The organism is Lysinibacillus sp. YS11, from assembly GCF_002896375.1.
GTDB lineage: Bacteria > Bacillota > Bacilli > Bacillales_A > Planococcaceae > Lysinibacillus > Lysinibacillus capsici.
Genome location: NZ_CP026007.1, coordinates 3,709,205 through 3,824,547, shown reverse-complemented (window position 1 = coordinate 3,824,547; position 115,343 = coordinate 3,709,205). Strand labels below are relative to the sequence as shown.

112 protein-coding genes, 1 tRNA gene, 1 other RNA gene, 2 pseudogenes and 1 other annotated feature (2 of these 117 running past the window's edge) are annotated in these 115,343 nt (G+C 37.1%); of the genes and pseudogenes, 80 read left to right on the top strand and 36 right to left on the bottom strand.

Annotated elements, in window-relative coordinates:
• A protein-coding gene (locus tag LBYS11_RS19195; RefSeq protein ID WP_103118802.1) for an HAD family hydrolase crosses the window boundary here: on the top strand, positions 1-62 show its 3' end. 727 nt of this gene lie to the left of the window's left edge; 62 of the gene's 789 nt are visible here — the last part of the coding sequence; the start codon falls outside the window, past its left edge; the stop codon is at positions 60-62.
• A 44-nt stretch (positions 63-106) separates the two neighbouring features.
• Here LBYS11_RS19195 and LBYS11_RS19190 read toward each other — a convergent pair whose 3' ends face one another.
• The 3 genes from LBYS11_RS19190 to serA all read right to left on the bottom strand — a co-directional run bounded on the left by LBYS11_RS19190 (position 107) and on the right by serA (position 3,233).
• The gene (locus LBYS11_RS19190) at positions 107-1,030 is read right to left on the bottom strand and encodes a hypothetical protein (RefSeq protein ID WP_103118801.1); all 924 of its coding nucleotides are present in this window, start codon (positions 1,028-1,030) and stop codon (positions 107-109) included.
• The gene (locus LBYS11_RS19185; protein WP_233732853.1) at positions 1,020-1,523 is read right to left on the bottom strand and encodes an RNA polymerase sigma factor; all 504 of its coding nucleotides are present in this window, start codon (positions 1,521-1,523) and stop codon (positions 1,020-1,022) included. Before LBYS11_RS19185 ends, LBYS11_RS19190 begins: the two co-directional genes overlap by 11 nt.
• Before the next feature lie 96 nt (positions 1,524-1,619).
• Positions 1,620-3,233, bottom strand: a complete 1,614-nt coding sequence (gene serA, locus LBYS11_RS19180) for a phosphoglycerate dehydrogenase (RefSeq protein ID WP_016992109.1) — start codon at positions 3,231-3,233, stop codon at positions 1,620-1,622.
• Positions 3,234-3,392: 159 nt separating this feature from the next.
• Positions 3,393-3,634 (bottom strand) — a binding site (T-box leader).
• A gap of 404 nt (positions 3,635-4,038) precedes the next feature.
• Between serA and LBYS11_RS19175 the strand changes: the two genes are divergently transcribed.
• Together LBYS11_RS19175 and LBYS11_RS23160 are read left to right on the top strand one after the other, a co-directional pair.
• On the top strand, positions 4,039-5,688 hold the full coding sequence (locus LBYS11_RS19175; protein WP_103118800.1) for an FAD-binding dehydrogenase: 1,650 nt from the start codon (positions 4,039-4,041) through the stop codon (positions 5,686-5,688).
• 13 nt (positions 5,689-5,701) lie between these two features.
• Positions 5,702-5,842, top strand: coding sequence for a hypothetical protein (locus LBYS11_RS23160; RefSeq protein WP_158651973.1), 141 nt, complete (start codon positions 5,702-5,704; stop codon positions 5,840-5,842).
• Here LBYS11_RS23160 and LBYS11_RS19170 read toward each other — a convergent pair.
• Complete coding sequence (locus LBYS11_RS19170) at positions 5,831-6,802, bottom strand: oxygen-dependent tRNA uridine(34) hydroxylase TrhO (protein WP_103118799.1); 972 nt, start codon at positions 6,800-6,802, stop codon at positions 5,831-5,833. The genes LBYS11_RS23160 and LBYS11_RS19170 overlap by 12 nt on opposite strands.
• Before the next feature lie 138 nt (positions 6,803-6,940).
• On the opposite strand from LBYS11_RS19170, the gene LBYS11_RS19165 reads away from it, so the two are divergent.
• Positions 6,941-7,723, top strand: a complete 783-nt coding sequence (locus LBYS11_RS19165) for an enoyl-CoA hydratase (protein ID WP_048391764.1) — start codon at positions 6,941-6,943, stop codon at positions 7,721-7,723.
• 52 nt (positions 7,724-7,775) lie between these two features.
• Here the strand turns inward: LBYS11_RS19165 and LBYS11_RS19160 are convergent, their stop codons facing one another.
• Positions 7,776-7,961, bottom strand: a complete 186-nt coding sequence (locus LBYS11_RS19160) for a YhzD family protein (RefSeq protein ID WP_036075853.1) — start codon at positions 7,959-7,961, stop codon at positions 7,776-7,778.
• Positions 7,962-8,220: 259 nt separating this feature from the next.
• Between LBYS11_RS19160 and LBYS11_RS19155 the strand changes: the two genes are divergently transcribed.
• From LBYS11_RS19155 to LBYS11_RS19140, 4 genes are all read left to right on the top strand, one after another.
• Entirely contained in the window at positions 8,221-9,435 is a 1,215-nt protein-coding gene (locus tag LBYS11_RS19155; RefSeq protein WP_103118798.1) for a metallophosphoesterase family protein, read from the top strand.
• Between the two features lie 4 nt (positions 9,436-9,439).
• Positions 9,440-12,328 carry an ATP-binding protein gene (locus LBYS11_RS19150; RefSeq protein ID WP_103118797.1) on the top strand — a complete coding sequence of 963 codons (2,889 nt, stop codon included), beginning with the start codon at positions 9,440-9,442 and terminating at the stop codon, positions 12,326-12,328.
• Positions 12,325-13,260, top strand: coding sequence for a 3'-5' exoribonuclease YhaM (gene yhaM, locus LBYS11_RS19145; RefSeq protein WP_048391758.1), 936 nt, complete (start codon positions 12,325-12,327; stop codon positions 13,258-13,260). Before LBYS11_RS19150 ends, yhaM begins: the two co-directional genes overlap by 4 nt.
• Positions 13,261-13,485: 225 nt before the next feature.
• A complete protein-coding gene (locus tag LBYS11_RS19140) occupies positions 13,486-14,730 on the top strand; it encodes a methyl-accepting chemotaxis protein (protein WP_233732187.1) in 1,245 nt (414 codons plus the stop codon).
• 68 nt (positions 14,731-14,798) lie between these two features.
• Here LBYS11_RS19140 and LBYS11_RS19135 read toward each other — a convergent pair whose 3' ends face one another.
• Entirely contained in the window at positions 14,799-15,779 is a 981-nt protein-coding gene (locus LBYS11_RS19135; protein WP_048391754.1) for a peptidylprolyl isomerase, read from the bottom strand.
• 143 nt (positions 15,780-15,922) lie between these two features.
• On the opposite strand from LBYS11_RS19135, the gene LBYS11_RS19130 reads away from it, so the two are divergent.
• Positions 15,923-16,027: a YjcZ family sporulation protein gene (locus tag LBYS11_RS19130; RefSeq protein WP_004230765.1), complete on the top strand. Its 105-nt coding sequence runs from the start codon at positions 15,923-15,925 to the stop codon at positions 16,025-16,027.
• A gap of 501 nt (positions 16,028-16,528) precedes the next feature.
• On the opposite strand, the gene LBYS11_RS19120 is transcribed toward LBYS11_RS19130, so the two are convergent.
• The 5 genes from LBYS11_RS19120 to LBYS11_RS19100 all read right to left on the bottom strand — a co-directional run bounded on the left by LBYS11_RS19120 (position 16,529) and on the right by LBYS11_RS19100 (position 19,626).
• Positions 16,529-17,074: a DUF3267 domain-containing protein gene (locus LBYS11_RS19120; protein WP_016992098.1), complete on the bottom strand. Its 546-nt coding sequence runs from the start codon at positions 17,072-17,074 to the stop codon at positions 16,529-16,531.
• Positions 17,075-17,279: 205 nt separating this feature from the next.
• Positions 17,280-17,840: an HTH-type transcriptional regulator Hpr gene (locus tag LBYS11_RS19115; protein ID WP_004230760.1), complete on the bottom strand. Its 561-nt coding sequence runs from the start codon at positions 17,838-17,840 to the stop codon at positions 17,280-17,282.
• Positions 17,841-17,997: 157 nt separating this feature from the next.
• On the bottom strand, positions 17,998-18,393 hold the full coding sequence (locus LBYS11_RS19110; RefSeq protein ID WP_048391751.1) for a YtxH domain-containing protein: 396 nt from the start codon (positions 18,391-18,393) through the stop codon (positions 17,998-18,000).
• Positions 18,394-18,527: 134 nt separating this feature from the next.
• Positions 18,528-19,064 carry a tryptophan transporter gene (locus tag LBYS11_RS19105; RefSeq protein WP_103118796.1) on the bottom strand — a complete coding sequence of 179 codons (537 nt, stop codon included), beginning with the start codon at positions 19,062-19,064 and terminating at the stop codon, positions 18,528-18,530.
• Positions 19,065-19,212: 148 nt separating this feature from the next.
• Positions 19,213-19,626 carry an HIT family protein gene (locus tag LBYS11_RS19100; RefSeq protein ID WP_048391747.1) on the bottom strand — a complete coding sequence of 138 codons (414 nt, stop codon included), beginning with the start codon at positions 19,624-19,626 and terminating at the stop codon, positions 19,213-19,215.
• 104 nt (positions 19,627-19,730) lie between these two features.
• Here LBYS11_RS19100 and LBYS11_RS19095 point away from each other — a divergent pair, with 104 nt between their 5' ends.
• Together LBYS11_RS19095 and LBYS11_RS19090 are read left to right on the top strand one after the other, a co-directional pair.
• Positions 19,731-20,480 carry an ABC transporter ATP-binding protein gene (locus LBYS11_RS19095; protein WP_066037077.1) on the top strand — a complete coding sequence of 250 codons (750 nt, stop codon included), beginning with the start codon at positions 19,731-19,733 and terminating at the stop codon, positions 20,478-20,480.
• Positions 20,464-21,645 (top strand): ABC transporter permease, encoded by a 1,182-nt coding sequence (locus tag LBYS11_RS19090; protein ID WP_048391743.1) that lies wholly within the window; start codon positions 20,464-20,466, stop codon positions 21,643-21,645. The genes LBYS11_RS19095 and LBYS11_RS19090 overlap by 17 nt, the downstream gene beginning before the upstream one ends.
• 68 nt (positions 21,646-21,713) lie before the next feature.
• Here the strand turns inward: LBYS11_RS19090 and LBYS11_RS19085 are convergent, their stop codons facing one another.
• Positions 21,714-22,232, bottom strand: a complete 519-nt coding sequence (locus LBYS11_RS19085; protein ID WP_048391740.1) for an antibiotic biosynthesis monooxygenase family protein — start codon at positions 22,230-22,232, stop codon at positions 21,714-21,716.
• A gap of 233 nt (positions 22,233-22,465) precedes the next feature.
• Between LBYS11_RS19085 and hemE the strand changes: the two genes are divergently transcribed.
• The 3 genes from hemE to hemY all read left to right on the top strand — a co-directional run bounded on the left by hemE (position 22,466) and on the right by hemY (position 26,028).
• Positions 22,466-23,515 (top strand): uroporphyrinogen decarboxylase, encoded by a 1,050-nt coding sequence (gene hemE, locus LBYS11_RS19080; protein WP_048391738.1) that lies wholly within the window; start codon positions 22,466-22,468, stop codon positions 23,513-23,515.
• Between the two features lie 156 nt (positions 23,516-23,671).
• Entirely contained in the window at positions 23,672-24,592 is a 921-nt protein-coding gene (gene hemH / locus LBYS11_RS19075) for a ferrochelatase (protein ID WP_103118795.1), read from the top strand.
• A 14-nt stretch (positions 24,593-24,606) separates the two neighbouring features.
• Positions 24,607-26,028: a protoporphyrinogen oxidase gene (gene hemY, locus LBYS11_RS19070; RefSeq protein ID WP_048391734.1), complete on the top strand. Its 1,422-nt coding sequence runs from the start codon at positions 24,607-24,609 to the stop codon at positions 26,026-26,028.
• 139 nt (positions 26,029-26,167) lie between these two features.
• On the opposite strand, the gene LBYS11_RS24150 is transcribed toward hemY, so the two are convergent.
• Positions 26,168-28,558, bottom strand: coding sequence for a beta strand repeat-containing protein (locus LBYS11_RS24150; RefSeq protein WP_103118794.1), 2,391 nt, complete (start codon positions 28,556-28,558; stop codon positions 26,168-26,170).
• Positions 28,559-28,737: 179 nt separating this feature from the next.
• Positions 28,738-29,823, bottom strand: coding sequence for a glycosyltransferase family 2 protein (locus LBYS11_RS19060; RefSeq protein ID WP_103118793.1), 1,086 nt, complete (start codon positions 29,821-29,823; stop codon positions 28,738-28,740).
• 303 nt (positions 29,824-30,126) lie between these two features.
• On the opposite strand from LBYS11_RS19060, the gene LBYS11_RS19055 reads away from it, so the two are divergent.
• The 6 genes from LBYS11_RS19055 to LBYS11_RS19030 all read left to right on the top strand — a co-directional run bounded on the left by LBYS11_RS19055 (position 30,127) and on the right by LBYS11_RS19030 (position 36,587).
• Entirely contained in the window at positions 30,127-30,975 is an 849-nt protein-coding gene (locus LBYS11_RS19055; RefSeq protein ID WP_233732186.1) for a YncE family protein, read from the top strand.
• On the top strand, positions 30,975-31,658 hold the full coding sequence (locus tag LBYS11_RS19050; protein ID WP_004230448.1) for a response regulator transcription factor: 684 nt from the start codon (positions 30,975-30,977) through the stop codon (positions 31,656-31,658). The genes LBYS11_RS19055 and LBYS11_RS19050 overlap by 1 nt, the downstream gene beginning before the upstream one ends.
• Complete coding sequence (locus LBYS11_RS19045; RefSeq protein WP_054549576.1) at positions 31,655-33,043, top strand: sensor histidine kinase; 1,389 nt, start codon at positions 31,655-31,657, stop codon at positions 33,041-33,043. Before LBYS11_RS19050 ends, LBYS11_RS19045 begins: the two co-directional genes overlap by 4 nt.
• Before the next feature lie 3 nt (positions 33,044-33,046).
• Positions 33,047-33,571 (top strand): FixH family protein, encoded by a 525-nt coding sequence (locus LBYS11_RS19040; protein WP_103118791.1) that lies wholly within the window; start codon positions 33,047-33,049, stop codon positions 33,569-33,571.
• Between the two features lie 121 nt (positions 33,572-33,692).
• On the top strand, positions 33,693-34,265 hold the full coding sequence (locus LBYS11_RS19035; RefSeq protein WP_009373269.1) for a TetR/AcrR family transcriptional regulator: 573 nt from the start codon (positions 33,693-33,695) through the stop codon (positions 34,263-34,265).
• Between the two features lie 132 nt (positions 34,266-34,397).
• Complete coding sequence (locus LBYS11_RS19030) at positions 34,398-36,587, top strand: YhgE/Pip domain-containing protein (RefSeq protein WP_103118790.1); 2,190 nt, start codon at positions 34,398-34,400, stop codon at positions 36,585-36,587.
• 399 nt (positions 36,588-36,986) lie between these two features.
• Here LBYS11_RS19030 and yhfH read toward each other — a convergent pair whose 3' ends face one another.
• Entirely contained in the window at positions 36,987-37,112 is a 126-nt protein-coding gene (yhfH, locus tag LBYS11_RS19025) for a protein YhfH (RefSeq protein ID WP_004230455.1), read from the bottom strand.
• A gap of 144 nt (positions 37,113-37,256) precedes the next feature.
• Between yhfH and LBYS11_RS19020 the strand changes: the two genes are divergently transcribed.
• The 15 genes from LBYS11_RS19020 (at position 37,257) to LBYS11_RS18950 (ending at position 51,675) form a co-directional block, all read left to right on the top strand.
• Positions 37,257-38,249, top strand: a complete 993-nt coding sequence (locus LBYS11_RS19020; RefSeq protein ID WP_048390817.1) for a lipoate--protein ligase — start codon at positions 37,257-37,259, stop codon at positions 38,247-38,249.
• 100 nt (positions 38,250-38,349) lie between these two features.
• On the top strand, positions 38,350-39,054 hold the full coding sequence (locus tag LBYS11_RS19015; protein ID WP_004230457.1) for a response regulator transcription factor: 705 nt from the start codon (positions 38,350-38,352) through the stop codon (positions 39,052-39,054).
• Positions 39,054-40,037 carry a sensor histidine kinase gene (locus LBYS11_RS19010; RefSeq protein ID WP_048390819.1) on the top strand — a complete coding sequence of 328 codons (984 nt, stop codon included), beginning with the start codon at positions 39,054-39,056 and terminating at the stop codon, positions 40,035-40,037. Before LBYS11_RS19015 ends, LBYS11_RS19010 begins: the two co-directional genes overlap by 1 nt.
• Positions 40,038-40,048: 11 nt before the next feature.
• The gene (locus tag LBYS11_RS19005) at positions 40,049-40,474 is read left to right on the top strand and encodes a hypothetical protein (protein WP_048390821.1); all 426 of its coding nucleotides are present in this window, start codon (positions 40,049-40,051) and stop codon (positions 40,472-40,474) included.
• 12 nt (positions 40,475-40,486) lie between these two features.
• On the top strand, positions 40,487-41,263 hold the full coding sequence (locus tag LBYS11_RS19000; RefSeq protein WP_004230460.1) for an ABC transporter ATP-binding protein: 777 nt from the start codon (positions 40,487-40,489) through the stop codon (positions 41,261-41,263).
• Positions 41,235-43,169 carry an FtsX-like permease family protein gene (locus LBYS11_RS18995; protein ID WP_054549574.1) on the top strand — a complete coding sequence of 645 codons (1,935 nt, stop codon included), beginning with the start codon at positions 41,235-41,237 and terminating at the stop codon, positions 43,167-43,169. The genes LBYS11_RS19000 and LBYS11_RS18995 overlap by 29 nt, the downstream gene beginning before the upstream one ends.
• A 142-nt stretch (positions 43,170-43,311) precedes the next feature.
• Positions 43,312-44,859 carry a fatty acid--CoA ligase family protein gene (locus tag LBYS11_RS18990; protein WP_103118789.1) on the top strand — a complete coding sequence of 516 codons (1,548 nt, stop codon included), beginning with the start codon at positions 43,312-43,314 and terminating at the stop codon, positions 44,857-44,859.
• 249 nt (positions 44,860-45,108) lie between these two features.
• Entirely contained in the window at positions 45,109-45,756 is a 648-nt protein-coding gene (locus LBYS11_RS18985; RefSeq protein WP_048390828.1) for a VTT domain-containing protein, read from the top strand.
• Positions 45,757-45,873: 117 nt separating this feature from the next.
• Positions 45,874-47,151 carry an EAL and HDOD domain-containing protein gene (locus LBYS11_RS18980; RefSeq protein ID WP_233732185.1) on the top strand — a complete coding sequence of 426 codons (1,278 nt, stop codon included), beginning with the start codon at positions 45,874-45,876 and terminating at the stop codon, positions 47,149-47,151.
• A 163-nt stretch (positions 47,152-47,314) separates the two neighbouring features.
• Positions 47,315-48,157: a YitT family protein gene (locus tag LBYS11_RS18975; RefSeq protein ID WP_004227970.1), complete on the top strand. Its 843-nt coding sequence runs from the start codon at positions 47,315-47,317 to the stop codon at positions 48,155-48,157.
• Positions 48,158-48,205: 48 nt separating this feature from the next.
• The gene (cccB, locus tag LBYS11_RS18970) at positions 48,206-48,529 is read left to right on the top strand and encodes a cytochrome c551 (RefSeq protein ID WP_048390832.1); all 324 of its coding nucleotides are present in this window, start codon (positions 48,206-48,208) and stop codon (positions 48,527-48,529) included.
• 142 nt (positions 48,530-48,671) lie between these two features.
• On the top strand, positions 48,672-49,607 hold the full coding sequence (gene hprK, locus LBYS11_RS18965; RefSeq protein ID WP_004227974.1) for an HPr(Ser) kinase/phosphatase: 936 nt from the start codon (positions 48,672-48,674) through the stop codon (positions 49,605-49,607).
• Positions 49,608-49,650: 43 nt separating this feature from the next.
• Complete coding sequence (gene lgt, locus LBYS11_RS18960) at positions 49,651-50,472, top strand: prolipoprotein diacylglyceryl transferase (protein ID WP_004227978.1); 822 nt, start codon at positions 49,651-49,653, stop codon at positions 50,470-50,472.
• A 13-nt stretch (positions 50,473-50,485) separates the two neighbouring features.
• Positions 50,486-51,127, top strand: a complete 642-nt coding sequence (gene ppaX / locus LBYS11_RS18955) for a pyrophosphatase PpaX (RefSeq protein WP_048390836.1) — start codon at positions 50,486-50,488, stop codon at positions 51,125-51,127.
• 5 nt (positions 51,128-51,132) lie between these two features.
• Positions 51,133-51,675 (top strand): acyltransferase, encoded by a 543-nt coding sequence (locus tag LBYS11_RS18950; protein WP_048390838.1) that lies wholly within the window; start codon positions 51,133-51,135, stop codon positions 51,673-51,675.
• 93 nt (positions 51,676-51,768) lie between these two features.
• Here the strand turns inward: LBYS11_RS18950 and LBYS11_RS18945 are convergent, their stop codons facing one another.
• Positions 51,769-51,972, bottom strand: coding sequence for a hypothetical protein (locus LBYS11_RS18945; RefSeq protein WP_048390840.1), 204 nt, complete (start codon positions 51,970-51,972; stop codon positions 51,769-51,771).
• A gap of 562 nt (positions 51,973-52,534) precedes the next feature.
• On the opposite strand from LBYS11_RS18945, the gene LBYS11_RS18940 reads away from it, so the two are divergent.
• The 14 genes from LBYS11_RS18940 (at position 52,535) to LBYS11_RS18875 (ending at position 65,077) form a co-directional block, all read left to right on the top strand.
• A complete protein-coding gene (locus LBYS11_RS18940) occupies positions 52,535-53,707 on the top strand; it encodes an ATP phosphoribosyltransferase regulatory subunit (protein ID WP_048390842.1) in 1,173 nt (390 codons plus the stop codon).
• Positions 53,700-54,335, top strand: coding sequence for an ATP phosphoribosyltransferase (gene hisG / locus LBYS11_RS18935; protein WP_048390844.1), 636 nt, complete (start codon positions 53,700-53,702; stop codon positions 54,333-54,335). Before LBYS11_RS18940 ends, hisG begins: the two co-directional genes overlap by 8 nt.
• A gap of 42 nt (positions 54,336-54,377) precedes the next feature.
• Positions 54,378-55,652: a histidinol dehydrogenase gene (hisD, locus tag LBYS11_RS18930; RefSeq protein ID WP_103118787.1), complete on the top strand. Its 1,275-nt coding sequence runs from the start codon at positions 54,378-54,380 to the stop codon at positions 55,650-55,652.
• A gap of 4 nt (positions 55,653-55,656) precedes the next feature.
• Positions 55,657-56,256, top strand: a complete 600-nt coding sequence (gene hisB, locus LBYS11_RS18925) for an imidazoleglycerol-phosphate dehydratase HisB (RefSeq protein ID WP_004227994.1) — start codon at positions 55,657-55,659, stop codon at positions 56,254-56,256.
• Positions 56,253-56,885: an imidazole glycerol phosphate synthase subunit HisH gene (hisH, locus tag LBYS11_RS18920; RefSeq protein WP_048390850.1), complete on the top strand. Its 633-nt coding sequence runs from the start codon at positions 56,253-56,255 to the stop codon at positions 56,883-56,885. Before hisB ends, hisH begins: the two co-directional genes overlap by 4 nt.
• Entirely contained in the window at positions 56,879-57,640 is a 762-nt protein-coding gene (hisF, locus tag LBYS11_RS18915; RefSeq protein WP_054549568.1) for an imidazole glycerol phosphate synthase subunit HisF, read from the top strand. Before hisH ends, hisF begins: the two co-directional genes overlap by 7 nt.
• Positions 57,637-58,254 carry a bifunctional phosphoribosyl-AMP cyclohydrolase/phosphoribosyl-ATP diphosphatase HisIE gene (gene hisIE / locus LBYS11_RS18910; protein WP_048390853.1) on the top strand — a complete coding sequence of 206 codons (618 nt, stop codon included), beginning with the start codon at positions 57,637-57,639 and terminating at the stop codon, positions 58,252-58,254. Before hisF ends, hisIE begins: the two co-directional genes overlap by 4 nt.
• Before the next feature lie 90 nt (positions 58,255-58,344).
• Positions 58,345-59,868: a tetratricopeptide repeat protein gene (locus tag LBYS11_RS18905; RefSeq protein ID WP_103118786.1), complete on the top strand. Its 1,524-nt coding sequence runs from the start codon at positions 58,345-58,347 to the stop codon at positions 59,866-59,868.
• Positions 59,869-60,030: 162 nt separating this feature from the next.
• Positions 60,031-60,975, top strand: a complete 945-nt coding sequence (trxB, locus tag LBYS11_RS18900) for a thioredoxin-disulfide reductase (protein ID WP_054549567.1) — start codon at positions 60,031-60,033, stop codon at positions 60,973-60,975.
• Positions 60,976-61,323: 348 nt separating this feature from the next.
• The gene (locus tag LBYS11_RS18895) at positions 61,324-61,791 is read left to right on the top strand and encodes an NUDIX hydrolase (RefSeq protein ID WP_048390859.1); all 468 of its coding nucleotides are present in this window, start codon (positions 61,324-61,326) and stop codon (positions 61,789-61,791) included.
• A 9-nt stretch (positions 61,792-61,800) separates the two neighbouring features.
• Complete coding sequence (rapZ, locus tag LBYS11_RS18890) at positions 61,801-62,694, top strand: RNase adapter RapZ (protein WP_054549566.1); 894 nt, start codon at positions 61,801-61,803, stop codon at positions 62,692-62,694.
• A 4-nt stretch (positions 62,695-62,698) separates the two neighbouring features.
• Positions 62,699-63,694 carry a gluconeogenesis factor YvcK family protein gene (gene yvcK / locus LBYS11_RS18885; protein WP_054549565.1) on the top strand — a complete coding sequence of 332 codons (996 nt, stop codon included), beginning with the start codon at positions 62,699-62,701 and terminating at the stop codon, positions 63,692-63,694.
• Between the two features lie 65 nt (positions 63,695-63,759).
• Positions 63,760-64,707, top strand: a complete 948-nt coding sequence (whiA, locus tag LBYS11_RS18880) for a DNA-binding protein WhiA (protein WP_004228019.1) — start codon at positions 63,760-63,762, stop codon at positions 64,705-64,707.
• A 112-nt stretch (positions 64,708-64,819) separates the two neighbouring features.
• Positions 64,820-65,077: an HPr family phosphocarrier protein gene (locus LBYS11_RS18875; protein ID WP_004228023.1), complete on the top strand. Its 258-nt coding sequence runs from the start codon at positions 64,820-64,822 to the stop codon at positions 65,075-65,077.
• Between the two features lie 54 nt (positions 65,078-65,131).
• Here LBYS11_RS18875 and clpP read toward each other — a convergent pair whose 3' ends face one another.
• Entirely contained in the window at positions 65,132-65,722 is a 591-nt protein-coding gene (gene clpP / locus LBYS11_RS18870) for an ATP-dependent Clp endopeptidase proteolytic subunit ClpP (protein ID WP_004228025.1), read from the bottom strand.
• A 308-nt stretch (positions 65,723-66,030) separates the two neighbouring features.
• On the opposite strand from clpP, the gene LBYS11_RS18865 reads away from it, so the two are divergent.
• The 4 genes from LBYS11_RS18865 (at position 66,031) to LBYS11_RS18850 (ending at position 68,917) form a co-directional block, all read left to right on the top strand.
• Positions 66,031-66,105, top strand: a tRNA-Arg gene (locus tag LBYS11_RS18865).
• 498 nt (positions 66,106-66,603) lie between these two features.
• The gene (locus tag LBYS11_RS18860) at positions 66,604-67,401 is read left to right on the top strand and encodes a basic amino acid ABC transporter substrate-binding protein (RefSeq protein ID WP_004228033.1); all 798 of its coding nucleotides are present in this window, start codon (positions 66,604-66,606) and stop codon (positions 67,399-67,401) included.
• An 86-nt stretch (positions 67,402-67,487) separates the two neighbouring features.
• A complete protein-coding gene (locus tag LBYS11_RS18855) occupies positions 67,488-68,198 on the top strand; it encodes an amino acid ABC transporter permease (RefSeq protein ID WP_004228035.1) in 711 nt (236 codons plus the stop codon).
• Positions 68,195-68,917 (top strand): amino acid ABC transporter ATP-binding protein, encoded by a 723-nt coding sequence (locus tag LBYS11_RS18850; RefSeq protein WP_048390865.1) that lies wholly within the window; start codon positions 68,195-68,197, stop codon positions 68,915-68,917. The genes LBYS11_RS18855 and LBYS11_RS18850 overlap by 4 nt, the downstream gene beginning before the upstream one ends.
• Before the next feature lie 50 nt (positions 68,918-68,967).
• Here LBYS11_RS18850 and LBYS11_RS18845 read toward each other — a convergent pair whose 3' ends face one another.
• A complete protein-coding gene (locus LBYS11_RS18845; RefSeq protein WP_004228038.1) occupies positions 68,968-69,582 on the bottom strand; it encodes a spore coat protein in 615 nt (204 codons plus the stop codon).
• A 133-nt stretch (positions 69,583-69,715) separates the two neighbouring features.
• On the opposite strand from LBYS11_RS18845, the gene LBYS11_RS18840 reads away from it, so the two are divergent.
• From LBYS11_RS18840 to LBYS11_RS18830, 3 genes are all read left to right on the top strand, one after another.
• A complete protein-coding gene (locus tag LBYS11_RS18840; protein ID WP_048390866.1) occupies positions 69,716-70,297 on the top strand; it encodes a LemA family protein in 582 nt (193 codons plus the stop codon).
• Positions 70,215-71,045, top strand: a complete 831-nt coding sequence (locus LBYS11_RS18835; protein WP_233732183.1) for a TPM domain-containing protein — start codon at positions 70,215-70,217, stop codon at positions 71,043-71,045. The genes LBYS11_RS18840 and LBYS11_RS18835 overlap by 83 nt, the downstream gene beginning before the upstream one ends.
• Before the next feature lie 147 nt (positions 71,046-71,192).
• The gene (locus LBYS11_RS18830; RefSeq protein WP_103118785.1) at positions 71,193-73,466 is read left to right on the top strand and encodes a S9 family peptidase; all 2,274 of its coding nucleotides are present in this window, start codon (positions 71,193-71,195) and stop codon (positions 73,464-73,466) included.
• Between the two features lie 54 nt (positions 73,467-73,520).
• Here the strand turns inward: LBYS11_RS18830 and LBYS11_RS18825 are convergent.
• Positions 73,521-74,891 (bottom strand): annotated as a pseudogene (locus tag LBYS11_RS18825) (PLP-dependent aminotransferase family protein).
• A 122-nt stretch (positions 74,892-75,013) separates the two neighbouring features.
• Between LBYS11_RS18825 and LBYS11_RS18820 the strand changes: the two are divergent.
• The 10 genes from LBYS11_RS18820 (at position 75,014) to LBYS11_RS18780 (ending at position 85,134) form a co-directional block, all read left to right on the top strand.
• Entirely contained in the window at positions 75,014-75,931 is a 918-nt protein-coding gene (locus LBYS11_RS18820) for a DMT family transporter (RefSeq protein WP_054549561.1), read from the top strand.
• 52 nt (positions 75,932-75,983) lie between these two features.
• Complete coding sequence (locus LBYS11_RS18815; protein WP_048390876.1) at positions 75,984-76,217, top strand: glutaredoxin family protein; 234 nt, start codon at positions 75,984-75,986, stop codon at positions 76,215-76,217.
• Positions 76,218-76,478: 261 nt separating this feature from the next.
• Positions 76,479-76,601: a hypothetical protein gene (locus LBYS11_RS24025; protein ID WP_004228055.1), complete on the top strand. Its 123-nt coding sequence runs from the start codon at positions 76,479-76,481 to the stop codon at positions 76,599-76,601.
• 175 nt (positions 76,602-76,776) lie between these two features.
• The gene (locus LBYS11_RS18810) at positions 76,777-77,817 is read left to right on the top strand and encodes a sugar-binding transcriptional regulator (RefSeq protein WP_103118784.1); all 1,041 of its coding nucleotides are present in this window, start codon (positions 76,777-76,779) and stop codon (positions 77,815-77,817) included.
• A gap of 139 nt (positions 77,818-77,956) precedes the next feature.
• Positions 77,957-78,973, top strand: a complete 1,017-nt coding sequence (gap, locus tag LBYS11_RS18805) for a type I glyceraldehyde-3-phosphate dehydrogenase (RefSeq protein WP_004228061.1) — start codon at positions 77,957-77,959, stop codon at positions 78,971-78,973.
• A 525-nt stretch (positions 78,974-79,498) separates the two neighbouring features.
• Positions 79,499-80,683 carry a phosphoglycerate kinase gene (gene pgk, locus LBYS11_RS18800; protein WP_026023505.1) on the top strand — a complete coding sequence of 395 codons (1,185 nt, stop codon included), beginning with the start codon at positions 79,499-79,501 and terminating at the stop codon, positions 80,681-80,683.
• A gap of 19 nt (positions 80,684-80,702) precedes the next feature.
• Positions 80,703-81,464, top strand: coding sequence for a triose-phosphate isomerase (gene tpiA, locus LBYS11_RS18795; RefSeq protein WP_048390882.1), 762 nt, complete (start codon positions 80,703-80,705; stop codon positions 81,462-81,464).
• Positions 81,457-82,998, top strand: a complete 1,542-nt coding sequence (gpmI, locus tag LBYS11_RS18790; protein WP_103118783.1) for a 2,3-bisphosphoglycerate-independent phosphoglycerate mutase — start codon at positions 81,457-81,459, stop codon at positions 82,996-82,998. The genes tpiA and gpmI overlap by 8 nt, the downstream gene beginning before the upstream one ends.
• A gap of 2 nt (positions 82,999-83,000) precedes the next feature.
• A complete protein-coding gene (eno, locus tag LBYS11_RS18785) occupies positions 83,001-84,293 on the top strand; it encodes a phosphopyruvate hydratase (protein WP_048390885.1) in 1,293 nt (430 codons plus the stop codon).
• A 310-nt stretch (positions 84,294-84,603) separates the two neighbouring features.
• Complete coding sequence (locus LBYS11_RS18780; RefSeq protein WP_103118782.1) at positions 84,604-85,134, top strand: DUF6241 domain-containing protein; 531 nt, start codon at positions 84,604-84,606, stop codon at positions 85,132-85,134.
• A 355-nt stretch (positions 85,135-85,489) separates the two neighbouring features.
• Here the strand turns inward: LBYS11_RS18780 and dltD are convergent, their stop codons facing one another.
• The 7 genes from dltD to LBYS11_RS18740 form a co-directional block, all read right to left on the bottom strand.
• A complete protein-coding gene (dltD, locus tag LBYS11_RS18770; RefSeq protein ID WP_103118781.1) occupies positions 85,490-86,665 on the bottom strand; it encodes a D-alanyl-lipoteichoic acid biosynthesis protein DltD in 1,176 nt (391 codons plus the stop codon).
• Positions 86,662-86,895 (bottom strand): D-alanine--poly(phosphoribitol) ligase subunit 2, encoded by a 234-nt coding sequence (gene dltC, locus LBYS11_RS18765; protein WP_016994756.1) that lies wholly within the window; start codon positions 86,893-86,895, stop codon positions 86,662-86,664. Before dltC ends, dltD begins: the two co-directional genes overlap by 4 nt.
• A gap of 42 nt (positions 86,896-86,937) precedes the next feature.
• A complete protein-coding gene (gene dltB, locus LBYS11_RS18760) occupies positions 86,938-88,101 on the bottom strand; it encodes a D-alanyl-lipoteichoic acid biosynthesis protein DltB (RefSeq protein ID WP_103118780.1) in 1,164 nt (387 codons plus the stop codon).
• On the bottom strand, positions 88,098-89,573 hold the full coding sequence (gene dltA / locus LBYS11_RS18755) for a D-alanine--poly(phosphoribitol) ligase subunit DltA (RefSeq protein ID WP_103118779.1): 1,476 nt from the start codon (positions 89,571-89,573) through the stop codon (positions 88,098-88,100). The genes dltB and dltA overlap by 4 nt, the downstream gene beginning before the upstream one ends.
• Before the next feature lie 17 nt (positions 89,574-89,590).
• On the bottom strand, positions 89,591-89,728 hold the full coding sequence (locus tag LBYS11_RS18750; RefSeq protein WP_004228095.1) for a teichoic acid D-Ala incorporation-associated protein DltX: 138 nt from the start codon (positions 89,726-89,728) through the stop codon (positions 89,591-89,593).
• Between the two features lie 278 nt (positions 89,729-90,006).
• Positions 90,007-91,653 (bottom strand): alkaline phosphatase, encoded by a 1,647-nt coding sequence (locus tag LBYS11_RS18745; RefSeq protein ID WP_066037098.1) that lies wholly within the window; start codon positions 91,651-91,653, stop codon positions 90,007-90,009.
• A gap of 148 nt (positions 91,654-91,801) precedes the next feature.
• Positions 91,802-93,049 (bottom strand): transglutaminase domain-containing protein, encoded by a 1,248-nt coding sequence (locus LBYS11_RS18740; RefSeq protein ID WP_066037099.1) that lies wholly within the window; start codon positions 93,047-93,049, stop codon positions 91,802-91,804.
• A 205-nt stretch (positions 93,050-93,254) separates the two neighbouring features.
• On the opposite strand from LBYS11_RS18740, the gene secG reads away from it, so the two are divergent.
• From secG to ssrA, 5 genes are all read left to right on the top strand, one after another.
• A complete protein-coding gene (secG, locus tag LBYS11_RS18735; RefSeq protein WP_004228101.1) occupies positions 93,255-93,482 on the top strand; it encodes a preprotein translocase subunit SecG in 228 nt (75 codons plus the stop codon).
• Between the two features lie 187 nt (positions 93,483-93,669).
• A complete protein-coding gene (locus LBYS11_RS18730; protein WP_004228103.1) occupies positions 93,670-94,416 on the top strand; it encodes an alpha/beta hydrolase in 747 nt (248 codons plus the stop codon).
• A gap of 37 nt (positions 94,417-94,453) precedes the next feature.
• The gene (gene rnr / locus LBYS11_RS18725) at positions 94,454-96,925 is read left to right on the top strand and encodes a ribonuclease R (protein WP_103118778.1); all 2,472 of its coding nucleotides are present in this window, start codon (positions 94,454-94,456) and stop codon (positions 96,923-96,925) included.
• A 72-nt stretch (positions 96,926-96,997) separates the two neighbouring features.
• Positions 96,998-97,465 (top strand): SsrA-binding protein SmpB, encoded by a 468-nt coding sequence (smpB, locus tag LBYS11_RS18720; RefSeq protein ID WP_103118777.1) that lies wholly within the window; start codon positions 96,998-97,000, stop codon positions 97,463-97,465.
• A 344-nt stretch (positions 97,466-97,809) separates the two neighbouring features.
• Positions 97,810-98,165, top strand: a transfer-messenger RNA (tmRNA) gene (gene ssrA / locus LBYS11_RS18715).
• A gap of 146 nt (positions 98,166-98,311) precedes the next feature.
• On the opposite strand, the gene LBYS11_RS18710 is transcribed toward ssrA, so the two are convergent.
• From LBYS11_RS18710 to LBYS11_RS23155, 4 genes are all read right to left on the bottom strand, one after another.
• Positions 98,312-99,472, bottom strand: coding sequence for a site-specific integrase (locus LBYS11_RS18710; protein ID WP_233732181.1), 1,161 nt, complete (start codon positions 99,470-99,472; stop codon positions 98,312-98,314).
• Positions 99,473-99,610: 138 nt separating this feature from the next.
• Positions 99,611-100,729: a tyrosine-type recombinase/integrase gene (locus LBYS11_RS18705; RefSeq protein WP_103118776.1), complete on the bottom strand. Its 1,119-nt coding sequence runs from the start codon at positions 100,727-100,729 to the stop codon at positions 99,611-99,613.
• A gap of 17 nt (positions 100,730-100,746) precedes the next feature.
• A complete protein-coding gene (locus tag LBYS11_RS18700; protein WP_101966571.1) occupies positions 100,747-100,995 on the bottom strand; it encodes a helix-turn-helix domain-containing protein in 249 nt (82 codons plus the stop codon).
• Between the two features lie 505 nt (positions 100,996-101,500).
• Entirely contained in the window at positions 101,501-101,659 is a 159-nt protein-coding gene (locus tag LBYS11_RS23155) for a hypothetical protein (protein WP_158651972.1), read from the bottom strand.
• Between the two features lie 475 nt (positions 101,660-102,134).
• Between LBYS11_RS23155 and LBYS11_RS18695 the strand changes: the two genes are divergently transcribed.
• Positions 102,135-103,772: a DUF2075 domain-containing protein gene (locus LBYS11_RS18695; protein WP_103118775.1), complete on the top strand. Its 1,638-nt coding sequence runs from the start codon at positions 102,135-102,137 to the stop codon at positions 103,770-103,772.
• Between the two features lies 1 nt (position 103,773).
• A pseudogene (locus tag LBYS11_RS18690) lies at positions 103,774-104,110 on the top strand (nucleotide pyrophosphohydrolase).
• Positions 104,111-104,191: 81 nt separating this feature from the next.
• On the opposite strand, the gene LBYS11_RS18685 reads toward LBYS11_RS18690, so the two are convergent.
• A complete protein-coding gene (locus LBYS11_RS18685) occupies positions 104,192-104,536 on the bottom strand; it encodes a helix-turn-helix domain-containing protein (protein ID WP_233732179.1) in 345 nt (114 codons plus the stop codon).
• A 128-nt stretch (positions 104,537-104,664) separates the two neighbouring features.
• Here LBYS11_RS18685 and LBYS11_RS18680 point away from each other — a divergent pair, with 128 nt between their 5' ends.
• The 4 genes from LBYS11_RS18680 (at position 104,665) to LBYS11_RS18665 (ending at position 106,347) form a co-directional block, all read left to right on the top strand.
• Positions 104,665-104,976 carry a hypothetical protein gene (locus LBYS11_RS18680; RefSeq protein WP_233732173.1) on the top strand — a complete coding sequence of 104 codons (312 nt, stop codon included), beginning with the start codon at positions 104,665-104,667 and terminating at the stop codon, positions 104,974-104,976.
• Entirely contained in the window at positions 104,960-105,259 is a 300-nt protein-coding gene (locus LBYS11_RS18675) for a hypothetical protein (protein WP_103118773.1), read from the top strand. Before LBYS11_RS18680 ends, LBYS11_RS18675 begins: the two co-directional genes overlap by 17 nt.
• 108 nt (positions 105,260-105,367) lie before the next feature.
• Positions 105,368-105,871, top strand: coding sequence for a MerR family transcriptional regulator (locus LBYS11_RS18670; RefSeq protein WP_103118772.1), 504 nt, complete (start codon positions 105,368-105,370; stop codon positions 105,869-105,871).
• A gap of 14 nt (positions 105,872-105,885) precedes the next feature.
• On the top strand, positions 105,886-106,347 hold the full coding sequence (locus LBYS11_RS18665; protein WP_103118771.1) for a hypothetical protein: 462 nt from the start codon (positions 105,886-105,888) through the stop codon (positions 106,345-106,347).
• Positions 106,348-106,506: 159 nt separating this feature from the next.
• On the opposite strand, the gene LBYS11_RS18660 is transcribed toward LBYS11_RS18665, so the two are convergent.
• Both LBYS11_RS18660 and LBYS11_RS18655 read right to left on the bottom strand, forming a co-directional pair.
• Positions 106,507-106,926 carry a hypothetical protein gene (locus LBYS11_RS18660; RefSeq protein WP_103118770.1) on the bottom strand — a complete coding sequence of 140 codons (420 nt, stop codon included), beginning with the start codon at positions 106,924-106,926 and terminating at the stop codon, positions 106,507-106,509.
• A 63-nt stretch (positions 106,927-106,989) separates the two neighbouring features.
• Complete coding sequence (locus LBYS11_RS18655) at positions 106,990-107,988, bottom strand: tyrosine-type recombinase/integrase (RefSeq protein WP_103118769.1); 999 nt, start codon at positions 107,986-107,988, stop codon at positions 106,990-106,992.
• Positions 107,989-108,989: 1,001 nt separating this feature from the next.
• On the opposite strand from LBYS11_RS18655, the gene LBYS11_RS18650 reads away from it, so the two are divergent.
• The gene (locus tag LBYS11_RS18650; protein ID WP_103118768.1) at positions 108,990-109,874 is read left to right on the top strand and encodes an HNH endonuclease; all 885 of its coding nucleotides are present in this window, start codon (positions 108,990-108,992) and stop codon (positions 109,872-109,874) included.
• Positions 109,875-110,256: 382 nt separating this feature from the next.
• Here the strand turns inward: LBYS11_RS18650 and LBYS11_RS18645 are convergent, their stop codons facing one another.
• Entirely contained in the window at positions 110,257-110,547 is a 291-nt protein-coding gene (locus LBYS11_RS18645) for a hypothetical protein (protein WP_103118767.1), read from the bottom strand.
• Positions 110,548-110,673: 126 nt separating this feature from the next.
• Between LBYS11_RS18645 and dcm the strand changes: the two genes are divergently transcribed.
• Both dcm and LBYS11_RS18635 read left to right on the top strand, forming a co-directional pair.
• A complete protein-coding gene (gene dcm, locus LBYS11_RS18640) occupies positions 110,674-111,660 on the top strand; it encodes a DNA (cytosine-5-)-methyltransferase (protein WP_103118766.1) in 987 nt (328 codons plus the stop codon).
• On the top strand, positions 111,647-112,813 hold the full coding sequence (locus LBYS11_RS18635) for a type II restriction endonuclease (protein ID WP_103118765.1): 1,167 nt from the start codon (positions 111,647-111,649) through the stop codon (positions 112,811-112,813). Before dcm ends, LBYS11_RS18635 begins: the two co-directional genes overlap by 14 nt.
• A 325-nt stretch (positions 112,814-113,138) precedes the next feature.
• On the opposite strand, the gene LBYS11_RS18630 is transcribed toward LBYS11_RS18635, so the two are convergent.
• Together LBYS11_RS18630 and LBYS11_RS18625 are read right to left on the bottom strand one after the other, a co-directional pair.
• A complete protein-coding gene (locus LBYS11_RS18630) occupies positions 113,139-114,587 on the bottom strand; it encodes a 3'-5' exonuclease (RefSeq protein WP_103118764.1) in 1,449 nt (482 codons plus the stop codon).
• A gap of 11 nt (positions 114,588-114,598) precedes the next feature.
• On the bottom strand, positions 114,599-115,343 hold the end of the coding sequence (locus LBYS11_RS18625) for an ATP-dependent helicase (RefSeq protein ID WP_103118763.1). It continues 1,079 nt past the right edge of the window; the window shows 745 of its 1,824 coding nt (coding positions 1,080-1,824); the start codon falls outside the window, past its right edge — the gene reads right to left on this strand; it ends in the stop codon at positions 114,599-114,601.

Below are 115,343 nucleotides of genomic sequence, written 5' to 3'. Positions count from 1 at the left end.
TGACACCTACCTATGAGGTGGATTCTTTGACAGCGTTGTTGGAGCTTGTAAATAAGCTATAGTATAAAAATGTACTGACCCTTCATGGAGTCAGTACATTTTTTTATTAAAAATAGACATTCAGTCCAAGGTATAAACATGTAAAAGCTATCGCTATACAAAGCTGAACAAGAGCGCTAGCAATTAAGTAACCCTTAGGTTCACCAGCCTTTTTACGATAATAGATTTGCATAAAGGAGTAGAGTGAGAAAAGGCCATAAATAATTGTTGCATGAATTGTATGGTGGACAAGATAGATACCAAATGAAATACCTCCAAACAACACGAGCATGATGGCATTGGCAATAGCATGCTCAACTGTCGCAGCGAAAAAGCGACGTTCTGTATAAGGCATTCTTTTTTTAGCAATCCATAGGATGAAATGCATAAGTAGGATGAAAATGTTCCCTAAAATAAGTTTCGTCGACCGCTTCTCATCATAAAAATAGCGTAGAGAGTCAATTGATTCTTCAATCAGAAAGGCTTGCTGGGTTTCAACATTGAAGAAAATCTTGTTATTGAGTACCTTCCATTTCTCTTGTGTACGGTCATTATAGAGAATCAAAATATCATAGATAGTACCACTTTTCCATTGACTAGCGGATATTGTTATAGGAGAAGCGTTGTCCCAATTCTGTTGTAGCTGTGTGATAGCCTTTGAATGAGCATAGCATTGCTGAGGAACATAAAGGCAAGAATCCTTTGCTATAAAGGTATCCTTGTTCAGATTCTCCTTTAAGTAGACACGTTGGATGGCTTTGGAGGAATCCATTGTCATAGGAGAATCAGTCGGACGTTGAACAAAAGTTAAAATTAATAAAGAAAGAACTACTATAAATAGCACTGACACAGAAGGGATTTTCCATCCATTTCCAGTAGTTTGTTTACTAATTACTGAGAGCTCTGTCATATTGCGTAATAATTTTTTTTGCTGCTGATCAGATAACATTAAATCATCTAAGTGTTGCCATGTCTTCTTATCATTCTTCATCCATCTCACCTCCTAACTGTTTTTTTAATGCGATGAGTGCTCGTTTTAATGTGTTTTTTACTTTCCCCTCATTCCAGCCAAGAATAGCGCAGGTTTCTTCGATGGAAAGCCCCTCTATTTTGCGCAGAATGATCACATCACGATAGGTAATTTTTAGTTTTCGAATTGCAAGATACAGTATCTTGGCATCTTCTCGTTGCATCAGCCATTGATGAGGAGAAGGTGACGCTTGTTCTTCATGCTGTTGTAAAAAAGGGACAAACTGAATAATCCTTTTCCGACGATAATGATCATAGGCAAGGTTGCGTGCAGTGCACCGCAACCAAGCTAGATCGGCTCCTTCTTTTATTGTTTGGTGATGGTTCAAATAACGGACAAAGGTTTCCTGTGTATAATCCTCCGCTAATTTTTCATCATTTAGTAAGTAATATAAGTATTTAAAAATGGTGTGATTATGTAAGTAAAATATTTCTTCTATGTTCAAGCTGAACACCTCCTTTTCTTTAATGACGAAGAACTCATAGAAAAGTATCATTTTCCCAAAATAAAAAGCAGAGAGTAGAGACTCCCTGCTTCTTGCTATTATTAATTATAGGTTAATGGCTTTTACCTCATCAATGTTTTCAAGCTGTGCCACAAAAACTAAATCTTCTTCTGTTACAACATTATCAACCGTTAACATCATAACCGCTGTACCACCAACCTGTGCACGACCAACCTGCATTGTTGCAATATTGATTTCTTTTTCTGCAAGCTTTGTTGCTACACGGCCAATTGCACCTGGTTTGTCAGTATTTTTAATGTAAAGAAGGTGACCTTGTGGAATGACATCTACAACATAGTCCTCTACTTTTACAATACGTGCACCTAAACCGTTTAATAGTGTACCCGCTACAGTATGTGTTTCGTTAGCAGTAATAATTTCAATAGTAATTAAGCTAGTAAAGCCTTTTGCTGTTGTTGTTTTGTGCTCATTAATTTTCATACCAATACGTTCAGATAAGTAACGAGCATTCACATCATTGACATGATTACCGTGATTTTTAGACAGTAAACCTTTTAATGCATTTGAAGTTAATGGACGAACATCATAGTTTGCTACTTCTCCAGCATAAGATAGGTTGATTTCTTTGACTGGCTCTGTTGTCACTTGTGATAGGAATGAACCAAGTTTTTCAGCTAATTCAAAGAATGGCTCAACTTGTGCAAGAAGCTCTTTAGGTATAGATGGCATGTTTACTGGATTTGTTACAGTACCTGTTTTGTAAAATTTAATGATGTCATTTGATACGTCAACCGCTACAGATTCCTGTGCCTCGATTGTAGATGCTCCTAAGTGAGGAGTTGCGATAACTTGTGGTAAAGTCAGTAGCTTATGATCTGTTGCTGGTTCAGAAACAAATACATCAAGAGCTGCTCCAGCCACTTTACCTGCTACGATTGCATCATATAAATCGTCTTCATTGATGATACCGCCACGTGCACAGTTAATAATACGTACGCCATCTTTCATCATCGCAAATTTATCTTTATTAATAAGGTTGCGAGTTTCAGGTAAAAGTGGTGTATGAACTGTAATGAAATCTGCAGCTACACAGATTTCTTCAACCGTTGCTTTTGTTACACCTAATTCTTTGGCACGTTCATCTGTTAGGAAAGGATCGTATGCCATAACATTCATACGTTGACCCTTAGCACGATAAGCTACTTCAACACCAATTCGACCAAAACCTACAACGCCTAAAGTTTTATTTTTTAGCTCCACGCCAACAAAAGATTTGCGATCCCATTTGCCATTTTTTAATGTATTAAAAGCTTGTGGAATATGACGGGCAAGTGAAGTCATCATCGCAATTGTATGTTCGGCAGCTGAGTTAGTATTACCATCTGGTGCGTTTACCACGATAATGCCGTGTTCTGTAGCAGCAGCAAGATCAATATTATCGACACCAACACCAGCACGACCAATTAATTTTAAGCTTTTTGCTGCTTCAATTACTTCACGTGTTACCGTTGTTTGAGAACGAACAAGTAATACATCTACATCAGCAATTTTAGCGATTAATTCTTCTGGTGCTAAACCTGTGTCTACAATAATGTTTAAATCTAAATCTTGTTCCTGGCGTAATGGGAAAATACCATCCTCACTTAGTGGATCAGCGATAAATACGTTAATAGTTCTTGTTTTTGTTGCAGTAGTCATTATAATTAGCTCCTTTTTTATCATTATTGGCTATGGCTTTATCTACGATAGTCTGAAATTTGTAAAATTCGAACATCTTACAGCATACAAACAATCTCCTTTCTAAATCGAAGACAATATAAAAAGCCTTCCACGCCTTACAAACACAGTTAGTGTGTTGTAAGGGGCGAAAGGCTGTATAAACTTTGGTTCGCGGTACCACCCTTAATCACTGCTGGAAAATTTATTCTGGCAGTCTTAGCTATATGCGTAACGTGCATGAGACGGATAAGCATACTTTTAAGTTGTTCAGCCTATCTATTCAGGAGTGGAACTATTATCGTAGAAATCACTGATTTGCACCAACCATCAGCTCTCTTTGGATTTTCTTGCGACTAGTGTGTCTCCGTCGTTATATTTTTTGTGATTAAATTTGTTAACATCATAATCCCTATTGTTCACCTTTGTCAACGATATTTCTTAAAAACTTTAAAAATACTGACTTCAAAAGTCTGAAAAATAACTAAAAACGAATATTATTTATATAATACTGTTGTATTGTTCGTCTTTTTGGGGAATACAATGAAAGCGCTAACGATATTTGAAAAGTCCGATAGTATCAGGTTTCTGTGTAGTTTTAGCATTGAAAATTATATGGGAATTAAATGGAATAAAATAGAGAGTTTATGCTAATTATCCATGGATTTGTTCTAAGAAAGCGAACGTTTTTGTTTGTCACATTTTAGACAAAAATATAAAAAGTAGAAGGTAAACAGACTGTGAGAGAAGAATGTTAGTTAAGGATGATTGATTTGGGGGTGTAAGAATGAAGTACGATGTTGCAATAGTCGGTGCTGGTCTTGCAGGATTAGTCGCAGCTTGTGAATTAATCGATGCAAAGAAAAAAGTTCTTTTAGTAGATCAAGAGCCTGAAAATTCAATCGGAGGACAGGCATATTGGTCTTTTGGAGGAATATTTTTAGTAAATTCTCCAGAGCAAAGAAGGCTTGGAATTAAAGATAGTAAGGAGCTTGCATGGCAGGATTGGCAAGGAACTGCAGGCTTTGATCGTTTAGAAGATGAGGATTCCTGGGCGTATAAATGGGCAAGAGCATATGTCGATTTTGCTGCAGGTGAAAAATACGACTGGTTAAAGTCAAAAGGTATAAAGTTTTTCCCTGTTGTTGGATGGGCAGAGCGGGGAGGCTCATTGGCAGGAGGGCATGGCAATTCAGTACCTAGATTTCATATTGTCTGGGGAACAGGCCCTGGCATTGTAAAGCCATTTGTAGATAAAGTAAAACAGGCTATGAAAGAAGGATTCATTGACTTCAAGCCAAGACATCGTGTGGATGAATTTGTGCAGCAAGAAGGGAAGATTATAGGAATTAGCGGAACGGTGCTAGCTGAAACCTTTATTAATCGAGGTGAAAAAAGTTCGAGATTAGGAATCGGTGAATTTTCCTACGAAGCTAAAGCTGTGATTGTGGCAAGTGGTGGTATTGGGGCAAATTTTGATTTAGTGAGAAAAAATTGGCCTGCTCGATTAGGAACCCCTCCCAAAAATATGGTATGTGGTGTACCAGCTTACGTTGACGGAAGAATGTTAGAGATCACGGAACATGCTGGGGGACGCATTGTAAACCGTGATCGCATGTGGCATTACACAGAGGGTTTAAGAAATTGGGATCCAATATGGCCCAACCATGGAATTCGGATATTGCCTGGTCCCTCCTCCCTGTGGTTTGACGCAGAGGGGAATCGTTTTCATGCACCCAACTTTCCAGGGTTTGATACACTCAGTACGTTAGAGGCGATTCAAAAAACAGGTTATGACTATTCCTGGTTTATTTTAACGGAGAAAATTATTGAGAAAGAATTTGCTTTATCTGGCTCAGAGCAAAACCCAGATTTAACAAACAAAAGCATTGGCGATGTTCTAAAACGCATTTTACCAGGCCCACCTGCTCCTATCCAAGCTTTTAAAAATCACGGAGAGGATTTTGTGATTGCACATGATCTAAAGGAACTTGTAGATGGAATGAATAAACTTGCTGAAAATGAGCTACTTGATTTCATGAAGATTAAAGAGCAAATCTTGGCAAGAGATCGGGAAATGGACAATAAGTTTACAAAGGATTTGCAAGTAAACGCTATTCATGGAGCAAGAAATTATATTGGGGATAAATGGGTGCGTGTTGCCAAGCCACATAAAATTTTAGATACCAAAAATTGGCCTTTAATTGCTGTTCGCTTAAACATTCTAACAAGGAAAACTTTAGGTGGCTTACAAACAAATTTAAATGGTGCTGTTTTGGGCATGGACGGTCAGCCAATTCCTGGGTTATTTGCTGCTGGTGAAGTAAGTGGTTTCGGTGGCGGTGGCGTCCATGGCTACCGCGCTTTAGAAGGGACATTTGTTGGTGGTTGTTTATTTAGTGGACGCCAGGTAGGGCGTTATTTAGGGCAAGGATAAAGTGCATAAATGAATGAAGAGCATCGTTTTGATGAACGATGCTCTTTTTAAATGGATTGATAATGTTGGAGTAGATCACTATGCTGAAGTTTTGAGCAGAAATCCAACAGCAATGCGCACCTTGATTAAATTATGGAATGGATTAACAATTTGATTGTTGGACCTCTGCAATCTTAGCAATTTGTTCTTCAACCTGTTCCTTTGTCCAACCGTTTTCCTCCACGAAAAAGTTGCGTTCTGCACGGCGACAATCATCTGAACAGCTTCGCATGTAAAATGCCTCATGTTTTTCTTCACAAAGCATTAACTTATGACACGCTGGGTTTGCACAGTTTGTGTATCGTTCAGAAGGCTCCCCGGTGAAATAATCCTTCCCAACAATAACATGTTCCACCTGATTAATCGGTACACTTCGACGGCGGTCAAAAACAAACATTTGACCATCCCATAATTGACCTTTTACCTCAGGATCCTTCGCATATGTAGCAATACCGCCGTGTAATTGACCTACGCTCTTACCATAGCCCTCGCGTTTTAGCCAACCAGAGAATTTTTCGCAGCGAATACCACCTGTACAATAAGTTAAGATTTTTTTATCTGCAAAATCTTCTTTATGCGCCTCCATCCAAGCAGGTAGGTCACGGAAGTTTTCAATATCTGGTCGAACAGCCCCTCGGAAATGACCGAGATCATATTCATAGTCATTACGGGCATCGATAACCACGGTGTTGTCATCTTTCATCTGTTCCATAAATTCTTTAGGTGTTAAATAATCACCTGTGATTTCTAACGGATTGATATCCTGTTCTAAACCGAGGTGAACAATTTCTCGACGAGGACGTACATGCATTTTTCTAAAGGTATGCCCTTCAGTCTCATCAATTTTCCACATCATATCGCTAAAACGAGCATCTGCCTTTATATGATTCATGTAAGCATCTGTTTGCTCAATGGTACCTGATACAGTTCCGTTAATACCTTCGTAACCTACTAAAATACGACCAAGAAGCCCTATCTCTTTACACAATGCTAAATGTTCTTCTGCGAACGCTTCAGGATCTTCAATCGTAATATATTTATAATAAAGTAATACACGATAGTCTTTTTGTGTCAAAATACATTACCACCTTTATCTCGATATTCGTCCTTTAATATAGCATAACAGGAGCAATTTTGCTTAGAGAGAAGGAGTTTTCAAAAAAAACACGAATTATACATAGTGAATGACTATTCATATTTGGGGGTTATAGAGATGGAATTTTCAACGATTACATTAGAAAAATTAGAGCGTCGAGCAACCTTAACATTGAATCGTCCACAGGCGATGAATGCAATGGATGATGTCATGATGCGTGAACTTGCAGAATGCTTTGAGGCTCTACAGCAGGAAAAAGATATTCAGGTGCTTGTTATTCGTGGAGAAGGAAAGGTCTTTTCTGCGGGTGGTGATATAAAAGCAATGCTAGATGAAAGCAAACCACTGAATATTGATGAGGCAATGGTTTATCTGACACGTATCGTGAAGGCATATTATCAGCTACCAATGATTGTGATTGCAGCGGTTCATGGTGCATCAGCAGGTTTAGGATTTAGTCTAACACTAGGGGCAGATATTATTGTAGCCTGTGAAAATAGTAAACTTGCTATGAATTTCATTGGAATTGGACTGATCCCAGATGGGGGCGGTCATTTCTTCATGAAGGAGCGTGTAGGTACTGTTAAAGCGAAACAAATGATATGGGAGGGAAAGGTATTAACAGCAAAAGAAGCATTAGATGCAGGGTTAATTGATTATATTGCACCAGAGGGCACTGTATTTGCAATGGCAGATCAAGTGGTGGGGAAAATGCTTGCATCCCCGATTTCTTCCATGATTACAACGAAAAAAATTCTACATGCACAAAATATGCCACAGCTAGAAAATATCTTAGCATTAGAGGCTGAGGGCCAGTCTGCAATGCGTAAAACAACAGATCATGTCGAGGGCATTCATGCATTTGTAGAGAAAAGAACGCCTGTCTTTGTAGGCAAATAAAAATAATAAAAGGCGCGTAGCAAACCATTGACTACGTGCCTTTTATTAGCCACTAAACATGGAATAAAATTAATTTACCTGAAGCGTTTACAAGACGATGAGTTTTATCGGCAACACCTTTTTCCTCAATTTGTTGTTGTCCATTTAGTTTAGCAGCCTCATCATTTTCAAAAGTCCAAGTTTCATCAAACAATGTTTCCCCTGTTTTTTCAAAAGCTGTAAAACGATAATTCTCCATACAGACCCCACCCTTTTACTTGAATATATTTCTATTATACATAGAAGATTTATAAACTTCACGGTAAAACTAGTGAATTTTTTGATAAATTACGAAAATTGTGGAAAAAGTAAGGCAATGTTGTTTTTTTCCGTAATAGCATTTTTCATCAAACATGAGTTATGATAAAATAGAACAAATATTCGGTTTTGAATAAACAAGATATTATTACTTTGGTTTTGTACTAAAGAGAGAATTATCTACTATTTGAGGTGATTGGATGTCAGCAATTCGTTTTTTCCATATGGCAGATTTACATTTAGATAGTCCATTTAAGGGCTTATTTGGTCTACCCGAACCCATTTTAAAGAAAATACGGTCAAGCACTTTTGAAGCGTTTGATAAAATTATCCTTAAAGCGATTCAGGAAAAACCTGATTTTTTACTAATTGTTGGGGATATTTATGATGGTGAAAATCGTAGCTTGCAAGCACAACGAAGATTTCAAGATGCAATGGAGAAGCTTTTTCAACACAATATCCCTGTCATTGTGAGCTACGGAAATCATGATCATTTAAATGGTACATGGACACGCTTTTCTTTACCAAGTAATGTCTATGAATTACCAGCTGAAACGAGTGTAGTTCAATTAAAAATACGGGGTCAACAAGTGAATATATATGGTTTTAGCTATCCTGAACGTCATTTAAAGGAATCTGTTATTGAAAGCTATCCAACTGCACATGATCAGCATGCCATTCATATTGGTATGCTTCATGGCAGTGAGGCAGGCAATACAACACATGATGTGTATGCCCCTTTTACAAAACAACAGTTACTTGAAAAGAACTATCATTATTGGGCGCTTGGCCATATTCATAAACGACAGCTTTTACATCAAAACCCTCCAATTGTTTATCCAGGCAATATTCAAAGTCGACATCGTAAAGAACAAGGAATGAAAGGCTTTTATGATGTGACGCTATCCAAAACATCGACTGAGCTTGATTTTATCTCTACCTCTGCTGTTGTTTATAGCACCATTGAGGTGGATTGTGCGAATGTGGTACACGCCAATGAATTATTGAAGAGATGTGCAGAAGCTATTACAGCTAATAGGAAGAAGTATGGCGCATCGGTAGTAGAGCTTCATTTGCAAAATATTGACGAACAAACGGAAGCTTTATTTGAACATGCAACAGTTGATGCGTGGTTAGAGACTATTCGAGAGGCTGAGGAAGGTATTGACCCAATGTGTTGGGTACAAAAAATGGTGTTGCAAAAGGCAGCGAGATTTTATGAGCATACAGCAACAACTCAATCCGTTGTGAGCTTAATGGAACAATGGAACAGTAATGAATGGAAGGATATTCTAAAAGATTTGTACCAATATGCGGGTGGTGCGAGGCTGATAGAGCCACTTAGTGAAAAGGATATTGAGAACTTAACCCATCGTGCACAGACATTATTAGCAGAAGAAATTCAAAGGGCGTGATTACATGCTGACAATACAGAAAATCCAAATTTATGGCTTTGGTAAGCATGAAAATATCTCCATTTCGTTAAATGATGATGTCACTATTTTTTATGGATTAAATGAAGCAGGAAAAACGACGATACTGCAGTTTATACTACAAATGCTTTTTGGTTTCCCAACAAGGCAGCAGATACAGCGCAAATATGAGCCGAAAATTTCAACGAAATATGGAGGTCAGCTGACACTTTTACACCCTATTTATGGTCAATGTACAGTTGAACGTGTGAAAGGAAAGGCTGCTGGTGATGTTACTGTCTACCTAGAGGATGGAACGACGGGGCATGAGGAGTTGTTAGTAAAGCTTTTATATGGATATTCTAGGGCATCCTTTGAAGCCATTTTTTCTTTTTCGCTGCATGAACTACAAGGTATTGAAAAAATGTCTGAAGAGGAGCTAACCCATTTGCTACTTGCCTCAGGTACAACAGGTATTCAGTATTTATCCGCACTTGAAAAGAAAATGGATAAAGAGGCTAGTGAGCTGTTTAAAAAGACAGGTAAAGTGCCATTGATTAATCAAAAGATTGAACAACTAAAGCAGCTTGAGCGGACAATTAAACAGGAACAGGTGAAGATTCAAACCTTTGAGGATAAATTACAGCAATTACAATTACTTGAGCAAAATTTAGAACAGCTATTTGGTACGCAAAAACGGCAACAGCAACAATGGCAGCAATTAACTATTCAAAAGCAAGCACTCCCTCTCCTCAAGCAGCAACAGACATTGCAACAGACAATGACCAATTTTCAACATGTTCAGTTTCCATCAGAGGGTATCAGACGGTATGAGCAGGTAAAGGATCGTCTGTTACATGAAAGTCAGCAACTGATGCAATTAAAGGAGCAGCATCAAATATTGCAGGAGAAAATACTTGCAACAGTGGATGAGCAAAAGGTCAATGAAATGGCTTACCTTATGCAAAAAGAGGCAACATGGCACCAGCTAATGGTGAAAGAGCAAAATTTACAGGATGATCTATTTTTGCTCGAACAAGAAATTGAAGCACAGTTTCGTTTACTAGGTGTAACAGAGAAAGAAGCACAAGAAAATCTTTTGAACGAAACAGTTTCACTCCAACAGGAGCAACAATTTCAGCTTCAATTAAGTAAATTAGACGAGGCGGAGGAAGAGCTAAAATTTCATCTACGTTCACTAGAGCAAGTACACCTAGAATTAGATGCAATAGCCAAACAAAAGCAACAGCTAATGCGTGAGTCATTAACAAGTGAGGAAGAACATATTTTAGCACAATGGCCTCAACAAAAGCGGAGGCTTGAGCAACTACGTTCTGCCAAATCGCAACGCAGTAAGCAGAAGCAGCCTCATGACTTTATCTGGCTTGTACTACTGATTTGCTTCATGTCGTTTGCTTATGGTGTATTTGAAAAAAACATAGTTGTAATTCTAATTGGAGCAGTTTTATCATTGCTAACTTTTTTGTTTATTCGATATGTTAAGCAAGCAAATGAACCTACTAATAAAGAGCATAGCATCCTCCTACGGGAGTTAGAGCAAGAGGAATTGACAGTACAAGCAGTTCTTGCAAAGAAGCAAAGATATGAAGATCGCTGGTTGCACATCAATGAACAGCAGAAAGAGAAGGAGCAGCAATATACTTCTCTTGAATATAAAATTCAACTAACGGAGGTAGAAAGTGAAGAGGCCACTCAAACACTCCAACATTTTTTAAAGCGTTATCGCTTACAAGGAACGATAGCCAGATCGCTAATGCCCGAATTATTTATGCGTATTCGTGGTGTACAAGAATTAGCAGCTAAAAGAAACAGTACCTCAAGTCTGTTGCAAGAAACGCAGGTAGAAAAGAACAATATTTATGAGCAGCTTCAACGGGTTTTAGAGGGAGCCTATAATGAACATGAAATTTATATGTATTTACGAACAGCCTACCTTGAAGCACAACAGCAACAGCAGCAAGCACTGCATGCAAAAGATCAGCTAGCCAGCGTTCAAATAAAAATAGAAGGTGGACAATCAAGAATGGATCGTTATACTGCTGAAATGTACGAGCTATTCAAAGCAGCAAAGATCCAAAATGAACAGGCTTATTATGAAATGCATGAGCAATTTGAACAGAGAAGAAAAATTGAGACAGAATTGCAAACCGTCCAGGCTCAATTATCTTCACTCGATCTTCAACAGAAGGAAAATCTGATTGAGGACTCTGTTAACGAACGCATATGTGCTTTAGAACAAGAGCAGCAATCATTGCAACTGAAAATTGATCAATGTCTGGAACAACGTGCTGCTTTGCTAATGGAAAAAGAACAGCTATTAAATGATGAAAAGTATGGTCAATTACTTCAACAGTTTGAGCAGGAGAAAACAGAATTGCAGCAGTTAATTGAGCAGTGGGCAACTAAAAAAGCTGTGGCGACAGCTATTCATGAAACCCTATTCCGTCTTCGTGAAGAAAAATTACCTCATGTCCTTGAAGAGGTAAATGCTATATTCCGTTTACTAACAGGAGGAAACTATGACAAAATTTCGATTCATGAGGATGGTTATTTTGTAGCGCAGGATGCTGCAGGGATACGTTATCAAATGGTGGAGTTGTCCCAGGCTACCAAAGAGCAAGCTTATATTGCATTGCGAATGGCTCTAGCAAAAACCCTAGTGAGCGCTGCACCATTTCCAATGATTATGGACGATCCTTTTGTCCATTTTGATCGAAACCGCACAGACAAAATGGTACAATTAATGAAAGAAGTAGGATATGAACGTCAAATTTTATATTTTACTTGTCATGACACAATGCTCAACTATTGGCAAAAAAACCAGATTGTCGATATAGGAGCATTAGCAAATGAAAGGGGAGTGGCGTCAACATGAAAGGGATTACGACGCTCCAAGTTGGAGAAGTAGTTGATCAATTTTTATTAATAAAACAAGCGACAAAAGGGGTTACAACCGTTGGAAAGCCATTTATGTCGCTAATATTACAAGATAAGAGTGGGGATATAGAGGCAAAGCTATGGGACACGAATGAGGATCATGAAAAGATGTACCATGCGGAAGCCATTGTACGTGTTGGCGGAGAGATTCATGACTATAGAGGAAAGAATCAATTGCGTATTAAATCTATCCGTGTTGCTAAGCCAGAGGAAGGAATTGCTATTCACGATTTAGTGCCATCCTCTGCAACACCAAAAGAACAACTATATGAAGAATTAACGCAATTTTTCTTTGACATTAAAAACCCTAATATCTCACGGATTACAAGAGCAGCAATTAAAAAACATCAAGAGGCTATTTTAGTTTTTCCAGCAGCGACTAAAAATCATCATGACTATGCATCAGGTTTATTAGATCATATGGTCTCCATGCTCAAACTAGGTAAAGCCATTGCTGATCTATATCCAACATTAAATCGGGACTTATTATATGCTGGAATTATTTTACATGATGTGGGCAAGGTTGTAGAGTTATCAGGCCCAGTTGCCACAATGTATACAGTAGAAGGCAATTTATTAGGTCATATTACGATTATGGTAAATGAAATTGCTAAGATTGCTAGTGAGCTTGAAATTGAAGGTGAGGAAGTCATGCTGTTACAGCATATGGTATTGTCTCACCATGGAAAAGAAGAGTGGGGTAGCCCGAAAAAACCTATGATTCAGGAAGCAGAAATTTTGCATTATATCGATAACATTGATGCAAAGATGAATATGTTAACAAGGGCATTAGGTAAAACGACACCGGGCGAATTTACAGAGAGACTCTTCCCACTTGATAATCGTTCATTCTATAAGCCTACTATTTAAAAAGCAGTATCAATCAGCCCATAAACTAACGTTGCTGTGTAGCTATTCGATATTAATTTCTCTGAGTCTAAGTATTCATATATTTAATTGTAGTGCCTAACTATTGTACCAAAGTGAATATTTAATTTAGAATAGAGAGAGAAATTATAGGAATGGGGAAAAGTAATGGATACAGAGGGACTTTTTTCACGGAAAATTAAGTTTTGGAAAAGTTTAATTTTCAAAATGATACTAGCTATCGGCATAAGCTTATTTATTAGCTCCCATATTTCAGAATTTGTTAGTCGTCAATTCGAGAAGGTAGTCCATTTGAATGGAAGTGCTGGGGTTGCCATTAATACATTTATTTCGTTATTTATTGGCACAGTAATTATTTCGTTATGTACAAGGTATATTGTCTTAAGGCGTGTAAAGCGTGTGTTAAATGCTATGACCCAGGCTGCTGATGGTGATTTAACTGTTCGCATTGATGATCGATTAAAAGATGAAATTGGTCAATTATCGACTGAATTTAATCATATGCTAGAACAAATTGGGACGGTCATTGAAAAGACGAATAAAGCATCGACAGATGTATCAACCTTTACAAAGGAATTTACAACGATTACCGAACAAAGCAGTCAAACAGTTGAAACTATTTCGGGTGCCATTGGGGAAATTGCCTCCAGTGCAGAAGGACAATTAAGGCAAATGGATTTATTATCTGAATCAGCACATTTAATTACTAAAGATATGGATCATGCATCTTCTGCTATTCAGGAAGTTGCCTCAATAGCAAATGAAACGAACCAAAAGGCTGATTTAGGATTACAGTTAATTGAGCAAACGATTGCAAAAATGAATACCATTAATGAATCTGTTCATCAGTCAACTGCAGTTGTAAATGCTTTAGGCGAAAAATCGAAGGAAATCAGTACGATTGTAGCGTTGATTACAAGTATTACAGATCAAACAAACTTGCTTGCATTAAATGCATCTATTGAAGCAGCTCGTGCAGGAGAGGCTGGAAAAGGCTTTGCAGTAGTGGCAGATGAAGTAAGAAAGTTAGCAGAGGAATCTGGAAAGGCTGCAGATAATATTCGAACATTGGTGGATGATATCTTAAACCAAACCTCCAGTGCTGTTTATGCTATTAATAGCGGTACACAGTTTGTGGAGGAAGGCCGTGAGTCTGTTGAACAGACAGGCGATACCTTTAAAAATATAGTCGTATATTTGCAACAGATAAGTCATCGTACAACGGAGGTAAAGGATATTGTCTTGCGTGTCAATGAGAAAGCTAGTCAAACAGATGAGGCTGTAAAAGAAGTCGTTGGCATAGCAAATGGCACATCTTCGGGCATACAGCATATTGCTTTATCTATCGAGCAACAAAGTGCTTCTAATGAGGAAATAGCAAGTGCTGCAAATGTTCTTCAGACAATGTCAAATGACCTACAAACTGAAATTAGCCAATTTAAAGTAAAGTAAAATAGAGTAAAAAAGAGAAGCATCTGATGTATCAGGGTGCTTCTCTTTTGTTATATACTAGACTCTAATTATTTAGATTCCTTGTCAGTATCTTCTGCTTTATCTTCGGAATCCTCTTTTGGCGCATTTTCTTCAGCTTTTTTAGCTGCTTCTTCAGCTGCTTTTGCTTGTTCTTCACTTGTTGTTGTAAAGAATTTAAGCGGTTCTTTTAAATCTTTATCAGATGTTTTCACATCGGCATCTTTAGCCATTTTTGCAACGATATCTTTAAGAATCGTTTGAGCTTCACCAGTTTGGTTCAGTTTACTTAACATAGTTGAACGAATGTTTTCTTCTTCGTCTTTAAATGAACCAACACCTTTTACATCACGCTTGTCCGTAATTTCAATTACATGGTAACCAAAGCTAGATTTTACTGGTTCACTTAATGTGTTTAATTCAAGAGCATAAGCGGCATCGTTAAATTCATCTACCATTGAACCTACAGAGAACCATCCAAGCTCTCCACCTTTTTGAGCAGAGCCAGTATCTGTTGAGTACTCTTTTGCAACGTCCTCAAACTTAGCGCCACCCTTAATTTTTTCAATTACTTCTTTTGCTGTTTTTTCATCTGCTACTAAAATATGACGACCATTTAATTCTGTTTTCATTTGCTCGTAGTATTTTTTCACATCTTCTTCTTTAATTGCTTGATCTTTTAAAGCTTTTTCTTGAAGAAGTTGAACACGTAAAGAATCTTTAAAGCCCTGTTCTGTTAAACCACTTTCAGCAAGCGCTTGTGTAAAGCCATCACCAAATTGTGATGCAGTTGTGTCATACGCTTCTTTGATTTCTTTATCTGTTACTTCATATTTGTCAGCTAAAACTTTTTCAGTCACCATTTGCTGCATTACATATGAGCCTGTTAAAGCTTTTGCCTTTTCATTAAAATCAGCTACTGAAATATCGCCCACTTTAGAAGTAACGATTGCTTTGCTGTCTCCGCCGCTACAAGCACCAAGCGCTAATACAGATGCAGCTAAAGTTAAAGATAAAACTGTCTTTTTCATAGTGGATATTCTCTCCTAACATGGTTTCGTCCATTTTTTACTATAACATAAACGTTTTAAAAACAAAATGGTTCCCCCTTGAGTATTGCCTATATTTCAAATTTTGAAGCGCATAGGATATAGAAAAGAAAGGGGGTGAAGTTATGGGCAACGGAGGATACGGTGGCGGTGGCTACGGCTCAGGCTTTGCTTTATTAGTTGTGTTATTTATTTTATTAATTATCGTTGGTGCAGCGTTCCTATACTAATTAATAAAACAGCGAAAAGCTAAGAGCTTTAACTCTTAGCTTTTCTTAACAATGTTAGACATTCGCGCCGCATGCCTTAGGTTCTAAACAATTTATTTGGTTAGAAAAAGTTGTTGCATGGGGGGCTCGACTTATCTTCAAGCGTGCGGACGGGCGCGGATGGTGCACATGTTTTGAAAGGGGCTTTTCAAAAAAGCCCGAAAAAATTTAGATTCCATTACGCCGAGGCGTAATGGAATTTTCTGTTAAACTGCATATAAAATTTCAATGTAGAATGAGACAAGTAGGATAGTAATAAGTATATTTATAGTTCGGAATATTTTTGGTTGGTTTTCTTCGGGAATTTCACGTCGCATGCATAGAGCATATGTCATGCGGTTAATTTGAAATAAATAGAATACCGAGAATAGAACTACAATCATTAATAGCAAGTCTATTCCTCCCCTCTTTCAATAGTAATAGCATAACAAAGAACGTCAATAAAAAACAAGTACAAGCAATTTAGTGAACGGTCGGTGGAACTAAAATTTCATAGCCTTTAGGTGTTTCCTCTATTTGTGAATTTTTAGGTGAATTCAAGAGATACTTTACGTAAAGGATATCAATCAGGCATAGACTACAGTGATAGGCTAACAGCAATGTCCCATAATGGGTATAGGCTGGTAAAAGCCATGTTCCAACTATAATACTAGTATTTAGAACGATAAAAGGCGTAAGTAATGCTAAGATGTATCGATTTTTAGATAATGGCTCTCGAATTCGCATGTGTAAAACAGGAATTATATAAAACTGACTACGTACACGTAATTTTAAATGTTGGCGTAAATCAAATAGGGCCACAAAGTGCAAAAATTTGTGAATGGGATAAAGTGTTAGCACAGCTATCACAAAGAGCCAGAATAGTCGATCTGTATAATGCTCTTCATTAAATAAATTAAACGTTACATACGAAACAGAAAAGACCAATAAAAAAGTAATGACACCCATTATAATAATACGCGTAGTACCGTAATGATGTTCTAAATTTAAAATTTTCCAGCAATGCATGGTTTTTTATCAACTCCGAATAGGAAGTGTCCTATTTAATGTAAATTGAATTATGTTAGAATGCAAGAAAAAGGAGGTACTTCAGAAATATTTCTGAAATACCTCCTTTCACATGACTCATTCCTGAATGAACAGTAGTATAACTCATTTTTGTTCAACTTATAAATAATTGCAGGAAAAATTATGTGCAGTTTGAAGCTTCGTCTTATCCTTTTACAGGTGTGCGTTCTTCTAGTGTGTCAAAGGAATCACGGAAATGTTGGAAAGAGCGTTCGAAAATATCGATGAAATCTTCACCATAGATATTACGAATAACAGCCATTACATCTAAAAAATCAGGGAAACGGCCATATAAATCTTTTAATGCTAATGATCCTTCCAGTACGGAATGATACGTATTATGGTAGTTTTTATTCATCTCTATAATGAGCTCTGTGCCAGCTTCTGTAAGTTCAACATACGTATTACGTTTATCGTCATCACGCTTGGAAAACTTAAGAAAGCCTCGCTCTTCTAATTTTTTGGAGAAATTAAATGCTGTAGAAACATGCATCACGCCAAATTTCGCAACATCAGAAATGGAAGCGCCTTTTAAATGGTATGAAATCCATAAAATATGGTGTTCATTAATATTTAAATCATAAGGTTTAATCCATTGTTGCCAATCCTTTTCAACCGCTTTCCACAGCGCTTTTGATAACTGTGCGATTCTTTGACTATAAAGCATCGCTTCTTTTTGTGTATATAATTCCTCTGACAAAGCCATCACCTACTGCTTTCTTTCACATTTTTAAAAATATTATAGCAGTAAAGGAAAAAAGTTTAAAGTTAGAAAAATTAAAAAATTGAAAAGTGGCTAAAAAATAATATTATAGCAATAGTTTTTGATAAAAACACAGATTATCTAACTATCGATAAGGACTTTAGTCGCTAACTTTTTCTTGAGGTTTTTTCTTATTTTCTGTAATTTGTGCAATGTTTTTCTCGATTTCGCTTATCGAATTCTGTAAAGCATCTAATTCTTGTTGTAAATTATTTTTCGTTGGTTCGATTTCTTCAGTAAAAGTCGTAATTGTTTGCTTTAAATCATTTATTATTTGTGGGATATTATTTTTTACTTCATTTGTTAATGTGTTAACAGATTGTTTAACAGTTCCTACTTGTTGTTTTACATCAAGGAGCATACCCTTTGTTTGGTCAACATTTTGTTTAACAGAAGCACGTAGCTGTTGCCCAGATTGTGGCGTGGAGAAAAGTACAGCGATTGTCCCACCGATAATTCCTGTCGTTAGTCCAAGTAAAAATGGTTTTGCTTTCATATTAGATACCTCATTTCTAGTCATGTTTATTTACTATTAAACCATGAAATGCACCAATACAAAAAGAAAAAAGAAACTAAACGAGTGATTTGACCGTCACAGTTTAGTTTCTTTTGATTATTTAAAGTATTTATTTATGAAATTTGAGAAATAGCTGTATTGAATTTAGAGCGCTTCACTAATTTTGAAACAATTGGATAAATAACGGCAAACGCAACAACGTTAAATACGACAGCTGGAAGGACAACGCCAATAAATAGCATCGCAAACGTCGCGCCAACATTTGCATTAAACACAAAAAGCGCTACTCCTAAGAAGACAGTTCCTGAAAGAATTGTTCCCAAGCCAACTAAGACAGCAGATACGGCGAAATGACCTGCCAGTTTTTTGAGAATGATTAAAGCAGCTAAAAATACAAAACCAGTAACAGCTTTATCAATAATATTTGGAACTAGACCTGCTGGGAATGTTGTAAATAAACCTGAAAGCACCCCTGTTGAAAGAGAAAGTAGGAACGTTTCTTTCACTGTTGGGAATAATAGAATACCAATAAACATCATGGTTAACATAAAATCAGGCTTCATTCCATTCACCATTCCTGGTGTAACCACATAAAGTGCAGCACCGACACCTACTAACAGTGCCATTAATACTAAATTCTTTGTATTCATTTGAATCTCTCCTCGACTATGCTAATCTATTTGTCTCCTAACGTGTCCTCTTGACCGCTAGCGAAACTTATTTGTGATTGTACGCTAAATTTTAAAAATTTGCAATACAGCATTCTGAACATTCAGATGTTAATATATTACAAATGGCTTATAGATTGGCTTTAATACTTTCTGCTACTTCTGACAACTGCTCTGGTGAGTACTTTTGTGTTTGCCAAATTAAGCCTAGCCCTTCTTTTTCATCGTAACGCGGAATAAAATGTAAGTGGTAGTGGAAAACAGTTTGTCCAGCTGCAGCACCGTTGTTATTAATGGTATTCAAACCAATCGGCTGAAATGCTGCTTTAATTGCATTTGCAATTTTTGGTGCCACAGCATATAGATTACGAGCCACTTCCTCTGGCATTTCAAATAAATCTTTGCAGTGATGCTTTGGAATTAATAGTGTATGGCCTTTTGCAACAGGTGAAATGTCTGTGAATGCATAGACATGATCGTCTTCATAAATTTTTGTACTTGGAATGGAACCATCAATAATTTTGCAAAATAGGCAATCGCTCATAAGAATTTCCCCCTTAACGTATATGTAAGTACATTCTATCATACTCAAACCTGTATCATTTGCTAATTTTTGATAAAATATAATACAAGAAGAGGAGTGAGAATATGTCAGTATTAGAGGTACAGCATGTGACAGGTGGTTATACAAGAAAACCTGTTATTAAAGATCTATCTTTTACGATTGGAGAAGGTGAACTAGTTGGCTTAATCGGCTTAAATGGAGCTGGGAAAAGTACAACGATTAAACATATTATAGGAACAATGTTGCCAAAGGAAGGGGACATACGTCTAAATGGTGTAACATTAAAGGAAGATACGGACAAGTATCGTACAGCCTTTTCCTATATTCCTGAAACCCCTGTATTATACGATGAGCTAACATTAAGAGAGCATTTAGAATTAACTGCAATGGCTTACGGTATTGACAAAGCAACACTCGATGCTCGTTCTGAGGTACTGTTAAAAGAATTTCGAATGGAGAAAAGATTAAATTGGTTCCCTTCACATTTTTCAAAGGGAATGCGTCAAAAAGTTATGATTATGTGTGCCTTTTTAGTGAATCCAAGTCTATATATTATTGATGAACCTTTTGTGGGATTGGATCCATTAGGTATTCAATCGTTATTAGATCAAATGGATGAAAAGAAAAAAGAAGGCGCTTCTATATTAATGTCTACACATATTCTGTCAACAGCTGAAAAGCATTGTGATCGCATTATCTTATTGCATGAAGGAAGAGTTCGAGCACAAGGAACAATGGCTGATTTACGTCAATCATTTGCTATGCCGTATGCGACATTAGATGACCTCTATATTGCTATGACAAAGGAGCGGGACCATGAAGAACTTGCGTGATGTATGGTCCTCTCGCTTCATGCATTATATAGGAGAAGTACAAAAATATATGCAATTTATTTTTACAGGGCATATTGCTATCGTACTTGTATTTCTAATAGGAGCAGGGGGCTATCAATATAGCGAATGGCTGAAAGTTGTTCAAACAGACTTTCCAGCAGAAGTCCTGATAGCTGTTATCATCGGGATTTTATTGGCCTTTAGCCGTCCGACTACATTGTTGAGAGAGCCAGATCAAGTATACTTATTACCTTTAGAATCAAAGATGTCTTTGTACTTCAGCAAGGCGTTGGCTTGGACGTTTTGGTCTCAGGTGTGGATTGTAGCGATTGTCTATATTGTTAGTATCCCTTTATTAAAAGCCGTGACTGAATTAACAACGGTCGAAATATGGACAATATTTTTACTTACTATTGTGTTGAAATATCTAAGTGTTCGAGGAGAATTCAGCTATCGTTATAGTGAACGAGGGCAGATGGTTTGGGTGGATAGGTTTATTCGAGCTGTCATTTTTGCAGCTGCTATTTATATGGGGCTCCATGCACAGTTGTTATTAGCAGTAATCGCGACAGTTATTAGTGTTATTTATATGATAGTCTTTAGTAAAAAATCAGTTGGTGAACCAGTGCCGTATGAGCATTTTGTCAAGCTTGAACAGAATCGTATGATGAGCTTCTATCGTTTTGCAAATTATTTTACAGACGTACCTCATTTACACGGTAGCATTCGGCGTCGAAGCTGGATGGACTGGCTCTATAAATTTGTACCATATGGTAAGGAAAATGCTCAAAAGTACTTGGTATTTCGTACCTTTATTCGAACAGATGACCATTTCTATTTATGGGTACGCCTTACTGCTATTTCAGCAATCATTGCAGCATTTGTAGATATTCCTGTCGTTACATGGATTGTAGCAGGTGCACTCAGCTTTGCGACAACTATTCAGTTAAAACAAGCTCTGTTATCCAGCGGCGAATTTCGAATGGACATGCTCTATCCGTTACCAGATCATGCTCGTCAACTAGCTGTGAAGCAAATTGTGCGTTTAGCCATGATTACACAAGCTATTGTTGTGGGCTTATGTGCTATGACACAACCAATGTTTTATATTGCCTTTATCATTGTTTTGGTGATTAGTGAATTAACGTCGAAGGTTTCAAAGTAGAAATAGAATACTAAAAAGCTCATTTACCAATGATATTGTTGGATAAATGAGCTTTTAATTATTTAAACTTATTGTGAATCTTCTTCTTTTGGTATAGCACTATAGGTTGTTACATAAGAAGCTGCTGAGAAGATGTTTTGCTGGCGTATCCCAGTTGAATCATCTCTTCTAGCATGGGCAGTTTCATAGGCTTTAGAGCTCTTCCATGCGTCAAATGAATGAGGTCCATGCCATTGAGTCATGACAATGTAAGTATCACTCTTGATAGGCCTTAATAAACGGAAGGCAACAAAGCCTGGCTCGTTTTCAATAGCCCGTGAACGTTCTAAAAAGCGATGCTCGAAAACTGGTCTTCCTTCATCTGTTACAGGAATATTGTTGAAAACAAAGAAACCGTGTTCCTCTAAATCATTTACTGAATCTAGCACTTCAAATTTACGGGGTGTCGCAAATACTGTTTTTCCTTCTGTTTCATGTATCAGTACAGAGTTACCTTCCCCATGAATTAAAATCATATGTTCATTAGGATACTTATTTTTTACCTGTTCCAAAAAATCGCCAGTACCAGAAGTTAAATAAATATACATGAATTTATCCTCCTTATGAATCTTACTAATATAGCGTGATTATACCCTTTCTGGCGTAAGTCTAACGCTCTGCTCAAAAAGAATATGCCGAGAAAGAACAATTTTATGACATTTCACTAGGAAAACTATACAATAACAGAGGAAGCGTTTACTATTGGAAACGGATATCAATAATAAAGGAATAAACATGCGATTTTTTATAGTAAGAATTTAACGAGGGGAAGGAACTATTCATGACAACTTTTAATGATACACTTCTACGTGCTGCACGTGGAGAAAGGACCGCACATACACCAGTTTGGTATATGCGTCAGGCAGGACGTTCTCAGCCAGAATACCGTGCCATTAAAGAAAAGTATTCCTTAGAGGAAATTACACATCAACCTGAGCTATGTGCGTATGTCACTCGTCTACCTGTAGAAAATTACAATGTAGATGCTGCTATTTTATATAAAGATATTGTCACACCTCTCCCTGGAATTGGGATAGATGTGAAAATCAAGGCAGGTGTTGGTCCTGTTATTTCAAATCCTATTCGTTCAGTAGCGGATGTAGAAAAATTAGGTGAATTCAATGCTAAAGAGCATACACCATTTGTATTAGAAACAATCAAGTTACTTGCAGAAGAGCAATTAAATGTACCTCTAATCGGTTTTGCTGGAGCCCCATTCACACTTGCAAGCTACATGATTGAAGGTGGTCCTTCAAGAAACTATAATAAAACAAAATCATTTATGGTATCTGAACCTCAAGCTTGGTTTGCTTTAATGGATAAACTCGCTGACATGATTATTGCAGATGTAACGGCTCAAATTAAAGCTGGGGCAAAAGCTATCCAAGTGTTCGACTCATGGGTTGGAGCCTTAAATGTAGAGGATTACCGTGTATTTATTAAACCGATTATGACTCGTATTTTTGCAGAGTTGCAAAAAGAAAATGTACCATTAATTCAATTTGGAGTGGGTGCTAGCCATTTAGCAAAGGAATGGAATGATTTACCGATAGATGTTGTGGGCTTAGATTGGCGTTTACCGATTAAAGATGCACGTGCCAATGGTATTACCAAGCCTGTACAAGGAAACTTAGATCCATCCTTATTACTTGCAGATTGGTCAGTTATTGAAAAACGAACGAAAGATATTATTGATCAAGGTCTAGAAATGCCAGGTCATATCTTTAATCTTGGTCATGGTGTTTTCCCAGAGGTTGACCCAGATGTCTTAAAACGTCTTACAACACTTATTCATGAATATAGTGCTCAACAAATTCAAGCTCGTTCTTAATGGAAGTCAATCAAGCGTGAATAATATGTCCTTTTCTACATAGGGAATTTTAATTTCAATGTAGAAAAGGAGCTGTCCAACAATCAAGATTGGGCAGCTTCTTTTTATCACATAATGTATGAAAAACATAAAACAATTTTAGAGGTGAAAAGGGTAATGAAAGAAGTTAAAGGCTTACTAGTAATGGCATATGGAACACCTTATAAAGAAGAAGATATTGAACCTTACTATACGCATATTCGTCATGGACGTAAACCTTCTGCAGAGCATTTAGAAGATTTACGTAGCCGCTATGAAGCAATCGGTGGTTTATCCCCATTAGCTGCGGCAACACAAGCACAAGCTGAAGCATTATGTACACGTTTGAACGAAGTACAGGATGCTGTAGAATATAAATTGTTTATTGGTTTAAAACATATTCATCCATTTATAGAAGATGCAGTAGAGCAAATGGTGGAGGAGGGCATAAAAGAAGCGGTTTCTATTGTTTTAGCTCCTCATTTCTCTACTTTCTCAATTAAGTCTTATAATGGTCGTGCTGAAGAGGCCGCAGGAGGTCGCTTAAAGATAACTTCTGTGGAATCTTGGTATGACGAGCCAAAATTCATAGAATACTGGAAACAACAAGTGAATGAGACATTCAATGCAATGTCAGAAGAAGAACGTGAGACAGCTTGTCTAGTTGTATCAGCACATTCATTGCCTGAAAAAATTAAAAACTTAGGTGATCCATATGAAGATCAACTAATTGAAACAGCTCGTCTTATTCAAGCTGCGACTGGTTTAAAAAATGTAGAGGTTGGCTGGCAATCGGCAGGCCAAACACCAGAGCCTTGGATTGGTCCAGATGTTCAAGACTTAACACGTGAGCTATTCGAAGAAAAAGGTTTCCGTTCATTTGTTTATACTCCAGTAGGTTTCGTAACAGAGCATTTAGAAGTGTTGTATGACAACGATTTTGAATGTAAAGTTGTCTGTGATGAACTTGGTGCAAAATACTATCGTCCAGCGATGCCAAATACACATCCTTTATTTATTGATGCGATGGTAGAGGCGATTCATAAAAAATTAAGCTAAGCGAAAAGAAAGTGATGATGTTGGTGACTCAGAAAAGACGAAAGGTAGTTGTCGTAGGCGGTGGCATTACAGGCCTTACAGCTGCGTTCTATATGCAAAAAGAAGCAAGCGCAAAAGAATTGCCATTAGATATCGTACTTGTCGAGTCGTCATTACGTCTTGGCGGAAAAATTCAAACTCTAAGAAAAGATGGCTTTATTATTGAGCGTGGGCCAGAATCTTTTTTTGATCGTGAAAACTATGTCAATGATTTAGCAAAGGATCTTGGGATCGAACAGAAACTATTAACAAGTAATGCGGGTCCAAACTATATAGCTGTTGGTAGTCAGTTATATCCAATACCTAGTCATCTCTTATCTGGAGAGACACCACATATCTCTTCATTCATAACTTCAGGCTTGTTCTCACTAAGTGGTAAAGTTCGTGCGGCGGGGGACTTTTTCATTCCCCGTTCTACACAGGATGACGATCAACCGTTAGGCGCTTTTTTTAGAAGAAGATTTGGTGCTGAGATAGTGGAAAATCTAGTAGAGCCCCTACTAGCAGGTACATTTGCAGGAGATATTGAGCAGTTAAGTATGAGCTCAACCTTCCCACAGCTTTATAGTTTAGAACAACAATATCGTAGTTTGCTGATTGGTATGAAGAAGTCAGGCACGAATTTCTTAAGCAATCATCACATAGCTGAAAATAAAGGTATCTTTCAAACCTTTAGCAATGGCCTTGAAACACTCATAGAAAGTATAGAAGAATCACTACTTCCGGGGACAGTGATGAAGGGTGTCAAAGTAGAGGAAATAGAGCATGGCAAGGATGGTTCAGTTCAGGTGATGCTCAATAATTTTTCACATATCAAAGCAGATGCTGTTATTATTGCCACCCCCTTTAATATGGCTGAAAAAATGTTTAGTAAGTTAAGTCTATTACATGAATTGGGCACAATGAAGGCTGCTACTATTGCAACCGTTACAATGGCCTTTAAAAAGGAACAACTCGGTGATTTAGATGCACTTTCTTTTTATGTCTCTCGAAATAGTGATTTTTCAATTACTTCCTGCACTTGGATGAATCGAAAATGGCCAGGTACTTCACCAAAGGATTTTGTATTATTACGCAGTTATATTGGTCGAGTGGGCGACGAAGCGATTGTGGCTTTATCGGATACGGAGATCGAAAAAACCGTGCTACAGGATTTACAGAAAACGATTGGTATCGATGGCGCACCTGTCACAACGGTTGTAACACGTTGGAAAAATGCGATGCCACAATATACAGTTGGCCACGAGGCGAAAGTCCTTCGTATCAAACAAGAATTACAAGAACATTTTCCAACTGTAAAGCTTGCAGGAAGCTCGTTTGAAGGAATATCAATTCCGGAATGTGTACAGCAAGGTAAACAGGTTGCGAATGAAGTATTAATGGAAATGTTCAAGTAATGCAAATCAGATAGTACAAACATTTATTATCAATGTTTGTACTATTTTTTATATTGTTACATGAAAAAGAAATAGCAAACCACTATTTTGTGGTTTGCTATTTCTACTAAGAGCTGTATTGCTGATTAATGTCCTAACTCTAAGAAATTCGATGACATGACCAAACAATACCACCAGAGTTAGCGCCGCCTAGTGTAAGAGAGATAGTCAATCCATTTGCTTCATAGAACAAATCAATCGTATCTCCAGCATTTAAATTCACTTCTCCTGCTAAAGTGATTGTGCCATTTCCAAGAACTGCGCGTAAAGTTAATACAAGCGCCACATTGACATTTAGTACAGGGAACAAGCCACTAATTAAATTTGTAGTAGCATTTTGTCTAATTGCAAATGAAGGGTTTATTCCTGCTCCTAAAGTAACGGTAATAGCCGCAGCAGTGGAGTAGTTAATGGTTGCTTCAAAGGAATACCTACCTGTAGTTGGTACAGTGAATATCCCAGTTGTTGGATTGAAAGCAGGTGTTGTAAAGTATGGTGAAGCAACACTCCAGTTAGTGATTGAAGTAGATCCACTAACAGCCAACGTGTTTTTAAAGGCAGAGAATCCTTCAGTAAACGCAGGCCCAGTAGCACCCGTAGCGCCAGTTACACCAGTTACACCAGTAACGCCGGTAGCGCCAGTTACACCAGTAACGCCAGTAGGTCCGATTGCGCCAGTCGCGCCCGTAGAACCAGCAACACCGGTAGCCCCAGTTACCCCAGTAGCGCCAGTAGGTCCGATTGCACCAGTCAAGCCAGTAGCCCCGGTTATCCCAGTAGCGCCGGTAGCTCCAGTAACGCCGGTAGCGCCAGTTACACCAGTAACGCCGGTAGCCCCGGTTACACCAGTAACGCCAGTAGGTCCGATTGCGCCAGTCGCGCCCGTAGAACCAGCAACACCGGTAGCCCCAGTTACCCCAGTAGCGCCAGTAGGTCCGATTGCACCAGTCAAGCCAGTAGCCCCGGTTATCCCAGTAGCGCCGGTAGCTCCAGTAACGCCAGTAGCGCCAGTAGGTCCGATTGCGCCAGTCGCGCCCGTAGAACCAGCAACACCGGTAGCCCCAGTTACCCCAGTAGCGCCAGTAGGTCCGATTGCACCAGTCAACCCAGTAGCCCCAGTAACGCCAGTAGCCCCGGTTACACCCGTAGAACCAGTAACCCCCGTAGCGCCAGTCACGCCGGTAGCCCCAGTTATCCCAGTAGTGCCAGTAGGTCCGATTGCGCCAGTCGCGCCCGTAGAACCAGCAACACCGGTAGCTCCAGTTACACCAGTAGCGCCAGTAGGTCCGATTGCACCAGTCAAGCCAGTAGCCCCGGTTACACCCGTAGAACCAGTAACCCCAGTAGCGCCGGTCTCACCTGTAGCCCCAGCAACGCCGGTAGCTCCAGTAACGCCAGTAGGTCCGATTGCGCCGGTAGCCCCAGTTACACCAGTAACGCCAGTAGCCCCGGTTACTCCAGTAGCACCAGTAGGTCCGATTGCGCCAGTCGCGCCCGTAGAACCAGCAACACCGGTAGCTCCAGTAACGCCAGTAGGTCCGATTGCGCCAGTCGCGCCCGTAGAACCAGCAACACCGGTAGCTCCAGTAACGCCAGTAGGTCCGATTGCGCCAGTAACACCGGTAGCCCCAGTTACCCCAGTAGCGCCAGTAGGTCCGATTGCACCAGTAACGCCAGTAGCCCCAGTTACCCCAGCAACGCCGGTAGCTCCAGTAACGCCAGTAGGTCCGATTGCGCCGGTAGCCCCAGCAACACCGGTAGCCCCAGTTACCCCAGTAGCGCCAGTAGCCCCGGTTACACCCGTAGAACCAGTTACCCCAGTAGCGCCGGTCTCACCCGTAGCCCCAGCAACTCCGGTAGCGCCAGTAGCCCCAGCAACACCGGTAGCCCCAGTAACGCCAGTAGTGCCAGTAGCGCCGGTTACTCCAGTAACGCCGGTAGCGCCAGTAGCCCCAGCAACACCGGTAGCCCCAGTAACGCCAGTAGAACCAGTAGCGCCAGTAGCCCCGGTTACACCCGTAGCCCCAGTAACGCCAGTAGCGCCAGTAGGTCCGATTGCACCAGTCAAGCCAGTAGCCCCGGTTACACCCGTAGAACCAGTAACGCCAGTAGCGCCGGTCACACCCGTAGCCCCAGCAACACCGGTAGCCCCAGTTACTCCAGTAGTGCCAGTAGCGCCAGTAGCCCCGGTTACACCCGTAGAACCAGTAGCGCCGGTCACACCCGTAGAACCAGTAACGCCAGTAGCGCCGGTCACACCCGTAGCCCCAGCAACGCCGGTAGCGCCAGTAGCGCCAGTAGCCCCAGTAACGCCAGTAACCCCCGTAGCGCCAGTCACACCTGTACTACCTGTAGGTCCAGTTATCCCCCCAGTCGGTCCTGTAGGTTTCACTGGCCAAATTGGACAACTTGGAATAGGACCAGTTTTACAACAACAAGGAAATGAATGACACTTACTGCAAACTCTATCTATAAAATTTCCAAAATGCATAATCTCACCTCCTCTCTCAAATATCGTATTCTGATGAATGAGAAGGGAGGTAGACACATAACTATTAATTACTTGTAAATAGAGAGTTATTTATAGATTCGTTGCAACTGTATTTAAGATAATTGGATGTTTATCCTGCGAACAGGAGACGAAACTTTTTAGATGGTGATTGATATTTTTTAAGAGTCTTTTTGATTGATTGTTAAAATACGCTTGAAATATTCTTTATTGTGTAGAATTTTTGGGTCATTCGGAATAAACGAGCCCGCTAATTCATTATGGGCATTGGCTAGTTCATATTGTTGTAAGCGATCGTAAAGAACACAGAGCTGTAAGTGGGGTAGCCATGTAGAAAAGCTTTTGTTTTGAAAGGGCGCATTTGGCTTCTGTTTAATCACTAGAGCTTGCTCATACCAAAATATAGCTTCGTAATTTCTAGATTGTTCCATAAAGTGATAACCTAGGCGACAGCAGGCTTCTGGTCGGGGGATATCGTATTCAAAGCTTCGTAGTATAGCGCTGAAATTGTTTTCTTTATCGTTTAAATGGGAATAGCAATCAGCTAATTTTAAGCAGGCACGTATGTTATCTTCAATCCACCCTAATTTGGACGTTAAAAATAATTCATAATAATAAATAGCTTCCTCAAACAGGCCATGATCTACTAATTCATTAGCAAAATAAAATGTATCACGTGGTGATAGTGTTTCTCCCGTTTCAATCAGTTGTCTATAAATCGTAATATTGCGGGAGTGATCATGGGTTAACGGTAAATGGCTGACAGCTACATCACTATCAAACAACATACCACTAACTTCTAAATATTCATGAACTGCACCAATCCATTGAAATTGCTTTTCCCTTCTGACAAGTCGATATCTTCTTATTAAGGCATCTGCATTTCCCTCATGATCGAAACTTAAATGATAATTCATAGAAACAGCATCAATGTCGGAAGTAAGAGATGCTTTGAGTGCCTTTAATTTTTGGCGGTCTTCCTCTAAAAAAACATCGTCAGCATCAAGCCAGAGGATGTATTCTTTTGTTGCTTGTTGAAAGGAAAAGTTTCGTGCTGCTGCAAAGTGATGTATCCATTTAAAATCAAAAATTCGGTCTGTATATTGTGCAACCACTTGCTTTGTACTATCTGTTGATCCCGTATCAACAATATTAATTTCATCTACTATATCTTTGACAGAGTCAAGACATCGACCAATAACATCTTCTTCATTTTTTACAATCATACATAAGCTAATGGATATCATACTCTATTCCTCCTTACCATTATCTTTGTAATATATGTAAGGACGGAAATATTGGTTGGATGATTGAACTGTTAGAAGAATTGCGCGCCTGATATGTGAAATGTATTTTCATGGTTTGTCATAAATTTACCTTCCAAGTTTCACCCGAATTTCACAATTGTGAAGTATAGTAAAGGGGCAGAGGTGATAAAGTTGAAAAAATGGGTATTCTTCATTTTTTCGTTACTACAAATTATATGGTTAGCGGGTTGCGCTGAAAAGTCATATGAACCCATTGAAAGGGAACGAAGTTTTATAGCTTCATTGAACATACAAGAGCCATCATTAGATTTTATTGATGAGGATGGGAATATGCTTGCGACATGGTTATTTGATAAGGCTTATTCAGGGGCCATATTATTAGGAGATGACCAAGTTTTATTATATGGACACCAACTAAATAACATCGACGTCTATACAATATCCACCGGAGAAAAGCTCTATTCAAAAAAAGTAGAGATTGGTACGACCAATGTATACTACGATGACAACATCAAGCAATTTTTTATCACGAATAGTAAAACCAATACAGTGACAAGCTTTGATCAAGAAGGCAATCAGCTAGCTTCACAACAACTTGGCAATTATCCAATGTCAATGACATCGTATAGGGATAAACTATATGTTATTAATTTTAAAGATACAAAGTTATCTGTGTTAAATATGAAGGATTTAAAAATTGAGCAAGAGTGGCCGATTCAAAAATCTGCACATGGAATAGCTGTTCTAGAAGAAACACATGAGCTATGGGTAGGCGGTCATGGGGAAGGAAGTAAGCCAAATAGTTCTGTTAAAAAATATGATTTGACTACAGGTCAACTGCATGGAGAGATTGACATGCCTTTGATGCCAGTAGGATTAAAAAAGACCAAAGATGCTGTTCTTGTTGTAAGTCATGGTCACAACGAGTTATATGTGGCTGACTTTGATGGCCATATCAAATGGCAGCAAGAGGTTGGGGCAAATCCATTTGTAGTGGATCAATTTAAAGATTATATTGTTGTCGCTGGCTATGATGATCACACATTGTATTTTATAAAAGATGGCCAGAAGGAAAAAACAGTTGATGTGGGGAAAGGTGCTTTTCAGCTGTTAGTAAGGGAGGAACAATGATGACAACTGTATTAATAGTTGATGATGAGCAGGATATGCGTAATTTAATTGAAATGATGCTCAATAACTCTGATATAGAGACATTTACTGCCGCTAGTGGAACTGAGGCTTACGATGTAATAGTGCGTGAAAATATAGATTTAGTATTACTTGATGTAATGATGCCACATGAGGATGGTTTTGTTGTTTGTCAAAGTATTCGGGCTATGTCCAATGTGCCGATTATTTTTTTAACTGCACGTGATGCGAATGAGGATAAAGTGAAAGGTCTTACACTTGGCGGAGATGATTATATTGTTAAGCCATTTACACATGATGAACTCGTAGCCAGAATTTATGCTGTATTAAGACGAAGTGGTGCAAATATTACAGAACTACAGCAAAAGTACGTAATTTTTGGCTCTATTAAAATAGATGAAATAGCACGAAAAGTATCCGTTGATGGAAAGAGTATTCCACTTACTTTAAAGGAATTTGAACTCTTACACTTATTTATGAAAAATCCAGGAAATGCCTATTCGAGAGAGCAATTATTAGAACGCATTTGGGATATTGATTATGTAGGTGGAACACGCACGGTAGATACACATATTAAAACTTTACGAATAAAGCTTGGAAAGGATGCGGCTTCGCATATTCAAACCGTTTGGGGTGTGGGCTACCGCTTTGATCCTGGCGAATGAAAAAAATTGCCACGCGCATTTGGTTGTTAATTTTCGCCTTTTTAATTATTACCGTCGTCTTTATGTATGTTCTCACAAATTTTTTATATCAACGTTTATATGTACAAGATACAGAAGATACAATGGTCGAAGTTGGATTGAAGCTACAAACAATGTATGACAATGGCAAGGTAACGGATGAATTTATTGCAGATATTGAAGAATTTAATGATTATTCCAATTTGAATATATTTGCGGTAAGGAATCCTCGTGAATTAAGTGCCTGTGTTCCATTTGATATCGATTATGAGACATTGATTGGTCCTGAGGAAAGACAAAAATTATTGGCAGGAAAGTATGTACAAAAAATTGGGTACGAGCCTCGCTTTGATCGACAACTTATTTCGGTGGTTGTACCACTTGTTGATCAAAATCGATTAGAAGGTATTATTTATATTTATTTCCCACTGGCCAAAATTAGTGAATTGGCAAATAGTGGAGTTATTTTATTGTTTATTAGTGCCTTCATATTTTTAGTAGTTGTTAGCTATTTAATTTATAAAGGGATTCGACATATTATGCGACCATTAAACGATTTACAGCTTGCAGTGGAGCAGATGTCCTATGGGAATTATGAGACTCGTGTACCTGTCAATTCACGAGATGAAATCGGTAAATTATCTAGTACCTTTAATAAAATGGCAGAGGCCATTCAGCAAGAGGATGAAGCACAAAAAACATTCTTGGCAACAGTCTCGCATGAATTACGAACACCAATTAGCTATGTAAAGGGCTATAGCGAAGCCATGCAAAATGGCATCATCACAGAAGGCCAAAAAGAAGAAACCATTCAGCTAATCGTCCGTGAGGCCAATCGCATGGAACGCTTAACAAACGAATTACTTCAACTGGCAAGAACAGAAAATGAACAAACTGACATTGATTTATATCCAATTCCATTAGGTGAAACATTACGAGAGGTTCAAAAAATCTTAACGCATCAAGCAAATAAAAAGAACATAACTTTATATTTAGATGTAGATGATGCCCTAATTATTGAAGCGGATGAAGTAAAACTAAAACAAATTTTTATTAACATTATTGAAAATGCGATAAATTACTCGCATGAAAATTCTAAGGTAGAAATTGTTGCTGCTGAAAAGGCTGGTAGTGCACAAATTACCATTAGGGATTATGGAATTGGTATTCCTGTCGAGGATTTAACCCATGTCACTGAACGATTTTATCGTGTTAACAAAGCTCGAAGTCGTGCGGACGGTGGTAGTGGACTAGGTTTATCGATTGTTGAACAGTTATTAAAACAGTTACAGGGAACGTTAGAAATTGAAAGTGTTGTTGAAAAAGGCACATCCGTGAAGATACGGTTGCCATTAATGGAGGATTAAAAGATGAAAAAGTGGTTATTTGCGCTAATTGCAGTCCCTACATTATTAGTAGGATGTGGAGAAAAAAAAGAGGCATTGCCAGAACCAGAAGTACCTCAGATCCCAGAAGTTGAAATTTTAACACCAAAAGAAGTAGCACTCAATGAAACGATTGAGCTGGCAGCACATGTTGAACAAGGTGGAAAAAATGTCGATGATGCTGTAGTAGAATTTGAAGTTTGGGAATCAGGAAAACGCGATGAAGGACAAATGATTGATGGGAAATTAGAGCAAGACGGTGTATATAAAGCAACGACTACTTTTGATCATGATGGTGTGTATTATATGTATGCACATACAACAGCTAACGGTGTTCATAATATGCCAAAGCAACAAATTATTGCTGGAAGCCCTGATATGACAAAGGTTGTCCCAGAGGATGAAAAAGCCAATAACAGCATGGATAATAACATGATGGATCATAATAATGACTCTTCAGATGATATGGATCATGAGGAAGAGAAAAAAGATGAAAAAAATCATCATTAAAGGCTTGCAATTTTTTTGAAATAGGAATATGATAATGACCAGATGACCGAAATGGTTTTCTGGTCATTTTTATTAAAGTGTACGAGAGATGTACATAACCTAACTAGAAAGGATGTTACTAATGGATCGTAGGCAGGAAATTCTTGAAGCAGCTGCAAAATCTTTTACATTGTTTGGCTACAAGGCAACAACAATGGAGCAAGTGGCTAAAATCGCCAATGTCGGTAAAGGTACGATTTATACATTCTTTGCAAATAAAGAAATTTTATTTCAAGAGATCGCAATGTCACTTGTACGAGAGATGAAAGCGGAAGCAGATGCAGTGTTGGATGCATCAGCAAGCTTTATGGATAATGCGCATAATGCTTTAATGAAAATGCTACAGTTCCGAGAAAAACATCTTTTATTTGCAAAGCTAATCGAGGAAGAAAAAGAATTACGAACACCAGCAGTTAAACAGGTGCTACTACGTATCGAGACTGAAATCTTATCGTATGTCGCAGAGTTAATACAACGACGTATTAATAAAGGTGAAATTAGAGAGTGTGATGCGGAGCTAGTTAGTTACTTATTGCTGAAGGCATATCTTGCTTTTGTTGTCGATTGGCATGAGTTACATGGTGATGTAATCCCTGAAGAAAAGATTCTTAATCTTTTTAAGGAAACTATCTTTCGAGGTTTGATTTTAACTTGATTCGATAAAATACAGCTGTATAAGTATTGAATCAAGTGCTCTTTTTGCAATATTGTCGAGGTTGATTATTTTTTTGAATGAAAATGACCAAATGACGTTTTCGGTCAAATAGTTTAGGAGTGAGGATATTATATGATTAAAGCTGAGTGGCTGAAGATCTTTAAAACAAGAAAAATGCTTGTGTCAATCATTGCTGTATTATTTATTCCAGTAATGTATGCGGGTATGTTTTTATGGGCGTTTTGGGATCCTTATGCGGGGCTTCCTAATCTTCCAGTAGCTGTTGTTAATGAGGATACTGGTGCTGAGATGGATGGCGTTAAATTAGACTTAGGGGATACCTTGGTCGATAAATTGATAGATAGCGAGCAATTTAACTTTATAGAAGTTTCAAAAGATGAAGCTGAAAAAGGCTTAAATAGTCGTGACTATTATATGATTTTAGAAATTCCAACAAATTTCTCTGAACATGCAACAACACTATTAGATGACAAACCATCAAAATTAGTAATGAACTACATTCCAAACGAGGGATTGAACTTCCTTGGTGCTCAAATTGGTGAGACTGCAATGGATCGTGTACGCGCTGAAGTAAATTCTCAAGTATCAGCGACTTATGCTGAAAAATTATTTGATTCCATTGCAACACTTGGAGATGGCTTTACAGAAGCTGCAGATGGCTCAAATAAGCTAGATGAGGGTGCACAAAAAGTAGCGAATGGTGCAAAAGATTTAAAAGGATATCTGGAGCAACTAGCATCGAGCACAGTTGAACTATCAAATGGTACTGATAAATTAACAAAAGGTGCAGGAGATGCCGCAAAAGGCGCGAATGACTTATCTAGTGGTTTAGTCAAACTACAAGATGGTACTGTTCAATTACAACAGGGTGCACAGCAAGCTGCAAATGGAGCAACGAGCCTTGAACAGGGGTTATCACAATATACACAAGGTGTTGCAAAAGTTGGTGCTGGTTTAAACACTTTAAACGACAAACAACAGCAAATTAGTGCAGGTGCAGCATCTATTGCTGAGAATGCCGGTGCATTGAATGGTGCAGCAACTCAATTAACAGCGGGATCTGCAAAAGTAGAGGCAGGCATTACAGCTCTATCAAATCAATTACAAACGATGATGGCTTCAATGCCTGAAGAGCAAGCAGCAGCGTTGAAACAAACATTAGCGGAACTGCAGGCAGGTAGTGCTAGTGTGCATAACGGTTTAACATCCTTATCAGCTGGTACAGAAAAATTACAAGCTGGTGCCAATCAAGTAAGCTCTGGGGCAACTCAAATTGCAGCAGGTCAAGCAGAAGTGCTAGCTGGTGCGAATGCATTAACAGCTAAAAGTAATGCTTTATTGGAAGGTGCAAAAGGTCTACAAGCAGGTAATGCTACATTAGCTGCAAAATTAGGTGAACTACATGCAGGTGTGAATACAGCTGTAACAGGTTCAAAAACATTAGCATCTGGTTTAAATGAATTAGCGAATGGTACAACAACATTAAATCAAGGTACTTCAACACTTGCTTCAAAATCTGGTGAGCTAGCACAAGGATCTGCAACACTTGCAGATGGTTCGACGGAGCTTGCAGATGGTACAGCTACTTTATCTGGTAAATTAGGTGAGGCTAGTGAAAAAGCAAATGAAGTTAAAGCAAATCAAGACACGTATGATATGGTAGGTAGTCCAGTTGAAGTTGAAAAAGAGTCTGTAAACCATGTTCCTAACTATGGTACAGGTTTTGCACCGTACTTTATTTCTCTAGGTTTATTCGTAGGTGCATTATTAATTTCAATTGTGTTTCCACTTGTTGAACCTGCTATTCGTCCTAAAAACGGGGCATCTTGGTTTACAAGTAAAGTGACAGTACTAGCAGTCGTAGGTTTAGTGCAAACATTACTAACAGTAGTTATTGTTAAATGGGGTCTAGGCCTCGAAGTGAATAACATGGGCTACTTTATTTTAACAGCCTTATTAACAAGCTATGTATTTTTAGCCTTAATCCAAATGCTTGTTTCGATCTTTGGTGACCCTGGTCGTTTCATGGCAATTGTTGTACTAATTATACAATTAACAACAAGTGCAGGTACATTCCCATTAGAATTAATACCTTCACCATTACAAGTATTTAACAAGCTATTACCGATGACATATACAGTTCAAGCATTTAAATCAAGTATTTCTACTGGTGATACGTCATTCTTAATGCAAAACTATGGAGTTCTAGCTGGCTTCTTAGTAGCATTCTTAGCGATCACATTTGGTTACTTTATGCTACTGCACAATAAACGTTACTCTAAAGTAGCTGAAGAAAACTAAACATGAAGCACTCACCTAATGTACGGTGAGTGCTTTGTTGTTCATAGGAGGTATGTAATAATTCTTCAGCCTCAAATGAAATAAATAAAAACGAAGTTATCTATAGAAATTTTATGAAAAAAAGTATGGATTTCCATTGTGGGCCATTTGCTTTTTAAGTGGGCGAGCTGCTCCTCGGGACGCTGGCAGAACGGAAATCCCCTTCCCTTGCCAAAAGGTCTTTCTCTGCTAGTGATTGTCTTTTTCAAAAACATAAAAACAACAGCTGATATGAGCGTATCAGCTGTTGTTTTTTGTAAGTGTAAGAGATTTAATTAAGGGTTCATCAAAATATGATGAAGGGTGTCATGATTGCTACGTGTGGGGCACGTATATGACTATATCAGAATAGGCAAATGCTTATAGGTGGTTACATTTTTCACAAGTGTTGCTGTAGCATTCGCTTTGTTCTTCCATTTTTTCACCGCACTCAGTACATTGCTTAGCAGGTAAATTCTTGAAAAATTCAACTACGTTTTCTAACATTGTGGACTCCTCCTTTAAGTTCATCTGTACTATTACTGTTTTGATATTTTCTAGTGTATTATAACAGATGCTTTTCGTCAACACAAAATGCCTAATTTACGGTAAAATAAATATGGATATTTTGTGAAGGAGGAAACGTGAACTATGATTTTCGTTGATAATAAAGGGATCCATGATCCACGCATTAATCTTGCTATTGAGGAGTATTTGTTAAAAACAATGGACGTTGAGAAAGAGCCAGTGCTCCTTTTCTACATTAATCAACCGTCTATCATCATCGGTAAAAACCAAAATACGATTGAAGAAATCAATACAGACTATGTAGAGGACAATGGCATTATTGTTGTGCGCCGTCTTTCAGGTGGTGGTGCTGTTTATCATGATTTAGGCAATCTTAACTTCAGCTTTATTACAAATGATGATGGCGATAGCTTTATGAACTATAAAAAATTCACACAACCAGTCGTTGACGCTCTAGCAAAAATGGGTGTGAATGCAGAGCTCTCAGGACGTAATGATATACTAGCAGAGGGACGTAAAGTTTCAGGAAATGCTCAGTTCTCTACAAAAGGACGTATGTTCAGCCATGGTACATTGATGTTTGATACAGAAATCGATGCGGTTGTCTCAGCCTTAAAGGTCAAAAAGGATAAAATCGAATCAAAAGGTATTAAATCAATTCGCTCACGAGTAGCAAACATTTCAGAGTTTTTAAAAGAGCAAATGACAGTTGAGGAATTCCGTCTTGAAATTTTGAAATCCATTTTTGGTGGGGAAGAAAATATTCGTTATTATGAGCTAACCGAAGATGATTGGGCAAATATCCACAAGCTATCAGAGGAACGCTATCAAACATGGGAGTGGAATTTTGGGAAATCACCACGCTTTAATATTCAAAAAACACACCGATTCCCAACAGGAGGCATTGATATTCGCCTAGAAGTAAATCATGGTGTGATGGAAGAAGTGCATATTTTTGGAGATTTCTTTGGTGTCGGTGATATGGCTGATATAGAACAGCGCTTAGTTGGGACAAACTATGACAGAGCGGCTATTGCTAAGGCATTAGCAGACATTGATATCCCTACATATTTTGGTGGAATTTCAACTGAGGACTTTTTACAATTAATTTATTAAGGAAAATACGGTTTCATGTAATGTTTTAGCCTAAAGGTTCGCTGACAATTATGTCGTCGAACCTTTTTTTGATACAATATAGAAAGAAAGGAGTGTTGATATGGAAAAGCATCGAATATTCATAGTTGAAGATGATGTCAAGATTGCATCATTACTAGCGGAAACGCTTAGAAAATATCAATACGAAGTTGCAACAATTCAAGAATTTGATCATCTTATAGAAGAATTTACAGCATTTAATCCACATATGGTGCTGCTTGATATAAATTTACCCGCTTACGATGGCTATTATTGGTGTCGCCAGCTACGTCAGCATACAACATGTCCAATAATTTTCATTTCTGCACGCTCAGGAGAAATGGACCAAATCTTTGCGCTTGAAAATGGGGGCGACGATTTTATTACAAAGCCTTTTAACTACGAAATTGTGTTGGCTAAAATCCGTAGTCATCTACGCCGTACATATGGTGAATATGCAGCAAGGCAAGAAGAACGGACAATCAAGCAAGGACAGCTTGTACTTCATTTAGAAAGAATGGAGCTACATAAAAATGATTTAGAAATTCCACTTCAGAAAAAAGAATGTATCATCTTAGAGCTATTGATGGGCAATGCACCGAAAGTAGTTTCGCGTGAGCAATTGTTAGAGGAGCTTTGGGACGATCAAGCATTTGTCGATGAAAACACTTTGAATGTGAATATGACCCGAGTTCGAAAAAAGTTAGCGGATTATCATATATCGTCAACAATCGAAACGGTACGTGGTGCAGGCTATCGATTCATATTAAGTGCAGGTGAGCTATAGTGGGCTGGAAACTTTTTTTACGTGATTATGCATCATTTATTGTGTTCCAGCTCTTATTAGTTGGCTTCATCATGGTTATCTATGCACTCGACGGTTTTCGAAATATTGATACGGCTATTTATTCCTTTTGTATTAGCCTTGTGCTATTAGCATCCTTTTTACTTGTCCGCTATTTAATGCGGCAACGCTACTTATTGAAGATAACTCAGCTTCCATCAGCAATGGAGGATGTGCTACAAAAAAATGCAAAAACGCCAGAAGCTATACAAACCGAGAAGTATATGCATGAATTGTATCGACTTTATCAACATGAGCTGCATGCTTTATATGCAAGTCAAAAAAGGCATGATCAATTTATGAACCAGTGGGTCCATCAAATGAAAACACCTATTTCAGTGATTGAATTATTATTACAAGATGACCGACCTCTTGATAAAAAGAATGTTCAGGAGGAAATCGATCGCTTGCGTAGAGGATTGGACATGGTACTTGTTAATGCACGCCTAGAAAATTTTGAGGATGATATGCAAGTAGAGCGGGTTGCGTTAAAAGGTATTGTAACTGCAACTGTTAATGAAAATAAACGTTTATTTATTACGAAAAGAGTTTTCCCGGAAATTCATATTGACGACGATCTAATTGTTGCCAGTGATTCAAAATGGCTTCGTTTCATTCTTGGACAATTTATCACCAATGCAGTGAAATACACGTTTGAAGCCAATAAAAAAATTGTTATTTCTGCCATTGAAAAGGATGACTATGTACAACTTGCGATTTGTGATGAGGGTATTGGGATTCCAGCTTCCGATCTTTCTCGTGTTACGAAAGCCTTTTTTACTGGCGAAAATGGGCGGAAAACAGGTGAATCAACTGGAATGGGCCTTTATTTAGCCAAAGAAATCTGTGAAAAGCTAGGGCATGAGCTGGCTATTACATCAGAGGTAGGAAAAGGGACGATTGTGACAGTAACATTTACAAATTAGGGGGCACTAGGATGGTAGAGGTACGTATAGAAGATTGGAAACTAACGATTGATAAGGAGAAAACAAATGCGCTTTATATGACACATCTGCAAGCGGGAGATCCATTAGCCTATCAAAATTTTATCCTGGCAAATGAAAAGTTAGATGAAGAACTACTGCATTTTTCAAAGAGCCTTGGGTTAAACTTACAGCAACCAACATTATTGAATGCTTTTCCTGTAGACGGTCAACAGATTATGTATAGTGGGTATTATACTGTATGTGGGGAAATCGTAGAGGGAGAAATGGATGCTTGGGATGTGATTATTGGGGAGCATTGCTTTAGTTTAGTAGAGGAAGAGTCAATACTGGCTTTAACAGAGCCTCATTTTCACATTGGTTTTGAGGTCGTTTTACAGTGGCTTTTACCTCAATCCTTAGAATTAATGAAGAAATAAGGTGAATGAAGTATGCCTATTTTACAAATTAAAGATGTGACAAAAGTGTACGAAGGTAAAGTAACGCATCGAGCATTAAATCAATTGAGCTTTGACGTGGAAGAAGGCGAGTTTTTAGCTGTTATGGGGCCCTCAGGAAGCGGTAAAACGACATTGTTGAATATTATTTCGACCATCGATGAACCAACTAGTGGAGAAATCATTTTAGATGGAATGAATCCACATAAGTTGAATGCTACAGAGCTTGCCTATTTTAGAAGAAGACAGCTTGGCTTTGTGTTTCAGGATTTCAATCTTTTGCATATGCTGACGGTCGAGGAAAATATCGTGTTGCCCTTAACGTTAGATCAACAGCCACTAGAGGTAATGGAGGAGCGTCTGGCAAGTATTGTAGAAAAGCTAGATTTAACTTCCTTCCTTCATAAACGTCCAAATGAAATATCTGGGGGACAGGCACAAAGAACAGCAATTGGTCGTGCGCTTATTCATAATCCTAGTCTCATTTTAGCGGACGAACCTACAGGTAATTTAGATTCAAATTCTTCACGTGATGTGCTTGAACTATTGACAAAGGTGAATCAGGATAAACAAACGACAATCGTGATGGTCACGCATGATCCAATTGCAGCAAGTTATTGTGATCGAGTGTTATTCATTAAAGATGGTGAATTTTTTAATGAAATTTATCGAGATGACCGCCGTCAGATGTTTTTCCAACGTATTTTAAATGTTTTGAGCTTACTAGGAGGAGGGCAAGTAGGTGACCTTTCGACAATTCGCTTACCGTAATGTCGTGCGGAACAGCCGGATATATGGCGCCTTTTTCATGGCAAGCTTTTTTTCTGTGGCTGTATTTTTTATCTATTCCATGCTGATGTTTCACCCTGATATTGAACGTGGGATATTAGGGGAGATGTCTCTCATTGGGATGGTGGGGGCTGAAATTGTTCTCGTCCTGTTTACATTATTCTTTTTATATTATTCCATGAGTGCCTTTTTAGAGGCCAGATCACATGAATTTGCTATTTTATTGCATTTGGGAATGGAAAAACGTCAGATGAATAAACTTGTCTTTTTAGAGACAATGATTATTGGAACAGGCTCCATTATTGTAGGGATTGTCTTTGGTTTCTCCTTTTCAAAATTCTTTTTTATGATTGTTAGGGAAATTTTACATTTAGAAGATTTACCACTCTATATTTCATGGGAGCCATTTTTATTAACGATTGGTGTTTTCACAAGTGCATTTTTCGTCATTTCATTTATTAGTGTGTATTTTACACGAGAGAGAAAATTACGAGATCTTATAAAAGGCAGTGATTATTTAAATAGCTTAACAACGTATTCCAAAATACGAGCTTTCTATGGTATTTCTTTAATTGTAACGACGTATATTCTCGCGTTTGTTGTCGGACATACATCACTAATTGGGCTAACGCTGTTAATACCATTTTCCGCAACATTTGGCACCTATTATTTTTTCAGTGATTCTGTACCTTGTTTTTTAGATTTAGCACGTGGGAAACGCAAATATCATTGGCAACGCTACCGTCTACTATCGCTAGCAGAACAAACGCATATAATGATGGATAACGTGAAAATGTTTTTCGTTGTGACGATGGTATCGACACTTGCATTTTTATCTGTTGGTGTTTTAGCAACAATGTCCTCCTATACAACGCAATATGATCGATTAAATCCACTCGGGCTGGTTTATAAAGGGGATGTCGATAATCCATATGAACGGGAGCATATCAATTCTTTAAGGCTGCAATTAGAGGAGAAAGGTTTATCTTATCAGCTATCCCGTTTTATTGTTGTGAAGCAAACCTCCTCTTTCACTCGAAATGAAGTGGAGGTTTTTCGAGAGTCCGATATGAATGTCCTGCTTTCTTCCTACAGTTATCCATTATTGAATCTGGAAGCAGGTGAGGCAGTATTCATTCCTTATTCGGAGGATTCCCTAAAAAAATTAAAAGATCGAGTTGTGCATACTGTTTTAGAAGAAAACAATATACCGCTCACTATTGATAGTGTCTATCCAAAAATAGTGTTTCCAGGCTCGATTGTCAGTGTCAATTCGATTGTCATTAGTGATGAAGACTTCGCGAAGCTTATTCATCCGATTTCCGATCAAGACATTATTCAACCAAGCTATCATCTTTTTACATTTGTTATTCCTCAATGGATGGAAACGAAGGATATTGGTAAGGATATCGATCATCTAGAATCCAATTTATATTTTATTAAAAAGGATAAGTTTAGCCCTTTTTACTTTGAAAATGCAGGATTAAATTATTCTTATATACTAGCTACCTACTCATTATTTACATTAGTGGGTGTTTTAGTAGCCACTGTATTTTTACTTGCAGCTGGTAGCTTTATCTATTTTAAATTGCATACATCCCTCGAACGTGAAAAGCGTAAATTTGATGTATTAAAACGTATGGGTTTAACAGATACAGAGTTAAAAAAGCTAGTTAATCGCCATTTGTTTCCCCAATTCTTTTTACCTTGGGGTGTTGCGATGATGCATAGTGCCTTTGCTTTTCTAATGGTTCAAGGTATTTTAAGGGACATTGCGAATATATCGATTGTAAAAGAAGTATTCTTTGCTTTTGGCTTTTTTGTATTAATACAAGTGGTTTATTTTTATTTAATTCGATGGCGCTATATCTCCCATATTCGCTCATGAAGTAATGGTTTAAAAGAGAAAAAAATGAATTATTTAACGTAATTTATGACATGAGATAAAAAGACTCATTGTTTTTTAGATATATTTCTTATATAATATTACTGAATAACGATTCATTTTATACGATAAGGGGATGGTGTAATTGAATTTAGTTTCACGTGTTCGTCAACAGGCAACAGAACAACCTGAAAAAGTGGCGTATCATTTTATGGGGAAAGATACGACTTACGGGGAATTTGAGCATACAGTTGGCCGCTTTGCAAAGGGATTACAAGATTTAGGCGTTGAAAAAGGGGATCATGTGGCGTTTTTACTCGGCAACACGCCACACTACTTAATTGCCCTCTATGCAACAATGCGCTTAGGGGCAACAGCAATACCTGTTAATCCAATCTATACACCGGATGAAATTTCTTACATTTTGCATAATGGAGATGTAAAAGCAGTCATTGCTCTGGATATGTTGCTGCCATTGGTTGAAAAAGGTGTACAAGCATTTCCACAGGTAAAAACATTTATAGTTTGTGAAACCACACCAGATATAGCGGAAAAAGTGGCAGCTTTATCACCACAAGCACAAGAAAAAACACATTTATTTACACATGTAATCGCCAAAACCACTCAATCTTTACAACCTGTTGAAGTTGCAGAGGATGACAATGCTATTATTTTATATACTTCAGGAACTACAGGTAGTCCAAAGGGAGCCATGCTGACACATGGCAATGTGTACTCAAATGCACGTGATGTTGCGCATTATTTAGGCATTAATGCAGAGGACCGTGTTATTGCGACACTACCTGTATTCCATGTATTTGCCTTAACGGTAGTGGTGAATGCGCCTTTATTAAGTGGGGCAACAGTTTTACTTGCACCACGCTTTAGCCCTAGCGAAATTTTTGCTTTAGCACGAGAGCAAAAAGCAACGGTATTTGCTGGTGTTCCTACTATGTATAATTTCTTGTACCAATTACCTGAGGGCAATCCTGAAGATTTCTCGACAATTCGTTTAGCTATTTCAGGTGGTGCCTCCTTGCCTGTTGCGCTACTACATAATTTCGAACAGAAATTTAATGTGCGTGTGTCAGAGGGCTATGGCTTATCCGAAGCTTCACCCGTGACATGTTTTAACCCATTAGATCGTGATCGTAAAGCTGGCTCTATTGGAACATCCATTAGCAATGTCGAGAATAGAGTTGTTGATGTTAATGGTCAGGAAGTACCTGTGGGCGAAGTTGGAGAGCTAATTGTACGTGGTCCAAATGTGATGAAGGGATACTATAAAATGCCTGAAGAAACGGCGATGGCGATTCGTGACGGCTGGCTCTATACAGGAGATTTAGCAAAGGTAGATGAAGAAGGGTATTTTTACATTGTCGATCGTAAAAAGGATATGATTATTGTAGGGGGCTTTAATGTTTATCCTCGTGAAGTAGAGGAAGTGCTGTTTGCCCATAATAATATTGTAGAAGCAGCAGTGGTAGGCTTCCCAGACCCTAACTTAGGGGAAGCAGTACATGCCTATGTTGTGCTGAAAGAAGTAGCTGCTACTACAACAGATGATCTACTATCCTATTGTGCTAAACATATGGTGAAGTATAAGGTTCCGAAAGTAATTGAAATACTGGATGAACTACCAAAAAACACAACAGGAAAAATATTAAGACGCTCATTAAAAGAGAAAGTTTAAACGAGAAAAGCTACTATTGAAAAATGGTAGCTCTTTTTTTGTACATTATTCGTATAATAGTAAAATCAGTTGAGAGTAGATGTCTGTAAGTGATAAAATCAAACTTGTGAAATCTTCTACATACTTTTCAAGAGCTTGTCATATAGTGAGAAAGTAATGTAAAAAGACGTACAAAACTGGAACCCTTTGAGGTGAAGCCACGTCAAAACTTTTAGGTAAAAATACTATTGAAAGAGAGCATACAAAAACATGTTAGAACTCATTAAGGAGTTAATAAGTTTTATTGTGCATATCGATGTGCATTTAGAGGAAATTATTCGTGATTTTGGCAATTGGAGCTATCTTATTTTATTTGCGATTGTTTTTGTAGAAACAGGTGTTGTTATTTTCCCATTCTTACCTGGTGATTCCTTGTTATTTGCAAGTGGAACATTAGCTGCGGCAATGGGTGCATTCGATATGTGGATTTTAATCCCTGTATTTTTAGCAGCAGCTATTTTGGGAGATACGATGAACTATCATATTGGACATAAGGTAGGGACATCTATTCCGCCAAAGAGCCTCCTCGGTAGAGTTGTTAAGAAAGAGCGTATGGAAGCAGCTGAAAAATTCTTTAATACACATGGTGGGAAAACGATCGTAATCGCACGTTTCATGCCATTTATTCGTACATTTATCCCGTTTGTGGCGGGTGCAAGTAAAATGAAATATAGTTATTTCTTATTTTATAATATTTTTGGTGCAATTTTATGGGTATTCAGTTGTACGTTATTAGGTTACTTCTTTGGGAATATTCCAATTATTAAAGATAACTTCTCTGTTGTATTGATTTTGATTATCTTTATATCAGTTGTGCCTGCAGTGATCGGTGCAATTAAATCCAAAGTCGGTAAATAATATGGACAGTCCTTAAGTGATTCATCATCACAGGGACTGTCCTTTCTTTATTATTTGCTGAAAAAGCAAAGTTGGCATGTTAAGTTAGCTTGAAGTATAAGCATCAGGTCGTAAAAAATGTTATACTATAAATTACTAGAAAATGGAGAAATGGGGGGCAATGGAATGGAAGTATTCATTGGCAGACAGCCTATATTTAATCTTCATGAGCAAGTCGTTGCATATGAATTGTTATACCGTAGCAAAAATGTAAATGCCTTTCCAATGGTCGATTCAGATGCAGCAACGATTGATGTACTTGTGAACTCATTTCTTTCAATTGGTTTTGAAGAGGTAACGAAAGGTAAGCCTGGCTTTGTTAATTTTACTGAAAACTTATTGATGAGCTCTATACATGAATTTTTAAATCCCTCACAGGTAGTGATTGAGATATTAGAGGATGTTCCACTTACCTCTCAATTAGTGGAGCGTGTAATTGAGCTAAAAAAACAGGGGTTTCAAATTGCCTTGGATGATTTTATGATGGATGATCAGGTGGAAGTTTATGATGAATTATTTGCACAAATTGATTATATTAAGGTGGATTTTTTAGCTTCTTCCATCGTAAAAAGAATGGAAATCGAAAATAAAGTTAAGGAGAAATTTCCACATATTCAATTGCTCGCTGAAAAGGTAGAGACGCGTCATCAATTTGAAGTCGCTAAATCCTCAGGCTATGTGTTATTTCAAGGTTATTTTTTTGAACAACCGCAAATAATACGAGCAACAGACATTCCAGCAAATGCGATTCAATATATTCACATTATCTCTTTACTAAAAGAGGAAGAACCAAATATTCATTTGTTAGCGGAAAATATTGAACGTGATATTTCATTGACATACAAATTATTGCAAATGATTAATAACTCATCTAAACGTTCTAAATCAAAAGTGCGCTCCATCAAGCAAGCGATTGTGTTATTGGGCGTATCCAATTTACGAAAATGGATTTATTTATTGGCCATGCGTGAAATTGATATTGATGCTGATTCTGATCTTTTTAAAGAAGTGATGTGTACGTCTTTATTCCGAGCTAAGGTTTGTGAAAAACTAGCTAAGCTTGCTTATAAAAAGAATTTCTCAGAATATTTTTTAGTCGGCATGTTTTCTCTAATTGATACATTACTTCAAAGACCGATGAATGTTATTTTACAGCAGCTACCATTCTCAGAGGCTATTACGAATACCATTTTAGGCTTTGAAACGGAAATGACCCCATATTTGGAGTTTAGTATTGCGTTAAGTAAACTTGATTGGCCACGATTAGAAGAGCTAGCTGTACAGTTGAATATTCAGTTAGTTGACATTGATCTTTTATATTATGAAGCCATCGAATGGGCAGAAAAATCATTTTAAACCAAATCAACAAAGCTATCTTATTGAATACTGTAAGATAGCTTATTTTATACCTTCCTCAATCTAGTATCCCTTCATCATGATGAAGTTCTCAATGCTAAAAGTATTTGCTATAATCATCTCGTCTTTAAAAAATTCTGATAGTTGAAGTGGGCGTGGGGAAATGAAACATGATGTGAGAGATAGCATTGTGGAGTATGTGTATGTCATTGTAGGAGCGGCAATAATTGCTATTGGTTTTAATGTCTTTTTATTACCAAATCAAGTCGCTTCAGGTGGGGTAAGTGGAATAAGTACGATTTTGCATGGTTTATTTGGTTGGAATCCGGGAATTGTTCAGTATGCATTTAACATTCCGCTTTTTATTGCTGGTGTTTTATTATTGGGCAAAAAATTTGGAATAAAATCCTTTATTGGGACAATTACATTACCTTTTATCGTCTTATTAACAAATAGCTGGGAGCCGTGGACTGATAATCCTTTATTGGGTGCTCTTTTTGGTGGAATTGTTGTTGGCCTAGGAATAGGACTGGTCTTTAAGGGGAATGCTTCAACTGGTGGCACTGATTTACTGGCGCAAATCATTACGAAGTTTACAGGATTGTCGCTTGGAACAAGTGTGCTGTTAATAGATGGCGTTATCGCAATTAGTGCAGCAATTGTTTTTGACTTAGAAAAAGGTTTGTATGCTCTGATTGGACTTTATGTTACCACAAAAACGATTGATATTATTCAGCTAGGTTTTAGTCAGTCTAAAATGGTCTATATCATTACATTGAAACAAGATGAGGTAAGGGAAGCCATTTATGCTGAAATTAATCGTGGTGTAACGAAGTTACCAGCAATTGGAGGGTATACAGGAGAAGCACGACCAGTTCTGATGGTTGTTGTTTATCAAACAGAATTCACAAAGCTGAAACAACTCATTAAAAGCGTTGACCCATCAGCGTTTGTTATCGTTTCTGATGCATATGAGGTATTAGGAGAAGGTTTCAAACGTGCATAATTTTGGTATAATGGCGGCGTAAGGTATTTATTATGAGGAGGGGTACTAATGAAAAAAGCAATGTTAACATTAGTGTTCGGATCAGCAATCTTCTTAGCAGCATGTGGCGGCGGAGATAAAACTGCATCAAATAATGGTAATGAGACTGCTACAGAGCCAGATGGCGAAGCAATAGCGATGAAATCTTGTGTTACTTGTCATGGTGGCGAGCTACAAGGTGCAAATGGTCCAGCATTAAATGATGTAGGTTCACGTTTGTCTGAATCAGAAATTTTAGATATTATAAATAATGGTAAAAACGGCATGCCTGCAGGATTAGTAAAAGGTGCAGATGCTGAAGCTGTTGCTAAATGGTTAGCAACTCAAAAATAATTGCTTTTTAAAAACTAGCGGGCTGGAGAGCCGCTAGTTTTTTTAGTGCAAGTAAACGCTGTATTGAGAGTAAATACATTTCTTTTACACATAGACATGCTAAAATAAGATGAACCTTATCCATTGATTGGAGGCTTTTTCATTGGTCGTAGTATTAACAAGAGATGTTATGGAGAAATTTAAATTAGAGTTATTAGCTGGTGAAGAAGGAATAGGCAGGACAATTGTGACAAGTGATATCTCAAGACCAGGGCTTGAGATGGCAGGATACTTTACTCATTATCCAGCAAATCGTGTACAATTGCTTGGCAAGACTGAACTTTCCTTTTTTGAAATGCTCCCAGCGGATGTTAAGCTTGAGCGTATGCGTTTACTTTGTTCACAGGATACACCTGCTATTATTATTTCTAGAGATTTAGAAGTACCAGAGGAGCTTATTCAGGCCTCAAACGAAAAGCATGTACCTGTGTTTAAAACACATATGACAACAACCAAATTTTCGAGTAGATTGACGAACTACTTAGAGGGGCGCTTAGCTCCAATGACAGCAGCACATGGTGTACTTGTCGATGTGTATGGCATTGGAGTGCTTATAATCGGTAAAAGCGGCGTAGGTAAAAGTGAAACAGCACTTGAGCTTGTAAAAAAGGGTCATCGTTTAGTTGCTGATGATTGTGTTGAAATTCGTCAAGAATCAGAAAACCTATTAATTGGAAGCCCTCCACCTTTGTTAGAGCACTTATTGGAAATACGAGGCATCGGCATTATTGACATTATGACACTCTTTGGTGCAAGTGCAGTACGCCCCTATAAACGTATTACCCTCATCATTGAGCTCGAAATATGGGATCCACAAAAAGTTTATGATCGATTGGGCTTAGAAGAAGAAAAAATGAAAATAATTGACACGGAACTAACAAAACTAACAATTCCAGTAAGACCTGGACGCAATGTCTCCGTTATTATTGAAGTGGCAGCGATGAACTATCGTTTAAAGAAAATGGGCGTCAATGCGGCAGAGGAATTTTCAAGACGTTTAGATGAAGTGATTTCATCAAATGATGTGTTAGACGATTAAAAAGCGAACAACATTGTTCATGACATATTGAGAGGAGTAGAAGATGGATTTATTACTATTGCAAATTGACCCGATTGCCTTTCATTTAGGACCAATTCCAGTTCGTTGGTATGGATTGCTGATTGTGTCGGGAATCATTTTAGCTTATGTTGTTGGGCAAAGAGAGGCCGTTAAGCGAGGTCTGCCTGAAGACTTTCTTGCAGATTTATTATTATGGGCAGTTCCTATATCCATTATCTGTGCACGTATTTACTATGTGTCAATGCGATGGGATTACTATAGCGAAAATCCAGGCAAAATCATAGAGATATGGAATGGTGGTATTGCCATCCATGGTGCACTCATCGGGGCATTTGTCACAGCTTACATATATACTCGTATAAAAAATGTAAGCTTTTTACGAGTAGCAGATATTGCAGCACCTAGTATTTTAATCGGCCAGATTATTGGTCGATGGGGCAACTTTATGAACCAAGAGGCCTATGGTGGCGAGGTATCGAAAGCATTTTTAGAAAACCTAATGCTACCAGACTGGATTATTAATCAAATGTATATTGAAGAATTAGGTTCATATGTTCATCCCACTTTTTTATATGAATCGATTTGGAACCTAATTGGGCTTATTATTCTATTAGTTTTGCGTAAAGTGAACTTACATCGTGGAGAAATATTCTTTAGCTATTTAATTTGGTATTCAATTGGTCGTTTCTATATCGAAGGAATGCGCACAGATAGCCTTTACTTAGTGGGAGATTTACGTTCAGCACAGGTTGTATCCATTATCGGTATTGTAGTTGGTCTAGGTGCAATTATTTATCGTAGAATAAAGGTGAAACCAGCCGTAAAATACTTGGATAATAAATAAGGGGTTGTAAAAGATGGCTGTTAAGGCACTACTATTTGATTTCGATGGGACTTTACTAAATACAAATGATTTAATCATTCAAACATTTATGCATGTATTAAATGAGCGATTTCCCGGGCAATATTCGCCAAAAGATTGCCTGAAATTCATTGGTCCATCATTGAAACAGACATTTAATGACATTGCACCAGGTGAAGAAGACGATTTGATAGAGATGTATCGCGCTTGGAATATTGCACACCATGATGACCTAGTCAGCCAATATCCTGATGTTGTGTCAACTCTAGAGCAGTTAAAAGCTCAAGGTATAAAATTGGCTATTGTTTCGACGAAACGTAATGAGACCATCGATCGTGGACTTGCTATTCTTGGTGCAACGCATCTATTTGATGTGCGTATTGGTACAGATGATGTGAACAATGTGAAGCCTGATCCAGAGCCAGTATTGCTTGCGTTGGAACGATTAGGGATAGAAAAAGACTATGCGATTATGATTGGTGATAATTCGCACGATATTGAAGCTGGACATCGTGCTGGTGTAAGAGCAGCGGGTGTTGCTTGGGCAATTAAGGGAGAGGCTTACTTACAGCAGTATCAACCAGAATATATGTTGCAGCATATGTCAGATTTATTTGATATTGTGAAAGAGGGGTAAGGTAGATGGCGCGTAAGACAGAACGTTACCGTGTCGAAGGAGCCAATTCACTTTGGAATATATATGACACGGTGTCCTTTTGGAAGGTGATGAAGTGTTTCATTGTCATTCAAGTTGGACGCTTCACACCATTTTTACGTGTGAAAAACTGGCTATATCGTACTTTTTTAAACATGACTATTGGTAAGCAAACGTCATTAGCCTTAATGGTCATGCCAGATACCATGTTTCCTGAACGTATTTTCATTGGAGACAATACTGTGATTGGTTTTAATACTACCATTTTAGCGCATGAATATTTAATAGAGGAATATCGCTTAGGTGATGTTCATATCGGAAAAGAAGTAATGATAGGGGCAAATACAACTATTTTACCAGGTGTAACAATTGGTGATGGTGCCATTGTTTCAGCTGCCACTCTTGTACATAAGGATGTGCCAGCAGGCTGTTTAGCAGGGGGTAATCCAATGCGAATAATATATACTGCTGAACAAATGGCTGAGCGCAAACGTAATGAGGCTGTAGAGTGGTGTACACCAAAGAAATAATAAAAACTCACGTAGTATAGTGATATACTTCGTGAGTTTTTTGCATAAAAAGCTACTCCCAAAAACACTAGTTTTTGGAGTAGCTTTTACTGTTTAAGCATGAGCTGCGTCATAATCTGATTTGAATTCACAAGTGTCATGATCACCTAAGCAAGTTGTTTCAACAAAAGTTGATTTAATTGCAGTCCCATCAATGTCTTCAATTGTGTGAAGTGTTACCTTGTCACCAGGATAAAACTCGCCTTTACAAATACTAACGATCATTTGCTCACTAATTTGTACGAATGGACATGCCATAATAAATCCCTCCAATGCGTAGTGTATGTGGTTCTTTTTGTTATTAATGCTATTCTATATTAAGTTTTTTGAAATGTAAAAAGTAAAATAGAATGAGAGTAATAATCAATAAATGTATTGATATAAAAGTATTATTGATGATAATGAGATTGAGAATCATTTTAAGTGATTGGCTAAAAATAATTATATAGATATAATTATTGGATTTCGATATTGAGAATACTCTATTGAAAACTCTTTATTTTTATCAATGATTTGTTAAGAGAGAATCATTATCAATTTTTAGCGAATACTTAAAGTGATTAAAAATTGGTTTGTCACAATTTAGACATATTCTCATTGTCACTAAAGTATTTTGTCAAATTATAAGTAAAATGAGTCATGCTTTTTTTGGAAGTCTTTGCAATTCAATGTGTATAATTAACAGAATAATAAGTATTTAAAGATTTCGATAATTAATAAGGATATCGTTGACTGTATTAATGAAATAAGTTAAAATTCTTTCATAATCTAATTCTCTAATACTCTAGTGAATTAAAGTGAAATGTGAGGAAGTGTCCATATGTCGTCGATAAAAATGTTTGAAAAGCCACTTGGAATGCGCGATACATTCCCGCAAATCTATGAGAAAGTTGAAGCAGTTAGACATGCGGGCAGAGACTTTTTATATAAAAGAGGTTATGAGTTTATTAAAACGCCTGCGGTGGAGTATTTCGATACAGTAGGGAAGGCTTCAGCGATTGCTGATGCTCATTTATTTAAGCTAGTGGATAGCCAAGGAAATACGTTAGTGCTGCGACCTGACATGACTACACCGATTGCTCGAGTAGCTACATCGAAACTATTAAAGGAAATGATCCCACTACGTCTTGCCTATTTTGCAAGCGTTTTTCGGGCTCAGGAAGCAGAGGGAGGCAGGCCTGCTGAGTTTGATCAAATGGGGATTGAGTTAATAGGTGATCAATCAGTTTTTGCCGATGCAGAAGTCATTGTAACGGCAATGGAGCTATTAAAGCATTTTAAATTGGAAGAGTTTAAAATCACAATTGGACATGCTGGTATATTAAATTGCATTTTACAAGATTACACAGAGAGTATCGAACAGCAAACAACGCTTAGAACATTGCTTGTCCAACGAAATTACGTAGGGTTTGAAGAAGCAGTAGAGTCATTTGATCTGCCTAAAGCTAAATCCGATGCCCTCTTACAATTTATTGAAGAAGCCATGAATGTCAGAGATATACGAGATATTGAAAAATATGTCCGCAAAAATGATGCATTAGAATATATGCAACAACTTGCTCAACTACTTGAAATGGCTGATTTAGCTGATTATGTAGCTTTCGATTTCACACTTTCGAGTCATATGAGTTATTACACGGGTATGCTATTTGAAGTATTTGCTGTGGGAAGTGGCTTTTTATTAGGAAATGGTGGTCGTTATGATGGCTTGTTAGAAGTTTTTGGCTCAAAGGTTGGTGCTACAGGATTTAGTATTCGTGTGGATCGTTTATTAGAAACATTAAACGGGCAATCAGTGAAACGACAGGAAGCAACAGTTGTTCTTTTTGAAGAAGAACAATTTGAGGAAGCTTTACTAAAGGTTAAAAATTTACGAGCAGCAGGAAAATTAGCTACTTTGCAGTTACGTAGTAGTCTAGTCGATGAGGCGGCCTTTTTAGCATACTTTACAGAAGTGGTGGTAGTTGGACAGGAGGAAGTTGGCGGTGAATGAATTAACGATTGCAATGCCCAAAGGAAGAATCTTTGAAGAGGCATATCAAATGTTGTTAGAGGCAGGTTTTAATTTACCAGAAGAAGTAGAAATGTCACGTAAATTAATGATTGAAATACCAGAGGAAAAAATTCGCTTTATTTTATCAAAGCCAATGGATGTTCCTGTCTATGTTGAACATGGTGTTGCTGATATTGGTATTGCTGGTAAGGATGTTTTGTTAGAGCAACAGCGAGAAGTGCACGAATTACTTGATTTGAAAATTAGTAATTGCTATATCGCTTCTGCAGGCCTACCAAACACCTCCATGAATGAGATTGCGCCTAGAATTGCTACGAAATATCCGAATATTGCCATGAAGTACTACAAAGGCATTGGAGAGCAAGTGGAAATTATCGAGCTCAACGGTTCTATTGAATTAGCACCAATGATTGGCTTAGCTGATCGAATTGTCGATATTGTTTCTACAGGTCGTACATTAAAAGAGAACGGCTTAGTAGAATATGAATTTATTACTGCTGTCTCTTCTCGATTAATTGCAAACCCTGTAAGTTATCGTATGAAAGGTGAGCGTATTATTGATCTTGTGAGGCGGTTAAAGAAATGTGTAAATGAGCAGAAAAAGTAATCATTTGTAGCTACATATGAAGGACTAAAGGGGATTAATCCTATGAAAATAACAAAGCTTGAAAAAGGCATTTCCTTAAAAAGACCACTTGAAGGAGGAAATGAAGAACAAATAAAAGTTGTACGACAAGTGCTTTCGGATGTTAAGACACAGGGAGATGCGGCTTTACGCACCTATACTGAGCGATGGGATGGCTATGTCCCTAAAAATTTACGTGTCTCTGAAGAAGAAATACAAGAAGCAGTAAGTGAACTCGATCCTCAACTATATAAGGACTTAGCGGAAGCAGCAGAAAATATTCGTTTTTATCATGAACAACAGATACGTTCAGGGTATCACCTAGAACTGGGAGATGGTTCTTGGTTAGGCCAACGGGTAACAGCTTTAGATGCAGTAGGACTATATGTTCCAGGGGGTACAGCAGCCTACCCTTCATCAGTCTTGATGAATGTAATACCAGCGCAGGTTGCAGGGGTGAAACGTATTGTTATTACTTCACCTGCAGGGCCAAATGGGAAACTACCAGCAGGTGTACTTGTGGCGGCTCACCTTTTAGGGATTGATGAGATTTATAAAGTTGGTGGGGCACAAGCAATAGCTGCACTTGCCTATGGCACGGAAACAATTCCCCCAGTCGATAAAATAACAGGTCCAGGAAATATTTATGTGGCACTTGCCAAACGAGAGGTATTTGGAGAAGTAGCCATTGATATGATTGCGGGACCGAGTGAAATTGCTGTGCTGGCTGATGACACAGCCTATCCTGATGAAATTGCTGCAGACCTTTTATCTCAAGCAGAGCATGATCCACTAGCTTGTGCAATTCTTGTCACAACCTCAGAGCAATTAGCCAAAAAAGTGGCTGAGGAAGTAGAGAAGCAGCTGCTGAACTTACCGCGTCAAGAAGTAGCTCGTGCTTCCATAGAGAAATTTGGGGTGATTTATGTAGCTGAAACATTGGCAGATGCAGTGGAAGCCATTAATTCATTAGCACCGGAGCATTTAGAAATTGTGATGGAAAATGCGGAGGCGTTAGTTGAGCAAATAAGACATGCTGGTGGTATTTTTATAGGTCGGTATAGTTCTGAGCCAGTTGGTGATTATTTTGCAGGGACCAATCATGTACTTCCAACTAATAGTACGGCTCGTTTTGCAAGTGGCTTAAATGTTGATGATTTTGTGAAAAAATCAAGTATTGTTTACTATAGTGAAAAAACCTGGAGAGACAACGCACCAAAAATTGCACGTTTAGCGCGTATGGAAGGCTTAGAGGGCCATGCTCGTGCAGTGGAATCACGTGGATGGGAGAAGGAATAGGACGATGACAGAAAAGAAACGATATGCAAAGATAGAGCGTACAACGAATGAAACGCAAATTTCTGTAGCAATTGATTTAGATGGTGAAGGCAAGGCAGATATCCAAACAGGCGTGGGATTTATGGACCATATGCTTGACTTATTTATTAAGCATGGACTATTTAACGGCACAATACATGCAAATGGCGATACTTATATTGATGATCACCATACAACAGAGGACCTTGGTATTGTATTAGGACAGGCTGTTCGAGAAGCACTTGGTGATAAGAAAGGCATAAAACGCTATGGTAACGCCTTTGTACCGATGGATGACGCACTAGCTCAGGTAGTGGTCGATTGCTCGAATCGACCTCATCTAGAGTACCGTGTGCCAGCATTAAAAGAAAAAGTAGGAACGTTTGATACAGAATTAGTGCATGAATTTTTATGGAAATTTGCCCTTGAGGCAAGGATGAATGTTCATGTAATTGTACCTTATGGACAAAATACACATCACATTATTGAGGCAATTTTCAAAGCATTAGCACGTGCGATTGATGCCGCAGTGGAAATTGACCCGCGTGTTAAAGGCGTACCATCGACTAAGGGGCTGTTGACGTGAAAATAGGTGTCATTGATTATGGAATGGGTAATTTATTTAGTGTGGAGCAGGCATTAAAAAGGCTAGGCTGTGAAGTTATTATAACTGCTGATGAGAAGGCATTAGATACAGCTGACGCACTTTTATTACCAGGGGTGGGTGCATTCCCTGATGCCAGAAAGCGTTTAGCTGAAACAAACTTAGATCAATATTTACAGAAGGCACAAAGAGAAAACCGTCCACTTTTAGGAATTTGTCTAGGTATGCAATTATTATTCGAGCAAAGTGATGAAGTAACCCCAACAAAAGGGCTAGGGTTTTTCAAGGGGTGTATTAAACGCTTTAGTGGTAGCCAAGAGGGCCAAGCATACAGAGTACCACATATGGGGTGGAATGAACTAATTGTGACAAATCGTCCTGCATGGTTACACAATGAAGTATCAGCGAAGCATGTCTATTTTGTTCACTCCTTTTATGCAACAGATATCGTAGAATCAGAGCTTGTTGCCTATGCTGATTACTTCGGCATTCAAGTACCTGGTATTGTGATGAATGGTTCTGTGACTGGCATGCAATTTCACCCTGAAAAATCAGGGGAATTAGGTGTTTATTTATTAGAGCAATGGTTGGAAGGTGTGAAGGCATGCTAACAAAACGTATTATCCCATGTCTTGATGTGAAAGAAGGTCGTGTTGTAAAAGGTATACAATTTGTCTCTATCCGAGATGCAGGAGATCCCGTGGAGCTTGCGAAGTTCTATGATGAACAAGGAGCAGATGAGCTTGTATTTTTAGATATTTCTGCATCACATGAAGGTCGAGAAACGATGGTAGATGTCGTTCGTCAAACAGCGGCTACGCTTGCCATACCCTTTACTGTTGGCGGAGGTATTCGTACGTTGGATGATATGAAGCGTATTTTACGAGCAGGTGCTGATAAAGTTTCAGTGAATACATCCGCGCTGGAAAGACCTGCCCTTATACAGGAAGGCTCTGATTACTTTGGCGCACAATGCATTGTTGTAGCAATCGATGCTCGCTATAGTGAGGAAGATGGCACATGGATGGTTTATACACATGGTGGTCGCAACAAAACCCCTTGGTCAGCCATTGAGTGGGCCAAAGAGGCTGTACGCTTAGGAGCTGGTGAGATTTTATTAACAAGTATGAATCAAGATGGAGAAAAATCAGGCTTTGATTTAGCCTTAACCAAAGCAGTGCGTGAAGCTGTGACAGTCCCTGTGATTGCTAGTGGTGGAGCGGGACATGCCGAACATTTTTACGAAGTATTAGCACAAGAGGTAGATGCAGATGCTGCACTAGCAGCCTCTATCTTCCATTATAAAGAAACAAGTGTAGCGCAAGTAAAGGAATACTTACGTGAAAAAGGAGTGGCAGTAAGATGATAGAGAACATTCAATTTGATGAGAGAGGTCTTGTTACAGCTGTAGTACAAGATGCCAATACAAAAGAGGTATTAACAGTAGCTTACATGAATAAGGAGTCATTAGCTAAAACAATTGACTCAGGGGAAACTTGGTTTTATTCTCGTTCCCGTCAAGAGCTTTGGCATAAGGGAGCAACAAGTGGCCATACACAACAGGTGGTTTCAATCAAAGCGGATTGCGATCAAGATGCTTTAATAGTGGAGGTTCTACCGACAGGGCCAGCATGTCATAATGGGACAATTTCTTGCTTCACTGAGGTTATTCAGCAAAAAGAGAAGGTAGGCTCTGTGGACATCGTTTCTAAACTTGCTCGTGTCATCGAAAAGCGAGAGCAGGAAATGCCAGAAGGAGCGTACACTACATATTTATTTGATAAGGGCATTGATAAAATCTGTAAAAAGGTTGGGGAAGAAGCAACAGAGGTGGTCATTGGTGCCAAAAACCGAGATGCTGAGGAAGTAAAATGGGAGGCAGCTGATTTAATTTATCACCTACTCGTATTATTACAAGAACAAAAAGTAAGCATTTATGATGTTCTGCATGTGTTGGAAAAACGTCACGAGGAGAAATAACAGCATATTATTGATTGTGTGGTATAATAGGAGTTACTGTGTAAAGGAACGTAGAATACGTTCCTTATTTCTTGTTTCGGAGGAAATATATTGGAAAAGAAACGTCAAAATGAGACTCAATCGAATATAGTGTCGTTCATTCCAACAGGCGACTATTATTATAAGAAATCAATTCAAGCAATGAACAGTGGACAAATGAATAAAGCCTATAAATATTTACAGCGTGCGGTAGATTTAAGTCCCGACGATTCAATGATTATCTTGCAGTTAGCCATAGTAGAGTTAGAAGGTCAACGTTTTGAGGAAGCGTATGACCTACTTCGTCGCGCCTATCAAATTGATCCAGATAATCCAGAAATCATATTTTACATGGCAGAAGTATCAGGGTGTGTAGGCATCATGCATGATGCAAAACGCTTTGCAGAAGAATATTTAAAGCTAGAACCTGAGGGTGCTTATGCCGATGAAGCAGCAGAAATATTAGAGTTTGTCGCTTTTGAGCAAGATGATTTTGAAGAGCTTGAAGGCTCTGGTGAGGATTTATATCGTCAGGAGCAAGCTCGTCGTTGTATGGAAAAGGGAGATTTTCCTGAAGCTATTACTATTTTAGAAGATTTAATTGAAGATCGACCAGCATTTTGGTCAGCCTATAATAATCTAGCACTCGCTTATTTTTATGTTGGAGAAGAAGAGCAAGCAAAGGCTCTCTTGCATACAGTGCTACGTGAAAATAAGGGCAATCTACATGCATTATGCAATTTAACGGTAATTGCGTATTATGAAAAAAATGAAGATGATTTACAAGAACTGTTAAATGTTCTTGTTAAAATTCAACCTTATACTTGGGAGCACCGTTATAAACTTGGTGCTACCTTAGCCTTAATCGGCCAATATGAATTAGCCTATAAATGGTTGCGTAGCATGCAAAAGAGAGGCTATGTAGGAGATGCAGGATTTTACTTTTGGCTGTCACATGCTGCTTATTTCTCAGGACATGAGGAGATTTCGAAAAGTGCGTGGGACCAGCTTCTAGAGCTAGACCCAGACAAAGAGGGCTTCGAACCTTGGCGCCAACAAGAAAATGAATTTGGACTTGATGCATTGGAGCATGATCGTGATTTTATTGTTGAAAAATTAGAGAGCACTTATACGAGTGAGCGCATTTTTGGTTTATTTTTACTGAAAGGTACAGCGCATAAGCAAGAAATTATCGCCCATCCGAAATGGATTAATATTGAACAATTAGGCTCTTTTGAAAAATTGTTTTTAGCTTATGCACTTGGACATGAATTTGATAAGAAAAATAAAGTAGAAGCAAGCTTTTTACGATCAGTACAGGTCTCAGAAATTTTATTAGAACAATATGGAAAGCTATCATCATTAATTGTACCGCTGTTTCAAATGTGGTTTGTGCTATGTGAACAAGCTTTAATAGAAAATTATCGTTTTACAAATCCAACAGCAATTGCAGGAGCAAATGATTATTTATTCAGATCTTCACAAATGCTTAAAGTGACAAAAAAGGAAATTGCGCAGCAATATGGCGTTTCTGTATCTACTTTATCAAAGTATATTGACGAAATCTTAACGTTTTTGCCAAACAGTCATGATTAATGTGTGAGCAACATAGTTGAATAACTTTATACTTTCACATACGATGAACATACTAACGCTATCACCAATTTTTCCTTAGCGTCATTGATCTTCTTCTATAGATGACGTTATATGTATTGGTTGAATGAAGATAAAAAGTATTCTGTTTAGGGGGAAGTATTTATGTCGGAAGAAAAAATTTATGATGTAGTAATTATTGGTGCAGGTCCTGCTGGGATGACTGCCGCTGTTTATACATCTCGTGCAAATTTGTCTACTTTAATGATTGAACGTGGCATTCCTGGTGGACAAATGGCAAACACTGAAGAAGTAGAAAACTACCCAGGTTTTGAGACAATTTTAGGACCAGAGCTTTCTACAAAAATGTTTGAGCATGCTAAAAAATTTGGTGCTGAATATGCCTATGGTGATGTAACGGAAATCATCGATGGAGAAGAATATAAAACAATTAAATCAGGTGCAAAAGAATATAAAACACGTGCCATTATTATCACCACTGGTGCTGAGTATAAAAAAATGGGTGTGCCTGGTGAAAAAGAGCTTGGTGGCCGTGGTGTCAGCTACTGTGCAGTATGTGATGGAGCATTCTTTAAACAAAAAAATCTAGTTGTCGTAGGTGGCGGAGATTCAGCTGTTGAAGAGGGTGTTTATTTAACTCGCTTTGCTGATAAAGTGACAATTGTCCACCGTCGTGATAAATTACGTGCACAAAAAATTCTCCAAGATCGTGCCTTTGCCAATGAAAAAATTGATTTCATTTGGAATGCAACTGTAAAAGAAATCAATGAAGCGAATGGTAAAGTTGGCAGTGTAACACTACAATCAACTGTCGATGGTACAGAATCTGAATTTGCTACAGATGGTGTTTTCGTCTATATAGGTATGCTTCCTTTAACGAAACCATTTGAGTCATTAGGTATTTTAAATGAGGCTGGCTATATTTTGACAAATGAAACGATGGAAACAAAAATCCCAGGTATCTTTGCAGCTGGAGATGTTCGTGAAAAATCACTTCGTCAAATTGTAACAGCAACTGGTGATGGAAGTATTGCCGCGCAAGCTGTTCAACATTATGTAGAAGAGCTATTAGAGAAAATTAATGCCTAATAGGGCTATTTTAAGGAAAAAAATACAATTTTAATGTGGTTTTAATATTGCTGTAACTTGAATGACATATAAAAGGTGTATGATTAAAAATGTAATTAGCAATCCCCCTTTTATTTTGTTTAGTAGGTTGTTTCCGCCTCCAATAGGTGGGAGCAACCTACTTTTTTATGTGTAAAAAATCAAATAATAATATCACGATAAACGTAAATTTCGCCCAAGATGAAATGGTTATCTTTGAATAGAACTAAATTGTTAATTGTCTGCGTACAAGAGTTGTAAATGAGGACAAAACTTACAAGGTCTTGTTATAATGAAGAGTAGAATGCAAAAGTGATTAGAGGTGTGCCTATGCAAAGAATTGCAAATTTAATTGCCGTAAAAGACGGTAAAGTATTATTACTTCAGAAACCAAGACGAGGCTGGTATGTAGCTCCAGGAGGGAAAATGGAGAGTGGCGAGTCAATCTTCGAGGCTGCTATTCGAGAGTTTCAAGAAGAGACAAACGTCATACCTTTACATGTTCATTTAAAGGGTGTTTATACGATGATCATTAAAGAAAACAATGACGTAGTGGATGAATGGATGCTCTATACATTTGTTGCAAAGGATGTAGATGGAGTACCATTCGAAGAAACAAGAGAAGGCAAACTTGCATGGCACCCAGTAGAGGATTTAGCACATTTGCCAATGGCTGAAGGAGATCGAACTAATTTACAATTTGCTGTTTCGCAATCAGGCATTCAGTATGGCACGTTTGACTATACAACGAATTTTGAATTACTTCATCAGAAAATACAAATTTCAAAAGAACAATAAAGGAGTTGCATGACAGTGGTGGTTGAAGGCCAACAAAGTACACATGAATTGGTTATTATTACAGGAATGTCTGGGGCTGGGAAAACAGTAGCTATTCAAAGCTTTGAGGATTTAGGGTATTACTGTATTGATAATTTACCACCTGCGTTGCTTACAACTTTTTTAACCTTATTAAGAGATTCTGGTAAAAACAGTACCCGGATTGCAGCAGTAATGGATATGCGCGGAGGCGACTTTTTTGATGCTCTAATTGGCGCATTAGACCATATACTAAAAGAAGGCGATATTGTTGCTCGTATTTTATTTTTAGATGCAGATGATGCCACATTAGTCAGACGGTATAAAGAAACGAGACGTGCACATCCATTAGCAGTGAATGGTTTACCTCTAGATGGAATTAAACAGGAACGAGTACTTTTATCTGAAGTAAAGGGTCGTGCCAATTTTGTTTATAACACATCTAACATGAAACCAAAGCAATTACGTGAAAAAATCGTAAAAGAATTTGCAAGTGAGGCAGATACTATTTTTACCGTTAACATTATGTCCTTTGGCTTTAAACATGGTATGCCGATTGATGCGGACTTAGTGTTTGATGTTCGTTTTCTTAAAAACCCATACTATGTGGAGGAGCTACGTCCAAAAACGGGTCTTCAAACAGAGGTATCTTCTTATGTGTTAGCGTTGGAAGATACGCAAATCCTTATACAAAAACTGACGGATTTATTAGACTTTATGATTCCTCTCTATCGACAAGAAGGTAAATCACAGCTTGTTATTGCTTTTGGTTGTACTGGGGGTCAGCATCGCTCAGTGACATTAGCAGAATTTTTTGGTGCATATTTTGCGGGCAAGGAAAATACGGTTATTACGCATCGTGATATTAATCGTAGAAAGGAATGAGTGAATGGGGAAAAAGCAAACAAAGCTTGTGGTAATTGGTGGTGGCACAGGGCTCTCCACGTTACTTCGCGGTCTGAAGCATCACCCATTTGATATTACTGCTATTGTAACAGTAGCAGATGATGGTGGATCTTCAGGTCGTTTACGTGATGATTACGATATCCCACCGCCTGGTGATGTACGCAATGTGATTGCAGCATTATCAGATATTGAGCCCCTTGTAGAGCAAATGTTTCAATACCGTTTTTCGGCATCTGAAGACTTACGAGGTCACTCCTTAGGGAATTTAATGCTTACAGCCCTTACTGATATTACTGGTGATTTCAATCATGCTATCAGTGAGATGGGAAAGGTTTTAAAAGTTCATGGTCGAGTTATTCCAGCAGCTAATAAAAAAATCACCCTACATGCTGTGCTTGAGGACGGTTCAATTATCGAGGGAGAATCAAAAATCCCGACAGCGACGAAACGCATTAATCGCGTTTTTTTAGTACCTGAAAATGTGCAACCGTTGCCAGAAGCTATTCGTGCAATACTTCGTGCAGATTATATTTTAATAGGACCAGGAAGCTTATATACAAGTATTATTCCAAATTTGCTTGTTAAGGAAATAGGTGAAGCAGTTGTTAAGGCTAAAGGAAGAAAAATATATGTTTGTAATTTAATGACACAAAAGGGTGAAACCATTTCTTATACAGCAGGCGATCATGTAACAGCCATACATAAGCATGTTGGCCATGATTTTATCGATTCCATCTTAGTAAATGATGAAGAACTCCCTAACCCTGTAAAAGAACTGTATAAAGAAGAAAGAGCGGAACCAGTAACATTTGACGTAGCAAAGCTTGAAAGTATGGGTTTAGAAGTTATCAAACGAGACATTGCTACAATTCGACCTGATGGAACGGTTCGACATAATGCTACAAATGTTGCAGAGTGGCTGGTAGATTATGCTGATATTTACCATCAAAAAGTAAGAGGACCAATAATAGAAACATAATGGCTTTATTGTATATGGTAAGATGAACATATACATAGAAATCATGATTGAAAGGGGGGCGTGATATGTCTTTTGCTTCTGAAACAAAAAAAGAATTGACACAAATAGAAGCGGACAATCATTGTATGAAAGCAGAAGTTTCTGCCCTAATTCGTATGAATGGTTCATTATCCTTTGCAAATAAACAACTAAGCTTAGACGTGCAAACCGAAAACGCTGCAATTGCCAGAAGACTATATACGATTATGAAAAAATTGTATCCGTACAATGTTGAATTACTTGTTCGTAAGAAAATGCGATTGAAAAAAAATAATGTGTATATATGCCGTGTAAGAGAAGGAGCGCGTGAGCTATTAATTGATTTAGAAATCATCTCAGACGACTTTCAATTTAACCATACTATCTCAAGAAAGCTCATTCAAAAGAGCGGCCAAAAAAGAGCTTATTTAAGAGGAGCCTTTTTAGCAGGAGGTTCCGTCAATAATCCAGAAACATCGGCTTATCATTTAGAGGTTTATTCTTTATATAAAGAACATGGTGAGGCATTAATGGATTTAATGAATGAATTTGAACTCAATGCCAAAACAATTGAACGTAAAAAAGGCTTTGTAACTTACTTAAAAGAAGCAGAAAAAATTTCAGATTTCCTTAATATTGTTGGAGCGCATCAGGCTATGATGAAATTTGAAGATGTTCGGATTTTGCGAGATATGCGTAATAGTGTCAACCGTATTGTGAACTGTGAAACTGCCAATTTAAATAAAACCATTGGAGCAGCATTACGGCAGGTTGAGAATATTCGATTTATTGAAAATTCAATTGGTCTTGATCAACTACCGGAGAAGCTTCGTGAAATAGCACGTCTCCGTGTTGAATACCAAGATGTGACATTAAAAGAGCTTGGTGAAATGGTATCTAGTGGAACGGTTAGTAAATCAGGTGTTAACCATCGATTGAGAAAAATTGATGAGATTGCGGATGCATTAAGGCGTGGTGAAAAAATAGGTGGTTAAGTTATCATACTTTTCAGGTATGAATGTCATGCTAATCGCTTATTGTTCTTTTGCCAGTAAGTAAGGTAAGATAAAACTAATAGACGAACGGTAGTGAAGGGGAGTTTTGAGAATGATTGAGAGAAGAGTCCAGGTTAAATTAAAATTAGGACTACAAGCTAGACAAGCAGCACTATTTGTGCAAGAAGCAAATCGTTTTAGTGCTGATATCTTTCTAGAAAAAGATGAGAAAAAAGTAAATGCCAAATCCATTATGGGTGTTATGAGCTTAGCAGTTGCTAAAGGTACCGAAGTGACTTTAAGCAGTGAAGGTAACGATGCTGAGCAAGCGGTTACAGCATTGGCAACAATTATTGAAAATGAAGATTAACATTCATTAAATACAAAAGGCATCACAGAGCAATTCTGTGATGCCTTCTATTTTTTATTTATTATCGCTACGGTGCATAATATGATCGATTAAACCGTATTCTTTTGCACGTTCAGCAGTCATGAAGTTATCACGATCTGTGTCTCTTGCAATGACTTCAAGTGGTTGACCAGTGCGTTCAGATAAAATGCCATTTAATTTCTCACGTAAGAATAGAATACGTTTAGCAGCAATTTCAATTTCTGTCGCTTGACCTTGTGCACCACCTAGTGGTTGGTGAATCATGACTTCAGCATTTGGTAAGGCAAAACGTTTACCGGGTTCTCCAGCTGCAAGTAGGAAAGCACCCATTGATGCAGCCATACCAATACAAATTGTTTGTACCTGTGGTTTAATGATTTGCATTGTGTCATAGATAGCCATACCAGCCGTAATGGATCCGCCAGGTGAGTTAATATAAAGAGAGATATCTTTATCTGGATCTTCTGCTTGTAGGAAAAGAAGCTGAGCGACAATGGAGTTAGCAACATTGTCATCAATAGCACTTCCTAAAAGGATAATACGGTCTTTAAGTAGACGTGAATAAATGTCATATGCACGCTCACCACGACTAGTTTGTTCAATAACTGTAGGAATTAAATTCATGTTAAATCCTCCTTAAAAAGCTAAATTCGAATACCTTTGCTGAAAATTTTCCTTTGTATTTCAGCTGTATCCTTATCATACACATTATAGTCAGGGAAGGTCAAATATTAACCCTGCTAAAGTGAAATTAAAAAAATAAATTGTTTTTGCATTCTATGGTTGAATTATATAGGATAGGCTTGTATAATGATTAAGGTTATAAGGTTTAAAGTACAGGACACTATTTTGCAGGTATGCTTCAAAAATGAGGGTTATCTACATCATGCTTTTCGTAAGCCTAGAGTGAGTACTTTTTTTTTGTGTCTTTTGCCCTCGTGGTGTAATGGATAACACGTAAGATTCCGGTTCTTGCACTGGGGGTTCGATTCCCTCCGAGGGCGCCATTTTACTGATCAATTGATATACTGTTATAGCTCATCTCCTAATAAGTAGTTTAGCAGCCTGCTTACTGGAGATCGAGAGGAAGAATAAAGGGAATACTGTCCTAGTTGGCATTATTCCCCTATTTATTCCTTTCAAACCTTCAAAAAAGCAACAACTCCAAATTATTTTTTAGTGAACATACTGTACGTGAGACTAGTAATAGTCGAAAAAAAAGAATCCTATCTGAGGGGATTCTTTTTTTTGCCTAAATTTATCGAAATTTGGCATGGTTCTTATTGTATATATATTAGTTTTAGGTTAATTTTCTTGTTATTTATACATGTTTTTTCAAATTATATGAATTTATTATAAATTTATATGAAAAAATATTTAATTTTATGCGAAAAGTTGTTGTCTAAATACTATAATGTTAATATAATTGACCTAATAGTCTAACATTTCCGAATTGCGAAAAATAATACGTAATTCGGAAAATTATCGAACTAGGGGGAAATACAATGAAAAAAACAGGTTGGATGTTACTGATGATTATTGCAGCTTTAACATTAGCACTTGCAGGTTGTGGTACAAAAGATGATGCATCTTCAGGTAGCTCATCTTCAGAAGATGGTGGAGATGGCAAAAAAGTTTACAAAGTAGGTACTGAGGCAACTTTTGCACCATTTGAATCTGTTGACGATTCAGGGAAAATTGTAGGGATTGATGTCGATATTCTACAAGCTATCGCAGATGAGATGGACTTTGAGGTTGAGTGGAATAATATTGGATGGGAGCCAGTGTTCCAAACAATTAAGAACGGTGAAACAGATATCGGTGCTTCTGGAATCACAATTACGGAAGAGCGTAAAGAATCATTTGATTTTACAGAACCGTATTATGAGTCTCAGTTATTAATTGTTGTGAAAGAAGATTCAAAGATTAAATCTCTTGATGAATTAAAAGATAAAAAAGTATCTGTACAAATCAATGCAACTGGTCATATGGCAGCGAAAAAGCTACAAGGGGAAGCAAGTACAAATATTATGGCTTTTGAAAGTCAGCCAATCGCTATCCAAGAGATGCTAAATGGTAATGTTGATGCAGCTATCGGAGATAATGCAGTAGTTTATGAATATATCAAAGCTCACCCAGATCAAAAACTAAAAGTAATTGAAGATGATGCATTCGAAAAAGAATACTATGGCTTCATGGTTCAAAAAGGGAATAAAGAATTGCTAGATAAATTAAACGAAGGTCTTAAAAAGATTAAAGAAAACGGTAAATTAAAAGAAATTACAGGCATTGATTTTCAATAAAAATGAATGAAATGATGCTACTAACATAGTAACTTTGCTAACAGCTCATTTATTAATTGTAATTTAAAGGGGAATGGGGTTTTCGGATGGACATCTTTGACTTACGCTGGGACATTGTCTGGAACTACCGAGATATGTTTATACGAGGTATTGGCGTAACACTTATTTTGACACTTAGTGGTTATTTTGGCGGTATTCTATTAGGACTATTTTTAGGCCTTGGAAAATTATCGAGTAAAAAATGGATTTATTGGCCATCTAAACTATATATCGATTTATTCCGTGGAACACCGATGCTTGTACAAATCTTGTTAATTCACTTAGCAGTTATTCCAACAATTTTTGGTCATTCTTTAGGTTATATGGTATCAGGGATTACAGCGCTTATTTTAAACTGTGCTGCTTATAATGCGGAAATTTTCCGTGCAGGGATTCAAAGTATTGCAAAAGGGCAAATGGAGGCTGCTCGCTCTCTTGGATTAACGCATAACCAAGCGATGCGTAAGGTCATTTTACCTCAAGCATTTAGACGTATGATTCCGCCATTGGGCAATGAATTTATTGCATTATTAAAAGATTCTTCACTCGTAACTGTAATTGCAGCACCAGATATTTTATACGCTAGTAAGGTCGTAGCTGGTGCAAGCTTCCGCTTCTGGGAACCGTATATCGTTGCAGCATTATTATATTTAGTGTTGACATATGGTGTAACGAAGATTGTAGCATTTATCGAGAAACGATTTAGCAATAGCTATGTCCCTCGTAAAGCTAAGGTAGAAGGGCGGGAAGCTAGATGATAAAAATTGAAAACCTACACAAATACTTTGGCAAGCTTGAAGTATTAAAAGGAATCGATTATGAAATTCAAGAAAAACAAGTTGTCTGTGTTATTGGGCCGTCTGGTTCAGGAAAAAGTACATTTCTCCGTTGCATCAATATGTTAGAAGAAGTAACGGATGGTGCTATTTATATTGAAAATGTAAAAATTAATGATCCTAAAACGAATATCAATGAAATTCGCGCTGAAGTGGGTATGGTGTTTCAACAATTTAACTTATTCCCGCATATGACGGTTATCGATAATGTCACGATGGCACCTATGCAAATTCGTAAAATGAATCGTACAGACGCAGAAGCTTTAGGACATGAGCTATTAAAAAAGGTCGGGCTCGACAGCAAGGCCTATAATTATCCTGAGCAGCTATCAGGTGGTCAGCAACAACGTGTGGCGATTGCTCGTGCCTTAGCAATGAAGCCAAAAGCTATTTTATTTGACGAGCCAACTTCAGCACTTGACCCTGAAATGGTAAAAGAGGTGCTAGATGTTATGAAAAATCTAGCAGCTGAAGGGATGACAATGGTAGTTGTGACACATGAAATGGGCTTTGCTCGTGAAGTAGGTGATCGAGTAGTCTTCATGGATGGGGGCTATATTGTAGAAGAAGGGTCTCCAGAGGAACTATTCGGCAATCCCCAAAGCGACCGTACGAAAGCGTTTTTAGGAAAAGTATTATAAAGCTGAAAAAGCGAACGACATGCTCGTTCGCTTTTTTGTGCTTTTCTTATTTAATGAAGGGGGTTAGATGTTGTGTCGAATGCATTCAGCATCGTTTGCATATCCTGTTGGGAATACTGAGGCACCTGATAATAGCCGTGTTTATTTTGATAAATGGATAATTCGTATCCCATTTCAATACAGTTAGGAATACTATCCGCAACAACGCGACGAACTACAGGGTTTGTTGTCTCCAACGCAGCAGTTGTCATACATTTTGCTGCTCCTTTTTGAGCTCCAAGTAAAAATCCAGAAATAGCTTCATCATTAATTTCATTAGCGTTTTGCATCGGCTTTTTTGGTTGACCAGGATTTAGGCCATATTTGAAATCATTTCCTGTTTCCATTTGGTAGCGTCCTGTTGGAACAGATGGATCGTGTCCTGTTTTAAAGGACTCTACGATCGTATTGTACATACCAAGAGTGAAATTATATTGGCGATCCAAAATGTTGAGTAATTCAGGATCTTTTACATGGGGACGCAAAATAATCGCTTGGTTCATACCTGCAATAATTTCGCCAATTGTTTCATGCATGTCCATCATTTCATGTCCACCATGATTTAGGCTATGTTGTTGATTTAAATTTGTTTGGTTTGATGATTCATTGTAAAACGATTGTGACAAAAAAAACGCCTCCTCAATAATTTTTTGTTGCAGTATTTAGTATGTCGTGTCAATTCAATTTCATACGGTATAAATGTAAAGGTAAAAATGTAGACTAAAGATAGAAGGAAAAGCAAGTCAAGGAGGCTTAAAATTGAAAAAGTTACTTGGACCAATTGGAATAATTGTCATCATTCTTGTTGTAATCGCCTTATTATTTATACCTAAATACAATAGTCTGGTGACAGCCGAGGAAAATGTTGATTCTAAATGGGCACAAGTTGAAAATCAGCTCCAACGTCGCTATGATTTGATTCCCAATCTAGTGGAATCTGTGAAAGGCTATGCGAATCATGAGCAAGAGGTGATAGCGAATATTACGGAAGCACGTGCACAAATGGGAAGTGCAAGCTCACCAGAGGAGCAAGCTGTTGCCAATGATGCTTTAACTGGCGCTCTTAGTCGTTTACTAGTAGTTGTAGAAAATTACCCAAACTTAAAGGCAGATGCAAACTTCCGCCAGTTAATGGATGAGCTAGCAGGTACGGAAAATCGTCTGGCAGTAGCACGTGAGGATTACAATAATGAGGTACAGCAATTCAATAAACATGTTAAACGTTTCCCGGGGAATTTAATGGCAGGGATGTTTGGCTTTGAACAAAAAGAATACTTTAAAGCCACAGCAGGAGCTGACAAAGCACCATCTATCGATTTTAGTCAATCGGGTACACATTAATGAAACGCTGCATTGTACAGATAATCATCGTTTGTTCGGTGCTTCTTTTTTCTCGAATCTAGCAGAAGCAACAATGCCATCACCGATGAAAAATACGTATATACATGACTTTGCCAATGTAATTTCTGCGAATGTCAAAGAAGAGATAAATCAATATTCCGAGCAGTTGGATCAAGGCACGGGTGCTGAAATCATGGTAGTCACAGTTGATAGTCTTCATGGACAAGAGCCGAAAATGTATGCGACAAAATTGATTCGGTCATGGGGCATTGGTGACAAGGATAAAAATAACGGTGTCCTAATTTTAGCTACCTTAGGTCAAGGGGAAGGAAATAACGACGTTGTAATTGCCGTGGGTCAGGGACTAGAAGGAGCATTACCAGATGGTAAATTAGGACGCATTTTAGATAATGCATTTTATCCCTCAGCAAGTGCTGGTAATCTAGACCAAGCATTTCAAGCAACCTATTCTGAAGTTTTTCACGCTGTTGCCCAAGAGTATAATTGGAACGGTGATTTGCCAGCGCAAACAAAAGAAGAGGATGACATACCCACTTGGTTAATTATCCTAATCATTATCGTTGTTATTATTATCTATTCATTCTTTTCGAAAGGCGGCGGAGGTCCTCGCTCTGGAGGCTATGGCGGTTATCCAGGAAGTTTTGGTGGAGGACATTCGAGTAGAGGGGGCTTTGGCGGATTTGGTGGCGGATCTTCTGCTGGTGGGGGAGCAAGCAGGAAATTTTAATAGAGGTATGGCGAACTATTCTATATAGTTCGCTTTCATTTTGGCTTAATTAAAAACCTCTCAATTATTGACAATAATGCTAGAATTGTTATAATTTAAATATATCGACAAACGATATAGCGTAAACTGATATAGGGAGGAATCATTTTGAAAAAAAGATTTTTATCTGCATCGTTAGCAATTATTTTAACAACCTCTGTAGTTATTCCTGCAACAATGCAAGAAGTCCGTGCTGCAAATGAAACTAATAGCACAGTAACAGCACAAGAAGAACGTGTGTCAGCGCAGGAATTTTTGAATTTAGCTGTAACAACTTTAACATTCCAGCACGGTTCAGATTCAATGCGTCAACAAATTATTGATAAATGGGTCAAGGCTGGAGAATTCACAGATTTAAGTTTGACAATTAAACGTGATGAAGCGGCTCGTATTTTAGTTAGAGCGTTAAATAAAGAAGAAAAAGAGACTTCACTTGCTGACTATTTAGAGAAGGCCAATAAGATTGGTTTATTTAATGGCTTATCATTAAATACAGAAGCAATTTCAAAACAAGATGCAGTAAAAATATTAAACAATGCAAAACAAATAAAAAATGGTTCCAATCATGAAGGTGTAAAGGAAATTTCAGTTGAAGACTTTATGAAAAATCCTGGTAATTTTGGTTATGAACTTTCGCCAGATGGCAATTACATTACTTTTTCCTCTGCTTGGGAGAACAGAGCGAATGTTTTCGTGAAAAAGATGAATGATGATAGTGAGCCTGTTCGTGTTTCCAATTCAAAAGATCGGGACGTTGCAGGATTTTACTGGAAGGATAATAATTTACTATACGTAAAGGATAAAGGTGGAGATGAAAACTTCCATATTTATTCTACAACATTTAATGGCTCTGAGGAAAAAGATCTAACGCCATATCCAAATGTCACAGTTGGGATATTAAGTGGCCTACAGGGTGTTAAAGATGAAATTCTTATCATGATGAATAAGGAAGATGCAACAGTTTTTGATGTCTACAAGTTGAATGTAAAGACTGGGGAAACAACTCACGTTGCAAAAAATCCGGGTAATATTACGAGCTGGCTAGCCGATCGCAATGGAAATGTGCGAATTGCCGTAGCCTCAGATGGTGTGGAAGGAACGATCCTTTATCGAGATTCTGAAAAGGATGAATTCAAGCCATTTATTGAAATGGAAGCTGGAGATGAAGTAATGCCACTAGCTTTCTCAAAAGACAATCAATACATTTACGCTACATCTAACAAAGGTAGAGACAAAGTAGAAGTTGTGAAATACGACTTAAAAGGTAATGAAGAAGTAATTATGTCTAATGATCAAGTAGATGTTTCTGGTGTCTTATATAGTGCCGAACACGATAAATTGCTATATGGTGCGTATATAACAGATAAACCACATTACCAATTCTTTGACGAGAACTTTGAAAAGCTTTTCCGTAAAATCCAAAGCAAGCTGAATGTGCATGAAAGTGAGCTTGGTATCAATGATTACAATAAAGAAATGACCAAATTTATTGTGAGTGTTTCAAGTGATACTGTCTATGGAAAATATTATTATTACGATTCTACGACAGATGAATTAACCGAGTTGGCCACTTTAAGCCCTTGGTTAAATCCGAATGAACTGGCAGAAATGCATCCAATTTCATATAAGAGCCGAGATGGCTTAACGATTAATGGCTATTTAACTTTACCGAAAAATAAAGAAGCAAAAGATCTCCCTCTTATTGTCAATCCTCATGGTGGGCCTTGGGCACGTGATATGTGGGGCTTCAACCCAGAAGTACAATTATTAGCTAATCGTGGCTATGCAGTGCTACAGGTGAATTTCCGTTCATCAACTGGATATGGTAAAGAATTCCTTCAGGCTGGTAATAAGCAATGGGGTCTGAAGATTCAAGATGACATCACTGATGGTGTCCAATGGGCAATTGACCAAGGCATTGCAGACCCTGATCGCATCGGTATTTATGGGGCATCATTTGGTGGTTATGCAACATTAGCGGGTATTACGTATACACCTGATTTATATGCTGCTGCAGTTGATTATGTAGGGGTATCTAACATATTTACATTATTAAATACCATCCCTCCTTACTGGGAAACTATGCGTAACATGTTTTATGAGCGCGTAGGTCATCCAGAGAAAGACAAAGAATTGTTAACTGCTGTTTCACCAGTTTTCCATGCAGATAAAATCAAAACACCATTATTTGTCGCACAAGGAGCAAATGACCCACGTGTAAACAAAGCAGAATCCGATCAAATTGTGGAAGCCTTACGCGCTAGAGGTGTGGATGTAGAGTACATGCTAAAAGATAATGAAGGACATGGCTTTGCAAATGAAGAAAATAGAATTGAATTCTATAATGCCATGGTAAAATTCTTCGATAGTCATTTAAAATAATTTAAAACGAAAGGCATTGATGTGTAGCTTGCTCACAATCAATGCCTTTTTTTATTACAATAGGTGAATGGGATTTGGATAGCGCATTTTACGTTCAAATGATGAAATGCACAGTGCTAGTTCCTCAATACCAGTATAAATTAATGGTTCATCTACCTGAGAAATACTTAAACGAATAAGATTATCTTTTTTAAATTCTGGTAGATACATTCTAGCAGCGTCATCCATCAATATATTTTTTTCCTTTAATAAATGAACCACCTGCCTAGCACTTACATTATCAGGAAGAACAACGGAAAGATAAAAGCCTGATACTGGTTTCGTATAGTTAGTAGAGGTGGGAAGTAATGATTCGCAAGCCTCCTGTAAAACGCTCATTTTTCTTACATAAAGCTCTTTAATCTTTTTAATATGACTATTAAACATACCGCTTTTTAAATAAATGTCTAAGGCACCCTGCGAGAGCACAGAGCTATTGAAATCAGCACTAAATTTCTAACGTAGAAAATGATTTGTCATTATAGTGGGAAGGACGACTGTCGCTACTCTTAAACCCGGAAGAAATACCTTTGAAAAGCTTTTAATATAAATAACCCTGCCAGTGGGATTAAAAGAAAAAAACGGATCCGCTTTTTTATTAGGATCTAAATCTCCTAAAAAATCATCCTCCACAATATAAACATCATATTTTTCTGCTAATTCCACAATCTTTCTTTTTTCGTCATTTGTATAGCTATGACCAAGAGGATTATGGAATCTCGGCACAGTATAAAAAAACTTAATGTCATTATTGCGAAAAATATAGTCAAGACGATCTAAATCAATGCCCTCCATTGTTAAATCAATCCCAAAAGTTGTAGCTTGTTGCAGATGGACAGATTCTATAAAACCAAAATAGGTAGGCTGTTCTATTAATATATTATTTTTACCATTCGGAAAAGGCATTGCCGCTAGTAAATGTAATGCTTGCTGTGAGCCCGAGACAACAAATAATCGATCAGGTTCAGTAAAGACCTGTAAGTCCTGTAGATACTTAGCCAATTGTACACGCAGCGAGTAAAGCCCTTGCTGATCACTATAACTAAATAATTCTTCTTTATATGTGTCAATAGCTTGATTGATGCAATGCTGAAATTCAATATAGGGCATAATGCTTTTGTCTGGGCCAGCTGATAAAAAATCAATAACTTGTTGGTTTGTAGTTGGTTGCTCTATGTTATTCACAACATAATAGCCACTTTTGGGTTTGGAAAAAATAAGATGCTCCTTTTCTAATTCATTATACGCTCTTATCACTGTATTTTTACTGCAGGAAAATTGCTCAGACAGTTGTCGAACGGAAGGTAGTTTACTGCCTGCAAGGAGCACACCATTAGCAAGCTGCTCTTTAATGTCCTCTACAACTTCTAAATATTTTGCAATCATCATCCTTCCTCCTTTATCTGTACCAGGACAGTTGGTAGAAAATTCTGTTTATTTTTGAGATAGCGCCACTTACTATGGATTATACCAGGGACAGATGGAGAGGAAAATGAAAGGATGAGAACATGCAGGATAAAAGAAAAGAAAAAATAGGTTTGCTGTTAGGATTTGTGGGCGTAATTTGCTTTAGTCTAACGTTACCCGCAACAAGTACAGCTGTACCATATTTTGGAGCGACGATTGTAGGATTGGGGAGAGCTGTCATTGCGGCGTTCATCGTAGCCATTGTTTTACTTGTAAGAAAAGAAAGACTACCGACTGCTAGACAATTTAAAAGCTTGATAATAGTATCCTTTGGCGCTGTATTAGGGTTTCCTTTACTTACATCTTGGGCAATGATAAGGTTACCAGTTTCTCACGGAGCGGTAGAATTAGCACTTTTACCTTTAGCGACTGCGGGCTTTGCTTTATTCAGAGCAGGTGAACGTCCCTCATTTAAGTTTTGGTTATCGAGTGTTATTGGGGCTATAGCCGTTATTATTTATGCTAGCTTTTTAGGCTTAGGCCAATTACATATGGCAGATCTAGCATTATTAGCAGCAGTTGTAATATTAGGTCTTAGCTATGCAGAAGGAGGACAGTTAGCGAAGGAATTAGGGAGCTGGCAGGTGATTGCTTGGGCTATTTTGATGGCGGCTCCCTTTTTTATTGTCCCTGTCATTTCCCAATTTTCCTTGGAAATGCTACATGCCCCTCTTACAGCGTGGGTTAGCCTGTTATATTTAGCTGTTGTCAGTCAGTTTTTAGCATATGTTGCTTGGTATGGGGGAATGGCTTTAGGAGGTATTGCAAGAGTTAGTCAGATCCAATATTTACAGCCATTTTTAATGATTCTTTTTGCTACGCTATTTTTAAATGAATCCATCTCTTGGTTTACGATCGTCGTGGCAATGATTGTCGTGATTTCCGTCATTGTTGGCAAAAATACAACCATTACAAAGAAGGATGCTAAGACAGCTCAAATAAACATCATCAAAGAATAGTAGCCATTTCTACATTGCCACATCGTTTATAATAAAGGAGGAGGTGCTATCTATGAAGATTCAATTTTTTAGTCGGGCGAATTGTCCTTTATGTGTAGAAGGATTACAGACATTAAAGCTTGTTCAGGAAGATGTTCTATTTGATATTGAAATAATTGATATAGAGCAGGATGATCGTATACATGAAAAATATATGCTAATGATTCCGGTAGTTGAAAAAGAGGGTGTCGTCATTCAGTATGGTCATTTAGATTATGCCACGTTAATGGAGCGATTAGGCAGTTAATCTACTGAAAGTATAAAGAATTATTAACGGTATAAATGACTTTATTATTAGCTCTCATTCTCACAATTCACAAATTGTTCAATGAAAGCGGTTTGAATTTGAACAGTTTGTGAAGACCTTCACATTAGACTTTCTTTTCCTAAAAATCGGAGTAGAATAGGTATCAAGTAAGAAGTTGTTATAAAACAGTTTAGCAAATGTATCACAAATTTTAGTGGTTGTTATATTACAAAAATGAATGATGTGAAGGGAGATTTTACAATGTGGGTTATTACAGTATTTGAGAAAAAGGACGTTCGTATTTTTGAATTTACAAATAAAACTGAAGCAACAAAAGCTTTAGAAGGTTTTAAAAAGAATGCGATTTTATCTTTCACTAAATAAGTTCAACAAAGTCTTGTAGCTGTTTTTAGAGCTATGAGGCTTTTTTTTATCCAGAACAATACAACTACTTGCACTTTAAAACAATGCATATTATAATAAAAGCATAAGTGGGACACAAAATAATTAAGTGGGTTAAAAACAAACCCACCACTATTAATTAGGGGAGTAGATAGATATGTTAACTGTTCCAGAGGCACAGCAAAGGCTACTTCCTGAAATGTATCCGCTTCTGCAAGCAAGATATCGAATATTGCAAGCCGTTCAACTTATGCAACCAATCGGGCGACGTACACTAGCTGATTCACTGAAAATGACAGAAAGAGAAATACGCAAAGAAACTGATATTTTACGTGAACAAGGGTTATTAGATGCGCAAAAGTCGGGTATGGTATGTACAGATGATGGTGATATAGTCATTGAAAAATTAAGAGCTATCGTTTATGAATGGTCTGGTTTAACCCAGCTTGCAAAAGTGCTTGAAAGCCACTTTGGCATTCAACGTGTAGTCGTAGTTCCTGGTGATTACAATGAGGATCATACAATCCTAAGCATGCTAGGCAAAGAAGCAGCATTGCAATTTATGTCGGCTGCTTTTGATGAGCAAGTTGTAGCTGTCACTGGTGGAAAATCTGTTGCCTCACTTGCACAGTTTTTACATCCTTTAGACGGACAAAAGGATATCACTTTTGTAGCTGCACGTGGGGGGATTGGACATGAAATGCAAATGCAGGCCAATACACTTGTTGCAACATTTGCCATGCAAATGGAAACACAATACCGTACTTTATTTTTACCAGAGCATTTAAGTGAGCAAGCTTATCAAGCGATGCTAACAGAGCCGATGGTAACAGAAATGATGGCCTTCTATGATCAAGCAGATTGCGTCATTCATGGGATTGGCTCTGCAGAGGAAATGGCGATTCGTCGTAACTCATCTCCTGAGGATTTGCGAATTCTTGAGGAAAAAGGCGCTGTGAGTGAGGCTTTCGGCTATTATTTCAATGCCGATGGAGAAATAGTACATCGTATACGCACAATTGGTATCCAGCTTGAGCAGGTACAAAACAGTGAGCAGGTCATTGCAGTTGCAGCAGGAAAACAGAAGGTCAATGCAATGCTTTCTTATTTCAAAGTAGCACCTAAGCAAACCATATTTGTAACAGATGAAGCAGCGGCCAAAGCAATTGCTGCTAAAATATCTTCTATAAGAAAATAAGCATCTTGAATGATGGCAAAGTTGTAAACATGTCACTCGATCTCAGAAAGTGCTAAAGCATTTTTTGAATGAGCATAAAGTAAATTTTGATGTCTCTATTCATAGAGACAGACATCACACATTATTGGAGGAATTAACAATGGCATTAAAATTAGCGATTAATGGATTTGGACGTATTGGACGTTTAGTATTTCGTGAGGCAATGAAGCATGATGAATTTGAAGTAGTAGCCGTAAACGACTTAACAGATGCTGGTCAGCTTGCGCACTTATTGAAATATGATTCAGTACACGGTATCTATGATGCTGAAGTCAATGCAGATGAAGATTCTTTCGTAGTAAATGGTCAACGTGTAAAAGTATATGCTGAAAAAGATCCTGCCCAATTACCATGGGGCGAATTAGGCGTAGATGTAGTGCTTGAATGTACTGGTCGATTCCGTTCAATGGAAGAAGTAGGCAAGCATATTGAAGCAGGGGCGAAAAAAGCGATTCTATCGGCACCAGCAAAAGGCGCGATGCCTACATTTGTTATGGGTGTAAACCATGAGGATTATAACCCAGCAACTGATGATGTGATCTCCAATGCTTCTTGTACAACTAACTGTCTAGCACCAGTAGCTAAAGTGCTTGATGAGAAATTTGGCATTGAACGTGGTATGATGACAACAATTCACTCTTATACAAATGACCAACGAATTCTAGACTTCCCACACTCTGACCCTCGTCGTGCACGTGCTGGAGCGGTGTCTATGATTCCAACAACAACAGGTGCAGCAGTAGCTGTATCAAAAGTATTACCACAATTAAAAGGTAAGCTAGATGGTTTCTCTATGCGTGTGCCAACGCCTAACGTATCATGTGTTGACTTAGTTGTAGAGCTAAAAGCAGATGTATCGAAAGAAACGATTAATGCAGCATTAAAAGAAGCTTCTGAAAATGAATTAAAAGGCATTTTAGATTACAATGAGCTACCATTGGTATCAATTGATTATAACGGTAACCATTATTCTTCTACGGTAGATGGCCTTTCAACAATGGTGTTAGAAAACAAAATGGTGAAAGTTTTAGCTTGGTATGATAACGAAATTGGTTACTCTACTCGCTTAATGGACCTAGCTTTATACATTGCTGAACAAGGCTTAAACCATAAATAAGTATCATATTTCGACATTTTGAGTAAAAAGTGTGACATATTACTGCTTTTTATGTACAAAAAGTATAGCCTTTATAATATCGAATAGATATAATATACAAGGGTATTGGGAGTAAGGGATAACCCTTACTCCTTTTTTTCTAGATTCAGCAGAAAAACCCACCTCTATAGGTGGTGAGATGAATACACAAATTACTCTCTTGATTCATTGATGTAAAATCACCGACTGAATTAAGGTAAAAGCCTCAGCGAATGTCACAGATTTTGAAGAGGAACAAGTTCGGAAAAAATAAATACACTGAGGCGTAATTGATACATGTTGATTGCAAGACATAACAGTTAACTTTTGCTACTATAAAAACAAGTATTAGGGTTCATTATCAAAAGTTGGAGAATCATACTTACACGAGATAGTGACGCGAAAAAGTACCAAAATGACTATTCAATTTAGTAAGCATGGTGTAGAGCCAAGATGGGTAAAACACAAAAGTGTAAGACTAAAACAAACTTTGAAGGGAGTTTCTTCATGTTAAATAAGAAAACAATGAAAGATATTGATGTTAAGGGTCAACGCGTTTTTGTACGTGTAGATTTTAATGTACCAATGGCAGACGGTGCTATTACAGATGAGACGCGTATTCGTGCAGCTATTCCTACAATTGAGTATTTAGTAGAGCAGGGTGCTAAAGTTATTCTAGCTTCTCACTTAGGTCGTCCAAAAGGTGAAGTAAAAGAGGATATGCGTTTAACGGCTGTTGGCATTCGCTTAGCGGAATTAATGGGCAAGCCTGTTACGAAGCTTGATGAATCCATTGGGCAAGCGGTGGAAGAAGCCGTTGCAAACATGCAAGATGGAGATATTCTACTGCTTGAAAATGTACGCTTCCATGCTGGTGAAGAGAAAAATGACCCAACATTAGCACAGCAATTTGCTCAGCTAGCAGATATTTATGTTAATGATGCTTTTGGTGCAGCCCACCGAGCTCATGCTTCTACAGAAGGAATTGCTAAGCATATTCCAGCTGTATCTGGATTCTTAATGCAAAAGGAATTAGATGTACTAGGTAAGGCATTGTCTAACCCTGAGCATCCGTTTACAGCCATTATTGGTGGTGCCAAAGTAAAAGATAAAATTGGTGTTATAGAAAGCCTATTAGAAAAAGTAGATCACTTAATTATCGGTGGTGGTTTATCCTTTACATTTATTAAGGCACAAGGCCACGATATCGGTAAATCATTGCTAGAGGAAGATAAAATTGAGCTAGCAAAGTCCTTTATTGAGAAGGCAAAAGCAAAAGGTGTGCAATTACATATGCCAGTCGATGCTGTTGTGGCAAATGAATTTTCACAGGATGCTGAAACACAAATCGTTGATGTAGATGCTATTCCAGCTGATTGGATGGGTCTAGATATTGGACCTAAAACGGCTGCAAACTATGCAGAAGTTATCAAAAACTCTAAATTAATCATTTGGAATGGACCAATGGGTGTCTTTGAAATGGACAAATTTGCAAACGGCACAAAAACAGTTGCTGATGCAATGGCAACAACAGCTGGCTACACAGTAATCGGTGGCGGTGATTCAGCTGCAGCAGTTGAAAAATTTGAAGTAGCAGATAAGATGGATCATATTTCTACAGGTGGTGGTGCTTCCTTAGAATTAATGGAAGGCAAAGAGCTTCCAGGGATTGTAGCACTAAACGATAAATAAGCTAATCGGAGGCAAAATGATGCGTAAACCAATTATTGCAGGTAACTGGAAAATGTTTAAAACATTTGAAGAGGCTATTCAGTTTGTAGATGCTGTACAAGAAAAACTTCCTTCCAATGACAAAGTAGATGCTGTTATTTGCGCACCAGCTCTTTACCTACCTACACTTGTGCAAGTTGCTAGTGAGTCAGAGCTGGCAATTGGTGCACAAACTATGCACTATGAAAATGAAGGTGCTTTTACGGGTGAAATTAGTCCAGCACAGCTAGCAAGTGTGGATGTTGACTATGTCATTTTAGGACACTCTGAACGTCGCGAATACTACAATGAAACAGATGAAGCGATTAATAAGAAGGTAGCAGCAGCACTTGCACATACTATCGTACCTATTATTTGCTGTGGCGAAACACTAGAAGAACGTGAAGCAGGCACAACAGAGCAAAAAGTGGCTGGCCAAATTAAAGCAGCACTTGCTGGGTTTGAAGCACAGCAAGTAGAGCACATGGTCATTGCGTATGAACCGATTTGGGCGATTGGTACTGGTAAAACGGCTACGGCAGACGATGCAAATCAAGTATGCGGAGCGATTCGAGCAGTAGTAGAAGAGCTATATAATGCTGAAACTGCGAATGCCGTGCGCATTCAATATGGTGGCAGTGTTAAGCCTGATAACATTCAGGAGCTTTTATCCAAAGAACATATTGATGGTGCTTTAGTTGGTGGAGCAAGCTTACAACCAGAATCTTATTTAACATTATTGGAGGCGGCAGCAAATGCCTAAAAAGCCAGTAGCATTAATTATTTTAGATGGCTTTGCATTTCGAGATGAAACATTCGGGAATGCAGTAGCACAGGCCAATAAGCCAAATTTTGATCGATATTGGCATCAATTTCCTCATGCGACATTAACAGCAGCGGGAGAAGCCGTTGGATTACCTGAAGGACAGATGGGGAATTCTGAGGTGGGGCACTTAAATATCGGTGCAGGACGTATCGTCTATCAAAGCTTAACACGCTTAAATAAATCTATTCGTGATGGAGATTTCTTCACGAATCAAGCCTTTTTAGATGCAGTAGCACATGTGAAAGCTCATCAGTCAAAGCTACATGTTATGGGCTTATTATCAGACGGTGGTGTTCATAGTCACTATGAGCATATGTTTGCACTATTAAAGCTAGCTAAACAGCAAGGATTAGAGGAAGTTTATATACATGGCTTCTTAGATGGTCGTGATGTTGGTCCAACAACAGCATTAGACTATATCGAAGAAACGGAAAAGCAAATGGCTGAAATAGGCATAGGGCAATTTGCTTCTATTCATGGACGTTACTATGCAATGGATCGCGATAAACGTTGGGATCGTGTGGCACTGACTTACAATGTACTGGTGGATGGCGTCGGTCAAACAGCAGAAAGTGCTAAAAGTGGTGTAGCAGCATCCTATGAGCGTGAGGTAACTGATGAATTTGTCATCCCATTTAGCATTCAAGAGCATGGTGAGCCAGTAGCAACAATTGGCGATCATGATGCAGTGATTTTCTTTAACTTCCGTCCTGATCGTGCCATTCAGCTGTCAACAGTTTTTACAAATGGAGCATTCGATGGCTTTGCTATATCTGCAAATCATCCAAAGAATTTAAAATTTGTGTCCTTCACACACTATAGTGATGAAGTCAACGCTCAGGTTGCTTATGAAAATGACAACTTGAAAAATACAATTGGTGAAGTATTAGCGACGAATGGGAAAACACAGTTGCGGATTGCGGAAACTGAAAAATATCCACATGTTACATTCTTTATGAGTGGTGGACGTGAGGAAAAATTCCCTGGTGAGGAACGTATTTTAATTGCTTCTCCAAAGGTGGCGACATACGATTTAAAACCTGAAATGTCTGCCTATGAGGTGACAGAAGCCTTACTTGCAGAAATTGCGGCTGAAAAATTTGATGGCATTATTCTTAACTTTGCCAACCCTGATATGGTTGGTCATAGTGGAATGCTGGAGCCAACAATTAAAGCCATTGAAGCAGTAGATGAATGCTTAGGGAAAGTAGTAGACGCACTCCTTGCAAAAGGTGGCGCAGCTATTATTACAGCTGACCATGGCAACTCTGATGAAGTGTTAACTTTAGCAGGTGAGCCAATGACAGCTCATACAACAAATCCTGTTCCAGTAATTGTGACAAAACCAAATATAATGTTAAGAAATGGTGGTATTTTAGCCGATTTAGCGCCAACCATGTTAGAATTATTAGAGGTGTCACAGCCTACTGAAATGACAGGACAATCATTAATTGAAAAAGAGGAGAATTAATTATGCCATTTATTACACAAGTTTATGCGCGCGAAGTTTTAGACTCACGTGGGAACCCAACAGTAGAGGTTGAAGTATTTACAGAATCAGGCGCATTTGGCCGCGCAATCGTACCATCAGGTGCATCAACAGGTGAATACGAAGCGGTAGAATTACGCGATGGTGACAAATCTCGTTACCTAGGCAAAGGTGTATTAAAAGCAGTTGAAAATGTAAACACAATTATTGCGGAAGAATTAGAAGGTAACTATTCTGTTCTTGATCAAGTAGTCATCGACAAAGCTTTAATCGAGCTAGATGGCACAGAAAACAAAGGCAAGCTTGGTGCCAACGCAATTCTAGGTGTATCCATGGCAGTTGCACATGCTGCGGCAGATTATTTAGATGTACCTCTTTATCAATATCTTGGTGGGTTCAATTCTAAGCAATTACCAGTACCAATGATGAACATCCTAAACGGTGGTGCTCACGCAGATAACAATGTAGACATTCAGGAATTCATGGTTATGCCTGTTGGTGCAGAATCATTCCGTCATGCATTACGTATTGGCGCGGAGATTTTCCATAGCCTAAAAGCTGTTCTAAAAGCAAAAGGCTACAACACAGCAGTAGGTGATGAAGGTGGTTTCGCACCAAACCTAGGCTCTAACGAAGAAGCAATTACAGTGATCTTAGAAGCGATTGAAAAAGCAGGCTACAAACCAGGTGACGAAGTGAAACTTGCAATGGACGTAGCATCCTCTGAACTATTCAATAAAGAAGATGGCAAATACCACTTAGATGGTGAAGGTGTTGTCAAAACTTCTGAGGAAATGGTAGATTGGTACGAAGAGTTAACAAATAAATACCCAATCATTTCAATTGAAGATGGCTTAGACGAAAACGACTGGGCTGGACACAAGCTATTAACAGACCGTATCGGCAATCGCGTACAATTAGTAGGTGATGACCTATTTGTAACAAATACGAAAAAATTATCTGCTGGTATTGAGCAAGGTGTAGGCAATGCCATCCTTATCAAAGTAAACCAAATCGGTACGTTAACTGAAACATTTGAAGCGATCGAAATGGCGAAACGTGCAGGCTACACAGCGGTTATTTCTCACCGTTCTGGTGAATCAGAAGATGCGACAATTGCTGATATCGCTGTTGCAACAAATGCTGGTCAAATTAAAACAGGTGCTCCATCACGTACAGACCGTGTAGCTAAATACAACCAACTTCTTCGCATCGAAGATCAACTTGGTTCAACAGCAGAGTATCTTGGTTTAAATTCATTCTATAACTTAAAATAAGTATTTGATTGAAGAGAAAATACTTTGAATTTAGTAATACACAGCTTTTATATTTGAACCATGTTGTACATTTAGGCTTATGTATTGCTTCAACCTCTGATTTATAAGTGTGATAAACACTTGTAGATTGGGGGTTTTTTAGTTACTTATCTAATTACAGAGTAAGCTTATTCAATTAGAACAACCGAAAGCGGTGGACATTAAGTATCTATTCATTGAAACCTATTACAACATTCTGTTATTATTTAACCTAATTAACTAATATCAACCATATTTACATAATGATAAAAAATTACTGAGGGGTAATAACATGAAGAGAAAAACCAAATCGGTTATTAGTATCATTGTAATATTAATTATTTTCGGTGGAGCATTTGGTTACATCAAATTCACTGAGCATATGAATAAATCTACTCCCGAGGAAGAAAAAACAATCGCTGGATATGTTGAAGTAACTTCTAAGGATGGAACTGTTCTAAAAAAAGAAAATGAATTATATCCAGATGACTTAATAGAACACAAAATGAACGGAACCATTCATAGCATGTCTCATCAGAAGGTTGAAGCGGAAATAAAATGGGGTCACGAGCAAATAACACAAGAAAAGGTTGACCGATTGTTAGCTATAGCCAAAGAAAGCAATTATAAATATAAAGAGCTTTACATTTCAATATTGGAAAGATGGTCGAAGGGTGATTTTTCAAATGCAGTTGACGACCACAATTCCATATGGGAAATGCAAGGTGGCGATGAAGAAGCTTCAGGGAAAGCAATTCGTCTATTAACTCCATCTGAAGAGCAAGCTTATATTCAACACAATTTAGAATATGACTTATATTGAATACCATTTTGCGAAAGATAAATAGGCGAATTTCAAAAAATGCCTCAAAGTTAATTCAAACTTTGAGGCATTTTAACATATAAAAAAGATTAACGTGAAGCGGCACGAGCAGGCCAAGCAACAGAACAAATTGAAACCTCCCTTAAAACGATCACGAGTAATATTCAAGCACTTATGGGAAGCATGGAGCAAATTGGAGCAGCCTCTAATGATCAGGCAGAGCAGGTTCAACAATTTAGTGAAGCTATTGAAAAACCTAAATGATATATAAGTGAGCAAATGGCGCTTTACATAAAAGGTCTCTTACGATAATAAGAAAAGACAGTCTACTAATATTAGACTGTCCTGACTATTGTTATGGCTGTGACCAATGCTGATCTAGTTCTTGATCGAGATAGACCCAGCCCTTCCAGGCAATATGAATCGTATCCATAATAAAGTAAGGATCATATTCATGATCTGAAAAATCAACATAGGCAACATTTGCATCCTTTAATACTTGCTCCATTTTATCGTAATACTTTTGACGACGTTCCTCAGGATAGCCATTATAATCATACCAATAGCCATTAACTGGAATGGAGACGAATAGTGGTTTGGCACCTGCATCCTTTAAAACATCGATAACTAGTTGGAAATCCTCATATTCAGGAGAGTTTGTATAATTCTCTTTTTTTCGTATATCTTTAAACTTTGAAAATTTAGCATTTACAAGTCGCTGATAGGCGCGATCTTCAATCATATAGTCGTTGGATACACGCTTCTCCCCATATGCCTCTGCATGCTGCAATTGTTGCTCAAAGCTTTGATTGGCAATCAGCTTGTCATTACTTTTTAATGCATGACCTTTACGTGGGAAAATGGAATAATATAAATCCTTCTTTTCTAGTAACTCCTTGTGGAAACGCCCCGCGACCATGGCCATACGTCCAGTAATTGGTTTTTCCTTGCCGTTAGACATTTGATATTGGTACATGGTCTTTAAGAGGCGATCTCGTTTGACAGTATCAAATTCAAGTAGGCGCTCCATTGCTCTTTTACGAAGGTTGGCATCCATCTCCTGATTAAAGGCTAAATCATAAGCATGTAACATGGAATAATTCGGTGAAAAGTGAAATTCACCCATGCCCTTCTCTGTAAACCACTGAGGGGAGATGATAAAGACCACTTTTTTATCCTTTAAATTCTTTTCTTGTGCTGCGAAATTCAAGAAGTGAGTAATGGACTGCATGCCTCCACGCCCAATCATAAATGTCGAATACGGAGCATCAGTTGCTCGCGTATAATTGTATGGATGGAACGGATCAAAACGGTTTAATTCCGAGGAGCCATAAAGTGGCATGGAATTAGGCTCCTGCAACATTCGCTCCTGTAAATAGGTTCCCTGAAATACAAGTGGAGACATGTTCGTTTTGGCTTGCTCCACATCCTCATTGGATATCCATGCTTTAATCCAAGCATTAGGAAAAAAGACAAAGCCAGTAAAAAGAGCAAATGCAATAAATAAAGAAAGAAAGCCTTTTTTGATCATTGTCTTTCAGCTAATTTCCCTGCTATTCGATTAGGCGTATTCCATTCTTCACGATTGAAATCAGTAATAGGGACAGAAATATTAAAACGGTTTTCAATTTCAACTAATAAATTAATTGTCCCAAACGAATCTAGTAAACCTTCTTCAAATAAATCAATATCTGGATTTTCTACAATAATTTCATCTTCACATAACTCGACTAGCATTTCTAAAACTTGTTGTTGATCCATTAATAATTCTCCTTTAGTGAACAGGCTCTTATAGCCCTTTGTTTAAAATAATGTGCCAGAAAAAATATAAAAGCCGAAGCATACAGCATGAAACGTAATGATTACGCCAATAGCATGCGTCCATTTATTTTTTGGCCAACGCTTATGCTTTTTATTCCAGCGTTCAAATTTATCAAAGCTGATAATCAATAGGGCATGATAGAGTCCATAGACCACAAAGTGCCATTCCAGACCATGCCAAATACCCATTAAAAAGAATAGTAAAAAGAAGCCTATATACGAAATAGCAAATTTATTTTTTAGCCATTTTTTCTTTGTCATCCAAAGGACAAAGCGCATATAGACATAATCCCTAAACCAGAAGGAAAGGCTCATATGCCAACGATTCCAAAAATCTTTAATATTGCGGCTGGCGAAAGGGCGATTAAAGTTAATCGGTGTTTGGATACCCATTATCCGGCTCACACCAACAGCAAATGCACTGTAGCCAGCGAAATCAAAGAATAAGTAAAAGCTATACATATACATATACGCTAGCTGTCCCTGAAAGGGTGTCAAATAGTTATACGTATGGTTAGGCAAATAAATAAGCGTGTAGTTGTAAATTAAATAAGCCAAAATAAACTTATATAAAAAGCCGACAAAAATATAGTTAATGCCACTCAATAGCAGCTTTTGGTAATCCTCCGAGGAAGGTACGGTATGAAAATCCTTTGTAAAACGACGCCAACGATCAATAGGTCCCGATGATACGGTAGGAAAGAATAATAAGAAATAGACTAGCTCTACTACCGAAATTTTCTCTTTCATCAAGCCATCACGAGTTTCTAAAATCATTTGCACCGCTTTAAACGTAATGTAGGATACACCAAGGAAGCCAAATAAATGATGTAACCCGAGAATCGGCAAAACCTTCACAAGAATCAGGGGTAATATGGATAAAAGCACTGCTATTATAAAAATGGTTCCGCTATTTTGCTGAAGTCGGTAACGCTGATAAGCCACAATAAGTACTACCTGAAAGACAGTAAATAATACGAGCGAGATGGTCCCACTCAATGAATGTCCGAAGATTAATGCTAAGACAATGACCGAAACAAAAAGATTATAGCGTTTCGAAGATTTGCCTCGTAACCCTAGGAGGATGGTAGGTAGTAATAAAAGTCCGATGATCACAAAAAATGCTATATTTCCATAAGGCGTCATACTGTCTCCATAACCGCCAATCCTTTACGATCTACCTTACCATTTGGATTTAGTGGTAAAGCGTCCATATATTTAAACGTTTTCGGTATCATATAGGCAGGTAAGTACGCCGATAAAAGTGCCTTCAATTGCTTTGTCGTTTTGAAGGCTGCTCCTGTTAATGGCTCACGTAAAACAATATGGGCACTAAGTGAAATGATTTCCTTCTCTTTATAAACAGGTACAACAACACAGCTTGAAACAGGTGGCAGGTTATTGATTTGTTTTTCAATCTCTTCAATCTCTAAACGATAGCCATGTAATTTCACTTGGAAATCCTTACGACCTGAAAAGAACAAATAACCATCCTGCTCATAGCCTATATCACCCGTTTGATAGATGCGATCGCCATCCACGATCGGGAAAGCCTTCGCTGTTAATTCAGGCGCTCCCAAATACCCTGCGCTAACGGTTGGCCCTGAAATAATAATTTCTCCATCTTCTGCTACAGAAACGTTTGGCTCCGTTATAGGGGCAATCGGTAATTGTTCGAAGTGTGCTGCTAGCTCTTTTGTTACTTTTACATAGGATACAGCGACGGTTGTTTCTGTAGGACCATATAAATTATAAATTGTTGCCTGTGGAAAACGAAGCATTAACTCGTTACATACCGCTATCGGTAAAACCTCTCCGCAAAATAAAAAAGTATCCAATGCAGGCATGAGTTTTTGATCCCATTCTTTGTTCATCAAACACATCTTGGCAAAGGAAGGTGTAGAAGTCCATACACGAGTATTTGACATCGCTAATGAATCAAACAATGCTTTTGGATTAGCAATTTCTTGCTGTGTAATCGCATAAAGCGTGTGTCCACCAACAAGAGCTGGGTAGAGATCCATAACAGATAAATCAAAGGAATAAGGTGCTTGATTTAAAAATACGCCGTCTTGCTGTAAAGGGAAGTGTTCCTGCATCCACCTAACAAAGTGTGTTAGATTACTAGCTGTTATTTGTACCCCTTTTGGTTGACCTGTTGAACCAGAAGTGTAAATAATATAATGGATATCCTCATCTCGAACCCATGTTGCGGATGATAGGATCACGTCCTTTGAGGAGGCATCCAGAATATCATGCACTGCCATAACTGGCAGGTTCAACTGCATCTGTAATAGCTCTGTTGTCAATACTAAACCTGCTCCAGAAGCTTCTGTAATGAGCTGTAATCTTTCTGATGGTGTTGACGAATCAACAGGCACATATGGATGGCCAGCCTTTACAGCTCCGATAAACGCAACAATTTGTAGGGGGGACATATGTCCATAAATGACAATAGGCTGTTGTCTCCGCAACTTAAGCTTCATTAAATAATCGGCAAGACGATCCGATAAATGCCAAAGCTCACTATAAGTTAAGGAGGCATTGTGAGTCTGATAAGCAGTTTTTTGTGGCTGCTGGAGGGCCACACGTTCAATAGCTGCCAAAATACTTAACATATTTTAATCTCCTTTATTTAAAATTCCGTATATATAAATGGTCCAGCGTTCATATCATGGAAGCCATGTATAAGAAACAACAGTACCAAAACAATCAAATAAAACAACGTGAAGCCAATAAAGCGTAGATACTCATTATTTTTGATGGATTGCATTTGTCCACCTCCAATGAAAAAAGTATAGGATTAAACTTTCAAAAAATAGTAATTTACTAGTTAAAAATCCTTACCTTATGTTTTTAACACTGATTTGACGGAATGTGGAGAAAAATGTTGCTGAATTAAGATGAATTCAGTAAATCATAAGATTAATTTAAGGTAAATTTAAGGTTTTGGGGGGATATGTAGAGTTTACAAATTATTGGCTGGTTTAGTTATGTAAAAAAAGCACGAACATAAGGGAATAATCTCAACTTATGTTCGCGCTATTATTTTTATTTCACTTCATTAATAACTTTTTTAGATACATAAAATTCAGAGCCATTGTAGACATTGATTGTATCAAATGTATGAGTCTTTGCCGTGTTTGTTGAAGTTTGTTCATAGATCATCGTGTTTTTATTGACTGGAATTTTCACTGTAACATCTGCTTTTTGTGCAATAAATGTTGGGTTTTCTTTATTCGATAAGTCAATTTTTGTTGTAAATCCTTTTTCCGTAAATGCCTTCGTTGCAGGCACATATAAATCATTTGTTAATGTGTTTAAGTCAAAGCCCATAAAGCGTGCCATTGTATGGGCTAAATCAGTGTTTTCTACTAATCCTGTCAATTTAGAAGGACCAAATGAATATAAGAATACATCTTCACCCGTATGGCCACCTGTTGTATAACCAATGTTTGCACGATTGGCTAGCATTTTTACCATTTCATTGCCTAAGTCTTTAGCAGACTGTAATGTTTTAAGCTCGTCCTCCGTTAATGAATCTAAGCCATAAAGAGCAGCGACCTCAACTAAATTCGAGCGATCTTCTTTTAGTTGGCTTAAAGCTCCTTCAATGGTCATTGTAGCTTTTTTTAACGGGTCGATGTACGCAGAGACTGGAATGCTGGAATAGGTACTAGTAGTGTTAGCGTTCCCCATCGTAATGCCACTATTTCCATGATCAGTTACTGCGATGACTAAAGTATTACCATCTTCCTTCGCAAAATCAACCGCTTCTTTCACTGCATCATCAAACGATAAAATATCGCTAATAATACCAATAGTATCGTTGGCATGTGCAGCCCAGTCAACCTTACTACCTTCTACAAAGAGGAAGAAGCCATCCTCATCCTTTTTCAGCGTATTGATTGCTTTATTTGTCATTTCAGCAAGTGTAGGCTCAGATGCTCTTGTTTTAGCACGATCTAAATCATAAGCAAGTGCACTTGGCGCAAAGCTTCCCCAAATTTTTGAGGATTGACTGTTAAATAGCTCATCGCGCGTTTTAACGAGATCATAATTTTTTTCATTCAAAACTTTGATTAAATCCTCGCCATCTTGACGAGCGTTTTTCGATGTGCCTGGTGAGAGTGATTCCAGTCCACCACCTAAGACAACATCAATATTTTGGTAAACCTGCTGCTCTGCTATATCACCATATTGACTTCTATTGTTGACATGGGCAGAAAAACCAGCTGGTGTAGCATGTTGAATTTCGGAAGTAGAAATTAATCCAGTGGCCTTACCTTGCTGCTTAGCTCCTTCTAGCACATTGGCTACAGGTCGGAAGGCATCTTCCTTAGCGATTTGCGTTAATCCAGGGGAGTTGATCACAGAGGGCAGCACACCTATATATTTATCGTTCGATTTATGCCCAGTTGCTAATGCTGTCGCAGCAGGAGCGGAATCGGTAATGGCAGATTCAGCAGAATATGTGCGCATAGCACCCGATAAAATTTCATCCATTGCTAGGCTTTCACCTTTATACCAGCGGGAAAGGGTGACAGCATTATTACTGCTACCATCCATCACAAGCATAATGACATTCGTCGGTTTCTTTACTTCGGCTGCATGTACCTCTTGCTGTGGGATACTAACTGCGGATAAAGTCACTGCACTTGCTAAGAACAATGAAGTCCATTTTTTTGCGTATTTCATGATTTTCCTCCTTTAGGTGAATTCAATTGTAAGTGTAAAGGAATGGTGTAAAGCTAGCGTTAAAGGTTTGTTAATGGAATATGGTAATTATGTAAATATTGGGGAAGGAAAGAATCTGTGTAAAAATCACACAGATTCTTTTGGGGCATTACAAATTTTCCTGATGTTGTGCGCCATCAATTGTTTCATAATATAAAATGTCTTCTTCAATGTACAAGTTGAGGACTTCATCTTCAAATAAGACTTCTTCGGAGCCGTCCTGGACATTAATTTTTGTTAAATAACCGGCATTGTCATAGTCACTGCAATAAATGAAATCATCATAAGTAGCTAAATAATAGCATGCCGTTTCTGTAATTTGATTGTTTTCATTTGTTTCTAAATTATAGGAATAGACCATATTATCATTGATACTATTATAATAAATCACATCATCCACAGTATTGGCATACCACATATCATGCATAAAATCATAATTGTTATTTGTAGCAGTAAAATAATTTTCTTTTACCCATAAATGATCTTGGCTTAGTTTTTCATCACTGACTAAAAAGTATTCATAGGAAATCGCATAAGGCTCCGCTGAATCCACGTCATTCCACGTTGTATCAAGATGATACCAATTGCCATCGATACTGACTAAATTCCAAGCATGCAGCTGATCCTCACTATAGCCATATACGTATTTAGCTTCTACATCCGATGCTAATAGTAGGCGATAAGCTAGTAGAGCATAGGCTTGACATACCGCAGTTTCCTCGTCTATCAGCTCAAAAGCCGTTTGTCCCTCAGTAGAGCCTTGTTCTGTATAAGTGGCTAATTGTACGACCGTATCATTAATGATTTTAGCACGTTCAAAATCTGTCATATCTGTCGTAATATACTGTTCAGCAAAAGCCTCTACATATTGATCGACCTTTTGCTCCTTTTTGGCATCTGTTAAGTAATCAATCGACAACTCTACCAAATAGCCATCCTCGGTTTCCCAAGCCGTCCATTCATAAGTAAGAAAATAACCAGCTGTATAGGGATCAACGAAAGAAAGCAGGCTATTTAAGTCATTCAGCTGCACCTCAAAATCTTCGAAGTTTAGCTTCCCGGTATAAGGGACTTCAAAGTGCTGTTCAAACTTTGCTACTTGTTTTTCGACTTTTTTAGTGAATTGTAGTAAGGCAGGATCATCCTTAAATAATGAGGTTGAAAAAAGATCATTAGGTGAAAAAGAGGCAGATAACGCTTTACTTTCTGGCTTCTTCATATCATTCTCTGTTTCTTCTGCTAAGGTCGTAGTTGTTACATCCTCTTCCTCAAGAAGTAGGTCAATGGCCTTTGAGCATGCAGTAAGAAACGGAATCATGCAGCATAGCACAAGCAGCGCTGCTATTTTTTTATTCATTTTCCCACCCTCCAAAAAAATTCATTTTTGCCATTATAGTTTAATTTATAGGGAGTGACATCCACAAATAGTAGCATAAGTCGACAAGGATGGAAGCATGAGGCGGAAAATTTCCAGCAAAACATAAAGCGAAGTTTGTCATCGTAACCTTTTTTTGTTATAATGTAGTCTGTTGTGATGTTTCAAAGTTCGGGAGGTGCAGTAAATGCATACAGTAGTATTAGTTTCATTAGTTATCGTATCATTAGCGTTAATCGTTGTGGTATTACTTCAATCTAGTAAAAGTGCAGGCTTATCAGGTGCCATCTCGGGTGGAGCTGAGCAACTATTTGGAAAGCAAAAAGCACGTGGTATGGATTTAATCCTTCACCGTGCAACAATTGTGTTAGCTATAGTGTTCTTTTTATTAGCAATCGCTATTACAAAAATCTAATAGTTGAAGATATATCGCCTAACCGAATTGGTTGGGCGTTTTCTTTTATCATTGTTAAATGGTAAATTCTCTCTCTGGAGTAAAAAATGAATGGTAATGCAATAACCAATGTCATCCGCTGGGCATCATTGGATGACGAGAATGGGTATAGTATGTATAAGTGTTTTAGAATGAAGGAGTGCTTACAGTGAACAAATCATTATCACAGCCATTTTTCTTTCAGGCAGGACCACGTGCTGTTTTATTATTACACGGCTTCACAGGAAGCTCTGCAGACGTACGAATGCTTGGTAGATTTTTAGAGAAAAAAGGGTATACTACATTAGCACCTCACTATAAAGGTCACGGTGTGGAACCAGAAGAACTAATCACAACAGGTCCAGCAGACTGGTGGCAGGATGTTATTGCCGCCTACAAACAGTTACAGGATGCTGGCTATCAGGAAATAGCTGTTGCTGGCCTTTCATTAGGCGGTGTTATGGCATTAAACGTTGCATTAAATAATCCTGTTAAAGGAATTGTGACAATGTGTGCCCCTATGACAATGCGTACAACCGACGTTATGTTTGAGGGTGTCTTGAAATATGCAAGGGACTATAAAAAGTTCCAAGGGAAACAGGAAGAGCAAATTGAAGCTGAAGTTGCAAGCATTGCTGACAAAGGCATGCCATCTCTACAGCAGCTACGAGAATTTATAGCTCGCACTCGTCAAGAAATTGACATGATTTACGCGCCTATTTTCGTCGTACAAGCTACAAATGATGAAGTAATAGAGACAGAATCTGCCAACATTATATATAATCAAACTGAGTCACTTGAAAAGCACATCAAGTGGTATGAAAACTCAAAACATGTTATTACATTAGATCAAGAAAAAGATCAATTACATGAGGACATTTATCGCTTTTTAGAAAGCCTAAATTGGGCACAATAATTATAAATAGGATTTTCTCATGAAGGAGGGAATATGTATGAAAGATCAAAAAGATACACTACAAAGTCGTTTACTCGATTTTTTCAGCAAAGATGATTATAAACCACTAACCGTCGGTGAAATCGAGGATGAATTCGGCTTTGAGGATGCGGAGGAGTTCAAGGAGCTTGTGAAAACACTTGTCCGCATGGAAGGGCAAGGCTTAGTTGTACGCTCTCGCTCCAATCGCTATGGCCTACCAGAGCGTATGAATTTGCTAAGAGGTAAATTTATCGGACATGCGAAGGGCTTTGGCTTCGTGACACCTGATGTCGAGGGCATGGATGATGTGTTCATTCCGCCGCATGAAATTAACGGTGCCATTAACGGAGACATCGTTCTGATTCGTGTTTTAAAGGAATCATTTGGTGATCGACGTGAGGGTACGGTTACAAAGGTCGTCGAGCGTGGGCAAACAAGCTTTGTCGGCACATTTCAGGCTAACCGTGGCTTCGGCTTTGTTGTCCTAGACGATAAAAAGCTACCAATGGATATCTTTATTGCCAAAGGAGATACATTAGGAGCTGTCGATGGACATAAGGTTGTTGTTGAGGTAGCAACATGGCCAGAGGATTTAAAATCCGCTACAGGCTATATTACAAAAATTTTAGGGCATAAAAATGATCCAGGTGTGGACATTTTATCCATTTTATATAAGCATGACATTCCACCTGAATTCCCAGATGAAGTCATTGCTGCTGCACAGCGCGTGCCCGATGAAATTACCGAGGCCGATTTAGTAGGTCGTCGTGATTTACGTCATGAAACAATTGTGACAATTGATGGTGCAGATGCAAAGGATTTAGATGATGCTGTAACCGTAACAAAAAATGTAGATGGTACGTATAAGCTTGGCGTACATATTGCAGACGTAAGTTATTATGTAACGCAAGGCTCAGTCATTGACATTGAAGCTTACGATCGTGCGACAAGTGTTTATTTAACAGACCGTGTCATTCCAATGATTCCACATCGTTTATCAAACGGCATTTGTTCATTAAATCCACAGGTTGACCGTTTAACACTATCCTGTGAAATGATTATTGATGCGAATGGTAATGTGGTTGCACACGAAATTTTCCAAAGTGTCATTAAAACGACTGAGCGTATGACGTATAAGGACGTTTACAAGATTTTAGAGGAGCAGGATGAGGCATTAATTGAACGCTATGAGCCACTTGTTCCAATGTTTAAAAACATGGCTGAGCTATCTGGTATTTTACGCCGTAAACGCGAAATGCGAGGAGCTATTGACTTTGACTTCAAAGAATCCAAGGTGATCGTAAACGAAGAAGGATGGCCCGTTGATATTGAATTACGTGAACGAACAGTAGCGGAGAAATTAATTGAAGATTTCATGCTAGCTGCCAATGAAACAGTGGCAGAGCACTTCCACTGGATGAATGTACCGTTTCTATACCGTATTCACGAAGATCCAAAGCCTGAAAAGCTTCAACGCTTCTTTGAATTTGTCACGAATTTCGGGATTTTAATTAAAGGTACTGGTAATACCGTTCATCCTAAGGCATTACAGGATGTTTTGAAGGCAATTGAAGGTATGCCAGAGGAGCCTGTTATCTCAACGATGCTCCTACGTTCAATGCAACAGGCGAAGTACTACCCTGAAAGTCTTGGACACTTTGGCTTATCAACGGATTTCTATACACACTTCACATCACCAATTCGTCGTTATCCTGACTTAGTTGTACACCGTTTAATTCGTACGTATTTAATTAACAAGGATACATCGAGAGAAACCATTGCACAGTGGAGTATGGCAATGGATGAAATTGCTGACCACACATCTGAGCGTGAACGTCGTGCTGTTGATGCAGAACGTGATACAGACGCACTGAAAAAAGCACAATATATGTCCGACAAAATTGGCGAAGAATTCGAAGGAATTGTTTCATCCATTACAAACTTCGGAATTTTCGTGGAGCTACCAAACACCATCGAAGGACTTGTCCATATTAGCAATATGACAGATGATTACTACCGCTTCGATGATCGTCAAATGATTATGATCGGTGAACGAACGAATCGCCAATTCCGTATTGGTGATGAAGTGACAGTTCGTGTGGCAAATGTCATTATTGAGGAGTCATCCATTGACTTTGAAATCGTTGGAATGGTAACTTCATATGGACGAACACGCAAAGCAGCACCAACTGTTATCCATGCACGTAAAAATTACAGCGATAACAAAGGTGGACGCAGTCGCCGAAGCACACGCAGTGATGAGGAAAAAGGCGGACGTAGTGGCAATCGTAGAGGCGGTCGTCAAGAGGATGACCGTGGAACTCGTAGCTCATCAAAGCAAGGTGAACGACGCGAAAGCGACCGTGATCCACGTGGACGCCGCAAAGATGACTCAAGCCCAGGTCCTAAAAAACGCGTGAAACAAAAGCAAAAGTTCTATGAGGGCATTGCCAAAAAAGGCAAAAAGAAAAAAACAAAACGTAAATAAGCCTAAGCGAAAGTATCCATTGGAAGGGTGCTTTCGCTTAAGCTCAACCTTTTAAGTAGAGGGTGAAAAGATATGGCAAAAGGTTCTGGTAAAGTATTAGCACAAAACAAAAAAGCTGGCCACGACTACTTCATCGAAGAAACAATCGAAGCAGGCATGGTCCTAACAGGTACAGAAATCAAATCCATCCGTGCAGGCAAAGTCCAACTGAAAGACTCCTTTGTCCGCGTCCGCAATGGCGAAGCATGGATCAACAATATGCACGTTAGCGCCTTTGAACAAGGCAACCGCTTCAATCACGATCCACTACGCACCCGCAAGCTGTTGCTCCACAAAAAGCAAATCGGCGAGCTAGTCGGTGCCGTAAAACGTGACGGCTACACAATCGTTCCACTGAAAATGTACATCAAGGATGGCTACGCCAAACTCCTAATTGGCATCGGTAAAGGGAAAAAAGATTACGATAAGCGCAACGACATGCGCAAAAAAGAAGCCAAACGCGAGATGGAGCGTGTCTTCAAGGCAAAAAATCAATTTTAATAGATTTGGAGAAAGCTCACTGCGAATAGCGGTGAGTTTTTTCATTGTTGGGTGACGCCAGCGAGTGTGGCGGATAGAATGGAGAAATTGACGGATAGAGGTTGAAAAGTGGTGGATAGCATTGCAAAAGTGATGGATAGCAGACCAAATCTGGCGGATAGTATTTATAGCTAAGCCAATTTTTTCTATTAAAGCGGTACACTTGAACTCTCTCTCATTTTGTTTTATAATATGTATTACTGATTGCCAGATTTCATGGAAGCGTACTTTTAAGCTCCCACCGTACTAGAAGCAATTCTAGCTCTTTATTTGAACGAGGCCAAGCTGCTTCGCTTCATATTCAAGGGGACGTTACGGATTCGACAGGGATGGTTCAAGCTTTGGTCGCGCGTCGGAGGGCTCGGCTCCGTCATCAACGACAGTTATATAATAACTGGCAAACAACAAAACTTAGCTTTCGCAGCGTAAGCTCGTAAGCGCTCTGCCTCTCTATCGCCCATGTAGAGAACGTGGGGCCCAACTTTAGTGGGATACGGTCGATGGTGCCACCTGAGTCATCGGCAAGAGATTTCCAGGTTAGCGTACAGGACGCCTGTTTGTCGGCATAATGTTACGTGAATCGTAAATAGGCAAACTACACGCGTAGAAGCTGAAGTATTGGAGTTTCTGGACGCGGGTTCGACTCCCGCCGTCTCCATACATTGGAAACAATATAGTTTCAAAAAGTGTCAAATTCCTTGATATATCAAGGGTTTGGCGCTTTTTTTATTTCAAAAACTTTCAACTGATATCAAACGGTTTTGGGTCATTTTTGGGGTCAAACTAGGTCAAAATTGGGTCAAAGAATTAGCGTGCATTGATGTATGCATCAAACTTTTCAATTGTGCTAGCTTTGGTTTTCTTGGTTACATGCGTATAAATGTCCATTGTCGTTTTAACATCTGTATGTCCTAGCCTTTCCTGTACTTCTTTAATACTTGCACCCGCTTCAAATAATAGTGAGCAATGGGTATGGCGTAAACCATGTGTAGTAATAGGCTGAAGCTTGTATTTATCAATTACTTTATGAAGCCACTTTTGCGTTTGAACAGGTTGGATGAAGCGGTTATGTTTATTGCTAAATACGAGTTGTTTTTTATTAGATGTATTAATGCCCTTTTCTAAATAAATCTTACTTTGCTGGAACTTCCATTTTAATAGTAAAGACATTGACGTTTCATCCATTTTAATTGTTCGCACTACACCATTTTTAGTTGTCTTCAGGTACAATTGACAATCCTTGCCGCGTGAAATCGCTTTGTTAATACGAATTTCACTTCTTTCAAAGTTGATATCATTCCACATCAGTGCTAATAACTCGCCTTTACGCATACCTGAATAGCTCAATACATGAAATATTGTATAAACCATTAGATTATCTTGCTGTTCAAAGCTTTGAAGTAGTTTTATTAATTGTTCTCGTTCGTAAAAGTTTTCAAATTCTGCCTCATCTAAAACGATTTGCTTTCGCTTCTTAGGCATCTCAACCAATGTAAAAGGATTTTTATCAATGTAGCCATGTTTAATCGCATAATCGAGAACTTTTGCAGCATAGGACTTAACCATGCGAAACCGCTTTAGCTTTTTAGCCCACTGATTTACATGCTTTTGGCAAGTTGCAATATCAATCTTGTCAACTTTATAAGTACCCATAGCAGGTAAAATGTGATTTTTAAAGATACCAATAGTTTTTACAAATGTACTTTCTTCAACGCTGTTTTCGTACTGCTCAACCCACATGTTATAAATATCTTGATACGTTTCATATTGTTGTTTTTTATATGTGCCACTGTATACCTCGAGCTGTAACTGATTCATAGCATCTTGAGCTTCTTTACGTGATTTAAAACCTCGTCGAGTAGTAGTTAAAGGCTTTCCAGTTAATGAATCTGTACCAAGGTAAAACTTAAACATAAAACGCTTTTCGCCATCTTTTAATGTGTACTCTTTGATTTGGGGATTCGCCAAAGTAATTCCTCCTCTGTTCTGCTTACGGAGACAGAGTGTAAGGAGAGTAGTACCTTACATATTTATCATATTATTTATAGCGTTTAAAGACAAATTAGAGTTTGTAGAAAAATAAAAGAACAAGCTAAAAAACTTGTTCTAATAGTTCATATATTGAATAAAATTTTTAAATGCATTAGTCTTGATTTCATCCGTTTCGATAATATAAACATCTGAAGTAATATCTTTAAAGCTATGACCTAACCTTTTCTTTATTTCATATGGTGTTGCACCACTTATATAGTACATTGTTGCATGTGTACGTCTTAAATCATGGGGAGAAATCTTTTTGAGTTTATATTTTTCTTGGATATTATTGCACCAGTCCCAAGCCTTAGATGGATAAGTAATATTATTTTTCTTATCAGAAAATACAAGGCTATAGCTACTTAAATTATAATGCAAAATGGATTGAATTGTTTTCCACTCATTTAAAATTTCAAGTGTGCGATCATCAATCTTTAATAGTCTATGATCAGATGTTTTAGTGGAAGAAATTACTAGTTTCCCATTTTCATCATAGGTAACAGCTTTGTTTATTGTAATTTCCTTTTTATCAAAATTGATGTCACTCCATTGTAAGGCAAAACCTTCTCCACGCCTAATACCTGTATAGCATAGTAACCGTAAATATGCATATTTTTTTATATCTTCATTTTTAGTAGCTTCTAAAAACTCTATTAGTTCTTCACGGCTATAGTAGTCTTTGGTGGATTCTTTTTGCTTTTTAATGGGTGTCGTAACTGCCTTCATGGGATTTCGTTCAATAACATCTAATTTCATCGCATAATCAAATACTTTGGCTGCATAATGTTCGACTGTTTTGTGTTTTTTTAATTGATCATACCAAATGTATGCTGCATTTTCGCAATGTTTGTAAGTAATAGATTGAATTTTAATGTGACCTAAGCAAGGCAGGATATGATCATGAAAAAGTTGTTTTGTTTTATGATATGTCGAAGGTTTAACGGATTTTCGATAAATTGATAACCATTCATTATAAATATCACTAAATGTCTTTTTTTCAGGGCGATAGCCTTCTTTAAATTTTATTTTAAGTCGTAAATATTCATTTGTTGCAGCTGTTATTGTTTTAAAACCACGTCGAGTAGTTTCAATTCGTTTACCGGTAGAAGTGGTTCCTAGATAAATCTTGAATTTATATCTTGTTTCCCCTGATACTAACTTATATGATTTAATTGCTTTTATTTTTGCCATAATAACTCCTCCGTTTGCTAGTAGCTATTTTTTTCTATAAATTTATCTAATTCGTGTTTATAGATTCGTTTAGTACCATCGATTTCAAATACTTTTAGCCCTTCACATTTAAATTTTTGAAAGGTGTTATACGAAACTCCTAAATATTCAGCCGCTTCTCTAATAGTTAGTAACTGTTTCTCAGGTTTGGATATTTGCTTAGTAATAGCTGTAATAATTTCATTTTTCAACTCTTCTAGATATTGTTTAAATTCTGGTTCTGTCATTTTGTTGGCTCCTTTGCTTTTTGTCTAAACAATATACCCGCCAGATTTTATTTTTTTAAGAGTAATTTTTATTTATTTCTTCTTTTATTTCTTTTGATAGAAGTTGAAAAATTAAAGACAGTATGCTAAGATTTACAAAACCTAGTTTTAACAGAACTGAATACTTATCAAATGACCTCCTATTGCGCAAAAAGTTTGAATTAGGGGGTCATATTTATGAATTGCATTTTCATTTTAATTTTAAAAATGGAACAGCACATCTCTGTGATGAAAAATAAGTAGTTCTAATTTTGTAAATAGATGAAGTATTTAATAGCTGAAATACAAAAACCTTAGTTTTCTGTTTAATACAGAAACTAAGGTTTTTCTAATAAATTAAGATGAATTGATAGTGAAATTTTACAGCACTAACAAGATGGCTCTTGTGTGAAGATTTCGATTATTTCCTGTTATTTCTTAATATAAAAACTCCTTACCTATTTAGAATTGGTAAGGAATGTTTATTTTATTTGTCTTGTGCCAAATAAAAATTTTCTTTTGCCTGATTGTAGGCAGCTTCATTTTTCTTAATTAGTTTTTTGTTAGGTTGAACGGTCTTTGAAAAATTCAGATTAAGCTCTGGTTCTTTCATACAGGCTTCTAACGATTTTAAAAATCTTGTCATAAAAATCCCTCCGTTTGCCTTTCTTTACTAGTATTATATCTTTTTTTATAGGAGATAAACAGCAAATGGTTTATCCATCAAATTCCAAAGTATTTTTTTATTAACAAATCGTAAAACACGAAAATTAACTTTTCTCCATCAAATAGTTTTTGTAGGTTTTACAAAATAGTGTGATAGGTGATGTATCCTCACCATTGCGATCTGCAGTATTATTAAACATTTCAACACCATTAAAGAGGGTTCTAGTAACTTAAGGTAATAGCTGAAAGATTTAAAGCAGCAGATGGAGGATAGGGTGTTTATGTACCTGTAAGATATGCTAAGTTAACCCCTAGTAGTAATTGGTTCGAAAATATTAGCTTCCATTTGTTCAGTAGTCTATTACAAGTAAAAAGGGATAATTATGATAAAATAGTAACATAAATTATGACTAGTTAAATTATATATACGTAGTATTGTGATAAGGAGAAAAGAAATGACAGCTATCGAAATACTATCATGGCCTTTTATACAAGAAAGCATCAATCAAATCAACAATAAAGAGCAGTATTTAAATTATCCAGTTATTTATGTTTTGAATGGCAATAAAGAAGCTTATATTGGTGAAACGGTTTATTTTAAAAATCGTATGAAAGCTCATTTAAAAGCACGTAAAAATATTCAACAAGTAAATTTGATTAAGCACGAACACTTTAATCGATCAGCAACCTTTCATCTAGAGACAAAACTGATTAACTATTTCCTTGGTGATGAAAAATATACGCTTCAAAATAAAAGTAAGACGGCTAACGATTTTACTCATAACTACTACAATAAAACTTATTACGATCAACAACTATTTAAAGAACTTTGGCAAAAACTATATGAACAAAAGCTTGTTGACAATGAGTTACATGTAATTGAAAACAAAGATATTTTTAAATTATCTCCTTTCAAAGATTTATCCTTAGAACAACTTGAATTAAAAGATAAAGTACTCGAGTTTTGTGAGAAACGGGTTACTCAAAACACAAGCGAATATGGAAGTCTATTAATCATTGAAGGTGAAGCGGGCGTTGGAAAAAGTGTTGTGTTAAGTTCTATTTTCAATACGATTCAAGAAAGAGTAGAAGAAGCATCTTCAAATTTATATCGTACAGAAAATTATTTAGCTGTGAACCATGAGGAAATGTTTAAAACATATAAAAACATAGCAAAACAAGTGAAACATTTAAAAGGGAAAAACTTTGCAAAACCTACATCTCTGATTAATATGTTGCAAAAAGAGGGAAAAAAGGCTGATATCATTTTCGTAGATGAAGCACATTTATTGCTAACAAAGCCAGATACTTATAATGGATTCCACGGCAATAATCATTTAGAGGAGTTTTTGAAGCTAGCAAAGGTAGTTGTCATTATTTATGATCAAGATCAAGTATTAAAACTGAAGAGTCTATGGGGAGCAGCAACACTAGAAGGGCTTAAGAAATTAAGTACTTTTCACGAAGAATATCAGTTAACAAATCAATTCCGCATTCAAGCAAATGATGACGTAATCAATTGGATAAACGAATTCAAGCGAAAAAAATTATTGCCGCTTCCTAAAGATAAAAACTATGAATTTAAAGTATTTGAATCTTTGAAGGACATGCATGATGAAATTAAATCCCAAAATACTCAGCACGGTTTAAGTCGTGTTGTATCAACGTTTGATTACATACATAAAAAAGATGGTGGGACCTACTACGTGAAAGAATCAAATGGTGAATACCAACTGCCATGGAATACAACAAGTACGAAATATACATGGGCAGAAAAAGCAGAAACCGTTCACGAGGCTGGATCAATTTATACAATACAGGGCTTTGATTTAAATTATGTTGGTGTTGTGCTTGGGCCATCTGTTCAATATGACGCTACTAAAGATGAAATCATCATTGATACGAGTAAGTATATGGATAAAGGTGCATATACAGGTATGGACGGAATTGAAAATGTAAATGAGGCAAAGGAAAAGATCGTCCTAAACTCAATCAATATCTTGATGAAGCGTGGAATTAAAGGACTGTATATCTATTCAAGTGATGAAGCGTTGCGCAATAAACTTCTAGAATATCAAAAAGCAGGTGAATAGTATGAGTGAGTTAGAACAACTACGTGAAAGTATTTTGCAATTCCGAGACCAACGTAAATGGCAGCAATTTCATAATCCTAAGGATCTAGCACTCTCCTTAACATTAGAAGCAAGTGAATTATTAGAGCTATTTCAATGGAAAACGAGTGAGGAAGCAGTTGAAAAGAATTTAGATAAGATGAAGGAGGAGCTAGCGGATGTTTTGATTTATGCGATATTGTTTGCGAATGAAACGGATTTGGACTTAGTAAAAATAATAAATAATAAACTTCAAAAAATAATGAAAAATACCCAATTGAAAAGTTTGCTGGAAAAATACTAAATACAATGAGATATAAATTTATAAAACATTTAAAAGGCAATCTAAAAACCTTAGTTTTCGTTTGAATACGAGAAACTAAGGTTTTTCTTATGGTAAATTATCTGATATAGGGAAGTAACAGTACATATAATCCCTTTTTTTGTTCCTCTGATAAATTTTTAATGATATTAAATAATTCGTCATCTATATTTTCACTTTGTAGAGATTTATCTTGTGGAATTTTAATAGTTGTATCAACTTTGTTTTCCAGTAATAAAAAGAATGAGCTAAGCGTTAGTCCAAATTGTTCGCAAATTTCACTTAACAGTGCATAATTAGCTTCCTGAATACCGCTTTCTATTCGTGAAATAGATGCTTGAGAAATATCTAATTTTTGAGCAAGATCACTCATACTTAAATTATTTTCTTTGCGTAACGAACGTATTAACTGTCCTATTTGCAAGTTATTCATAAATATTATTTCAACTCCACTTTTATCGTTTAATTAATCGTACAGTTATTGTATTTTACAATCAATAGAAAATAAATTATACTTAAAATGTAAATATACATAATGGGTAAGAAATGGGGTTGAACGCTATCGGAAACTTTGAATCGGCACTTATTTTATTTATAGATGAAAGGATTGATGTGCTTTATCATAACAAGGTTTTTAGGAATCATCAAAATAAAATGGTTAAAGATGTTAAACAGAAATTATCCAAAGCTCTTTCAGGCATAAGTGAAAAAGAAGTTAAAGAGATTTCTGAGTCGATACAAATATCAATTCTTAATTATCAGCACTTATTATTTCAAGATATATACAAGCAAGGCTTTTTAGATGGGATTGTACTCAGAGAAAAAATACCAGGGGGATCGATAAACGATGAAAGCACTTTTTAAAGGTCAACTCACGATGGATGTATACAAAATTGTAGAGAGTTTAGAGGATGAAGAAGCTACACGAAATTTAGCACATGAAGATATTACATCTGAATTGTTAAAAGAACTAAGGACATTAGTGGAAGCAAGAGGCTATCGTGTTCCTTACGTGGGGATAAAGTTAGAATATGAGGGTGTACCTACTCCACAATATGTATCAATAGTAAATAAAGCAATTAAAGAAGCTAAGAATAGTGAAATATATATTCGTGGAAAAGGGACTATAACAAATATAACTTTTTAAATGGCATTTAAGGTGCAGTTTTTTTGGTAAGTAAAATCTTCTAAAAAACTGCTTTTTTGTAACTTATAAATTCAATTTGGAAATCCTTGTATACAAGAGGTGACGTAATTGAATAATGACAACATAGAAATTGAGAAATTTAAATCAATATTTTTAGAAGATAAAATCTATAATGTGCTAACAAAGTATGGTTATAAGGAAGAGGTGCTTTTTCCTGAGTTTATTAAAACTTTAAATGCTAAAAGGCTTTATACTTCTTTAGAAGTCTCTACAATGCTTAATATGAACGTTAGTAGTTTCCGCTATTATGTTACAAACCTTTGTAAATTTGAGTATCTTAAGAATGTAAGAGAGGGGAGAAATTATAAGTTTAATTATATAAGTATTTATAAATTGTATTTAGTGCAGCAGTTTTTAAAGAGGCAAGGTAAAAATTTGAATAATGTTAAGCTATTGTTATATGAAAACGTTGATAGTTATCAAAAAGAAATTAAATTAATAAAGAATGCGATAAAAAGACTGGATCAAAATATTGGTTTCCTTTTTAAGTTTGAGAAAGGGAATATGCAAACCAATGAAAAAGTCCAAGTATTAAATAAAAAATCAGGATAATAGAAAAAGTAATATTGTCTTGGAATGAAAATCAGGAAGAAATTTTTAGAATAGAGCAGTCCTTATATATATTGCATAAGAAAGCTTTTGGGATAAATGACGAGATAAATGTATGTTTGAGAAAGTTACTTTATCTTGAAAGTGATTTTAATATTTTGTTGTTGAAAAATGAATATTGTTCGAAAGTTCATGAGCTTAAAGATTTTATAAAGCAAACAAAGAAAGGTTATTTTAAAAGGTTATTAAATAACAGTCCATTGGATGTAAGAGATAGTGAATGTACATCAAATTTAAGTAAACAAATCCAGGGTTTTAAAAATAAAATTATTGTTGAACAAGAACGTAAAAGTAATTTAGAAAAAGAACTCTTTCTACTATATAAAGAAATAGAGAGAGAAACTACTAAGAAAATGGAGTTTATTGAAAGAAATAGAGAGATTATAAATACCTTTATATCGAATTTAAATTCTACTTAGATTAAATATGGGATCAGAATTAGTAGAGAGTGACATTTTGATGGGGTTTAAAGATGGTACCTTATTAATGTCTAAATAATACAAAACATAAAGAGATGGAATAAGCTCCTTTCTTTGTGTTTTGTATTATTCTATTTTGATTATATGGAAAATGAGTTTTTAGTTTTGACTATAGTATTTCATTAAAAAATCTGTTTCTAGTTGCATTTCTTTATTTAAAGTTCTTTCTACCTCCATTAACCAACCTTTATAGCGGCGCGAAAAATCAACCTTGCGAAAAGTAAAGGGATATAAGTTTTCTAACATTTCATTTTTAATAATATCTAACACAAACTCAATCTCTAAATCCCCAGGTAAATCTAAGACAAATACTTTATAATGTGTTCCTCTTTCAGCATTGAAGCCTTCTCTAATAGAGTCTTTACGTAACCCTCTCCCTTCAATTTTACGTCTCCATGCTCCAATTGCTTCTTTTAAACGATATGTTTCAATTTTTAATAAGCGTTCCAAAGAATTAATTTTTTTTTCTAGTTCTACAATTTGTTCATTTTCTTCATGTTGATTTCGTATTTTAACCACATCCTTTGATATTTTAAAACATTATATCTGCAAAAAACGATATTACTAGAGTAATTACAAATTTTATTCAGCTAAATAAATTCGTGTAACATCCTCACGGTTGTGACCAATTAATTTAGAGACTGCTAATCGTGCATCTCCTTCTGTATAACCTTTTTCAATAAATAATTCATATTGTTCTTTTGCATAGGCATGTCTAAAACTATGCATTGTAATTTCAACACCCTTTGGCCGAGTGTTGAGTGGGTCTAATACTTTTTGGCGATTATTCCTAATAAAATCTTGCACACGTTGAATTACTTGATGAGCTTTCTCATCTCGCAAAACAAAAAGTTTCTCTCCGCGATTGACCTGTTGCATTGCATCTTGTAAAACGCTAAAGGATTGTGTTTGTAAGGGAATTTGTCGTATTAGACCACCTTTTCCTTTAACAGTTAGAAAGCCTTCACGTAATGCTTTTTCAGCATCCACACGGCTTAGTCTAACCGCTTCATGTACACGTAAGCCTTGTTCACGACACAGCATAATAATAAGTGCGAGGGAAGAAGAATTAGATTGTTGTGCCAATGTTACTAAGGCTTGATATTCCAGTTCGGTAGGACGACGATCAACTCCACCAAAGCGCCTTCTTTCTAAATGGAATTCATTATAATTTTCGCTTAAAATTTGATTGCTACTCAGCTGATAACGAGGATTAGGGATTTGATCATGAAAATATCTGATAGCAGCTAAATCATTTTTAATTGTAGAAGCGGATTTGCCCTCGCTTTGTCGTTCACTTACATAATCTACGAGATGCTTATTTTGAATGTTGGCAAGTACTTTTAAATTATAGTTGTCCGCTACGAAGCGGCAAAATAAGTCCATATGATTGTAGTATTGAGGTAGAGTTTTATTCACACTAACTCCTTTTGCATGTCTAGCAATTTTATTTAATTGCAACATCAAGTTTAAATAGCCTCCTTTATTGCTCACATCTTCATTAGTAGATATGGCCACACGAATTTCTCTTTCTGTTTTAATCCATCCTCGATTTCCGATAACAAGCATTCCTTTCTTCATAGCTGTATAAAAAAGGGCAGACCCCACCCATATATGAAATTAGCTTATCTTTATGAAATTTATATAGTGGGATATAGAAAAAGCCCGCCATAGTAAGCGTCCTTTTCTTATAATACATACTGTCTATATGGTCTTATAAAATTTCATAACGATATTAAAAGTGTTAAGTAATACATTTGCACAACTTTAAGCAATGATGCTTAACGCTAATTTAGCGGGTGCAGCTCACTTATGCTTACTCTAAAGTAAGATTCATTTTAAAAATGAGAAGTGAGGTCAATGTCCGCAGACAAAAAATCCAATGACTGAATGTAACAAGTAACCTACTTTAAAAAGTAGTCGCTAATGCACTTGGCGATATTTCTATCACTCCTGCCCATTGAGTGTTAGCTCCTTATATTTTTAGGTGTACTATCACCATTTAATATTTATCTCCAAGCTAAATTTGAGATAAGTTTTTGAAACAACTGGTTTCGAGCAACAGCTATGTGATCCAGACCAAATCAGAGGTAGGCAACAGCACGATCTGATATTGGATATTTTCTTTATATAAAACGCTGTGTTGATTCTGTTAGAGTAAAAAATCAGCGTATCTTTTTTGCTCTATACTACAAAGATTAATGGGATAAAAATCCTAGTCATAAGGAAGAATTAGATTGTTCGGTATATGGACTAATCTCATAAAAGAGAATGAGGATATTTTTGAGGGATGTTCAATAAAATTGAATTTTTATTAGTTAATAAAAATAAAAATTATAAATAACTTTTTTATCAGTCGAATAGACCGTTTGGAATTTTTGATATATAAAAATAAATGAAAAAGAGATGTTTTATATATGTTAGCAGATGGTTTTTTATATTTGAATAGATAGAAGGAGAAGTTAGATGAAAAATTAATTTTTTTGCATTAGTATTTAATATGACTATGTCATTATATCAAATATCTTAATTTTATAAATGATAACCATTCATAGTAACCAAAGGGAGGAACAAGATTATTTATGAAAGTGTCAGAGAATTTAATATTCCCTTTATTGGAAGAAAGCTCAGGAAGAGATAGAGAAATAAAACAATTTGGTATAAAAAAAGTGGAAGAAGTTATTTATCATCATCTATTTTTAAATAAAGACCATAGACAATTAGATAAAGAACTATTAGGTAAGATAGATGGTACTACTAAGGGAAGAATATCTGCAAATATCCTTTATTATTATGGAATTAAAGGAAAAAATAATAAAAATAGAGCAATCTACCGTGGTATTTTTCATGGTATATCTTTACTAGATGCAGTAGAATATTTAGAAAATCTCATAGTTCAGGAACCCTCACGTAGAGATATTGTAAATATAATAAAGATCCTTAACCATTTGAAGAATAGTTTAGACAGAGAAGAAGGTGATAAAGACTATTCATATCTAGAAGAAATAGATGAGTATTTAAAAGAAGTTTTAAAAGATAATGTAGAGAAAACCATAAATATTGTTGACCAAGTGAAGCAACCGAATTTCTATGAAAATATCCTAGATAAAAAAAGTGGTTATAGAAGAAACCCTAAAATTGCAACAGAGTCTATATTAGTAGCTGATTTTAAATGTGAGGTTAGTGAAGACCACAATACTTTTATTTCGAAAAAGTACAATAAACCATATATGGAAGCTCATCATATTGTTCCAATGAAGTTTCAATATAAATTTCCTAATACAAGTTTAGATACTCATGCTAATATTGTGGCTATATGTCCTAATTGTCATAGGTTAATACATCATGCAACTGAATTAGAATATGAAAGGATATTAGATTTACTGTTAAATAAGAGAATAACTAGATTATCTAACTGTGGAATAGATATTGATATTAATACTTTACTTCTTATGTATAAGGAATAATAAATTTGCAACTGAATGAGTGCCAACTTTGCCAAGATTAATACATTTAATTCATTTTTATATTTCTTGTTGACCTAAACATTTACATAATGCTATTGGAAATGCAAATAGAAAATTTAACTCGTAGTAGCAGTTGAAGTTTTAGAGTCTTGGAATTTTTCCCGGTTAAACAAAGAGAATTTAATAAACTAAAAGTTTTATATTTGAAGTAATGAGGGGTGCTTTGTGGAACAAAGCACAGAAAATTGTAATCAAATTTTGTTATAAAATCAAAAACTTAATTAAAAAGACTTCATTTAAATCAATTTATACAAAATGGAGTCTTTTTAATTGTTATTAAAGTAAGAAGTTATTATTTTTAAGAAGACATAGCAGTAGTGAGCTATATATCATCAAAATACTTTATTTTGAAATTCTCATTCCTCGATAGTTGATTTAATAATTCCTTATCGAACTCGTTGTTGATCGGATTGTTAATGTAAACAAAATCAATTTCGGATAAGGGAGAACTTAGTAAATCCATTAATTGAATACTTTCTTTATTCCTATCAATAAATACACCTTTAATTGAATGGTGAATTTCTAATAATTGTATCAATCTCTTGATATCGAGAATAGCATGTTCTGAAGATTCATTTCCATCTTTTTGATAGTAAATTGCAACATTTGCCACTTGTATCACACTTTCCTTGAGGATTGTAAAAAAGTAACTATATTATTTTAACATATAATACAACTCAAAGTAATGATTTTTTGTTATAATTGGTTTATAAGAACAAGTTGAAAGGAGATTATAAATATGTTATATCGTTTTATTGACTTGTTCGCTGGTATCGGTGGAATAAGGTTAGCATTTGAAGAGTATGGGCAATGTGTATTTTCTTGCGAATGGGATGTAAAAGCACAGGAAACTTACTATGCAAACTTTGGAGAAACACCTGTAGGAGATATTCGCTCTGTAAATGAAAAAGACATCCCAGATCATGAGATATTACTTGCAGGATTTCCTTGCCAACCGTTTAGTATTGCAGGGGTATCTAAAAAGAACAGTTTAGGTCGACAACACGGATTCCTTGATGAAACTCAAGGGACTTTGTTTTTTGACATAGCCCGAATTATAAAAGAAAAACAACCAAAGGCCTTCTTACTTGAGAATGTGAAAAATCTACGAAGTCATGATAAAGGTAAAACGTTCAAAGTGATTAAGAATGTTCTAGAAAATGAATTGGGCTATACAATTTATGACGAAGTTTTGAATGCTAAGGGTCTTGTACCTCAAAACAGAGAGCGTATATATATAGTAGGTTTTAAAAAACCTTTGAAATTTGATTTTCCAATAATTCCTAGTAAAGGTCCTGCATTAAAAACAATACTAGAGGATACTTTTGATGATAAATACACCCTTTCAGATAAATTGTGGGAGTATCTACAAGCATATAAAGCAAAGCACGAAGCAAAAGGTAATGGATTCGGTTATGGACTTGCTGATTTAGATTCTTATAGCAGAACATTGTCGGCTCGTTATTATAAAGATGGTTCTGAAATATTAATACCACAGGAAGGGAAAAATCCAAGAAGATTAACACCAACTGAATGTGCCCGCTTGCAAGGATTTCCGGATACATTTAAAATTGTAGTGAGTAATACTGCGGCTTATAAACAATTTGGCAATAGTGTAGCAGTTCCAGTTGTCCGATTAATTGCTGAAAAGATGATTCAAGCAATTGAAAAGGATGAACTACTACAAGTTGAGAGGAAAAAGGTGTTGACGCATGCAGGAAAATGAAATATTAATGAATGCAATTGAAGTGGCTAATAGAAATGGTCACTTTTTTTGTAAGTTTATTTCGGCAAATGATGTTGGGATTAACGGAGCACATCAAGAAGGAATTTATCTAAATAAGAACTCGTGGAGTATGTTTTTTGATATTCCAATGCCTACAACAGGAATTTTAGATAGAAAAGTAAAAATACACATTGATGATTGGAAAACTTTTGAAAGTAGAATAGTGTATTATACTTCAAAAAAAGAATTCCGTATAACTCAATTTTGGACAAATACACCATATGAAAAACAAGAAGTAGTTGGTGCCTTGATTGTATTTATACCTGTTTCTCCAGAGGACTATAAAGTATATCTATTTAATACTGAACAAGAAATCGAGGATTTTATTGATACCTTTTCACTTTCACTTATTAACAATTTTTCAGTTTACAGAACAGATACAGGGCAAAAATTAGAGGTTTTTCCAACATTAGAAGATCGAGTTAATGAATTAATTAGAGGCATTGAAATGTTTCCAACAACGGCTGTAATGTCTCAAATATCTAGAGATGTATTTATGGAGTTTTCCAAAAAGAAAAAAATTACTCCTGACACAGACTTGTTGGATTGGGTAGATACAGAATATACAGTCTTTAGATTATTAGAAAGACATATTTATAGAGATAAGTTGGTTAAACCATTCTTAGATATTGAACCGCTTCTTGAGTTTGCAAATACTGCCTTAAATAGAAGGAAAAGTCGTGCAGGGAGATCGTTAGAACATCATATTAATTTTATCTTTTCTTCAATTGGATTACCTTTTGATAACCCTGGAAAAACAGAAGGAAAAAAGAAGCCGGACTTTCTTTTACCTTCTACAAAAGAATATAAGGATGAGAGCTATCCAGATGATAAACTCATTATGCTTGGGGCAAAGACTACTTGCAAGGATAGATGGAGACAGGTATTAAATGAGGCAAATAGAATTCCACATAAACATCTTTTAACGTTGCAACAAGGGATATCAAAGAATCAAATGGACGAAATGCATCAAGAGAATTTAACTCTTGTGGTTCCAAAGCCGTTACATAAATTTTATCCTAAAGAATATCAAGAGCGTTTATGGACATTAGATAGATTCATACGGTTTGCTCATGAGAAATATAATGTTTGAGGCCTTTTAAGGCCTTTTTTCTTTACTAGGTATTATGAAATATTATATTTTAATTTAATTTTATAAAAATAAATAAGGTTCAACACCGTATCTGTTCTTGAAAGAAAAAATTACATGGATTGAAGAGGTATGGCTATGGCGGGAATAGGACTTGGAAGCCCACCGTGATGAGGAGATCGAAGTCATACACCGGAAAATATCAAAAATGTAGTAATGAAAAATCAGCATCTGTTTTTGTAGAGAGAAAAATAAAGGCGGTTAAATTTTAAAATTTATTTTACAGTAATAGAAAAAGCAATGGCACAAACTACCATTGCTTTAGATTTTACTTTTTCTTTAATGAATAATATCTAGGGTTTAAATCATCAATAAAAGATGATATCTTTTTAGTTGCCACTAGCAGTAATGTCTTCTTTGCCCTAGTCATTGCAACATATAGCTTCTTTCGTTCTCGAGAGATAAAACTTTCTTCCTCTTCTCCTTCAGGAATAGGAGAGAAGGGTAGCTTTCCTTTTCTTAGATCTGTAATAATCACATGATCAAATTCCAATCCTTTTGATGATTGGAACGTAATTAGTTTTACCCCTGGTGAAAGAATGTCAGCTTTATCTTCTTTCACTCGATATACAGGAATACCTTTTGCATCTAGTATTTCTTTGATTTTATCTAAGCTATCGTGGGATTGTGCAATAATGCCAATGGTGTCTTCTGGATAAGAGCTTCTAATAGTCTTTACATGTTCTAAAATATGTTTCTGTTCACTTTGTAGATCATTGCAAATGCACAGTTCAGGTACTTTTCCTATTACATCAGGTTCATTTGCTACTGTAAAATCTTTATCTTCTATATAGTATTTATCATGAGATTGAAAATCATTTGCTAGTCTTACAATTTGTTTCGTTGATCTAAATGTTTGTTTAAGTAGCTGGCTTCTGTTACCGATTACTGTTATTCCAGCACTTTTCCAAGTAAAAGTACGACGGAAAATTTGTTGGCCCTTGTCTGCAGCAATTGTTAAACTTTTTTTTGCAATAGATTTAATAGCTTTTAATTGCATTGTGTGTAAATCTTGTGCTTCGTCTATTAAAATATGATCGGGTCTTAAACGATCAGGTATTTTGTTGACTTTTTGTATAATAATTCTTGCTAAGTCATCACCGTCAATCCCTTGATATTTGTAATGATTGATTAATAACTCATTATACTTTTCTAAAATATCATAAATTGTTTCTCTATTCTCTTTGGTAACTTTAACATCTTGCCCTCTACCAGCGCGTTTAATTCCGAGATACTCTTCCCTAGATGTTATACCGTGACCTTTAATCCACTCGATTTCATCTGAGAGAAAATCTAAAAGTGCTCTTTGACTTTCTTTCTTTAGATTTGGAAATGAGGCATTGTAATTTTTTTCTTTGTTCACAATGTTTTTTGCAAATTTGATAGCCTCTTTTCTTTGATCCCCCAAAATTAATCGGGTGTGTGGATAATCTGTTTCCTCAAGCAACTGTTGCCCCCATTGGTGAAAAGTTTTAGCATCAAGAGGTGTCGCATTCAGTTTATCCGAAAGTTGTCTTACATAATTTGAAAGTACACGACTATAGGTTAATACTAGAATGGAATCCTTTGGGGATTTTTCTTTTAAAAATTGAGCTCTAGCTAGAAGGATTGTTGATTTTCCACTTCCAGGTATTCCTTGAATAAGTAGATCGCCTACTGGATCAAATTTTACACACTGTCTTTGTTGATTTGTTAATTCCAATGTATTATGATTCAATTTTTACACTCCTAAAATAAGTTCATTAAATCTCTTAATTCTTTTTGACGAGCTAGCTCGTCACTTTTTAGTTGTCTTGTTGTTTCGTCAATAATTTCTTTATCTAGTGCATTAAAGCCTTCGTTCTTTTCTTCTTCAATTTTACTATGGAAAAAAATATGATTTACCTCTGAAGCTAAACATTTATCTAGGAAGCTTTCAAATACAATTCCCCTTTGACCTAGAATATAAAGCTCATTTTTTGCCCTTGTTAATGCAACATATAGTAACCTCTTTTCTTCATCTAAATCAGGTTGGCTACTATGTGGGAATTCACCATCGCCTAAATATAAGACAAATACAACTGGAAACTCTTGACCTTTTGCATCATGAACTGTTTTAACCATGACAGATTGTTCTTGTGTACCCAACGAAGGGGATTCAGCTATTTCTACTAAAAAATCTATTAAATCATCTGTATCATAAGCACCTTGTTTAACGCAATCAGTAATGAATTGTATTAATTCTAGTGAGACACCCTGCTTTTCTAATGTAGATATAACTTCATTTAATGGCTCGTCTTCATAATCTTCCCGAACTTTTAATACCATATCAATTAATATCTGGTTTTGTTCATTTGATATTTTATTTTCATTAAATGGAATTCCATTTTCCTTTAGCTGTTCAATCACCTTATTTGCTTGTGGTGAGTATTCAGAGTTTTTTCTATAAAGTATACAAATATCTGAGTAAGAAAAATTCGTATCTTTTATTAGG

Bases quoted from the DNA above. Each gene is read 5' to 3' on its own strand.
- LBYS11_RS19190 (WP_103118801.1), bottom strand. From the start codon at position 1,030: ATGAAGAATGATAAGAAGACATGGCAACACTTAGATGATTTAATGTTA.
- serA (WP_016992109.1), bottom strand. From the start codon at position 3,233: ATGACTACTGCAACAAAAACAAGAACTATTAACGTATTTATCGCTGAT.
- LBYS11_RS19175 (WP_103118800.1), top strand. From the start codon at position 4,039: ATGAAGTACGATGTTGCAATAGTCGGTGCTGGTCTTGCAGGATTAGTC.
- LBYS11_RS23160 (WP_158651973.1), top strand. From the start codon at position 5,702: ATGAAGAGCATCGTTTTGATGAACGATGCTCTTTTTAAATGGATTGAT.
- LBYS11_RS19165 (WP_048391764.1), top strand. From the start codon at position 6,941: ATGGAATTTTCAACGATTACATTAGAAAAATTAGAGCGTCGAGCAACC.
- LBYS11_RS19160 (WP_036075853.1), bottom strand. From the start codon at position 7,961: ATGGAGAATTATCGTTTTACAGCTTTTGAAAAAACAGGGGAAACATTG.
- LBYS11_RS19155 (WP_103118798.1), top strand. From the start codon at position 8,221: ATGTCAGCAATTCGTTTTTTCCATATGGCAGATTTACATTTAGATAGT.
- LBYS11_RS19150 (WP_103118797.1), top strand. From the start codon at position 9,440: ATGCTGACAATACAGAAAATCCAAATTTATGGCTTTGGTAAGCATGAA.
- yhaM (WP_048391758.1), top strand. From the start codon at position 12,325: ATGAAAGGGATTACGACGCTCCAAGTTGGAGAAGTAGTTGATCAATTT.
- LBYS11_RS19140 (WP_233732187.1), top strand. From the start codon at position 13,486: ATGATACTAGCTATCGGCATAAGCTTATTTATTAGCTCCCATATTTCA.
- LBYS11_RS19135 (WP_048391754.1), bottom strand. From the start codon at position 15,779: ATGAAAAAGACAGTTTTATCTTTAACTTTAGCTGCATCTGTATTAGCG.
- LBYS11_RS19130 (WP_004230765.1), top strand. From the start codon at position 15,923: ATGGGCAACGGAGGATACGGTGGCGGTGGCTACGGCTCAGGCTTTGCT.
- LBYS11_RS19120 (WP_016992098.1), bottom strand. From the start codon at position 17,074: ATGCATTGCTGGAAAATTTTAAATTTAGAACATCATTACGGTACTACG.
- LBYS11_RS19115 (WP_004230760.1), bottom strand. From the start codon at position 17,840: ATGGCTTTGTCAGAGGAATTATATACACAAAAAGAAGCGATGCTTTAT.
- LBYS11_RS19110 (WP_048391751.1), bottom strand. From the start codon at position 18,393: ATGAAAGCAAAACCATTTTTACTTGGACTAACGACAGGAATTATCGGT.
- LBYS11_RS19105 (WP_103118796.1), bottom strand. From the start codon at position 19,064: ATGAATACAAAGAATTTAGTATTAATGGCACTGTTAGTAGGTGTCGGT.
- LBYS11_RS19100 (WP_048391747.1), bottom strand. From the start codon at position 19,626: ATGAGCGATTGCCTATTTTGCAAAATTATTGATGGTTCCATTCCAAGT.
- LBYS11_RS19095 (WP_066037077.1), top strand. From the start codon at position 19,731: ATGTCAGTATTAGAGGTACAGCATGTGACAGGTGGTTATACAAGAAAA.
- LBYS11_RS19090 (WP_048391743.1), top strand. From the start codon at position 20,464: ATGAAGAACTTGCGTGATGTATGGTCCTCTCGCTTCATGCATTATATA.
- LBYS11_RS19085 (WP_048391740.1), bottom strand. From the start codon at position 22,232: ATGTATATTTATTTAACTTCTGGTACTGGCGATTTTTTGGAACAGGTA.
- hemE (WP_048391738.1), top strand. From the start codon at position 22,466: ATGACAACTTTTAATGATACACTTCTACGTGCTGCACGTGGAGAAAGG.
- hemH (WP_103118795.1), top strand. From the start codon at position 23,672: ATGAAAGAAGTTAAAGGCTTACTAGTAATGGCATATGGAACACCTTAT.
- hemY (WP_048391734.1), top strand. From the start codon at position 24,607: ATGATGTTGGTGACTCAGAAAAGACGAAAGGTAGTTGTCGTAGGCGGT.
- LBYS11_RS24150 (WP_103118794.1), bottom strand. From the start codon at position 28,558: ATGCATTTTGGAAATTTTATAGATAGAGTTTGCAGTAAGTGTCATTCA.
- LBYS11_RS19060 (WP_103118793.1), bottom strand. From the start codon at position 29,823: ATGATATCCATTAGCTTATGTATGATTGTAAAAAATGAAGAAGATGTT.
- LBYS11_RS19050 (WP_004230448.1), top strand. From the start codon at position 30,975: ATGACAACTGTATTAATAGTTGATGATGAGCAGGATATGCGTAATTTA.
- LBYS11_RS19045 (WP_054549576.1), top strand. From the start codon at position 31,655: ATGAAAAAAATTGCCACGCGCATTTGGTTGTTAATTTTCGCCTTTTTA.
- LBYS11_RS19040 (WP_103118791.1), top strand. From the start codon at position 33,047: ATGAAAAAGTGGTTATTTGCGCTAATTGCAGTCCCTACATTATTAGTA.
- LBYS11_RS19035 (WP_009373269.1), top strand. From the start codon at position 33,693: ATGGATCGTAGGCAGGAAATTCTTGAAGCAGCTGCAAAATCTTTTACA.
- LBYS11_RS19030 (WP_103118790.1), top strand. From the start codon at position 34,398: ATGATTAAAGCTGAGTGGCTGAAGATCTTTAAAACAAGAAAAATGCTT.
- yhfH (WP_004230455.1), bottom strand. From the start codon at position 37,112: ATGTTAGAAAACGTAGTTGAATTTTTCAAGAATTTACCTGCTAAGCAA.
- LBYS11_RS19020 (WP_048390817.1), top strand. From the start codon at position 37,257: ATGATTTTCGTTGATAATAAAGGGATCCATGATCCACGCATTAATCTT.
- LBYS11_RS19015 (WP_004230457.1), top strand. From the start codon at position 38,350: ATGGAAAAGCATCGAATATTCATAGTTGAAGATGATGTCAAGATTGCA.
- LBYS11_RS19005 (WP_048390821.1), top strand. From the start codon at position 40,049: ATGGTAGAGGTACGTATAGAAGATTGGAAACTAACGATTGATAAGGAG.
- LBYS11_RS19000 (WP_004230460.1), top strand. From the start codon at position 40,487: ATGCCTATTTTACAAATTAAAGATGTGACAAAAGTGTACGAAGGTAAA.
- LBYS11_RS18985 (WP_048390828.1), top strand. From the start codon at position 45,109: ATGTTAGAACTCATTAAGGAGTTAATAAGTTTTATTGTGCATATCGAT.
- LBYS11_RS18980 (WP_233732185.1), top strand. From the start codon at position 45,874: ATGTTATACTATAAATTACTAGAAAATGGAGAAATGGGGGGCAATGGA.
- LBYS11_RS18975 (WP_004227970.1), top strand. From the start codon at position 47,315: ATGAAACATGATGTGAGAGATAGCATTGTGGAGTATGTGTATGTCATT.
- cccB (WP_048390832.1), top strand. From the start codon at position 48,206: ATGAAAAAAGCAATGTTAACATTAGTGTTCGGATCAGCAATCTTCTTA.
- lgt (WP_004227978.1), top strand. From the start codon at position 49,651: ATGGATTTATTACTATTGCAAATTGACCCGATTGCCTTTCATTTAGGA.
- ppaX (WP_048390836.1), top strand. From the start codon at position 50,486: ATGGCTGTTAAGGCACTACTATTTGATTTCGATGGGACTTTACTAAAT.
- LBYS11_RS18950 (WP_048390838.1), top strand. From the start codon at position 51,133: ATGGCGCGTAAGACAGAACGTTACCGTGTCGAAGGAGCCAATTCACTT.
- LBYS11_RS18945 (WP_048390840.1), bottom strand. From the start codon at position 51,972: ATGGCATGTCCATTCGTACAAATTAGTGAGCAAATGATCGTTAGTATT.
- LBYS11_RS18940 (WP_048390842.1), top strand. From the start codon at position 52,535: ATGTCGTCGATAAAAATGTTTGAAAAGCCACTTGGAATGCGCGATACA.
- hisD (WP_103118787.1), top strand. From the start codon at position 54,378: ATGAAAATAACAAAGCTTGAAAAAGGCATTTCCTTAAAAAGACCACTT.
- hisB (WP_004227994.1), top strand. From the start codon at position 55,657: ATGACAGAAAAGAAACGATATGCAAAGATAGAGCGTACAACGAATGAA.
- hisF (WP_054549568.1), top strand. From the start codon at position 56,879: ATGCTAACAAAACGTATTATCCCATGTCTTGATGTGAAAGAAGGTCGT.
- hisIE (WP_048390853.1), top strand. From the start codon at position 57,637: ATGATAGAGAACATTCAATTTGATGAGAGAGGTCTTGTTACAGCTGTA.
- trxB (WP_054549567.1), top strand. From the start codon at position 60,031: ATGTCGGAAGAAAAAATTTATGATGTAGTAATTATTGGTGCAGGTCCT.
- LBYS11_RS18895 (WP_048390859.1), top strand. From the start codon at position 61,324: ATGCAAAGAATTGCAAATTTAATTGCCGTAAAAGACGGTAAAGTATTA.
- rapZ (WP_054549566.1), top strand. From the start codon at position 61,801: ATGACAGTGGTGGTTGAAGGCCAACAAAGTACACATGAATTGGTTATT.
- yvcK (WP_054549565.1), top strand. From the start codon at position 62,699: ATGGGGAAAAAGCAAACAAAGCTTGTGGTAATTGGTGGTGGCACAGGG.
- whiA (WP_004228019.1), top strand. From the start codon at position 63,760: ATGTCTTTTGCTTCTGAAACAAAAAAAGAATTGACACAAATAGAAGCG.
- LBYS11_RS18875 (WP_004228023.1), top strand. From the start codon at position 64,820: ATGATTGAGAGAAGAGTCCAGGTTAAATTAAAATTAGGACTACAAGCT.
- clpP (WP_004228025.1), bottom strand. From the start codon at position 65,722: ATGAATTTAATTCCTACAGTTATTGAACAAACTAGTCGTGGTGAGCGT.
- LBYS11_RS18860 (WP_004228033.1), top strand. From the start codon at position 66,604: ATGAAAAAAACAGGTTGGATGTTACTGATGATTATTGCAGCTTTAACA.
- LBYS11_RS18855 (WP_004228035.1), top strand. From the start codon at position 67,488: ATGGACATCTTTGACTTACGCTGGGACATTGTCTGGAACTACCGAGAT.
- LBYS11_RS18850 (WP_048390865.1), top strand. From the start codon at position 68,195: ATGATAAAAATTGAAAACCTACACAAATACTTTGGCAAGCTTGAAGTA.
- LBYS11_RS18820 (WP_054549561.1), top strand. From the start codon at position 75,014: ATGCAGGATAAAAGAAAAGAAAAAATAGGTTTGCTGTTAGGATTTGTG.
- LBYS11_RS18815 (WP_048390876.1), top strand. From the start codon at position 75,984: ATGAAGATTCAATTTTTTAGTCGGGCGAATTGTCCTTTATGTGTAGAA.
- LBYS11_RS24025 (WP_004228055.1), top strand. From the start codon at position 76,479: ATGTGGGTTATTACAGTATTTGAGAAAAAGGACGTTCGTATTTTTGAA.
- LBYS11_RS18810 (WP_103118784.1), top strand. From the start codon at position 76,777: ATGTTAACTGTTCCAGAGGCACAGCAAAGGCTACTTCCTGAAATGTAT.
- gap (WP_004228061.1), top strand. From the start codon at position 77,957: ATGGCATTAAAATTAGCGATTAATGGATTTGGACGTATTGGACGTTTA.
- pgk (WP_026023505.1), top strand. From the start codon at position 79,499: ATGTTAAATAAGAAAACAATGAAAGATATTGATGTTAAGGGTCAACGC.
- tpiA (WP_048390882.1), top strand. From the start codon at position 80,703: ATGCGTAAACCAATTATTGCAGGTAACTGGAAAATGTTTAAAACATTT.
- gpmI (WP_103118783.1), top strand. From the start codon at position 81,457: ATGCCTAAAAAGCCAGTAGCATTAATTATTTTAGATGGCTTTGCATTT.
- eno (WP_048390885.1), top strand. From the start codon at position 83,001: ATGCCATTTATTACACAAGTTTATGCGCGCGAAGTTTTAGACTCACGT.
- LBYS11_RS18780 (WP_103118782.1), top strand. From the start codon at position 84,604: ATGAAGAGAAAAACCAAATCGGTTATTAGTATCATTGTAATATTAATT.
- dltD (WP_103118781.1), bottom strand. From the start codon at position 86,665: ATGATCAAAAAAGGCTTTCTTTCTTTATTTATTGCATTTGCTCTTTTT.
- dltC (WP_016994756.1), bottom strand. From the start codon at position 86,895: ATGGATCAACAACAAGTTTTAGAAATGCTAGTCGAGTTATGTGAAGAT.
- dltB (WP_103118780.1), bottom strand. From the start codon at position 88,101: ATGACGCCTTATGGAAATATAGCATTTTTTGTGATCATCGGACTTTTA.
- dltA (WP_103118779.1), bottom strand. From the start codon at position 89,573: ATGTTAAGTATTTTGGCAGCTATTGAACGTGTGGCCCTCCAGCAGCCA.
- LBYS11_RS18750 (WP_004228095.1), bottom strand. From the start codon at position 89,728: ATGCAATCCATCAAAAATAATGAGTATCTACGCTTTATTGGCTTCACG.
- LBYS11_RS18745 (WP_066037098.1), bottom strand. From the start codon at position 91,653: ATGAAATACGCAAAAAAATGGACTTCATTGTTCTTAGCAAGTGCAGTG.
- LBYS11_RS18740 (WP_066037099.1), bottom strand. From the start codon at position 93,049: ATGAATAAAAAAATAGCAGCGCTGCTTGTGCTATGCTGCATGATTCCG.
- secG (WP_004228101.1), top strand. From the start codon at position 93,255: ATGCATACAGTAGTATTAGTTTCATTAGTTATCGTATCATTAGCGTTA.
- rnr (WP_103118778.1), top strand. From the start codon at position 94,454: ATGAAAGATCAAAAAGATACACTACAAAGTCGTTTACTCGATTTTTTC.
- smpB (WP_103118777.1), top strand. From the start codon at position 96,998: ATGGCAAAAGGTTCTGGTAAAGTATTAGCACAAAACAAAAAAGCTGGC.
- LBYS11_RS18705 (WP_103118776.1), bottom strand. From the start codon at position 100,729: ATGGCAAAAATAAAAGCAATTAAATCATATAAGTTAGTATCAGGGGAA.
- LBYS11_RS18700 (WP_101966571.1), bottom strand. From the start codon at position 100,995: ATGACAGAACCAGAATTTAAACAATATCTAGAAGAGTTGAAAAATGAA.
- LBYS11_RS23155 (WP_158651972.1), bottom strand. From the start codon at position 101,659: ATGACAAGATTTTTAAAATCGTTAGAAGCCTGTATGAAAGAACCAGAG.
- LBYS11_RS18695 (WP_103118775.1), top strand. From the start codon at position 102,135: ATGACAGCTATCGAAATACTATCATGGCCTTTTATACAAGAAAGCATC.
- LBYS11_RS18675 (WP_103118773.1), top strand. From the start codon at position 104,960: ATGAAAGCACTTTTTAAAGGTCAACTCACGATGGATGTATACAAAATT.
- LBYS11_RS18655 (WP_103118769.1), bottom strand. From the start codon at position 107,988: ATGAAGAAAGGAATGCTTGTTATCGGAAATCGAGGATGGATTAAAACA.
- LBYS11_RS18650 (WP_103118768.1), top strand. From the start codon at position 108,990: ATGAAAGTGTCAGAGAATTTAATATTCCCTTTATTGGAAGAAAGCTCA.
- dcm (WP_103118766.1), top strand. From the start codon at position 110,674: ATGTTATATCGTTTTATTGACTTGTTCGCTGGTATCGGTGGAATAAGG.
- LBYS11_RS18635 (WP_103118765.1), top strand. From the start codon at position 111,647: ATGCAGGAAAATGAAATATTAATGAATGCAATTGAAGTGGCTAATAGA.